Below are 111,705 nucleotides of genomic sequence, written 5' to 3'. Positions count from 1 at the left end.
CCGAGGCCGCCGACCTCGTGCTGCACCAGGGGCTGGCCTGGCGTGCGATGCACAGCCACGGCCGGGCACTGATCGGACTGCTGCCACGGGCCGTGGACGACGTGGAGTCCTACGATGTGCGGGAGGGCGAGATGGTGGCGGGAGCGGTCCTCGGCTGGAACTTCGGCGACGGCCATCTGCACGACGAGCAGCTGATGGCCGCCGTACAGCAGCGGTGCGGCTTCGCGCCGGGCGACCTGCGCGTCGTCCTGCTCGAGTCCCAGCCGACGCACCGCGGGCGCCAGCACTACCGCATCGTGGACGCGGCGACCGGCCTGATCGAGGAGGGCTACGTGAACGTACGGGAGATGGTGATCCGGCAGCCCTGGCTCGACGACGAGACGCCGACGATTCCCGTCGAGCCCGCCCGGGCACCGCGACCGGCGACCGAGGTGGCGGCCGCGCATGAGTGACGCGATCGTGGTGGGGGCCGGCCCGAACGGGCTGGCCGCCGCCGTCGCCCTGGCCCAGCGAGGCCTGAAGGTGACCGTCCTGGAGGCCGCCGACGAGATCGGCGGAGGCACCCGCACCAGCGAGCTGACTCTGCCCGGACTGCTGCACGACCACTGCTCCGCAGTCCACCCGCTGGGCGTCGGCTCGCCGTTCCTGCGGACCCTCGGCCTGGAACGGTACGGCGTCGAGTGGGCGTGGCCCGAGATCGATCTGGCACACCCGCTGGACGGCGGGCGGGCCGGGGTGCTGGTCCGCTCCATGGAGGCGACCGTGCGCGGACTCGGCGCGGACGGCCCGGCCTGGCAGCGGCTGTTCGCCCCGCTGGCCGCCGACTTCGACGCCCTGATCGAGGATGTGCTGCGCCCGATTGCTCATCTGCCCGCCCACCCGGTGGCACTGGCCCGCTTCGGACTGAGGGCGCTGCAGCCGGCCACGGCGGTGGCCCGGCGCTGGCGTACCGAGGAGGCCAGGGCACTGTTCGCGGGAGCGGCGGCGCATCTGATGTATCCACTGACCGGGCCGGCCAGTTCCGCGGTCGGGCTGATGCTCATCGGCGCCGCCCACCACTTCGGCTGGCCGGTCGCCCGCGGCGGATCGCGGACCATCACCGACGCGCTGGCCGCACTCCTCACCAAGCTCGGCGGCACCATCGAAACGGGCGTACAGGTGGACTCCCTGGCCCAACTCGCCCCCGCCCGGCTCGTCATGCTCGACACTGCGCCCGGCGCGGCGGCCCGCATCTGCGGCGACCGGCTGCCCGGCCGAGTGCGCCGGGCCTACCAGGGCTGGCGGCACGGCCCGGCGGCGTTCAAGGTGGACCTCGCCGTCCAGGACGGCATCCCCTGGACCCATGAGGCATGCCGCCGCGCCGGCACCGTGCACCTGGGCGGCACCCTGGAGGAGGTCGTCCGCACGGAGGCGCAGACCGCCGGTGGGCGGATGCCCGAGCGCCCGTTCGTCCTGGTCGGCCAGCAGTACCTGGCCGACCCCGGCCGCTCCCGCGGCGACGTCCACCCGGTCTGGGCATACGCGCACGTCCCGCACGGTCACCCCGGCGACGCGACCGAGGCGGTGCTGCGCCAGATCGAGCGGTTCGCCCCGGGCTTCAGGGAGCGGATCGTGGGCCTTGCGGTGCGCTCGACCACCGAACTGGCCCGCTACAACGCGAACTTCATCGGAGGTGACATCGTCGCCGGCGCCAACACCGCACGGCAGGTCACGCTGCGCCCCCGCCTGGCCGCCGACCCCTACAGCACCGGCATCCCGGGCGTCTACCTGTGCTCGGCGGCCACCCCGCCCGGCGCCGGCGTGCACGGCATGTGCGGTGCGAATGCCGCCCGTTCCGCGCTGCGGTACCTGGCCCGGTGAACGGCCCCACGCAACAGTCGGCAGGCGAGGCACCCGATCCGGTCGTCCTCGCGGCCCAGGTCGTGCAGACCAACCGGGACGAGTTCATCGCCAAACTGGTCGCCACCACCGAGGCGGAGATATCCCAGCTGGAACACGACGAGCCGCTGCACGGACTCCTGGAAGCCAGCATCACCGAGAACATCGTCACCGCCCTGCACGTGATCATCAACCGTATCGACCCGCTGACCGTGGACGCACCCGCCTCGGCCATCTCCTACGCCCGCCGGCTCGCCCAACGCGACGTGCCGCTCTCGGCCTTGCTGCGCGCCTACCGCCTGGGCCATGCGCAGAGCCTGGACCTCGTCCTCGGGGAGGCGGTCCGACTCGGTCTGCCGGACCCGGCCGGCACCGTCATCGCCCTCGTCCAGGTCACCTCCGCCTACCTGGACCGGGTCTGCGACCAGATCGGCCGCGCCTACGAGGAGGAACGCGAACGGTGGGTGGGCACCCGAGGTGTGCTGCGCCAGTACTGGGTGGGCCAGCTCCTCGACAACCCACGGGTCGACCTACGGCAGGCCGAGACCGCCCTCGACTACCCGTTGTCCGGCAGCCACCTGGCCGTCGAGTGCTGGCGCCACGGCAGCGAGGCGGCCACCGCCACCGATACCGTCGCCGTCTTCGACCGGCTGGCCTCACTGCTGCACACCGTGCTGCGCGCCCAGGGCCGCCCCCTGCTCGTGCACACCGACGAGGCCCACGCCCGGATCTGGCTTGCCGTCAGGCCCGACTGCCACGTGGACCCCGACACGATCGCCGCCGAACTGGGCGACGCCGCGCTGCCGGTGCGGGCCGCCCTCGGCATCGTCCGCCCGGGACTCGACGGCTTCCGCCGCAGCACGCGCGCCGCCGCCCGTACCAAGGCCCTCGCCCTGTCCGCGGGGCCCGGCGCCCCTCGCGTGGTCGCCTTCGCCCGTGTCGCCCCTGTCGCCCTCCTGGTCGACGAACCCCGCGAACTGGCCGACTTCGTCTCCGACAGCCTCGGCGACCTCGCCGTGGACGACCCCCGCTGTGAACTCCTGCGTGAGACGCTCCGCCTCTTCCTCGCCACCAACCGTAGCTACGCCGCCACCGCGGAGGAGCTGATGGTCCACCGCAACACCGTCCACTACCGCGTCCAGCGGGCCGTCGACCACTACCACCTCAACCTGGACGCCGACGCCTTCGACCTCCACTTCGCCCTCACCGTCTGCCACTGGCACGGGGCGAAGGTCCTCCGCCGCAAGCCACGGTGACGAGGCGCGATTGCCGGAGGCGACGCGGGCGACGGGGTCCAGCGTGATGTCGGTGATCATGTCTTCTGGCCGCCGACCATGCCCGGCGTCCGACCCCGACCAGGATGGAGCGGGTGTCGAGGCCGCACCGGACGACGGCGGTCTCGGCGTGGCGCAGGAAGCTGGAGTACACCCCGGGGTATCCGAGGCTGGGGGTCTCGCGGTCCACCCGGACCTCACGGTCCTGCAGCGGTCGCCGAGATCGTCGGCGGCGTCCATCAGCGGGAAGTGGTCGCAGGCGTGCGAGGTATGTCCTTATCGTTGCTTCTCTGGCGCTTCTCCGGTGGCATACAGCACGTACAACCCGACTCGTCTGTCGGCTCGCATATCGGCAGGTCAGGGGTGTGTCCACTTGCGGTGAACGTTTCGGTGGGGTCGGATCCGGGTTGATTCCGCGTTCAAAATCCGGCTCCCGACGGGCCCACGTGCTGTAGAGCTCCCTGGCGATAGCGCTCTGACCAGGAGCTTCCTTGAGCAGAGACGGAAACGACAACACGCCGCCAGGGGGCGTCAGGCTCAGAGTGCGGTCCGTCGGCGGGAAGCCCTCGGCGGGGCTGAGGAGAACGCACCGGGGTGTCTCCGCGATGGGTCGTGCTGGTGATGCGGTGCGTCAGCTGACCTGCTCGGCGGTGCCGAGCAGTGCCAGGGCGTTGTCGATGCCCTGCGCGAGGAGTACGTCGGCGAGTCGCCGGTCGGCCAGAGCTCGGGAGAGCTGCAGTGTCCCGGCCATCATGGCGAGGAGGCTGAGTGCCTGCACGCGCACCGAGAGCGGGTCGTGGGGCGCCATGCGGGCGGCGATACCGTCGATGAGCGTCAGCACGCCGCCGGTGTAAGCCTGCCTGGTCGTGTCCGTGCAGCGCGCGATCTCATCCAGCAGGGCGGCGTTGGGGCAGCCGTCCTCCGGGCTGTCGCGGTGCCGGACGGACAGGTACCAGCCCACGATCTGATCGAGTCCGGCGCGACCGGGCGCCGCTTGCGCGACGACGTTCGCGTTCTGCGCGCGCAGTTGGTCGGCGACCGCGGTGGCGACAAGGTCCTCCTTGGACGCGAAGTGGGTGTAGAAGGCGCCGTTGGTGAGCCCGGCGTCCGCCATGAGCGTTGCGACTCCGGAGCCGTCGATACCGTCTCGCTTGAACCGGCGGCCGGCCGTCTCGACGATTCGCTGCCTTGTCGCCTGCTTGTGCTCTTTCCCGTATCGCACCCCAGCACTCCTGTCCTCACTGGAAGGGCGGCCTTTCCCCCACGGTCCCTCGGTTGTCCGAGTCCGCCTCTACCGCCAGAACGTTTGGCGCGAGCCACTTGTCCAGAGGGCTTCTCGGCCCTGGGCAACGTCCTCGGGTCACGCGCCGGCTGCGTTTCGCGCCTGCTACCGGTCGAGGAACTCGTTGGCTGTCTTCACGAACTGGTCGTGGAACTGGAAGATGCCGCCGTGACCCGCGTCGGGGTAGACCACCAGCTCGGCGTTGGGCAGGCGCCGGGCCATGTCGTGCGAGTTCTTCGTCGGCACCATCCTGTCGCTCTCGCCGTTCGCGACGAGCACGGGCTGGTGGATTACGGAGAGGTCGTGGGGCTGCTCCAGGCCCCAGCGGTGGATGGCCTTGAGCTGGTTGCTGTACGCGATGGGGGAGATCGACTTGTCCCGGTCCGCGGTGCGCTCCTTGAGGCGGGCCAGGAACTCCTTGCCGGCTCGGCGCCCGTTGGCGGTGCGGGTGAAGAAGAGGAACTGCTTGGGGTCCTGGAGGGTGAACAGTGCCCGGACGGTGTCGAGGTGGGACAGCATCGTCACGTTCTTGATGCCCTCGCCCCCGGCGGGACCGGTGCCCGAAAGGATCAGCTTGCGGACGAGTTGCGGGTCGGTCTGCACGATCACCTGGGCGATCATGCCGCCCATCGAGAAGCCGTGGATGTCGACGTGTTCGAGCCCGAGGGCCCGGATGAAGGTGACGGCGTCCTTCGCCATCTCCTGGATGGTGCGGGGCGTGGAACCGCTGGAGGCGCCGACGCCCCTGTTGTCGAACGTGATGACGTGGCGCTTGGCGGCAATGCCGTCGACGACCCGGGGATCCCAGTTGTCGAGCACCGCGGCGAGGTGGGTGATGAAGACCACCGGAGTGCCGGACCGGGGGCCGAGCTCGCGGTAGGCGAAGGTCACTCCACCGGCGGTGAGGGTGCGGGTCGGTGCGTCCTTGTAGAACGTCACCACGTCGTTGCGTGCTTCCTGCTTGTCATTCATGTCCGTGTCCTTCTTTGTGAGGGTTTGTGGCGGCGCTGTGCGCCAGTTTCCTCTTCTGGGAGAGGGGTGCGCTGCGACGTCGAGCCTGGTGCGCTTGCGCATCGATGATTGAAGTATGACCGTAATTCTATGAGGCCGCAAGGTGTGCGGGGAACGAGCAAAAGCCGAAGCCGAATTGGCGCTGATATGCCGTGGCCGGGGCGGGTGCCGCCCCACATGGCCGTGGGATGGCACCCGCCCCGGTGTGTCAGGCGGCGAGGAAGCTGGTCACCTGGGTGGTGAACTCCTTGGCGCGCTGGAAGAGGAAGGCGTGGCCGGCGCCGGTGTAGAGGACGAGGGTGGCGTCGGCGAGGTGCTGCACCGCCACGTAGGAGGCGTGGGCGGGGATCATCACGTCCTGCGTGCCGTTGGCGTACAGGACGGGGTGCTGGATGGCCTCCAGTTCCGCCCGTACCTCATCGAAGGGGGCTGCCAGAAGCTGGGCCGCCGCGGTGAGCATGCCCTGCGCCGCCGTCTCGGAGACCGCGGGGCCGCCGGCGGCGAGCCGGGTCGAGACGTGGGCGAAGTGCTCGTGCCCTGATGCACGGGCCGTGTCCGTCTCGGGGTAGAAGAGGTAGAGCATGTCCTCCAGGTCGGCGTCGGGCTTGGCCATGATGCCCAGGACCTTCTCGCTGAAGGGCGGCGCATCGGGTACCCAGCCGGCCGGGCCGCTGCCTGCCACGATGAGCTTGCGCACCAGCTCGGGGCGTCGCACGGCCACGCGCTGGGCCACGATGCCGCCCAGTGACCAGCCGAGCAGGTCGGCCTGAGCGAGGCCGAGCGCCTCGATGAACTCGATGGCGCCCTCGGCGAATCCGTCGAGGGAGTCGCGCGGCTCGCCGTCGGTGTGGCCGACGCCGACGTTGTCGAAGACGATCACGTCGTGCTCGGCGGCCAGGTAGTCCAGGAACTCCGGGTCCCACCAGTCGATGGTGCCGCGGAAGCGGTTCAGCAGGACGAGCGGAACTCCGCCCTGCGGGCCCATCCGCCGGTAGGTGAACGTCGCGGAGGCCCCCTTCACGGAAAGGTCCTCGGCTTGGTCTGCCAGGTACGTGCTCATGATGTTCTTCTCTCGTGGGCTGTGTGATGCAGGGCGGTCGGGGCGCTGAGGGGCCCCGGGCTGCTCTCGTGGCGTTTTCTCAGCCGGTGTGGGTGGGGTAGTCGGTGTAGCCGGCCGCACCGCCGCCGTAGAAGGTGTCCGGGTCGGGAGCGTTGAGGGGCGCGCCGGAGCGGACGCGCTCGACGAGGTCGGGGTTGGCGAGGGCGAGTGAGCCGACGGTGATGACGTCGGCCAGTCCGTCTTCGACGTCCTTGGCCCGGGTGGGGATGTCGGTTCCGGCGCGGTTGAGCAGGAGCGTGGTCGGCCACAGCTTGCGCAGGGTGTGCAGGAGGTCGTCGTCGCCGGCGTGGCCGATGTGCAGGTAGGCGAGGTCGAGCGGGGCGAGGGCCTGTACGAGGGCCGGGTACAGCTCGTCGGTGTCGCTCTCCACCAGGTCGTTGATCTTGAAGGGGTTGCCGGGAGAGATCCGGATGCCGGTGCGGCCGGCGCCGATCTCGTCGGCCACGGCGGTGGCGACCTCCACGGCGAAGCGGATGCGGTTGTCGATGGAGCCGCCGTAGCGGTCGGTGCGCTGGTTGGTGTGGGTGGAGAGGAACTGGTGCACCAGGTAGCCGTTGGCACCGTGGATCTCCACACCGTCGGCGCCGGCGGCGATGGCGGCCGCGGCGGCGCGGCGGAAGTCGTCGACGGTCGCGGTGACTTCCTCGGTGGACAGTGCGCGAGGCTCCGGCATCTCCTGCAGGCCGGATGCGGTGAAGGTGACGCCGGCCGGCTTGATCGCGGAGGGGGCTACGGGCTGTCGGCCGTGGGGGGTGTTGTCGGGGTGGGAGATGCGTCCGACGTGCATGAGCTGGATGACGATGCGTCCGTCGGCGGCGTGTACGGCGTCGGTGACCTTGCGCCAGCCGGCGATGTGCTCCTCGGTGTAGATGCCGGGGGTGACCGGGTATCCCTGTCCGTCGGCCGAGGGCTGGGTGCCCTCGGTAATGAGGAGGGCGTGGGAGGCGCGCTGGGCGTAGTACTCGGCGTTCAGCTCGGTCGGTACCCCTTCCGGGGTGGATCGGCTCCGTGTCAAAGGCGCCATTGCCAGCCGGTGCGGCAGCGGGATGTCTCCGGCGAATGTCGGGTTCCACAGGGCGTTGAGCATGAATTGTCCTCAAGTTTCATGGGGGCTTGGCCATGAGGGGTGATGGCCGGCCACGAACAGCGCGTCGGCAGGGCCGGAGGGGAGTGGGGAGGCCGAAGGCTTCCTGCCTTCGAAGTCCGCTGATGTCCCGTCACGAGAGCCGCCGACCGGGTCGGCCCGCCCTTCGAGCGCATTGGATTACGTTCATAATACTATGCAGGAGGTATCCGCGGAGCGCAAGTGGGTGGGTCTCTGCGGCGGTGGAGTGGGCTGTGGTGCGCAGGGGCGAGAGCGCAGGACAGGCGAACAGGCGGGCAGTACGAGACGACCTGTTACGAAACGGGCAGTCGCGAGAAGGCGGGCCGTCTCTTCAGAGGGGAGGCATCACGGCCCGAACGAGAGGCAACCCTGTGCCGGTCCGGACTCAACTCCCGCGGAAGACGATCCTTCCGGCCTCACCCGGTGCGGCGGCCAGACGACTGATGCTCAGGGCGTACGGCGGAGTACCGGGCGCAGGTCCTCGATGACGTTCGGGTCGTCGACCGTGGAGGGGATGGGTTCGTCGAGGCCGTCGGCGATGCCGCGCATGGTCTTGCGCAGGATCTTTCCGGAGCGGGTCTTGGGCAGGGCCGGTACGACGGCGACGTCCTTGAGGGAGGCGACGGCGCCGATGTGTTCGCGGACGAGCTGGACGAGTTCGGCCTCGACCTCGGCCGGTTCGCGGGCGGTGCCCGCCTTCAGGACGACGAGGCCGCGCGGGATCTGTCCCTTGAGGGCGTCGGCGACGCCGATCACGGCGCACTCGGCGACGTCGGGGTGGGTGGCCAGGACCTCTTCCATGCTGCCGGTGGACAGCCGGTGGCCGGCGACGTTGATGACGTCGTCGGTGCGGCCCATGACGAAGACGTAGCCGTCGGCGTCGATGTGCCCGCTGTCGCCGGTGAGGTAGTAGCCGTCGAAGGCCGCGAGGTAGGAGCCGATGAAGCGCTCGTCGTCGTTCCAGAGGGTGGGCAACGCTCCGGGCGGCAGGGGGGAGCTCGACGACGATCGCGCCGTCGACGCCGGGCGGCGCGGGCCGACCGGAGGGGTCGACGACGCGGACGTCCCAGGGGCCACTTGCTCGTCGCCGAAGGCGGCTTGCCCGGCAGCGGACGGGTGGGCGAACCGGGTTTGACCGGGGCGGCCTCGATGCCGATCGGGTTGACGACGATGGGCCAGCCGGTCTCCGTCTGCCACCAGTGGTCGATCACCGGGATGTCCAGCAGGGCGCCACTGTGGGGGTTCCGCCGGCCTGCTGCTCCGGCTTCCGGCGATGGAGATCTGGCGTGCCTACGCGGACGACGTCACCGGCGCCGAGATCCCCGAATGCGGCCACTTCATCCCGGAGGAGCGCCCAGAAGTCCTGCCGGCGCATCTACGTGACTTCCTGATGGGCGGAACGGACCGGTGGCACCGCCCCGATGGCCGGACTCTCCTCTTGCAGGGACTGGCCTCGCGCGGCCATGCGGCGGTCGCCGGCCGGGCGCGGGAGGCGCGGGCAGCGGCGTGGCCGAGCGACCTGCCGACAGGGAGGTACTTTCGGGGCCGGGAGACGGCCGGGCATCGGGTCGAACGTGCGTATCTGCTTGGCGAAGGCCCGGACGCGGACGACACGGCGCAGGGTGCTGACGCGCGAGAGGCCGTCGGGCCGGCGGTTGGGGCGGCTTCGGCCTCGGACCAGTGGCCGCCGTGACGATCGCCTTGCCGACCACGTCGAGGTCGAGGAATGTCACCCCGGCAGGCGGGGCATGGCCGCCGTGATCCGGCCCGTTCCGATCACCTCGAAAGCCGCTTTCACCAGGGCGCGCGGTGCGGAAGAGGTGGTGGCCGCAACGCCGCGGAGGCCGAACAGAGCTCTGCCGAAGCGGCAGGTGCTCGGCAGGGCTCAGAGGAAGTCGCGTGGTGGGGAGGAGTTCCGCGAGAGGGGTGCGGTGCGGTACTGCGGCGTGTCAGCGGGACTCCTTGATGCCCAGCAGGGTCAGGGCGTTGTGGATGCCTTCTTCGAGGAGTTCGTCGGAGAGTTGCCGGTCCGTCAGGGCGCGGGAGAGCTGCAAGGTGCCGACCATCATGGCGTAGACGCTGAGAATCTTCGTGCGGGCCGAGCGCGGATCGGTGGGCGCGAGGCGCTCGGCCATACCGTCGATGACCGCCAGCACGCCGTCGGTGTACGTCTGCTTGGTCGCGTCCGCGCAACGCCCGATCTCGTCGAGGAGTGCGGCGGAAGGGCAGCCGTCGTCGGGGCTGTCGCGGTGCTGGGGCGACAGGTACGCCCGCACGATCTCCTCGAGTCCGGCGATGCCCGGGGGCGCCTGCTCGACGGTGTCGACGTTCTGGCGCAGTTGGTCGGCGACCGCGGTGGCGACGAGGTCGTCCTTGGACTCGAAGTGGGCGTAGAAGGCGCCGTTGGTCAGCCCGGCGTCCGCCATGAGGGTCGAGATACCCGAGCCGTCGATGCCGTCCCGCTTGAACCGACGGCCGGCGGTGTCGATGATCCGCTGCCTTGTCACCTGCTTGTGCTCTTTGCTGTACCGCACCACGCGTTCCTCCATGCGCCGGAAGGGTCGCTTGCCCTCCGCCGACCCTCCCATTGTATGGTATTGCGAACGTACTCCAATGGTGGCCCGTGGCGGCGGAGGATGTCGGCGGCCGCACGCTCGGCCGTGCCGCTCATGTTCCCTCGGGTTGGGTCAACCGTCGAACGAGATCGACCCAGGTGGCCCGCAGGTGTGTGGTGGGCACCCGGCGCTGCTCGTGCAGATAGTCCGCCGCCCCGAAGCTCGTGAAGGCGAGCGGGGCATGGGCGAGTATCTCGTGGTCCCCGTCAAGTCCCATGTCACGTAGGAGAGTTGAGACATGCTGGTGGAAGGCCAGTCCGCTGCCCGGGCCGGCGCGGCGTGCGTAGGGCACCTGGCGTCCCAGGGCGGCGCCCAGGTCGGCGTCGGTCGTGATGCGCCCGAGCAGGGCGCAGCCGAACGCCGCCAGTCGGTCCACCGCAGGTGCTCCTGGTCCCAGCGGGGCAGGGCCTGAGGCATACGCCTCCTGGAACTCCGCTTCGGCTTCGCCGAGGAGGGCGAGCAGGAGGCCGTCGCGGTCGCCGAACCGGCGAAAGAACGTGCCCTTGCCCACGCCGGCCTCTTCGGCGACCTCCCGCATCGTCACATGCTCGGCTCCCTGTTCGGCGACCAGTCGTGCCGCCGCCAGCAACCGGACGCGGTTGCGGGCGGCATCGGATCTCTCCGCGGTGACACCGGTCGATGGGTTGTCCCGAGTCTTCGTCACCGTTCGCTCCGTGGAGTTACGTGTGCACACACGTTCTTTCGGTCCCTGCTCTGCACGAGGTGCGCATGGATGGGATGGGGAGTGAGTGTTGGACGGTAGTACGAGGTGCTGAGCATCGACGGAGAGGACTCTCCATTTCCAGGGTGATCTGAGGTGTGCGGTGGATCAGGGGGCGGCATACGTTAGCGTGGCAAGCGTTGACGGCGAGCCCCGTGCTGGTTCGTGCTGGTTTTTGAGGTGCAGTGGGGGCAAACGTGCAGGTCAGAGCGATTTCATGAAATTGCTGCACACTTCCGACTGGCATCTGGGCCGGGCGTTCCACCGGGTGAACATGCTCGGGGCGCAGGCCGAGTTCATCGGTCACCTGGTCACGACCGTGCGTGAGCGCGGTGTGGACGCGGTGGTCGTGTCGGGGGACGTGTACGACCGGGCGGTGCCGCCGCTGGCCGCCGTCGAGTTGTACGACGACGCGCTGCACCGCCTCGCAGACCTGGGCGTGCCCACGGTGATGATCTCCGGGAACCACGACTCGGCCCGCCGGCTGGGCGTCGGCGCCGGTCTCATCGGGCGGGCCGGCATCCATCTGCGGACCGAGCCGTCGGCGTGCGGGTCACCGGTCGTGCTGTCCGACGCCCACGGCGACGTGGCCTTCTACGGGCTGCCGTATCTCGAACCGGCCCTGGTCAAAGACGAGTTCGGCGTGGAGAAGGCGGGACACGAGGCGGTGCTCGCCGCCGCCATGGACCGGGTCCGCGCCGACCTCACCACGCGCGCGCGGGGCACCCGTTCCGTCGTTCTCGCACACGCCTTCGTCACCGGTGGCGAGCCCAGCGACAGCGAGCGGGACATCACCGTCGGCGGGGTGGCCGCCGTGCCCGCCGGGGTTTTCGACGGTGTGGACTACGCGGCACTCGGCCATCTGCACGGCTGCCAGACGATCACCGAGCGCGTGCGCTACTCCGGCTCCCCGCTGCCGTACTCGTTCTCGGAGGCCGACCACCGCAAGACCATGTGGCTCGTCGACCTCGACGCCGACGGCTCCGTCACCGCCGAGCGCGTCGACTGCCCCCTGCCGCGCGCACTGGCCAGAATCCGGGGCACTCTGGAGGAATTGCTCGCCGATCCCGGGCTCGCCGGGCACGAGGAGGCGTGGGTCGAGGCCACCCTCACCGACCCGGTCCGCCCGGCCGACCCCATGGCGCGGCTCACCGAGCGCTTCCCGCACACCCTCAGCCTCGTCTTCGACCCCGAGCGGGCACCGGACGACCCGGACGTGTCCTACGCCAGTCGGCTCGCGGGCCGCAGCGACCAGGAGATCGCCGAGGACTTCGTCGGCCATGTGCGTGGCGCCGGACCCGACGAGCGTGAACAGGCCGTGCTGCGGGACGCGTTCGACGCGGTGCGTGCCGACGAGGCCGTGCGCGAGGTGGCGCGATGAGGCTGCACCGGCTGGACATCACGGCGTTCGGGCCGTTCGGCGGCTCCCAGACCGTCGACTTCGGCGAGTTGTCGGCCGCCGGGCTCTTCCTGCTGCACGGACCGACGGGCGCGGGCAAGACGTCCGTCCTCGACGCGGTGTGCTACGCGCTGTACGGCTCCGTTCCCGGCGCCCGCCAGAGCAGCCAGGGCCTGGCCCTGCGCAGCGATCACGCGGCACCCGGTACGCGCACCGGGGTGACCCTCGAACTGACCGTCGCCGGACGCCGGTTGGAGGTCACCCGGCAGCCGCCCTGGGAGCGTCCCAAGAAGCGCGGCTCTGGCACGACCCTGGAGAAGGCCCAGAGCTGGCTGCGCGAGTACGACGCGACGGCCGGCGCCTGGAAGGACCTCAGCCGCTCGCACCAGGAGATCGGCGAGGAGATCACCCAGCTGCTCGGCATGAGCCGCGAACAGTTCTGCCAGGTCGTGCTGCTGCCCCAGGGCGACTTCGCGCGCTTCCTGCGCGCCGACGCCGAGGCGCGCGGCAAGCTGCTGGGCCGCCTCTTCGACACCCACCGCTTCGCCGAGGTCGAAAAACGCCTGGTCGAGCGCCGCCGCGCGGCCGAGGCGCAGGTGCGCGAGGGGGACGCCGCACTGCTGGCCGACGCACACCGCATGCAGCAGGCGGCGGGCGGCGCGATGGAACTGCCTCAACTGGCGCCGGGGGAGCCGGGGTTGGCGGAGACCGTCGTCAGTGCCGCGGCCGTCGCCCGCAGCACCGCGCGGGAACAGCTGACCATCGCCCACTGCCGCCTCACGGCCGCGGAATCGGCGCAGGCGGCCGCCGAGCGCGCGCTGAGCGACGTACGCGAGGTGGCCCGGCTGCAGCAGCGGTTCGCCGAGGCGCGCGAGCGCGCCGCACGGCTGGAGGAGCGCGCCGACGCGCACCGGGAGGCACAGGCGCGCATGGAGCGGGCCCGCAAGGCCGAGGCGGTGGCGCCCGCGCTGGAGCTGCGGGAGGCCGCCGAGGCGGAACACCGGCGCGCTGCACAGGCGGCGGCACGCGCGCGTGCACTGCTGCGGGACGCCCTCCCTGAGGGGCATGCGGGTTCCCGGGCGGAGGGCTCCGAGGTGGGTGCGGCCGGGTTCACCGGGCCGCGGGACGCGGTCGCCGAACCCGGCACGCGCGAGGAGCTGCCGGGCGCGCGTGGCGACACCGGCACGCGCGTGGAGCCGCGTGGTGCTCTTGACGACGCCGGTGCCGCAGGACTGGCCGCTGCCGCCCGGCGGGCCGCCGAGGAACTCGGTGGCCTGGAGTCCGCCCGGCGCGCCGAACAGCGGCTGGCCGAACTCGTCGCGGAGCGTGCCGGTCTGGACCGGCAGGAGCGCGCCGACGAGGACGTGCTGCAGGAGGCCGAGGCCTGGCTCGCGGACTGGGAGACGACCCGCGCCGGACTGCAGGCCCGTATCGAATCCGCGCAGGATGCCGCGACCAGGGCCGAGCAACTCGGCGTGCAGCGCGAGCAGCTGCGGCGCAGGCTCGGCGCGGCCCGCCAGCGCGACCAGCTCGCCCGCGACACCGACGAGACCCACGCGCGCGTGCTCGCCGCCCGCGAACGTGCCGGCGAGGCCCGCGCCCACTGGCTCGACCTCAAGGAACAGCGGCTGAACGGCATCGCGGCCGAGCTGGCCGCGAGCCTCACCGACGGCGAGCCGTGCGCCGTCTGCGGAGCCACCGAACACCCCGCCCCCGCGCGCAAGGTCGCCGGGCACGTCGACCGCGAGGCCGAGGAGCGCGCCCTCGCCGCCTACCAGCGCGCCGACGAACAGCGCGCCGAGGACGAGCGGCGCCTCGGCGTCGTACGAGAGGCACTGGCCGCCGCCACCGCCGAGGCGGGCGACACGCCCACGGCCCGACTCGCCGAAGAGGTGGAGGAGTTGGAGCGGCTGTACGCGCAGGTGCGCGCTGCCGCTTCCGACCTGCACCCGGCGAGCGAGCAGCTGCGGCGGGCGGAACAGGAGCACGGGCGGCGCACCGCGGTGCGGCAGGATGCCGCGGTCAGGGCCGCCTCGCGGGTGGGCCATCGGGAGCGGCTCGACCGCGAACGAAGCGGCTTGGAAAGGGAGTTGGCGCAGGCGCGCGGCACGGCGGAGAGCGTGGCCGCGCGGGCCGCGCAGTTGGAGCGGCAGGTCGCGCTGCTCACCGAGGGCGCCGACACCGCGCGGTTGGCCGAGGATACCGCCCAGCGGCTCAAGGACGCCGACTCCCGGCTCGCCGACGCCGCCTTCAGGGCCGGCTTCGACACCCCGCACGCCGCGGCCGCCGCACTCCTGGACGACGCCGCCCACCGCGAACTCCAACGCCGCCTGGATGCCTGGCAGTCCGAGGAGGCCGCCGTGCGCGTCGTCCTCGCCGAGGCCGACACCGCGGCCGCCGCCCAGCAGTCGCCCGCCGACCTCGCCTCGGCGGAACGGGCTGCCGCCGTCGCGGGCCAGCGGCTGCGCGACGCCGCCTCCGCACGCGACGCGGCCGCCCGCCGCTGCACCGAACTGGACCGGCTCTCCGCCCGGTCCGCCGCGGGCGTACGGCGGCTGGCCCCGCTGCGCGAGGAGTACGACCGGGTGGCCCGGCTGGCCTCCCTCGCCGCGGGCACCTCTGCGGACAACGAACGGAAGATGCGCCTGGAGTCGTATGTGCTGGCGGCCCGCCTGGAACAGGTGGCGGCCGCCGCGACCGTACGTCTGCAGCGCATGTCGTCCGGCCGCTACACCCTCGTCCACTCCGACGACCGGACCGGACGCGGCCGCAGCGGTCTCGGACTGCACGTCGTCGACGCGTGGACCGGACGCGAGCGGGACACGGCGACGCTGTCGGGCGGCGAGACGTTCTTCGCCTCCCTGGCGCTCGCCCTCGGTCTCGCGGACGTCGTCACCGACGAGGCCGGCGGAGTCCGCCTGGACACGCTCTTCATCGACGAGGGCTTCGGCAGCCTCGACGACCAGACCCTCGACGAGGTCCTCGACGTGCTCGACTCCCTGCGCGAGCGCGACCGCAGCGTGGGCATCGTCAGCCATGTCGCCGACCTGAGACGCCGCATCCATGCACAACTGGAGGTCGTGAAGGGGAGATCGGGGTCGGTGGTCCGGCAGCGAGGTCAGTGACCGAGGGGCCGTCGGGGCAGCGGGGACGAGTAGACGACGCTCGTGGTCACCGAGCCGAGTGCGCCGATCTTGCCCGACACCTCCTCCAGGTGGCGCATCGAGCGGGCGGCGACCTTGATGACGAAACAGTCGTCGCCCGTCACATGGTGGGCCTCGAGGATCTCGGGCGTCACGGCGACCAGGTCGTGGAAGGGCTTGTAGTTGCCGTTCGGGTACCGCAGCCGGACGAACGCGAGGATCGGCAGCCCCAGCCGCTCGGGGTCCACGACGGCCGCGTACCCCTGGATGACGCCCGCCTCCTCCAGACGCCGCACCCGTTCGGTGACCGCGCTCGGCGACATGGAGACGGCCCGTGCCAGCTCCGCGAAACTGGCCCGACCCTCGCGCTGGAGGACATCGAGGATGCGCCAGTCGGTGGCATCCGGGGAAAACACGGTCATGGCGCAGAGATAGCAGGGGAATCCCCGGCCGGGCAAGGCATAGGCAGAGGAATGCCCCTTCTGGGAGATCATCGGCGGCCGTAGATTTTCTGGCTGTAGCGACAACCTCGGCAACCTCGGAGAAAGCAGGCCGGATCATGAGCAGCACCGCGACCGCCGTCAACCCTGTCCTGCGCGTGGCCCGGGCGGCCCCGGCCGAGGCCGCCGCCCACTTCCGCGCGAGCCTCGCCTTCCACGCCGACGTGTCGGACGTCGCCGCAGCACTCGCCTCCGACGGCGACCCGGGGTTCGTCGTCCTGGACTCCCGCTCCACCGAGTCCTGGGACCAGGGACACATCCCCGGCGCGGTCCACCTGCCGACCGCGCTCATCCCCGAGCAGGCCGAACAGCTCCTCGACAAGGCGGTGCCGGTGGTCACGTACTGCTGGGGCCCCGGCTGCAACGGCGCCACCCGCGCCGCGCTCGCCCTCGCCGAACTCGGCTACCAGGTCAAGGAAATGCTCGGCGGCTTCGAGTACTGGGCGCGCGAGGGCTTCGAGTACGAGACCTGGGAGGGCCGCGAGCGCCGCCCCGCCGACCCGCTGACGGCACCGGTCGACGCGGAGGACTGCGGCTGCTGAACCGGACGGCTGCGGGGAGGGACGGGGGACGGCGGATTCCTGGGTTCCGCGGCCGTGTACGGTTCTGCGCCATGGTGCGATACGCGGAACCCGGTGCGCTGGAATGGGTCGAGTCGGGCGGCGGGCCGCTCATTGCGGTGCCGGAGACGGTTCTGCCGTTCTGGTCGGGCGCCGACGGTGAGGAGACCGCCTCCGACTACGACCGGGCCTGCGAGGTCGACGGATTCGTCGGGCTGCTCCCAGTCGGCGACTCGGCTGCCCTGGTCCTGGGCGACGAACCCGCCTCCACCGCCTTCCTGCCCGAGCACGCCGCCTTCATACGGTGGTGGGCGGCGAACTCCGAGGCCGAACTCCTGGCCCGCGTCCCTGCAGCCCTCGCCACGGCGGACTGGGGACCCGAGGTGCGCTGGGAAGTGCCCGGCACAGTCGTGCTGTTCGACTCGGCCTGGCCCGGATCCGAAACCGAGCGGACCGACTGCCTGCGGGTCGTGCTGGAACCGGGGCGGTACGCCGTGCGCGCGGCCAACGTCCAGCCGGGACCGGAGACTTGGCTGGGCCTGGTCCAGCTGCGACGCATCGAGCACGGATAGTCCGGCACCGATAGTCCAGCACCGATAGTCCAGCACAGACGGTCGAGCACGCATGGTCGAGCACGGATAATCGCCTGCGCCGCGTCCAAGCGTTGCCCATCATGGTCAACCATGCCCCGACTGCCGCATCCCGCCCCCGAAGAACTGCGCCGTGCCCCGCTGCCCCTGCGCGGCCGTACAGCCCTGGTGACCGGGGCCAGCAGACGCGCCGGCATCGGACATGCCGTGGCCCGGCGCCTCGCCGCGTACGGGGCGAGCGTCTATCTGCACCACCATGTGCCGCACGACACCGCCATGCCCTGGGGCGCCGACCGCACCGAGGACGTGGCCGCCTCCGTGCGCGCGGCACTCGGTGATCCCACGGCCCGGATCGTCGCAGGACCCGGCGACCTCGCAGACCCGGCCGCGCCCGCCGAACTCATCGCCACGGCCGCCTCGGCGCTGGGCGGACGGCTCGACATCCTCGTCGCCAACCACGCCCTCAGCGGCAGCGACGGCACCCTCGACACGATCGACGCCGCGAGGCTCGACGCACACTGGGCCGTCGGCACCCGCTCGGTGCTGCTCCTCGTCCAGGCCTACGCCCGGCACCGCGCCGCACTGCCGCCGGGCTCGCCGGGTGGACGCGTCGTGATGATGACCTCCGGCCAGGACCACGCGGGCGGCATGCCCGGCGAGATCGCCTACGCCCTCCAGAAGGGCGCCCTCGCCTCGATCACGCGCTCCCTGTCGACCGCGCTCGCCGAGCAGGCGATCACGGTGAACACCGTCAACCCCGGTCCGGTGGACACGGATTACGCGACCGGGGAGAAGTACGAGGCGGTCGCCTCCCGCTTCCCGTCCGGGCGTTGGGGCATGCCCGACGACCCCGCCCGCCTCATCGCGTGGCTCGCCACGGACGAGGCGGACTGGATCACCGGCCAGGTGATCGACTCGGAGGGAGGCTTCCGCCACTGACCTGCCGGGCCGTCAGAGCTGGGCCAGCTCGTCCACCAGGTCGTCCAGGCCGAGCGAGCCCTGCGAGAGCGCCGCCATGTGCCAGGCCTTGAGGTCGAAGGCCTCGCCGCGCCGCTCGCGCGCCTTCGCGCGGCCCTGCAGCCAGGCCCGCTCGCCGAGCTTGTAGCCGATCGCCTGGCCGGGGATGGTCAGGTAGCGGGTCAGCTCGCTCTCCACGAAGTCCGCCGGCCGGCTGCTGTGCGCGCCGAAGAACTCCTGGGCCAGCTCGGGAGTCCAGCGCTCGCCGGGGTGGAAGGGGGAGTCCGCGGGGATCTCCAGCTCCAGGTGCATGCCGATGTCGACGATGACCCGGGCCGCCCGCATCATCTGCGCGTCGAGGTAGCCGAGCCGCTGCTCCGCGTCGGTGAGGTAGCCCAGTTCGTCCATCAGCCGCTCCGCGTACAGCGCCCAGCCCTCGGCGTTGGCGCTGACCCCGCCGATGGTGGCCTGGTAGCGGGAGAGGTCCGCGGCCACGTGCGCCCACTGCGCGAGCTGGAGGTGATGGCCGGGGACGCCCTCGTGGTACCAGGTCGAGACGAGGTCGTAGACCGGGAAACGGGTCTGCCCCATCGTCGGCAGCCAGGTGCGTCCCGGACGGGAGAAGTCCTCCGACGGAGGCGTGTAGTACGGGGCTGCCGCGCCTCCGGGCGGGGCGATGCAGGACTCCACCTTCCGTACCCGCTCGGCGAGTTCGAAGTGTGTGCCGTCCAGTTCGTCGATCGCCTGGTCCATCAGGCCCTGCAGCCAGTCGCGGACCTCGTCGACGCCGTCGATGTGCTTGCCGTGCTCGTCGAGGTGCGCGAGCGCCACCCACGGCGTCTCGGCGCCGGGCAGGATCTTCTCGGCCTCCTGCTTCATCTCGCCGAGCAGCCGGTGGAACTCGGCCCAGCCGTACGCGTACGCCTCGTCCAGGTCGAGGTCCGTGCCGTTGAAGTAGCGCGCCCAGCGCCCGTACCGCTCACGGCCGACCGTGTTCGGCGCGCCCTCGATCGCCCGCGCGTACACGTCGCGCATCCAGTCGCGCAGCTCCACGACGGCCGCGGTCGCCGCACTCGCCGCCTCGTCGAGCTCCGCGCGCAGCGCCTCGGGGCCCGCCGAGGCGAAGTCCTCGAACCAGCCGCGGCCCTTGCCGTCCGTGTCCGACCACTCGGTGAGCTGCTCGACGAACGTGGCCGTCGGGCGCGGAGCCGCGTACAGCTTGCGCTCCAGACCGAGGGAGAGGGACTCGCGGTAACCGGCGAACGCGGCCGGCACGGCACGCAGCCGCTCGGCGATCGCCGCCCAGTCCTCCTCGGACTGGTTCGGCGTCACGGTGAACACCTCGCGCACCGAGTGCGCGGGTGTGGCCATGTTCCCGACGCGGCGCAGACCCTCCTCGGTCTCGTGCACGGCCAGTTCGGCGGTCAGCCGCTCACGCAGCAGCCGGCCGCAACGGCGCTCGATGTCACTGTCCGCGCCGGGTTGCCGCTCGGCCTCGTCGAGCCGCGCCAGGGTCCGCCGTGCCAGTTCCGCGAGCGCCTCCTGGCCCGCGGGCGAGAGGTCGGGCAGCCTGCTCGAACTCTCCTTCACACCGAGGTACGTTCCGGTCACCGGGTCGAGGGCGATGAGTTCGTCGACGTATGTGTCGGCGACCTCGCGGGGCAGCGGGTTCGTCGTCTGTGACATGCGGTCCATCCTCATACGAGTGGCCGCCGCACGTCACCCGGATTGAGCCGAGGGCGTACGCGGCGGAGCGGGCGTACAACGCGCTCCGGGGCCCGGCCCCCGGACGCCGGACGGCCCGGCGTTCCCGCCGGGCCGTCCGCAGGTGCGCTGTGCCGGGCGCCAAGCGCTCCGCCGGAGGCCGGACGGGGCCGTCGGACGTCTGCGAGCCCGTCATGGCCGCTCGCGCCCGCGCGGCGGAGCCGCAGATGTCGTCACAGCCCCGCGCCCCGTCAGGGAGCGGTCCAGCCGCAGCGGACTTCGCCAGCCACTCAGTCCCGTGCGACAGGCTCGCCGACCTGCTCCTCCGCCACCCCGTGCGGCAGCCGGGAGCCGGCCTGGCCCGTCTGCAGGCGGGCCGTGATGACCAGGGTGCCCTCCTCGATCTGGTAGTCGAGGGGGAGCCCCAGGCCGCGCATCGCCGCGACCATGCCGGTGTTGGAGGCCTGTGTCACGGCGTACACGCTCTCGCAGCCCGCCTCGACCGCCATCACCACCAGCCGCTCCAGCAGTTCACCTCCGATGCCGCGGCGCTGCCACTTGTCCTCGATGAGCAGCGCGACCTCCGTCTCGTCCCCGTCCCACAGCAGGTGGCCGAGGCCGACGAGGCGCCCCGAGGCGGTCTGCACCGCGAGGGTGCGGCCGAAGCGCGGGCTGAGCAGATGGCTCAGGTAGCGGTCCGCGTCGCCGACCGGCCCGTGGTAGCGCATGCCGAGCGTCCGCGCGGAGCACCGCTCGTGCATCGCCTTGGCGGCCTCCAGGTCACGTGCGTCGGCCCGGCGTACGGTGATCTCGTTGCCCTCGGGCAGTGTCAGCACGTCCTGGCTGTGCGGCACGCGCGGCCCGAGCCGGGCGTCCAGCTCCACCAGCGCCCGCGCGCGGGCGAACTCGGTCGGGGTGAACGGCAGATACGGCCGCTCCACGGTGATGACTCCGCCTTCCGGCGCCCGCAGCCGCATCACGGTGTCCTCGAGCGCTCCCTCCACGGGCACGTCCCCCGGGCCCCGGCCGCCGCCGACCGGCGCGGCGGGCAACTGGCGGATGGTGCACCGGCCCAGCAACTGCCGCAGTGCGAGCGGGAGTTCGGCCGCGTCCAACGCGGTGCGGGTGGCCAGGCCCAGGACGCGGGTCGGCGCGTCCACCAGATCGTGGGCGTCGGCCCGCTCGATCCAGGTGTCGGCACCCCCGGCCAGCGAGACCACCTTGGTGAGCTCGGCCGCCATGAGCCCGCCGGGAGCCCGCAGCAGGAACTCGTCCACCGTGCCCTCGGCCAGCGGATGCGTCTGCAGGCTCAGGATGTCGACCTGCCGCCCGGCCAGCGCCGTGCACAGCGCGGCCAGCGACCCCGGTTCGTCCTTCACCGTCGTCCGCATCCGCCACAGCGCGCTCTGACCGGGCACGGTCTCCTGTGTCGCCGACGACTCGTCGGACTGCCCGGCCTGCTGCTCCTGCGGCAGCGGCCGGGCGTCGGTATCACCGGCCGGAGGTGCATGACCGTGGCGGCGTGTCCACCATGTGTGGAACCCCGCCGTGGCGGCCAGGGCGACCGCCGAGATCACCAGCAGCGCCGGACCCTCGGGCCCGTGCCCGATCAGGTTCGCCACGCCGTCGGCCACGGCGACGGAGGTGAACAGGGCGGCGAGTTCGACGACGTCGCGCCGCCAGTGGTGCACGGGACGGCCGTGCTTTGCACGGGTCACATCAGACATTTCTCGACTCATGCAACCACTGTGAAGGAAACGTGTTGCGTGATCACGAACGCTTTGTGACTGATCGGTAAAGTGTGGTTATGCCCCTTTGTAGCTGCGAAAACGCGTATGGGCGTGCGAGCTCGCGGCTGCGGAACGGCACCGCGCACCGGGGGATGACGCCGGTGCGCGGCCCACGGAAAAGGGTACGGGAGTTACTGGCCGACCCGACCCGGCTGCAGCACCTGCGTGAACAGCACGGTGCCGTCGTACTCGCGCAGCCGCACCGTCAACTCGCCGCTGCCCCCGTCGATGTCGACCTCGCCGAAGAACTGGTAGCCCTGGGCCGGCGAGACGTTCGCGGTCGTGGGTGCCTTCACGAACACCCGGTCGGGGCCGAAGGTGTTGTCGAGTGCGTTGGCCGGGAAGGCGCCGGCGTTGAGCGGGCCGGACACGAACTCCCAGAAGGGCTCGAAGTCCTTGAACGCGGCCCGCGACGGGTCGTAGTGCTGGGCGGAGGTGTGGTGCACGTCGGCTGTCAGCCACACGGTGCCGGTGATCCGCCGGTGTTTGATGAACCGCAGCAGTTCGGCGATCTGCAGCTCGCGGCCCAGCGGGGCGCCCGGGTCGCCCTGCGCGACGGCCTCGAAGTTCGGCTTGCCCTCGACCGGGTCGGGCACGACCAGTCCGAGCGGCATGTCGTTGGCGATCACCTTCCACACCGCGCGGGACCTGGAGAGTTCCCGCTTGAGCCACTCCAGCTGCTCCCGGCCGAGGATGCCCACCGGGTCCGTGGTCTGGTTGTCCGGCGAGTTGGCGTTGCGGTAGGTGCGCATGTCGAGCACGAACACGTCCAGCAGCGGGCCGTGGCTGACCTTGCGGTAGATCCGCCCGTCGGGGCGCCCGCTGACGGTGGAGATCGGGAAGTATTCGGAGAAGGCCTGCCGGGAGCGCAGCGCCAGGTCGTCGAGCCTGGTGCCGGCCGGGTAGGGCGTACCGGTGCCGATGACCTCGCCCGGGTACCAGTTGTTGCGGACCTCGTGGTCGTCCCACTGGATGATGTTCGGGACCTGGGCGTTGAACCGGCGCAGCGCCTGGTCGAGCAGGTTGTAGCGGAAGTTGCCCCGGTAGTCGTCCAGAGTGGTCGCGACGTGCGACTTCTCCTCGGTGGTGACGTTCCGGTAGATGCTGCCGTCCGGCAGTGTGGCGGTGGCGGAGATCGGGCCGTCGGCGTAGATGTTGTCGCCGCTGCACAGGAAGAAGTCCGGGTTCACCTTCGCCATCGCGTCGAAGATGCGGTAGCCGCCGATCGACTCGTTGATGCCCCAGCCCTGTCCCGCGAGGTCGCCGGACCACACGAACTTCACGCCCTGGCGGCGCTTCGTCGGGGCCGTACGGAACGTGCCGGTCACCGGCTCGCCGGTGCGGCGCGGGTCGTCCGGGTCGGCCAGCAGCACGCGGTAGTGGATCTGCTCGCCGGACGGCAGCCCGTGCAGCCGGGTGGTGCCGGTGAAGTCCGAGTCCGCGCCGAGCAGCGGGCCGTGCCATCTGTGCGGGTTGCGGAAGGACTCGGTCGCGGACGTCTCGACGATCATCCGGGCCGGACGGTCGGAGCGCACCCACACCAGCCCCGAGTCGCAGGTCACGTCTCCCGCCTGTACGCCCCAGCCGGCCTGGGGACGCCCCGAGAGGGCGAACGCCGGTGCCGCGCCGAGGGTGGTGGGCAGGGTCAGGGCTGCCGAGGCGGCGAGGGAGCCGCGCAGGACGCTGCGGCGCCCGGGGAACGGACGGTGTGTCATGGATGCGCCTCCAGGGACGGGATCCGGCCAGTGTGCGATGCCACAACTACTGGTGCGCCGCAGCGCACACGGAAACCACAAGTGAACAACTGACCGCAGGGACAAGGGAACCGGTGTGCGACGGGGCGACAACGGGGGCGAAAGGGATGAGTCATCCGTCTCTTTCCGCACCGGCCACCCCACGGTCATGCACCGGCTGCCTGCGCCATCAGTCGTACACCTGCGCGGATCCGGGCGGGCGACAGATGTGCGTACCCGAGGACCAGCCGTATGCCGCCGCTGCCCTCGTGCTCTGCACGCGCGTGCGTGTAGTCCGTCAGCGGGCGTACGGCGACACCGGCCGCGGTCACGCGCGCGAGGAAGTCCGCCTGGGGGCCGTACCGGTGCGGGAGCGCGGCGATGACGTGCAGTCCCGCCGCGATCCCGGCGACCTCCGCGCCCGGGAAGTGCTCCTGCAGCGCGGCCACGAGCGCATCGCGTCGTTCGCGGTACGCGCGCTGGCAGCGGCGCAGTTGGCGGTCGTAGTCGCCGCGCTCCACGAAGCGGGCGAACAGCGCCTGGTCGAGGGTGGGATGGCCGAGGTCCATGGTGCGCTTGCGCTCGACGACCTCGTCGGCCAGCGCCTCGGGCACGAGCAGCCAACCCAGCCGCAGTCCGGGGGCGAGTGACTTGCTGACCGAGCCCGTGTAGGCCACGTGTTCCGGGTCCAGTCCTTGCAGCGCGCCGACGGGGGCACGGTCGTAGCGGAAGTCGCCGTCGTAGTCGTCCTCCAGGACGAGCCCGTCAACGGACCGCGCCCAGTCGAGCAGTTCGGTGCGGCGGCGCGCGGAGTAGGCGATCCCGGTCGGGAACTGGTGGGAGGGCGTCGTCACGAGGGACCGTACGCCCGAGTCCCGGAGCGCTCCGACGACGATTCCCTCGCCGTCCAGGGGCAGGGGCACGGTGCTGACACCGGCCGAGGCATACAGCGCGTCATGCTGGGGGCTGCCGGGATCCTCCACGCCGACCGTGCACAACCCGCGCGCGTGGAGCGCGAATCCGAGCAGCGTCGTCGCCTGCGCCACTCCGGAGACGACCACGATCCGCTCCGGATCGGCGACCACACCCCGGCGGCGCGCCAGTAGCTCCGCCAGGGCGGTACGCAGCTGGGGCAGCCCGCGCGGGTCGGGATAGCCGAGGTCCTGGTGGGGCAGTTCGGCCAGGACCGCGCGCTGCGCCGCGGCCCAGGCGGCGCGCGGGAACAGCGACAGGTCCGGTGTGCCCGGCACGAAGTCGGCGCGCGCACCGGGGGAGCGGGGAGCGAGATCACGCGCGCGTGGCGGCGCGGCCCGCACCGCGCCTCCCACCCAGGTGCCCGCGCCCCGCCCGCTGCGCAGATAGCCCTCCGCCGTCAGCTGCTCGTACGCCTCGGTGATCAGCCCCCGCGACACCCCGAGATCGGCGGCGAGATCCCGGCTCGACGGCAGCCGGGTGCCCGGCGCCAGCCTCCCCGTGCGCACCGCCTCACGCAGCGCGGCCTGCAGCGAACGTCCACGCGTGCGTGCCGGTGCGGCGGCGGCCGGCAGGAGCAGCTCCCAGGCGGCCGAGCCCGGGTCCGGACTCCCGGCCGGATCGGCACTCCCGCTCCGGTCGCCGTCCGGATCGTCGGCCCGATTGGTCTCCGATGACGTCATGGAAATGGACCTTAAACGGGACCGCAGCGCTGCCTAGCGTCGCTGCCATGAACGCCACCACCCGCGGTGCCCTTCTCGCCGCACTCGCCTGTGTCCTGGTCGGCGGGTCCTTCACCGCGAACAGCGTCCTTGGCCACTACCCGTACGCGGGCGGCCAGTTCCTCCGCTACGGCCTCGCCTGTCTGCTGCTCGTCCCGTTGGCCGGCGCGGGAGCGACGGCGCGGCTGCGGCTGCTCGGGCCCCGCCACTGGGCCCGCCTCGCCCTGCTCGCCGCCGTCGGCATGGTCGGCTTCAACCTGGTCGTCATCGCGGCCGAGCGCTCCGCGGAACCGGCGGTGCCGGGCGTCTTCGTGGGATGCGCGCCCGTAGTGGTGGCCGTCGTCGTCCCGCTCCTCGAGGGCCGCCGTCCCCAACGGCGGGTTTTGTACGGGGCTTTGCTGGTCGCCTGTGGCGCCTTCACGGTCCAGGGCTGGGGGCGTACGGACGGCACGGGGATCGTCTTCTCGGCCTGCGCGCTGGCCGGCGAGGTCGGTTTCGCCGTACTCGCCGTGCCCGTTCTGCGTCCCCTGGGGCCCCGGCTGCTGTCCGCCACGGTGTGCGGCCTGGCGGCGGTCGAGTCCGCGGCGGCCGGACTGCTCGCGGACGGTACGGCGTGGCTGCGGCGCCCCGACACCACCGAGACCGCCGCGCTGCTGTGGCAGGCGGCGGTCGTCACCGTCGTCGGCTTCGTCTGCTGGTACATGGGCATGCAGCGGCTCGGCGCCGAGCGCGCCACGCTGTTCTCCGGCCTCATTCCGGTCGCCGCCGCCTGCACGGCCCCGCTCGTCGGAACGGGCTCCTACGGGGCCGCCCAGGCCGTCGGGAGTGCTCTGGTCGGCGCCGGAGTCGCCCTCGGATCCGGCGCGTTGACCCTGAGGCGTGCCCGGTCAGCGGCTGCCGTCGAGGATCACGCGGGCGACCAGCGCCGGGTCGTCGTTCATCGGGCAGTGCCCGCAGCCGGGCAGCCGCACCAGCCGGGCCCGGGGGACGATCTGCTTGGCGCGCACCCCCTGACGGCGTACCAGCAGCATGTCCCTGGAGCCCCAGGCCACGGTGACCGGGACGGTGGGGATGTCTTCGGTGAACCGGACGGTGCTGCCGGCCCGGAGGGTCGCGTCGAAGCCCGTCGCCTGCGCCAGGGCCAGCGTCTCGGCGACCACGGCCTCGGGTGAACGGCGGCCCGGGCGGGCGTAGATGGTGCTCGTCAGCATGGTGCGGCCGGCCGTCGAGCGGGACAGCCGCTCCACCAGGGGCAGCGGCAGCCGCCGCGAGATGTGCCGCATGGCGAGCAGCACGCCGAAGGCGTAGCGCCGCTCCGCCTCGGACCAGAACCCGGCCGGGGACAGAGCGGTCACGGACCGCGCGAGCTGCTCGCGGCCGAGCTCCAGGGCGAGCAGACCGCCGAGAGAGTTGCCCGCCACATGCGGACGCTCGAGCTCCAGCGCCTCGCAGAACGCCCCGAAGACGGCCGTCGTCGTGGGCAGGTCGTAGGCGAGTCCCTCCGGCAGGGCCGGGGAGACGCCGAAGCCGGGCAGATCCACGGCGATCACGTCCCGCTCGGTCGCGAGGATGTCCACCACCGGGTCCCAGGCCTGCCGGTGGTGACCGATGCCGTGCAGCAGGAGCAGCGGTTCGCCGCTGCCCACGCGCGCGTAGGAGACGGTCACGGGCTGCGGGCCGCGTGGAGAGGGGACCTTGAAGGAGACGGTGGCGGACATGGGGGTGCTCCTCGTCTGGGGCTCACTGGCGGACGCCGTGTAGACAGCTTGTCAGCAATTGCTACCGACGGGTAGCCCCTGATGGTGGCCGACCACCCGGCCGTACGGCTTTCAATGGCCCCTGCGCACCTCCAGGTTGAACTCCGCATGCCCGAGATGCCGGAAGAGATCGAGCCACAGCGGCAGCAGCATCTCCACACTGCGTGCCGACCGGATGCCACCCAGGTCGAGCACCCGGTGCGGCGGCCACCCGAACTCCCCGAGCAGACCGGTGACCTGTTCCTTGGCGCCGGCGTCCTCGCCGCACACGAAGACGTGGTGCTCGCCCGGCACCAGCGCGGGATCCACCATCACCCTGGAGTTGACCGTGTTGAGCGTCTTCACCACGCGCGCGTGCGGGAAGGCGCGCTGGATCTGCTCGCCCACACTGTCCGACTCGACGGGGGACAGCCGCACCTCGCCGTCCTCGAACGCCATCGGGTTGGAGACGTCGACGACGACCTTCCCGTCGAGATTCGCCGCCCCGGCCGCCTCCAGTGCGGCGAGCGCCACCCGCCCGCCGACGGCGACGACCACCACCTCGGCGGACGAGGCCGCTTCCGCGAACGTGCCGGCCCGCGCCTGCGCGCCCGCGCTCCGCGCCCACTCCAGGGCCGCGGGATTGTCCTTCGTGCGCGAGCCCAGCGTCACCTCGTGGCCCAGCTGTGCCAGCCTGCCGCCGAGCGTGCGGCCGACGTCGCCCGTGCCCAGAACCGCGTACCGCATGGCCACCTCCGAAATCCGGCCGCCGACCGCCGACGGCCCGCGGGCCATTCTGCTCCGGGACACGTGGATTTCTCCTGGACATGTCCGGACGCGTCGCATGGGATGGTGCCGTGACCACCGACACCGAGACCGACGTCTTCGAAGAGCACCGCCCCGTCCTGCTGGGGGTCGCCTACCGCATGCTCGGGCGGGTGGCCGACGCGGAGGACGTGGTCCAGGAGGCCTGGCTGCGCTGGTCCGGCGCCGACCGCAGCGAGGTGCGCGAACCGCGCGGCTACCTGGTGCGCATCACCACCCGCCTCGCCATCGACCGGCTGCGCCAGATCAAGGCGCGCAACGAGGCGTACGTCGGCCCGTGGCTGCCCGAGCCCTATGCGACCGACTTCGGGGGCACCGTCCCGGACACCGCCGAGCGGGCCGTGCTCGCCGACTCCGTCTCGCTGGCCGTCCTCGTCGTCCTGGAGTCGCTGTCGCCGCTGGAGCGGGCGGTGTTCGTGCTCCGCGAGGCCTTCGGCTACCCGTACGCGGACATCGCCGTGATGCTCGACCGCGGCGAGGCGGCGGTGCGCCAGCTCGCCGGGCGGGCCCGCAAGCACGTCGAGGAGCGGCGGCCGCGCTACCAGGTCGATCCCGGCCGGCGCCGTGAGCTGACCGAGCGGTTCCTCGCCGCCGCGGCGGAGGGGGATCTGGAGGGGCTCATGGCGCTGCTGGCGCCCGACGTGCGGCTGGTGGGCGACAGCGGCGGCAAGTCCAGGGCACCGCTGCGGGTCCTGGAGAGCGCCGACAAGGTGGGCCGCTTCCTCGTCGGGGCCGCGCGGAAGGGTGTGCCGGACCAGTCCTTCCGCTTCATGGAGCTCAACGGCGGCCTCGCGGTCGTCGTCCTGTCCGCAGGCAAGCCGGACAGCGTCTTCCAGGTGGACGTCTTCGAGGGGCGCATCCAGTCGCTCTACATCATCCGCAACCCGGACAAGCTGCTCTCGCTGGCCTCCGCGTAGGCGACGAGGACGGTTCCGTACGAACACCTTGTGAACCCTGCGCAGCGAGCGCCCTGTGTCGCGCCCATGGGATCCAGGATTGGTCTTGACCAAGGGTTTGGGCCGCCCTATGGTCGCAGATAAGTGCAACAACCTTTAATAAACAAGGGCGCTAAAACGCCGCCGGACCACGGCGATTGCGGAGGACAGGGTGGGGACCACGCAGTTGGAATCGGTGCCGGAACCGAAGTACTGGCATCTCAAGACCGTGCTCAGTGAGGCATTGGACTCCGAGTTCTCCGTGGGCGAGATCCTGCCCAACGAACGCGACCTGGCCGCCCGCTTCGGCGTCGCGCGCGCCACGCTCCGGCAGGCCCTGGAGCAGCTCGAACTGGAAGGCAGGCTGCAGCGCCGCCGCGGTGTCGGGACGACCGTCGCCCCGCCGCGCGTGGGCGTCGCGGTCGGCGCCGAGCAGCACGCCTGGCCGGGGGCCTCCGGGGACGTCTGGCAGGCCGTCGACTGCACGCCCGCAGCCCCGCCTGCGGCCGTCGCCGCCGCACTGGAGACGGGCCCGGAGGACACCGTGTACACGGTGCGCCGCTCGCGCGTCTCCCACGGCCAGCCCGTCGCGGCGGAACTGCTCTACGTCCCGGAGTCGTCGGTGCCGGACCTCTCCGCCATAGACGCACCGTCGGGACCGGCACGCGCGCGTGCGGTGCTGCGTGAGCTGCAGCGCCTGGAGCTGGAGGGCCGGGAGAGCGCCGTCGAGCTCGGCTCCGCCCGCGCGGACGACGCCAGGGAACTGGACCGGCTCCCGGGGGCGCCCGTCCTCGTGGTCACCACCCGCTTCCTCGCCGACGGCCGCACCGCGGCACTCTCCGTCGCTACCTACCGTGCGGACACCTGCCGCCTGACCTTCGGCGACTCCGGCGGCGTGGAGATCCACCAGGGGCCCGAGCGCCAGGCCTCCTGAGCATCTGCTTCGCCCGACCTGCTGTGCCCCGGAACTCCACCGGGGCACAGCGCGTTGCGGCGCCGGTGGCTCAGCGCCGCGCCGTCACCGTGCCCTCCACCGCGAACAGCTGCTCCTCCACGTGGTCCAGGGCGAGCCGGAGCGCTCCCGTCGCCACCGCCGCCTCGCCCAGCAGCGACAGCGCCACCTTCGGCGGGCGCAGGCAGTAGCGCGCCAACTCGCGGCGCAGCGGCTCCAGTACGCCGTCCAGGCCGGCCGCCCAGCCGCCGACGACGACGAGTTCCGGGTCGAGCGCCAGGACCAGGGCGGCCACGTCGTGGACGAGCCGCTGGATGAAGCGGTCGACGGCCGCGCGGGCCCGCTGGTCGCCCTCGCGGGCCTGTGCGAAGACCTCGGCGACGGCCTGTTCGTCGAGCGGGTGCAGTGGCTCGTCCGTGGTGGACAGCAGCGTCTCCGGGGTCACCTCGCGGCCCAGCAGGTGCAGCGCGCCGATCTCGCCGGCCGCGCCGCCGTACCCCCGGTGCAGCTGCCCGCCGATCAGCGAACCGGCTCCCGGGCTCAGCCCTGCCAGCACGAACACCACGTCGTCGGACTCGGTGGCCGCGCCCTTCCAGTGCTCGGCGACGGCCGCGGCGTTGGCGTCGTTCTCGACCAGCACCGGGCACTTGAAGGACCGGCTCAGCCGCTCGCCGAGGCGCAGCCCGGTCCACTCGGGCAGCGCCGCGCACAGCCGCACCGTGCCGTCGGCCTCGACGATGCCGGGTGAGGCGACCCCCACGGCCCGCAGCGAGCCGCGGGCGACCCCGGCGCGGCGCAGCAGTTCGGCCACCGCGGTGCGCAGCCGCTCCAGGCGCTCGTCGGCCGGAGCGGTCTCGTCGACGTCCTTGGCGACCGAGCCGAGAATCCGGCCGTCCAGGTCGGCGAGGAGTGCGGCGACCCGGTGGGAGCCGATGTCCAGGCCCAGCAGATGCCCGGCCTCGGCCCGGAAACGGAAGCGCCGCGCGGGCCGCCCCTGCCGTCGCACCTCGCTCTCGTCGGCCGCCTTCTCGACGACGTAGCCCGCCTCGATGAGCCCCTCGACGACGCCCTCGACGGTCGGCCGGGACAGTCCGGTCACCCGGGTGATCTCCGTCAGTGTCGCCGCGTCCGTGGCACGCAGGGCGTGCAGCACCACCGCGGAGTTGATCCTTCGCAGCAGCGAGGGATCCCCGCCGGTCAGCCGCCCCAACGTCCCGTCCTTCCAGCTCGTGCGCGTGTTGGCCGGATCGTACAGGTCGCTCCGCTGGGTAGCGCCGCGTTGGGTCGTATTTCGTCTGCGGCGCCGTCGTGGCTGGTCGCGCCCACGCGACGGAGCCGCATATCGATACAGCCCCGCGCCCCTTCGGGGCGCTGCCCCTTGGGGGCTGCCCTCTTCCTGGTCAGCCTGGCGCCACGAAGCCCGACTCGTATGCCGCGATCACGGCCTGGGTGCGGTCCCGCGCTCCCAGCTTTGCCAGGACAGCGCTGACGTGCGACTTCACTGTCTCCGTGCCGACGATCAACCGGGCGGCGATCTCCGCGTTCGACAGGCCCCGGGCCATCAGTCGCAGCACCTCGGCCTCCCGCTCCGTCAGGCGGGCTCGTTCCATCGCGGCGCGGGCCGCTCTGTTTCCGTCGCCGTCGGCGTATGCGGCGGCCAGCTGTCGTACGGAGGCCGGGAACAGCAGTGACTCGCCCTCGGCGACCAGGCGCACCGCATGCACGATCTCGGACGGGCGGGCCCGCTTCAGCAGGAACCCGTCGGCGCCGGCTCGAAGCGCCTCGTACACGTACTCGTCGTTCTCGAACGTAGTCACCACGAGGATCTTCGGCGGCTCGTCGACCGTTCGCAGCACCGCGCGCGTGGCCTCGATGCCGTCCATCAGCGGCATCCGTACGTCCATGGCGACCACGTCGGGTCGCAGCCGCCGCACCAGGGGGATCACCGCCGCCCCGTCGGCCGCCTCCCCGACGACCTCGATGTCGGGCTGTGCCTCCAGCACGGCCCGCAGACCGGGCGCGTACGAGGGGTTCGTCGTCGACGAGGAGAACGGTCACCGGCATCCGGCCAGCGTAGATCAACTCAACGGCAGCTCCACATGTACCTGCCAGTCGCCCTCGTCCGGGCCGGTTCGCGCGCGGCCGCCGAGCAGCGCCGCGCGCTCACGTATGCCGCGCAGCCCGCTGCCCCGTCCCGGCCCCGGTATGCCGGCGGTCAGCGGATTGCGCACTTCCAGGACGAGCCTGCTGCCCGTGACCTCCACACGGACGCGCACGGGGACGGACCCCGCGTGCCGCAACACATTGGTCAGGGCCTCCTGGAGGATGCGATAGCCCTCCCGGGAGACCGGGCCGGGTATCGACTCCAGCGGACCCGACACCTCCATGTCGATCTTCGCCCCGGACGTGCGCGCGGACTCCAGGAGACGGTCCGCCTCGGCCAGCGTCGGACGGCTGCTCACCGGCCGGTCCGCCTCGCGCAGCACGCCGAGCACCCGCTCCAGGTCCTCCAGCGCGGCCCGCCCGGTGTCCTCGATGGCAGTCAGGGCCCGGTCGGTGAACTCCGGGTCGCCCGCCGCGCGGGCCGCACCCGCCTGGACGACCGCCACCGTCAGGGCATGGCCGATGGAGTCGTGCAGCTCGCGGGCGATGCGGTTGCGCTCCAGGAGCTGATCCGTGCGCTCCTCCAGGGCCGCGAGACGCTCGGCCGCCGACGGGCCGAGGAGCCGGCGCGCCACGGCGGTGACCAGCTCGCCCAGGCCGACCACGGCCCCGTAGAGCGCGAGGAGCGGCAACGGCACCAACAGGGCGTACACCCAGTGTGGTTGGGCCTCGTTCAACAGGGGGACGGCGTCGCCCGGTGCGTGGCCGAGTGCGATGCGGACCAGTTCGTAGACCAGGGCCGGCAGCCAGACGCAGCTCGCCGTCGCCACCGCGCCCAGGCCCATCCGCACCTCGAGCCACAACACGGTGCGCAGCCGGTCCCGCCATGTAGCGGACGGGTTCACGGAGATCCCCGAATCCTGCTCGCCCGGCGTCAGCAGCAGCCGCGCCTGCACACCCTCGCCCATCCGCACGGCAGGAATGAGCCCGACCGGGACGAGGACAGCCGCGGGTATCCAGGGCGTCGACATGTCGATGAACAGCCACACGCTGACGACGAGCATCGGCACCCACAGGTGCAGCAGGCGTGTGTACGTCGTCCCCCGGAGCAACGGGCGCAGAAGGCGGGCCATCTCGTCATCGTGCCAGCCGCCCCTGACAACGGACCTCCCCCGCGCGGGGGAGTCGCTCTCCACCGGCGGGGGAGGAGATCACCCCGCCGAGCGGCGACGCTGCTGCCATGACCAGCATCGACGTCCAGAACCTCACCAAGGAGTACGGCAGCAGGCGCGCCGTGGACGATCTGACCTTCAGCGTCCGCCCCGGCCGTGTCACCGGCTTCCTCGGCCCCAACGGCGCCGGAAAGTCCACCACCATGCGGCTCGTCCTCGGCCTCGACCGTCCCACCTCCGGCTCCGCCACGATCGGCGCCCGCCCCTACGCCGCACTGCACGAACCCCTGCGGCACGTCGGCGCCCTGCTCGACGCGCAGGCCGCGCACGGCTCCCGTACCGGCCGCGACCACCTGCGCACGCTGGCGGCGAGCAACCGCATCCCGCAGCGCCGGGTCGACGAGGTGCTCGCGGAGACCGGGCTCGCATCGGTGGCGCGGCGCCGCGTGAAGACGTACTCCCTCGGCATGCGCCAGCGCCTGGGCATCGCCGCCGCGCTGCTGGGCGAACCCGAGGTGGTCATGCTCGACGAACCCTCCAACGGCCTCGACCCCGAAGGCATCATCTGGATCCGCGCGTTGCTGCGTCGGCTCGCGGGTGAGGGCCGTACGGTCCTGGTCTCCAGCCACCTCATGAACGAGACCGCGTCCTTCGCCGACCACCTCGTCGTCCTGGGGCGCGGACGCCTGCTGGCCGACACCCCGATGCGGGAGTTCATCGACGCGCGCGTGCAACCGCGCGTGCGGATCCGGACGACGGACCCCACGTCGCTCAAGAGCACGCTCGCCCGGCACGGCCACGACGCCGTCGAGCACGAGGACGGGCACTGGATCGTCGACCACGCACGTGTGGACGACATCGGACGCCTCGCTTCCGCCGCCGGTGTGCCTCTCCTTGAACTGGCGGCGGAGGAGGGCACCTTGGAGCAGGCCTATCTGGATCTGACCGGCGCAGAGACCGAGTTCACCGCACAGCACCAGGAGGCCTGACCATGGAATTCACGCCCGTGCTCCACTCGGAGTGGCTCAAGATCCGTACGCTGCGCTCACTCGTCGGCGGTCTGGCAGCCGTCCTGCTCGCCACCACCGCGTTCTCGGCACTCGCCGGAACCGACAGCGAAGGAGCGACCTTCGACCCGCTGTTCTCGGTGTTCTTCGGCGTCGGTTTCGGGCAGATCGCGGCGATCGCGTTCGGCACGACCGCCGTGTCGTCCGAGTTCCGGGGCGGCGCCCTGCGCGTCACGCTGGCCGCGGTGCCGCGGCGCGGCCGGTGGTTCGTCGCCAAAGCGGTGGCGATCGCCGTCCCCGTGCTGGGGGTCGGTCTTATGACGGGAGGTGTGAGCCTCGCTGTCGGCAAGGCGGTTCTCGGGACGAAGGCGGACGGGCTGACCTGGGGCGAGGAACTGCGCGGAGTCGTCGGCTGCGCCGTCTATCTGACGCTGATGGCGTTGCTCGCGGCGGGACTGACGGCCGTGCTGCGCAGCGGCGTCGCCACGCTGAGCATCCTGATCCCGTTCCTGCTCATCGTCTCCTTCGTCATCGGGGACATGTCCGGCTCCGTGGCGGACGTGCTGCCGGACCGCGCCGGGCAGGTGGTGTTCCACGAGACGTGGGACGGCGCGCTCGGGCCGTGGACCGGGCTTGGGGTGACGGGGCTGTGGGCGGCGGCCGCACTGCTGGCGGGGGCGTGGAGCATCAGGCGTCGGGACGCCTGACACCTCACCAATTGTCAGTGCCAGACGCTTTACTGGATCACATGGACATCGCGAAGGACCTGGCTCTGACCGACCTGCTGTGCACCGAGGACTTTCCGGCGGAGCACAGCAGGCTGCGGTTCGCCACGGGGGGACCCGGCTACTTCATAGCCCCGTTAGGGACTGGTTCCTGGCCGAGTGCCGACGATTTGTACGCCTACGAGGCCGCCCTGGTGCAGCGATACAAGGAGAGATGGGGAGAGGGGTCACGTTGGGGCGGCGTGACGCTCCAGGAGCGGCGCAGTCGGGGAGAGGACATACCCGAACCCTGGGACGTGCTCAGCACTCGCGCCGACGACCTGCGTACCTGGGAAGCGACCGGCACAGGACGCTGGGTCAACCTGGCTGTCGCCGACCGCAACACCGAGGAGGAGCCGGAACTCCTCCTCATGGTCACTGAGATAGACCCGCCCTGACCCGCAACCGCCCGAACTCCTCGGCCATCGTCTCCACCGTCCAGTGCGCATTCAGCCCGCTCGGATTCGGCAGCACCCACACCCGCGTCTCATCGAACGTCCGCTCCTGCGGCCCCACCTGGGCCCTGCGGTCGTCGAACGCCGCCCGGTACGCGGTGACTCCCACCACCGCCAGCCAGCGCGGCCGCAGCCGTGCCACCTTCAGCGCCAGCAGCCGTCCGCCCTCGCGGTATTCCTCCGCACCGAGCTCGTCGGCCCGCGCCGTCGCCCTGGCCACGACGTTCGTGATGCCCAGCCCGTACGACAGCAACTCGCTCTGCTCCGACGGCTTCATGAGCCGCGGGGTGAAGCCCGACCGGTGCAGCACCGGCCAGAAGCGGTTGCCGGGGCGGGCGAAGTGATGTCCTGTAGCCGCCGTCATCAGGCCGGGATTGATGCCGCAAAAGAGCACAGAAAGGCCGTCCGCGACCACGTCCGGGACGAGGCGGTCGCGGGCGGCCTCCAGTTCCGCCGCCGTGAAGCGGGTCAGAGGATCGCCCCCGGCGTGTAGCCCGCGGCCTCCGGGTGCTGCTTGACGATCTCCTCGACGCGGGCGACGACCGCGGCGACCTGGTCGGCGGCGGCACCGGTGAAGGACAGCTTGTCGGCCATCAGCGCGTCGAGCCCGGCGCGGTCGAGCGGGATGCGCTCGTCGGCGGCGAGCTTGTCGAGGAGCTCGTTGCGCTCGGCGCCCTGCTCGCGCATCGCCAGGGCGGACGCGACAGCGTTCTCCTTGATGGCCTCGTGCGCCAGCTCACGGCCGACACCCGCGCGCACCGCGCCCATCAGCACCTTGGTCGTGGCCAGGAAGGGCAGGTAGCGGTCCAGCTCACGGGCCACGACCGCCGGGAACGCCCCGAACTCGTCCAGCACCGTCAGAAACGTCTCCAGCAGACCGTCCAGCGCGAAGAACGCGTCCGGCAGCGCGACCCGGCGGACCACCGAGCAGGACACGTCGCCCTCGTTCCACTGGTCGCCGGCCAGCTCGCCGGTCATCGACGCGTAGCCGCGCAGGATGACCATCAGGCCGTTGACGCGCTCGCAGGAGCGGGTGTTCATCTTGTGCGGCATCGCCGAGGAGCCGACCTGACCCGGCTTGAAGCCTTCGGTCACCAGCTCGTGCCCGGCCATCAGCCGGATCGTCTTGGCCAGCGAGGACGGCGCCGCCGCCAGCTGCACCAGAGCGGTCACGACCTCGTAGTCGAGGGAGCGCGGGTAGACCTGGCCGACGGAGGTGAAGGCCTGCGAGAAGCCCAGGTGTCCGGCGATCCGGTTCTCCAGATCGGCCAGCTTGCCCGCGTCGCCGCCCAACAGGTCCAGCATGTCCTGCGCCGTGCCGACCGGGCCCTTGATACCGCGCAGCGGGTAGCGGCCGAGGAGCTCCTCGACCCGGCCGTAGGCGACGAGCAGCTCGTCGGCGGCGGTCGCGAAGCGCTTGCCGAGCGTGGTGGCCTGCGCCGCCACGTTGTGGGAGCGGCCGGCCATGACCAGCTCGCCGTACTCGCCCGCCAGCTTGCCCAGGCGCGCCAGGACCGCCACCGTGCGGTCGCGCATCAGCTCCAGGGAGAGCCGGATCTGCAGCTGCTCGACGTTCTCGGTGAGGTCGCGGGAGGTCATGCCCTTGTGTACGTGCTCGTGCCCGGCGAGGTCGTTGAACTCCTCGATCCGTGCCTTCACGTCGTGCCGCGTGACCTTCTCGCGCTCGGCGATCGAGGCCAGGTCGACGGTGTCGAGGACACGCTCGTAGTCGGCGATCGCCGCGTCCGGCACCTCGATGCCGAGGTCCTTCTGGGCCCGCAGCACGGCGAGCCAGAGCTGCCGCTCCAGCTTCACCTTCTGCTCGGGCGACCAGAGCGTGGCGAGCTCGGCGGAGGCGTAGCGTCCGGCGAGGACGTTCGGGATGCGGGGCTTGGCGGGCGCAGAAGTCACGTAGACGGATTCTACTGGCGATTCGTGCAGGCCAGCGCCACGGGTGCGTTCGGCGGAACCTACGAGACCTGCATCACGCCAGGGCTCCGCCCGGAATGTTCTCGCCCGCGCCGCCCCTTCCCGTCCCGACCCGGGGGCCGGCCCCCGGACCCCCGCTCCTCAAACGCAGGAGGGGCTCAATTTGTTCTTTTCAGCCCGTCCGGCGTTTGAGGACGAAGCCGTTCAGGCCGAAAGCGGGGGTCTGGGAGCGGCAGCCCCCAGGGTCGGGACGGGAAGGGGCGGCGCGGGCGACACTCTTACGCCGCCGGTCCCACCTGGGGCGGAGGGCGCGTACGCATGGCCCTCAACCAAGATCGAGAACAAGTTCAAAGACTCACCTACGGTGCCAGAGCGGTGTCGTAGCTGCGCGGGGTGACGATGCTGGGATCGAGGGAGTCCTTGAAGCTCGCCAGTTTCTCCGGCGCGCACCAAGGCCGGGTCTTCACCACGTTCGTGATCACGCCGGTGGCGGAGGTCTGTGCATCGGGGCCGGACCAGGGTTCCAGCGGGCTGAGGATCCCCCACTTGGGATGTTCGGACGTCACGTCGCCGGAGCCGGTCGTGTTGCCCCAGGCCCCGTACACCCGGGCTGGGTCCAGACGCTCCGGATGGGCAGGATCGCGCTGCCACATCGCGAACAGCCGGTCCACATTGGAGTGCAGCAGGAACACGAACGGGTCGCGGAAGGACTGGTGCGGGTCGGTCAGCGTGCCGCCTGGACCACCGATGTACGAGTGCATGGCGGCGTGCAGGATATTGATGAGGCGATTGAATTCCGGGAAGTCGGGAGCGCCGAGCGCAGCCCGGTCTTCGCGGGGCAGGACGAGAGGAGCGCTGACGCCGACCTGGCGGATGATCTCCTTGGGGGGATCGGCCGGGTTGAGGGTGGTGTCGCGATCCTCGGCCGTGTCGGGGTTGTAGAAGCCGCTGTCGCGCCAGAACTGCCCGGCGAGCCCGTTCGCACTGCCCATGAACTCGGGGGTGAACAGCGGTGCCGGGTCCTTGGTCCAATCCCAGTAGTGCAGCGAGAGCTGGGAGTTCACGTCGCGGATCAGGTCCTCGAAGCGGTTGACGATCTCTCGGTGCCAGGGCAGGAACGCCGGGCAGTTGTGGACGTGGGTGCTCTGATGGATCTCGTCCTGCTTGAACCAGAAACTCACCCCACCGGGGACCGGCAGGTCGGTCTTGCTGCCGGGGTAGAAGTGACTGTTCAGCGCGGCGATCGCGTCCCGAAGCAGCTGTCGCTCCGAATCCGGGACGTCCAGGAGGTTTCTTCGGATGCCGTCGCCGAGTGCCATGGGAACCAGCCTTTCCGAACAGCTTTGAGGCGAGCAGCAAGAAGGTATGCCGTCGAACTGCATTTCAGGTGCAGGGCCGTCCAGACACGCGCGGGAGCCAACAGATAGATCTTCCCTCGGGGGCAGCAAAGAAGTGGCATCAAACGCCCTTCAGAACACGATCAAGTGCCGCCCGGCCTGCAGGTCCCCAGTGCGGCTTGCCGCCGGGAAGACCCCGATCTCCGTTCTGCCCCATGAGCATCAGGAAGAGGCTCTTCATGGCGGCCAGCCCGCGGGCGCGCCGGATCGCCGCCTCGTCTGCATGCGCGTACATGTCGAAGAACCGTGAGGCCGTGCCCGCGGGTAGCAGCACCCATGCGGCGGCGAGATCCCACGCCGGATCGCCGGCGAACATGTCGCCGAAGTCGACGATGCCCGAGAGCGTTCCGTCCGAGACGACGACATTCGCGGGATGGAGGTCGCCGTGCACCCACACCGGCGGCCCCTCCCACGCGTGGGCCGCAACGGCGTCGTCCCAGACGGCCCGGACGTCGGCAGCGATGTCGTCGGGGGCAACGGCCTGGAAGAAGTTCTCGAAGCCCTCCGTGTAGCTTCCGGGATGGCCACCGCGGTACCTACCGGTGGGCGCCTCGGCGGGCGCCTCCACGTGGAGTGCCCGGAGGAAGCCTGCCAGTGTGTCGGCCGCGTGGTCGCCGCGGCTGATCGAGCCGTGGTCCAGCGGCTCGCCGGGAACCCACGTCATCACGGTCCAGTGCTTGGGGAAGCGCTCGGACGGTTCGCCGAACCGCACCGGGGTCGGCACCGGGAGCGGCAGGCGTGGGGCCAGCACGGGGAGCCACCGCCGCTCCTTGCGCTGGGGCTCTGGGGTGGGGTCCATGCGCTGCATGCGCACGGCCAACTCGTTCCCGAGCCGCCACATTTGGTTGCCCCAGCCGCCCGGCACCTCGCGGATGGCCAGCCCGGCAAGATCTGGATGTTGCTCCTGCAGCAGGTCGCGTACCAGGTCTGCGGTGATCTCGATCTCGGTGTCGGTCATGCGAAGTCACAGTACTGAGGCGGCAGGCGGAGTCTTGATGACCGGGTCGACCCTTTGGAGCGCTGGTTCCTTCTTCCCATCCCCACTCGTGGCGGCAGTCGAGGAAGGTGAGGTGCGTGGGCACCGACTCCGTCGTGCTGTGTGCGATGCGGAAAGCGTTCGCCGGCGCGATCGAGCATGGACTGCAGTTGCCGGGTGCGTTCAGCGAGGAGGTCGTCACCCGCCTGCAGGCCCTGCTGACCGGTGCTCGACAGAGCGACGGCCAGGCGCACCAACCGACCTTGGCCGGGAGACGTCCCGCCGCCGTCGATAAGCGGTGCTCATGCGGTTCAGGGTGGCCCTGTAACGGACTTCCAGCTCGTCGGACGACTTGGCCATCCCGCTTCCCTTCGGCACGCTCGGGCGGCGTGGAGCGGGAGGCTGCGATGCCAGCCCCGGATCGCTGAACAGATGCCAGCCGCGACTCGCCGAACAACAGCGGGCGATGGCAGGAAGGGAGGCGGCGCCCCGCGCTTGATCGGTGCAAGGCAGCCGGTCGGGCTCCGGGTCAGGGCTCCATCCGTCGCCAGTCCGTCACAGGGCCGGGGTTTGTGTGGTTCGGAGGGGTGACCCAGAAGGCTTTGCCCAGCTCAGCGCTGAAGTGGACGCCTGTCCGGCCGTCACCGGAGGAGCGGCCCGTCAGCCGGCGGCCGATCCACGGCAGCAGGTGCTGCCGGGCGAAGCGGACGTCCGCCACCCGTCGGCTGGCCCACCCCGGAGGCGGCGTCACCGCGGGCGGTGTGTGCCACTCGGTGTCCTCGGGGTCGTAGCCGAGCGTCTGCCAGACGGCCTCGGCGACCCGGCGGTGCCCCTCGGCCGTCAGGTGCAGCCGGTCCACGTCCCACAGGCGCGGGTCGGCGAGCGAGGGGGCCCCGTACAGGTCGACGACCACCGCGCCGTGCTGCTGGGCCAGCTCGTCGACGGTGGCGAAGAGCTCCTCCATGCGCGGGCGGAAGCGCTCCAGGACCGGTCCCTGGCGGCCCGGGCTGCGCATCAGCACCAGCTGCTTGCAGGCCGGGGCCAGCCGCTCCACGGCCTCGGTGAGCAGGTCCCGTACCCGTCCCATGTCGCACTTGGGCCGCAGGGTGTCGTTGAGGCCGCCCACCAGCGTGATCACGTCGGGTTGCATGGCGGCGGCCACGTCGACCTGCTCGTCGACGATCTGCCCGATCAGCTTGCCGCGCACCGCGAGGTTGGCGTACCGGAACCCGGGGTTGACGGCGGCCATCCGTGCGGCGAGGAGATCGGCCCAGCCCCGGTAGGAGCCGTCCGGCAACAGGTCCGACATGCCCTCGGTGAAGGAGTCGCCGACCGCGACCAGACTGGTGTGTATGGGGTTCTTCTGCATGGCGGAAGAGATGGTATCCCGGTGCCATACCCGCCGGTCGGTCGGCCCTGCTCCTTCGTCGGGCGGCTCAGGTCCGCTGCCCGAACAGCTCCTGCAGCACGTCCTCCATGGTCACAAGACCGGCCAGCCGGCCGTCACCGCCGAGCACGGCCGCCAGGTGTGTACGGCTGCCGCGCATGGCCGTGAGCACGTCGTCCAGCGGTGTGCCCTCCCGCACGCGTGCGATGGGACGCATGTCCTGCACCCGGAACGGCACGTCCCGGCCGGGGGCGTCCAGCGCGTCCTTGACGTGCAGATAGCCGACGATGCGGCGGCCCTCGTCCACCACCGGGAAGCGGGAGAAGCCCGACTGGGCCGACAGCCGCTCCAGCTCCTCCGGGGTGACGCCCACGCGCGCGTAGACGACGCCTTCCAGTGGGAGTACGACGTCGCGCACGGGACGGCGGCCCAGTTCCAGCGCGTCGTGCAGCCGCTCCAGCGCGCGGTCGTCGATCAGTCCCGCCTCGCCCGAGTCCCGTACGATCCGGGCCAGCTCGGCGTCCGAGAAGGTGGCCGCGACCTCGTCCTTGGTTTCCACCCGCAGCAGCTTCAGGAGGGTGTTGGCGAAGGCGTTGATCGCGAAGATCACCGGGCGCAGTGCCCGCGCCAGGGCGACCAGCGGCGGCCCGAGCAGCAGTGCGCTGCGCACCGGCTCCGCGAGCGCGATGTTCTTCGGCACCATCTCGCCGAGCAGCATGTGCAGATACGTCGCCAGGGTCAGCGCGATCACGAAGGACACCGCGTGCCCCGCGGACTTCGGCACGCCCACGGCGTGGAACACCGGCTCCAGCAGATGCGCGATGGCCGGTTCCGCGACCACACCCAGGACCAGCGTGCACAGTGTGATGCCGAGCTGCGCGGCCGCCATCAGCGCGGACACGTGCTCAAGGCCCCACAGAACGCTCTTGGCCCGCCGGTCGCCCTCCGCGTTTCCTTCCCTTCCTTCCAGGGCCTGCTCGATCTGCGCACGCCGTACGGAGATCAGCGCGAACTCGGCGCCGACGAAGAAGGCGTTGACGACGAGGGTCGCAAGGCCGATCAGCAGCTGTACGGCGGTCACTTCGTGCCCTCCCGGTTCGTCGTCCCGTCCACCGTGTCGTCGAGTGGTGCGTGCATCAGCACCCGTGCGGCCCTGCGCCCGGAGGCGTCCACCACGTCGAGCCGCCAGCCGGTGACCTCGACGAAGTCGCCCACGGCCGGGATGTGGCCGAGCTCCGTCGCGACGAGGCCGGCCAGCGTCTCGTACGGCCCCTCCGGCGCCCTGAGGCCGACGCGCACGAGCTGGTCCACCCGCGCCGAGCCGTCGGCCGAGAACAGCGCGCGGCCCGCGTCGTCGCTGCCCGCGGGGGCCAGGTCGGGTGTCTCGTGCGGGTCGTGCTCGTCCCGTACCTCGCCGACGACCTCCTCGACGATGTCCTCCAGCGTGGCCACGCCCGCGGTGCCGCCGTACTCGTCGATGACGACGGCCATGGTGCGCTTGCCGGACAGCCGGTCGAGCAGCCGGTCGACGGTCAGGGTCTCGGGGACGAGGAGCGGCTCACGCATCAGTTCGGAGACACGGGTGTGGGTACGGCGGTGGGCAGGTATCGCCAGGACGTCCTTGATGTGCGCGGTGCCCACGACCGAGTCGAGGCTGCCGCGGTAGACCGGGAAGCGGGACAGCCCGGTCGCCCGGGTCGCGTTCGCCACGTCCTCGCAGGTGGCCTGGACTTCGAGGGCGATGACCTGGACACGGGGCGTCATCACGTTCTCCGCGGTCAGGTCGGCGAGGTTCAGGGTCCGTACGAACAGCTCCGCGGTGTCCGCCTCCAGGGCGCCCGCCTTGGCGGAGTGCCGGGCCAGCGCGGCCAGCTCCTTGGGGCCGCGCGCCGAGGCCAGCTCCTCGGTGGGCTCCAGGCCGAAGCGGCGCACGACGTGGTTCGCCGTGTTGTTGAGGTGGCTGATGAAGGGGCGGAAGGCGGCACTGAACAGGCGCTGGGCGTTGCCCACGCGCTTGGCGATGGCCAGCGGCGAGGAGATCGCCCAGTTCTTGGGCACCAGCTCGCCGACGACCATCAGGAAGACGGTCGACAGGGCCGTACCGAGCACCAGGGCGAGTGAGCTCGCCGCCGAACTGGAGATGCCCAGGGCCTCCAGCGGGCCCGCGATCAGCTTGGCGATCGACGGTTCGGCGAGCATGCCGACGACGAGGTTGGTGACGGTGATACCGAGTTGCGCACCGGAGAGCTGGAACGTCAGGCTGCGGACGGCCTTGAGGGCGCCCGCCGCACCCCGCTCGCCTCGCTCCACGGCCCGCTCGAGCTCGGCCCGCTCGACCGTGGTCAGCGAGAACTCGGCCGCGACGAAGGCGCCGCAGGCGAGCGACAGCAGGATCGCCACCAGCAGGAGGAGCACTTCGGTCATCGGGTCACCTCCGTCCCATCGTCGGACAGGGGCGGGAGGAACGCGCGATGTCGTGTACTGCGCGTACTACTGGGAGGCTCGCCCATGGGCGGACGCTCACACCTTTCATTGGAGGGCCGGAACGGATCCGGATACGGTCCTTCAATTGTAAAGGATCGGCAAAGGCTGTCAGGGTGTGAGGTGCTTCACCCAGCGCCGCCAGTGGTCCTCGGGCGTGTACCCGGCCGCCCGCCAGGCATGCTGCCCGGTCTCGTTGCGCACCAGCACCATCGCGTCCCCGCGCCGTCCCCCGAGCTCTACGAACCGTTCCTCCGCCGCGGCCAGCAGCGCCGAGCCGATGCCCTGGCGGCGGCGGTCCGGGTGCACCGCCAGCCGGTACAGATGGCAGCGCCAGCCGTCGAAGCCGGCGATCACCGTGCCGACGAGTTCGCCGTCCCGTTCGGCCAGGATCAGTGCCTCGGGATCGCGGACGACCAGCCGCTCCACGCCGTCCCGGTCGTCGCTGATGCTCGTGCCCTCGGCGGCCACCTTCCAGAAGGCGAGGACGGTGTCGAGGTCGGCGGCCGTCGCGGCCCGTATCTGCAGTTCGGTCATACGGTGATCCCAGCACGCATCCCCGTCCCGGACCCGGAATTCCAGCATCCGGACGGACGGGACGGTCAGTGCCCGCCCAGCTCCGCGACGACCGGCGCGAACGCCTCCATGTACGGCTCCAGGACCGTCAGATACGAGAATCCGTACCGCTCGCGCTGGGCCAGCACCTGGGCGACGATCTCGTCCACGGTGCCGACCAGCAGGATCGGCAGCCCCAGTGCCCCCTCCACGGTCGCTCCGGGCACCCGCTCCACCAGCGGCCGGACCGCGGCGGCGCGATCCTCGGTCACGACCACCCGTTGGATGAGCAGGTTCAGTTCGGCCGGCTCCTTGCGGCCTTCGGCCAGCAGCAGGTAGCGCGCCACGCTCTCTTCGAGTTCCCCTGCCCCGACCGGCAGGAGCTGCCCCGTGGTGCTGCCCGGCGCCAGGCGCGCGCCCGTGAACGCGGCGATGTCCGCGTGCCCGGCGGTGAGCCTCAGCGTTCGCTCGCCGTTGCCGCCGATCATCAGCGGCACCCGTTGCGAGTGGGGGAGTTCCCCGGAGCCGAGCAGCCGTTCCAACTCCTCGATCGTGCGCTGCAGATGGTCCACGCGCTCGCGCGGAGAGCCGAACGGCAGCCCGGCCGTGTCGTGTTCGGCCCGTACGTAGCCGGTGCCAAGGCCGAGTTCGAGGCGGCCGCCGGTCAGGGCGTCCGTGGTGGCCACCTCGCGGGCGAGCAGCGTGGGGTTCCAGAAGCCCGCGTTGAGCACGGCCGTGCCCAGCCGCGGCCGTTCGGTGACCGCGGCCGCGGCGACCAGCGCCGGGAACGGCGCGACCATACCGAGGTGGTCGGGGACCTGGATCACGTCGTAGCCGAGTTCCTCGGCCCGGCGGCACTTGGCCTGCCACTCCTCGGCGGGCGCGGGGTCGAGCAGGTTGACACCGAAACGGAACGGACGCGGCATGAACTCTCCTCACCGATACGGGACTTGAGCCTGTGCCGCGATTCCATCACTCGTGCGCGATGGCCGCCAGCACATTCATGCGGGATGCACGCAACGCGGGCAGCAGTGCAGCCACGATGCCCACCACCGCGGAGCCGATCACCACCGCGACGATCGTGGTCCACGGGATCGCGAGCGCCTTCATCCCCTGCAGCGCCAGCACCTGCTGGGTGCACACGCCCCACACCAGACCGAGCGCGAGCCCCAGGACCGCGCCGAACACCGCGATCACCACCGACTCCAGCCGGATCATCCGGCGCAGCTGGCGCCGCGCGAGCCCGATGGCCCGCAGCAGCCCGATCTCCCGGGTCCGCTCCACCACCGACAGGGCGAGGGTGTTGACGACGCCGAGCACCGCGATGATGATCGCCAGCCCCAGCAGCGCGTACACGAGGTAGAGCAGCACGGCGATCTGGTCGTGCACCAGCTTCTTGTAGTCGGCCTGGTCGCGGGCCTGGACCTGCGGATACGGCTTGAGCGTGTGCTCCAGGTTCTTGCGCAGCTGGTCGGCGCTCGTGCCGGAGGCCTTGTTGACGTACAGCGCGGAGTCCTGCCCGCCGGGCACGTACTTCTCGACCGTCGTGATCCCGAAGAACAGCCCGCCCTGCATGCCGAAGCCCTCGGCCTGGTCCTGGTCGGTGAGGGCGCCGACCTTCAGCTCGGTCCTCCGGCCGGCCGGGAACTCGACGGGGATCGTGCTGCCGATCCTGACGTCGTGCTTCTTCGCGAACTTGACGTCCATGGCGATGCTGCCGCCCGCCAGCGCCGCCGCCGTGTTCCCGGCCGCGTAGGTCACATGGGCGACGTCGTCCACTCCGTCGTCGTAGCCCGCGGCCGTCGTCTCGATGCGCTTGCCGTCCGGGAGGCGTACCGCGACCGGCGCGAACCGCTGCCGTACGACGAGGCCGACGCCCGGCGTGGAGCGCACCTTGTCGGTGACCTCCTTGTTGAAGGGCACGAAGTTGGTGTTCTGGACGATGAAGTCGGCGCCCAGCGTCTTGTCGATCTGCTGGTCGAAGGACTTCGACATGGAGGCGCTGGCCACGGACATGCCGCCGACCAGGGCGAGGCCCACCATGAGGGCGGCCGCGGTGGCGCCGGTGCGGCGGGGGTTGCGCAGTGCGTTGCGCTGGCTCATGCGGCCGATCGAGCCGAAGAGGGCCGGGAAGGCGCCGCCGAGGACCCGGATCACGGGCCGGACCAGGAGCGGGCCGGCGATGACGGTCGCGATCAGCGTCAGGACCACGCCGAGGCCCAGCAGCGATGCCGACGATGCCGTCTTCGTCGCCGTGGCGCAGCCGACGAGGGCCGCCGCGCCGAGCGCTCCCACGACCGAGCCGACGATCGCACGCACCCTGAGCGGCTTGCCGATGCCGGCGATCTCGGCGTCCGCGAGCGCGGCCATCGGCGAGACGCCCGCCGCGCGCCGGGCCGGCAGATAGGCCGCCACGAAGGTGACGCCGACCCCGACGACGTACGCCGCCACGGGAGTTCCCCACCCCACGACCATCTCCGTGGTCTTGAGGTTCATCCCGAACACGCTCATCAGCTTGATCAGCCCGGCCGCGAGCCCGATGCCCGCCGCCAGGCCCAGCGTCGAGCCGACCAGGCCTAGCAGGATCGCCTCGGTGAGCACGGACCGCCGCACCTGCCGCCGGTCGGCGCCCAGGGCCCTGAGCAGGCCCAGCTCGCGGGTGCGCTGGGCGATCAGCATGGCGAAGGTGTTGACGATGAGGAAGATGCCGACCAGGACGGCGATCCCGGCGAAGCCGAGCATCACGTACTTGATGACGTCGAGGAAGCCGCCGAGGTCCGAGGCGGCCGACTTGGCCTGCTCGTCGGCGGTCTTCACGTCGTAGGTGCCGGTGTCGACCACTGCGGCGACACGGCTCTTCAGCTGGGCGTCGCTCACGCCCGTCGCCGCGTTCGCCTGGATGCTGGTGGCCTTGTCCGCCGAGCCGAGCAGCTGGGCCGCCGCCGTCTTCGGGTCGAGGAAGACCAGGGCAGCGCCCGGGTTGGTCGTGGTGAAGGTCGCGATACCGACGACCCTGACCTTGAAGGTGCCCGGCTGGGCGAGCACGGTCAGGGTGTCGCCGATCTTCACGTGCTTCTTGTCGGCGGTGTCGGCGTCCAGGAGCGCCTCGCCGCCGCCCTGCGGGGCGTGGCCCGAGGTCAGTTTCACGGGGCTGCGGTCGGTGAGGTACCAGTCGGAGGCGATGGTGGGCGCCCCGGTGGTGGGGCCGACCGACTTGTTCCTGCTGTCGACGACCGTGATGTTCTGGACACTGACATCGGCATGGGTCGAGGCGACCCCGTCGACCTTCGCCACCCGCGCCGCGAGCGAGGCGGGCACGGTCTCGGCCGCCCCCGTCGGCACCTGGGACCTGAGGTCCTGTTTCGGCTCCACGGTCACATCGGCCGAGGTGGAGTGGAAGAGCCGGTCGAAGGTGCGGGTGACCGTGTCGGAGAAGATCAGGCTGCCCGCGACGAACGCCACGGACAGGATGATCGCCAGCGCGGAGAGCAGCAGCCGCCCCTTGTGGGCGAGGAAGCTGCGGAGCGTCGCCTTGAGCACGGTGTCAGTCCTCCTCGGCGGGAGCAGTGCTCTCGTCGAACTGGCTGCGGATCACGTCGAATCGCTTCATTCGTTCCAGCACGGCTTCCGCCGTCGGCCGTTCCATCTCGTCGACGATCCGTCCGTCGCCGAGGAAGAGCACCAGGTCGGAGTGGGCGGCGGCGCCCGGGTCGTGGGTGACCATGACGACGGTCTGGCCGAGGCTGTCGACGGCCTCGCGCAGGAAGGCGAGCACCTCCAGCCCGGCCCGTGAGTCGAGGTTGCCGGTCGGCTCGTCCGCGAAGATCAGCTCGGGCCGGGAGGCCAGCGCCCGTGCGCACGCCACCCGCTGCTGCTGGCCGCCGGACAGCTGGGAGGGCCGGTGCTTGAGGCGGTCACGTAGCCCGAGGGTGTCGATGACCTGGTCCAGCCACTTCTCGTCGGGCTTCTTGCCCGCGATGTCCATGGGCAGGGTGATGTTCTCGGCGGCGTTCAGTGTCGGGATGAGGTTGAAGGACTGGAACATGAACCCGATCCGGTCCCGGCGCAGCCGGGTCAGCTCGCGCTCCTTCAGCCCCGTGATCTCGGTGTCGCCGAGCCACACCTGGCCGGCCGACACCGAGTCGAGCCCCGCCAGGCAGTGCATCAGCGTGGACTTCCCGGACCCCGACGGCCCCATCACCGCCGTGAAGCGGCCGCGCGCGATGTCCACGTCCACCGAGTCCAGGGCCAGCACGGTCGTCTCGCCCGAGCCGTACGCCTTGGTCAGACCGCGGGCGCGGGCCGCGATCCCGTCGGCCGACGCATGGCCGGGGGCGTGCTCCGCAGCTGCTGTGGACAACGCTGCCTCCTCGCTCGCTCGGAGTGTCGACTCCTCCGTCCCGGCCGAGCGTAGTGTGATCCCGCCCACATCGGATATCCACCAAAGGTCCCGGGTGGTCTCCACCGCAGGTCGGGTCCCTGGTTCCGATGTAAGGGGCACGCTCCACCCGTGGGAGGAGCTCTTGTCGTGCTAGCGCTTCAGCGCTAGCTTCGAGGTATGGCGAAGACCCAGCTGAACGTGAGAGTGGACGAGGGCACGGCCCGTGCCGCTCGCGAGCGCGCTCTGGCCCGCGGCATGAGCGTCAACCGCTACATCGAGGAACTCGTGAGACAGGACACCGGGGAGGTCGGCCAGACCTTCGTCGAGGCCGCCGCCGACTTCATGAAGCAGTACGAGGCGGTCTTCGCCGAGGAGTTCGCCGGCGAGGACGAGGGCCTGCGCGAAGGTCGCCGCTGATCCCTTGAGCAACCTCAGCATCGATCTCGCCTGGCTTCTCATGCTCGCCGAACAGAAGACGCCCGGAGACCCCCAGGTCACCGACTGGGGTGCCCTCGTCGCGGCCGTAGCGCGCCACGAGGCCGAGATATTCGACGTCCCCGTCTACGACGACCCGCACGCACGCGCCGCGGCTCTGCTCCAACTCCTCATCCACATCCCTGCGCTGGAGCGCTCGAACGCCCTCTTCGCCTCGGCGGTCGCATACGCCTACCTTGTCGCCAGCGGCCTCAGGGTCACCACTTCGCCGGTGCAGGTGCGCGACCTGGCCCGCCTGGTCAAGAAGGGCAGTGCCACGGTGTACGACATCGCGGCGGAGCTGCGCAGCTGGACCATGTGAGCAGGGCGTTCAGGTGGCGGTCCCGCCGGGCTCCGGCCGCCACGCCGTGCCCAGCACGCAGTACGAGGTGGGCAGCCTCGGCCCCGTCGCGGGCATCAGCAGCCGCCGGTAGGGCCCGAGCTCGAACCCGGCCTCGCGCAGCGCGGCGACCGGGTCGCGGGCCAGATGGCAGCCGCCGTTGAGGGGCGGCCACAGCGTGCGGTCCAGGGCGCGCTGGGTGAAGGTCATCGCCGGGCCGCCGCCGCGGCCGTGCTCGAAGAACCGCACGACGCCGCCGGGCCGCAGCACCCGCCGTATCTCCGCGAGCGCGCGCGGCACGTCCCGCACACTGCACAGCACCAGCGAGATCACCGCAGCGTCGAAGGCCTCGCTCTTGACGGGCAGTGCCTCCGCGGCGCCCGGCGCGACATCCACGGGCAGTTCGCAGCGGCGGGCGGCGTCGAGGGCCAACTGCCGCAGCCGGCGCTCCGGTTCGATCGCCACGACCTCCGAGACGGTGCGTGGATAGTGCGCGAAGTTCAGTCCGTTGCCCGCGCCGATCTCGATCACCCGCCCGGACAGTCCGGACAGGAGCCGGTCGCGGACGCCGCCCATTCCCAGCCGGGTCTCGGCGGTCACGCTGATCCGGGCGTAGTAGCGGGCGAACAGCGGATGGTGCACGGGATCCCGCGCCACCTTCGTGGCGCCCGGGGACCGTAGCGGCATGAGGACCTCCTCGACAGGACGGGCCTACCGCGATTCTCCCCCGTACGGGCCCCGCGCACCCCCGCGGGTTCAGACGCGGCTCACGAGACGAAGCCACGCACCTGTTCGTACACGCCGTGGTCGTTGTTCATGTCGGTGTGCGAGATGCAGCCGGCGTCGACGTTGGCCGCGCCGTTCAGGAGCGCCGAGCTGTTCGGGACGACCGCGTCGTCGCAGTCCGACCAGTAGCTCGCATAGGACACGGCGCCCGGTGTCTCGTCCCCCGAGTTCAGGGCGGTCAGATACGAACTGCCGATCTGCATCTCCTTGCAGGACGTGTACAGCCACGCGCACCACGAGGCGACGGACGTGCCGTGGTTCACCCCGGCGACCGAGACGAAGTCGTCGACGTACGAGGTTCCGCCGAGGTTCTTGAGGTAGTAGCGGGAGCTGAGCACACCCATCGAGTGGGCGACGATGTCGACCTTGGACGCGCCGGTCTTCGCCAGCACGTTCTTGATCTCGGTGGCCAGCTGCTGCGCGGTGGTGGAGTTGGACTGCCCCCAGTCGTACGACCACGCGTACAGCTCGGAGGACGAGTAGCCGTCCGCCTCGAAGTCCGCGATCCAGTCGTTCCAGCTGCTCGAGTCGCTGCTCAGGCCGTGCACGAACACGATCGGGTTGTGGGTCGCCGCCTGAGCGGGGGTGGCGGAGAGGGAGAGGGACAGCAGGAGCGATGCGACCACGGCCGAGAATGCCGTGGCGATACGACGCTTGTGGCGCTGCATGGTGCCTCCTGACACGGGTGGGGTCGCCAGGAGTGTCGGCTCGGGTCTACGCGCGACGCATCGGCGAAATCGCCGGTCTTTACGGTTCAATTAACTCGCCAGTAACGTCAGTTGAGTGGTGACTCCGGTGAACCCCCCTCCTCTCGACCGCACTTCGCCACCGCAGCGCACGACGTCCGGGCTTCCCGAGGGCGTCCGCGTACGGGTCCTGCACGCCGTCTACGGTGATCCGCGCGCCGCCGCCGAACTCGTACCGCTGCTGACCGACCGCCAGTCGGCGGGCCTCGATCCGCTGCCCACGGAACCCTCCGCACTCGCCCCCGGTCTGCTGCGTGCGCACCGTGCGGAGATCCGGGCCCTCCCGGACGACACCCGCCTGCTCCTGCTGCTCGCCGCGGCGGACCAGTACCCGGTCGCCACCCACGCCTTCCTGCGCGCCGTCGCGGCCGTCCGTCTGGACACCCGCCCGCTGGAAGCGGCCGAGGCGGCCGGGATCGCGCAGTCGGGAGCGGGCGGCGTCGTCTTCCGGGACGCCTGGACGAGGATCGCGGCGTACGAGACGGGCTCCCCGGCGGACCGCCGCGACGTCCACCGCCTGCTGGCGCGCGTTCTGCACGGCGCCGGTGAAACACCCCGCCGCTCCTGGCAGCGGGGCGCGGGCGCCCTCGGCCCGAGCGCCCGCCTGTCGGCGGAACTGCGCACCGCAGCGGAACAGGCCCGCGCCGCGGGCCAACTCACCCTGACCCGAGCCCTGTTGGAACGCGCCGCCACCCTCAGCCCCACCCCGTCCGAGCAGTCCCGCCTCCGGGCCCGCGCCGCCACGGCCGCCTGGCACGCGGGCGACGCGGACCGCGCCCGCCGACTGGCGGCCACTGCCACCCCCGACGACGGACTGACGGGCCTGTTCGCACTCCGCGCGGGGAACGCGACGGAAGCTTTCGATGCGTTGCTGACGGCGGTTGTTCAGGGGGGTGACGGGGAGGACGGCCAGGGGAGTTCCCCGGCGGGAGGGAACACGTACCCACGCGTTCGGCGGGAGCTGCGGGGTGCCGGTGAGGGGAACGGCGTGCGGGGCCGGGAGGGCGGGGGAGCGCCGGGCACTGCACAAGCGCCGCGCGGCGCGGGAGCAGGTCGCGGTCGGCCGGCCTCCGGCGCCGCTGCACGGGCCACCACGGCCCCGGTGGCCTCCGCGCCCGCTCCCCACCTCCTCGCCCGCGCCACCGAAGCCGCCATCTACACCGGTGACCTGCGTCGCTGCCGGGAGGCCGCCGCGCTGGCCGGGCGGCTGGGGATCGGGGTGCCCGGCACGTTGGGCGGGCTCGTCGCCGCCTTTGAGGGGCGGTACGAGGATGCGAGAGGACTGCTGGAGGCGGCGGCCGGGCGGTGCGGGCCGGGAGGCGACCCCACCCTGCTGGTGCACGCCGGTATCGCCGCGCTGATGCTCGGTGACCACACCCGGGCCGCCACCGCCACCGTCCGGGCGGCCGCCTCGGCCCGGGCGCGGGGCGCGACCGCCACCGTGGCACAGGCGCTGGAGTTCCGCGCCTACGCCGACTTCTGGACCGGGCGCCCACAGACCGGCGCGGCCACCGCCACGGACGCCCTGCGGCAGGCGTACGCCACCGGGCAGGACAACGGAGCCTGCCATCTGCAGGCCGCCCTCGCCATGTTCGCGGCGGTCACCGGCGACGCAGCCACCTGCCGCGAACGTGCCGCAACCGCACGGTCCTACGCCCTCGCCCGTGGCCTCGGCCTGCCCGCCGCGCTCGCCCAGTGGGCGCTCGCCTTCCTCGACCTCGCCGACGGCCGCTTCGCGGGAGCTGCGGCCCGGCTGCGCGCCCTCGCCGGCTTCGGCCCGGGCCACGGCCACCGCGCCATCCGCCACCTGGCCACCCCGCACTACGTCGAGGCCGCCGTACGTACCGGCGACACTCGCGTCGCCCGGGCCGCACACGCCGACTACCACCGCTGGGCGAGTGCCGTGTGCAGCGTCGACGACCTGGCCCTCAGCGCGCGCTGCCGCGCCCTGCTCGCGCCCGGCGCCGAGGCCGTCGAGCACTACCGCACGGCACTCGACCTGCACGCGCGGGGCGACCGCGACTTCGAACGCGCCCGCACGGAGCTGCTGTTCGGCAGCGCGCTGCGCCGGCTGCGCCGCCGCACGGAGGCCCGCGACCGGCTGTACAGCGCCCTGGAGGCGTTCGAGTACTTCGGTGCTCCGCACTGCGCGACGCAGGCCCGCGCCGAACTCCGCGCGCTGGGCGCTCCCGCCCTGCCCGCCCCCGCCCGCGGCCGCAACGACGACCCCATCACGCGCCTGACGGCCCAGCAGCTGCTGATCGCCCGCATGGCCGCCGACGGCGCCACCAACCGCGAGATCGCCGCCCGCTTCGCCCTGAGCCCTCGTACGATCGACCACCATCTGCGCGGCGTGTTCAGCCGGTTGGGCATCCGCTCACGGATCGACCTGGTACGGCTGCTCGGCGACGGCGGGCACGCGCAATGACATGGTGCCGGGCGCTCTACCGGCGACGTAGCGGATGTCCGGATGGCGCCGTGAAGCGCCCGTCAGGACATGCGAGGTGCGCTCCCTCCACGGCCGGGCACGCAGCGTCATGGAAGGCACCCTCGCCCAGCCTGCTCATCGTCAAGTCCCTTGAGGTGCAGGTCACTTGCCCCGTCTGGCTGCATGGCGGGCCGCTCCCGCGCCGGCCCGCCCGTCCCGCAGTCGTGCCCTCCGCCGCACCCGAGGGCCGAGGGGCGAAGGCTCATCCAAATGGCAGACATCATGCCAATTGTCATGATTTCAATACAGGCTGTAGGTACCTCCGCGAAATACGCTGCCCTTCGCGAGCGTGTGGACACGCCGCGTCACGACGGTTCACTCGAGGAACGACGAAGGGCGCCGACATGACAGACCCAGGCCGCGCAGTGCGGCGTCCATCCCGGATCGTTCTGGGCTCGCTCGCCGCTGCCGCCGCCCTGCTGGCGGCCGGTCTGCCGCAGTCGGCGCCCGCCGCCGCGGCGCCGTCCACCTCCGCGGTCACGGCTGCCGCCGCGGACGGAGGTGCTCCGACGGACGACGTCAGCACGCTCTCCACGGGATGGCAGACGCCCTGGGAGATCAAGTTCATGCCGGACGGACGCTCGGCGCTGGTGACCGAGCGGCTCACCTACCAGGTCTACCGCCTCGACCGAGACGGGAGTAGGACACTGGTCGGCGAGGTGCCGAACACGGTCCCCGAACCCTATGACGACGGACCCGGGGGCCTGTTGGGGGTTGCTCCGTCACCGACCTGGAACGGCACGACCGACAAGCAGGTGTTCTTCGTGCACACCACGAGGACCCGGACCCAGGTCGTCAGAATGGACTACGACGGCAGGTCGCTCTCGAACTACAAGCTGGTGCTCGGCGGAATCAAGCGGGTCGGCAACCACAACGGCGGCCAGATCGCCTTCGGCCCCGACGGCTATCTCTACGTCTCCACCGGCGACGCCTACCAGCCGAAGCTCGCGCAGGACAAGAAGTCACTCAACGGAAAGATCCTCCGCATCACCAGGACCGGCGCCGCGGCCCCCGGCAACCCCTTCGGCACCCGCGTCTACAGCTACGGCCACCGCAACCCGGAGGGCCTGGCCTGGGACCGCAACGGCCGGCTGTGGGAGACGGAGGTCGGCGATCAGACCTGGGACGAGGTCAACCTGATCAAGCCGGGCGCCAATTACGGCTTTCCCGCCTGTGAGGGCGGCTGCGACGTCAAGGGCATGACCACCCCGAGGGTCGTGTTCCACCCGGAGTGGGGCGTGCCCGCCCAACTCGCCATCGTGGACAACGTCATCTACGTGACGTCGCTGCGCGGCAAGCGGCTGTGGCGCATCCCGATCGACGGGGACAGCGAGTTCACCGGCACGCCGGTCGACTTCTACCCCGGCCGCTTCGGTCGCCTGCGCGCCATTGCCAAGGTGCCCGGCGCGGACGAACTGTGGGTGGGCACCAGCGATCTCGGATACGGCAAGGACAAGATCCTCCGCGTCTCCCTCAAGTGACCCTCCCTGCACACACCGAAATCCCACCGGAGAGGACGTACCACCCATGAACGAAGCCACGGAGCAGCTCAAGCCGGTCGAGCAGAGCGCCTCGCAGGAGACGGACAGGGCCACCTGGCAGACGCCCGGCTACGAGGTCGTCGACACCGCGCTCGAGGTCACCGCCTACTCTCTCAGCTCCCGCTAGCCGACGCCATGCTGCTGCTGGTACTCGGCACTGCCGCCGGCGGCGGCATCCCCCAGTGGAACTGCGCGTGCTCCGGATGCGCCGGGGCGCGCGCCCACCCGGGCCGACGCCGCCGTCACGCCTCCCTCGCCGTACGGACCGACGACGGCCGCTGGTACATCGTCAACGCGACCCCCGACATCGGCGACCAGATCGAAGCCCGGGCCGAACTCCACCCCGGGCCCGGCTCCCGGCAGACGCCGCTCGCCGGACTGGTCCTCACCGACGCCGAACTCGACCACACCCTCGGCATCGCACGGCTGCGCGAGGCCGACGGCCTCCAGGTGATCGCCACGGCCCCGGTCCGGCGCGCGCTCCTGGACCGCCTGCACCTCGGCGACGTACTGGCGCCGTACACCTCCCTCACCTGGCGGGAGCTGCCGTCGCGCGGCGCCGGACCTCTGGACCGCGGCGCGTCGGGCCTGCAGATCAGCGGTATCCCGGTGTCGGGCAAGCGCCCGCGGTACGCCGCCGACGCCCCGGACGACGACGCATGGGTCGTGGCGCTGCGCCTGTACGACCCGGCCTCCGGCGCCACCGCCCTCTACGCACCCGCCCTCGCCGCCTGGCCGGACCGCTTCCAGCAGGCCGCCGCCGAGGCCGACTGCGTCATCGTGGACGGCACCTTCTGGGACGACGAGGAGCCCCGCAGCACGGGCATCTCCGAACGCACCGCCACCGGCATGGGCCACCTGCCGATCGAGGGACCGGACGGAACCGCCGAACGCCTTGCCCGCCTCTCCGCCCGGTGCCTCTACACCCACCTCAACAACACCAACCCCCTCGTCGACCCGGCCGCGCCCCAGCACAAGCGGCTCGCACGGCTGGGCCTCGAGGTGGCGTACGACGGGATGGTGATCGACCTATGAGCACGACAGCACTGAATACGACGGCACTGAACACGACAGCACTGAACACGGCACCCGACCCGCTCGCGGAACCCTGGCGACCCGCGGAGTTCGAGGCACGGCTGCGCGCGGTGGGGGAGGAGCGCTACCACGACAGCCACCCCTTCAACCTCCGTATGCACAGCGGCGATCTCAGCCAGGACGAGCTGCGCCGCTGGATCGTCAACCGCTTCCACTACCAGCGCCACATCCCCGTCAAGGACGCCCTGATCACGGCCAAGCTGGACACGCCTGTGCTGCGCCGGATGTGGCTGCGCCGCATCCAGGACCACGACGGGCAGGCGGACCGCGAGGGCGGCCTCGACCGGTGGCTGCGGCTCGGTGAGGCGGCCGGCCTGCCCCGGGAGACGCTGCTCGCCGGCGACGGCGTGCTGCCGGGCGTGCGGCTGGCGGTCGACGGATACGTCAACTTCTGCCGGCTGCGCACGTCCCTCGAAGCCGTCGCCGCGTCGCTGACCGAACTGTCCGCCCCGGATCTGATGCGCACCCGCATCGAGGCCTTCCAGCGTCACTACCGGTGGATCGAACCCCAAGGTCTCGCCTACTTCCGCACCCGGGTCTCCCAGGGCCGGCGCGACAGCCGCGAGGCACTCGACCTGGTGCTCGGCTGGGCCCGCACCCGGGACGAGCAGGAACGGGCCCTGGCAGCGCTGCGCTTCAAGTGCGATGTCCTGTGGTCGCTGCTGGACGCCGTGGACCAGGCGGGCCGCCGGGAGCAGGGGTGAGCGCGACGTCGGTGACCGACTGGCGGCCCGTGCCGGCACCCGCCGTCCTCCTGCGGCACGACCACACTCGGGACACGGACCTGCTGCTCCTTCCCGAACGTGTCGTCGTGCTGCAGGGCGGGGCCGGTACGGTCTTCGCCCTGTGCGACGGCGCCCGCAGCGTGCGCGACATCGTCGACGAACTGTCCGAACGCTTCCCGGGCGCCCCTGTGGCCACCGACGTCCCTTCCTTCCTCGAACGGCTGCGTCAGGAGGGCTGGTTGCTATGACCCTCACCGATCCGACCGCCCCCGCCCCTGAGGCGCCCGCGCCCGCCCGGCCCTGGGCGCTGCTGGCCGAACTCACCCACGCCTGCCCGCTGCACTGCGGGTACTGCTCCAACCCGCTGGAGCTGACGCGCCGTTCACGCGAACTGACCACCGGGCAGTGGACGGACGTGATGCGTCAGGCGGGCGAGTTCGGCGTGGTCCACACCCATCTCTCCGGCGGTGAGCCGCTGCTGCGCCGGGACCTGGAGCAGATCGTCGCCGCGGCCGAGGCCGCCGGGATCTACACCCAGCTGGTCACCAGCGGTGTGGGCCTGGACCGGGAGCGGCTCTCCGCGCTCACCGTCGCCGGGCTGCGCAGCGTCCAGCTGTCCGTCCAGCATGCCGACCCGCGTGTCTCGGACCGGATCGCCGGACGCCGTTCGTTCGGCGAGAAGGAACGGGCCGCCGCACTCGTACGGGCCGCAGGCCTGCCCCTGGGCCTCAACGTCGTCCTGCACCACGAGAACCTCGACGCGGTCGACGCCGTCGTCGAACTGGGCCTGTCCTGGGGCGTGGACCGCATCGAACTGGCCAACGCGCAGTTCTACGGCTGGGGTCTGCTCAACCGCACCGCCCTGCTCGCCACGCGCGACCAGCTCGCCCGGGCACGGGACGCCGTCGAGCGGTGGCGGGAGCGGCTCGCGCCGGACGGCCCCGAGCTGGTCTGGGTCGTCCCCGACTACTTCGACGGTGTGGCCAAGCCGTGCATGGGCGGCTGGGGAGCGATCTCGCTCACCGTCGCCCCGGACGGCACCGTCCTGCCCTGCCCGGCCGCGGCCTCGCTGCCGGACCTGGATCCGCCGAACATCCGCGACCATCCGCTGGCCTGGATCTGGGATCGCTCCCCGGCTTTCAGCCGCTACCGGGGCACCGACTGGATGGCCGACCCCTGCCGCAGCTGTTCCCGCCGTGAGGAGGACTTCGGTGGCTGCCGCTGCCAGGCGTACGCCCTCACGGGCAATGCAGCCCGCACGGACCCCGCCTGCCGGCTCTCCCCCGACCACGCACTCATCCGGACACTGGCCGACAACAGCACGGACGGGCGACCGGCGATCAGGCGGCGGGTACCGGGCCGCCGGCCCGGGGAGGTGCGGCAGCTGCCCTGATCGCGGCGTGAGACCTCGCCGACTACGTTGGCTCCATGTACTCGGCGCAGGTCTCACGGCACGTGCAAGCCCCGCCTTCGGCGGTCTACCGGGCTCTGCTGGACGCGGACACGATCGCCCGATGGCGCGTGCCGGACGGCATGAGCAGCCACGTTCATGAATTCGACGCGCGCGAAGGCGGGCGGTTCCGCGTCTCGCTCACCTACGACGCACCGGTGGGCACCGGCAAGTCGGCCGCGCACACCGACACCTACCACGGCCACTTCGCGAAGCTCGTACCGGACGAGCAGGTCGTCGAGGTGCTCGAATTCGAGACCGCGGATCCCGCGCTGCGGGGCACGATGACGATGACCACCACGCTCACCGCGGCGAACGGCGGCACCGACGTCCTCGTCGTGCACGAGGGGATCCCCGACGCCGTGCCGGCCGCCGACAACGAGACCGGCACGCGCATGGCCCTGGCGAACCTCGCCCGGCTCGTCGAGGCGAACGGGCAGTCCGGCTGAACCACCCGGACTGCGCGCCTACGGCGCCTCCCGCGCCCGGAACGCCTCCGCGTCCCACGTCCCCTCCAGCCGCGGCGCCAGCCAACTCGGCGCCGTCGTACGGAAGTCGGCGGGCGCCAGCGAGGCCGCTCCGGCTGGCAGCGCGCCCAGCAGCGGTGCGCCGGCCACCTCCGGCAGGTCCGCCACGTTGCAACGGGAGGCGAGGTCGGGGGAACCGGGCCAGCTGCCGATCACGATCCCGGCCAGGTCGAGCGGCCGGGACCGGAGTTCACGCGCCGTCAGCTCCGTCGTGTTCAGCGTGCCCAGGCCCGCCGACGCCACCACCAGCACCGGCGCCTTCAACAGCTCCGCCGCGTCCGCCAGCGTTCCGCCCGCCGGGTCGAAGCGGACGAGCAGCCCACCCGCTCCCTCCACCAGCACCAGGTCGTGCTCGGCGGCCAGCTTGGCGGCGGCCTCGGCGACGTCCCGCGGCCGCACCGGGGTCATCCCGGCCCGCCGCGCGGCCGTTTCCGGCGCCAACGGCTCGGGAAAGCGGGCGAGTTCGGCCGTCGTCACGGTACCCGCGAGCCGGGCGACCTCGGCGGCGTCCCCGGGCTCGTCCGGCCCCACGCCCGTCTGCGCGGCCTTCAGCACGGCCACCGACCGGCCCGCCGCGAGGGCACAGGCGGCGACCGCGGCGGTCGTGACCGTCTTGCCGACCTCCGTGCCGGTACCCGTGATCACCAGGATCGTCATGCTCAGCTTCCTCCCGCCGCCGCGCACACCGCGCGCGCGATCCTTGCCACGTCGGCGTCCCCGGTGACGTACGGCGGCATCGTGTAGATCAGGTCGCGGAACGGCCGCAGCCACACGCCCTCGCGCACGGCCGCATCCGTCGCCGCCTTCATGTCGACGGCGTGGTCCAGCTGCACGACTCCGATGGCGCCGAGGACCCGCACGTCCTGCACGCCCGGGAGCTCGAGGGCCGGCGCCAGCCCCTCCCGCAGCCCCGTCTCGATCCTCTTGACCTCGCCGAGCCAGTCCTGGCCGAGCAGCAGCTCGATCGAGGCGCAGGCGACGGACGCGGCCAGGGGATTGCCCATGAAGGTCGGGCCGTGGGCCAGGACCGGCACCTCGCCCTGCGAGATGCCGTCGGCGACGCGGGACGTGCACAGCGTCGCCGCCATCGTCATATAGCCACCGGTCAGCGCCTTGCCCACACACATCACGTCCGGCGTCACGGCCGCGTGATCGGCCGCGAACAGGGCGCCCGTGCGGCCGAAGCCGGTCGCGATCTCGTCGAACACCAGCAGCACGTCATGCGCGTCGCACGCCTCGCGCAGCACCCGCAGATACGCGGGGGAGTGGAAGCGCATCCCGCCCGCGCCCTGCACCACCGGCTCGACGATCACCGCGGCCAGTTCGTCGGCGTGCCGCTCGATCGCCGAGCGCAGCTGCTCCGCGTACGACTCCTCGTACTCGGCCGGGGGCGCGTCCACGAACACCTGGCGCGGCAGTACCCCGCTCCACAGTTCGTGCATCCCGCCCTCGGGGTCGCACACCGACATGGGCTGCCAGGTGTCGCCGTGATAGCCGCCGCGCCACGTCAGCAGCCGCTGCTTGCCGCCCCGGCCGAGGGAACGCCAGTACTGCAGGCACATCTTGGCCGCGACCTCGACCGACACCGAACCGGAGTCGGCGAGGAAGACATGTTCCAGACCGTCGGGCGACATGTCGACAAGGTGCTTTGCGAGCCGGACGGCGGGCTCGTGGGTGAGCCCGCCGAACATCACATGGCTCATCCGGCCGAGCTGCTCGCGCGCGGCCTCGTTGAGCACCGGGTGGTTGTAGCCGTGGATGGCCGACCACCAGGACGACATGCCGTCGACCAGCTCGCCCGAGCCGTCCGCCAGCCGCAGCCGCACCCCGCTCGCCGACTCGACGACGAGCGGGTCGACGCGGCCGGGCATGGGCCCGTACGGATGCCAGACGTGCCGCCGGTCGAGCTCCAGCAGCTCGGACACGGGCAGGTCAGGCATTGGGCGCGAGATCCGTTCCGACACCGCGGTGGCGCATGGCGACCAGGTCGGTGCGGGGCTCGGCCGAGGCCGCCGGGGCAGCCGTACCGCAGACACCGCCGTCCTCGTGCGACCCGCACCCGCCGTCCTGGTGGGCCCCGCAGCCGGCCCCGGCGTGCGAACCACAGCCCCCGCCCGACGCGGCCCGGTGCTCCGGCAGCGTCACCTCGCCGGCGCCCTCCACCTCGAAGCCGGCGTCCGCGATCATCTCCAGGTCGGCCTTGCCGGCCTGGCCCTCGCTGGTGAGGTAGTCGCCGAGGAAGATCGAGTTGGCCAGGTTCAGGGCCAGCGGCTGCATGGTGCGCAGGTGGACCTCGCGGCCGCCGGCGATGCGCACCTCGACGTCCGGGCACACGAACCGCACCATCGCCAGGATCCGCAGGCAGCGCTGCGGGGTGAGGTGCCACTCCTTGGCGAGCGGGGTGCCCTCCATCGGGATCAGGAAGTTCACCGGCACCGAGTCCGGGTCCAGCTCGCGCAGCGAGAAGACCACGTCCACCAGGTCCTCGTCGCTCTCGCCCATGCCCGCGATCAGACCGGAGCAGGCGGACAGACCGGCCGCGTGCGCCTTGGTCACGGTGTCCACCCGGTCGGCGTACGTGTGCGTGGTCGTGATGTCCCCGTACGTCGCCTCGGACGTGTTCAGGTTGTGGTTGTAGGCGTCCGCACCCGCCTCACGCAGCCGCTCCGCCTGGCCGTCGGAGAGCAGACCGAGACAGGCGCACACCTCGACGCCCTCGTTCTGCTCCTTGATCGCCTTGATGGTGCCGGCGACCCGGTCCACGTCCCGGTCGGTCGGCCCGCGCCCGGACGCCACCAGGCACACCCGTTTGGCGCCACCCGCCAGACCGGCCGCCGCGGCCTGCGAGGCCTCGTCCGGCTTGATCCAGGTGTACTTCAGGATGTCGGCCTTGGAGCCGAGCCGCTGGGAGCAGTACGAGCAGTCCTCCGGACACAGTCCGGACTTCAAGTTGACGAGGTAGTTGAGTTTCACCCGTCGGCCGAACCAGTGCCGGCGCACCTTTCCGGCCGCGGCCACCACGTCCAGCACGTCGTCGTCGGAAGTGGCCAGGACGGCCAGAGCTTCCTCGCGGGTCGGCAGCTCGCGCCGAAGCCCCTTGTCCACCAGCGTGTTCAGCAGGTCCATGAGAGCCGATCCTGTCCTACGGAGGCGCTCGCGGCCAAGGAGAGAATGAACAACAGGGGCACTTCGTCGTGTGTGTATTGCCACACCATGGGGTGCGGCCCCTCCGGCTAGTGTCTGTCCACTGCCTACAAAAGCCCCGGAGGAGCCATGGCGTTCGGCTGGATCGACGAACAGGCGGAGCTGCGCCGCCGCGCCGGACTCGTACGGACCCTGCGCCCGCGCCCGGCCGACTCCCCGCTGCTGGACCTCGCGAGCAACGACTACCTGGGGCTGGCCCACCATCCGGCCGTCGCCGAGGGCGCGGCGGTGGCCGCGCGGACCTGGGGCGGCGGCTCGACCGGTTCGCGGCTCGTCACCGGTACGACGGAACTCCACACCGAGCTGGAGCGCGAGCTGGCCGGGTTCTGCGGGTTCGAGGCGGCACTCGTCTTCTCCTCCGGCTACGCGGCCAACCTCGCGGCGGTCACCGCGCTGGCCCCGCACGGCTCGCTGATCGTCTCCGACGCGGGCAACCACGCCTCGCTCATCGACGGCTGCCGGCTGGCCCGCGGCACCACGCAGGTCGTGCCGCACTCCGACCCGGAGGCGGTGCGCAAGGCGCTGCAGACACACGAGGACGGCGCGGCCACCGCGGTCGTCGTCTCCGACACGGTCTTCTCGGTCGACGGCGACGCCGCCCCGCTGGCCGAACTGGCCGCCGCCTGCCGGGAGCACGGCGCGGGCCTGCTGGTCGACGACGCCCACGGGCTCGGCGTCCTCGGTGACGGCGGCCGCGGCGCCCCGTACGCGGCGGGCCTCGCGGGCGCCGACGACGTGGTCGTGACCGCCACGCTGTCCAAGTCGTTCGGCAGCCAGGGCGGCGTCGTCCTCGGCCCCGCCCGGGTCATCGACCACCTCGTCAACGCGGCCCGCACCTTCATCTTCGACACGGGCCTCGCCCCCGCCGCGGCGGGCGCGGCCCTGGCGGCGCTACGACTGCTGCGCCGCGAGCCGGACCGTGCGGCACGCGCGCGTGCGGTCGCCGCCGAACTGCACGCACGCCTGACCGCCGCGGGTCACGAGGCGGTACGCCCGGACGCCGCGGTCGTCTCCGTGCGCGCGCCGTCCCCGGAGGGGGCCGTGCAATGGGCGGCCGACTGCCGTACGGCAGGCCTCGCCGTGGGCTGCTTCCGTCCTCCTTCCGTGCCCGACGGCATCTCAAGGCTCCGGCTGACCGCCCGCGCGGACCTCTCCGAGGCGCAGATCGAACGCGCTGTACGTGTGATCGGCGAGACGCGACCATGAGTCGGCGTGACACGGCCGTGTGCCGCACGATGCGGAACTGATCGGAACTGACCAGGGTCGAGCGGGACTGATCAGGACTTGTATGCGGCCGTGAAGTCCGTCCAGCTCTCGGGGGAGAGGAGCAGGGCGGGCCCGGCCGGGTCCTTGGAGTCGCGCACGGCGAGCAGCCCGGCCCAGGGGCCGGAGCGCGGCCGTGCCGTCTCGACGCAGTTGTTCGCGCCCGTGCTGTAGCTGCTGCGCAACCACTGCACGTCGGGCAGCTCGGTACTGGAAGGTACGTTCCGAGGCAGTACGGACATGGTGCCTCCTTACGCGCCGTCACCTATCCCGGCGATGTAGTCCAACGATTCCTCGGGCGAAAGGGCGTGGAACTGAAGGGCGTTGAAGGCCTCGGTGTAGGCCCGGAGGTCTTCTTTCCGTTCGAGGTAGAGGCTACTCGTCAAGTGGTCGAGAACAACCACGTCCAGATCAGAAGTGCTCGAAAATGAGAAGATTACGAAAGGTCCGGTGACGCCGACATGCGCCCCGGCAGCGAACGGCAGTACCTGAAGCCGCACTTGAGGCAGCCGTGCCGCCTCCAGGAGCCGCTCGAGCTGCTGCTCCATGACGTCGGGGCCGCCGATCTCCCGGCGCAGCACCGCCTCGTCCAGTACCGCGCTCAGCTCCAGCGGCGGATCCGAACGCAGCACGTCCTGCCTGGCCAGCCGTACCTCGACCAGGGCGTCGAGCTTTTCGTCGTCCAGCCCGCCGACCGCTGCCCGGGTCACCGCGCGTGCGTATGCGGGCGTCTGCAGAAGGCCGGGTACGACCGACGTCTCCAGCGTGCTCATCGCGCTCGCCTGGGACTCCAGACTGATGAAATCGCGGTAGGTCGGCGGCAGTACCCCGCGATAGGCGTGCCACCAGTGATGCCGGCCGCCTCCCTCGTCGGAGCCCGCCAACACCAGCAGCAACTCACGGAGTTGGGCGTCCGCCACGGCGTAGGCGTCCAGGAGTAACCGCACATCGGCCGGTTTCACCCCGCTGGCACCGGTCTCGATCCGGCTCACCTTCGACTGGTGCCAGCCCACGAGCCGGGCGGCCTCACCACTGGTGAGCCCCGCGCTCGTGCGTAACGCACGCAGTTCGGCGCCCAGCTTCCGGCGGCGCACCGCGGGACCGTGTTGCATGCGCTTCTCCTTACTCCTTCCGTGCCACCCAAATACGGTCTCCCGTCGCAGAGTTCACCGCTTTGAGCGACAGATATATGCATATCTTGGTGGATCGCCACCCGTGACGGGCGCGGTAATGGCAGTCTGGCGACGAAGCACCAGTCCGGGACCGTACTCGAACCATCCGCTCCGTGTCGGACTCCGGTCCCGTGGGAAAGGGACGACCGCGCCATGGCAGACCATTTGGAAGCATCCGTCACTCTGCCGAGCGATCCCGCCTCGGTCTCCGCGGCCCGCGGCTTCGTGGTCAGCACGCTGGCGGAGTGGGGGCTGCCGGCGGACACGGAAGCCGCCGAGACCGTCCGCCTCATCGTCTCCGAACTCGCCACCAACGCCGTACAGCACACCTTCGGTCAGTCACCCACCTTCACGGTGGACATCGAACTCCACCGTGACGAGCAACTCCGCATCGGTGTCACCGACAGCCATCCGCGCTTCCCGAAGCGTCTGCCCGCAGCCGTGCAGCAGGACAACGGCCGCGGCATGGTGATCATCCGCTGGCTCGCTGCCGAATGCGGTGGCCGAATGCATGTCCGCCCGACCCGCGAGGGCGGCAAGACGGTCACCATCGAACTTCCCTGGACGGTACCGGTCCAGCCGGTGACGGCGGCGGGGCAGCAGGAGCCGTAGTCGCTCAACTGTGCCGCGTCCGGCCCAACGGGCCGCGCAACAGCGCCCGCGCTGGGGGACAATGTGCCGTCGATCTCTGCGGCACCATCGTGGCTGGTCGCGCCCGCGTGGCGGAGCCGCTGATGTAACAGCCCAGCGCCCCTGTGGGGCGCTCTGATGCCGTGTAAGGCCCCGCGGGGGCGACGGCGTGTCAGGTTGCCGTCGCCCCCGCGGGAGAGTCAGCTGACCCGGCCGTACCAGACGCTCCTGGTCCAGATCTTCTGCAGCTTCACGACGTCCCCGGTCTTCGGGGCGTGCCAGATCTTCCCCTTCCCTGCGTAGATGCCCACGTGGTAGACGTTGGATCCCGAGTGGAAGAACACAAGGTCTCCGGCCTTCCGGCTCTTCGCGGAGATGTGCCGGGTCTTGTTGTACTGCTGGGCCGCCGTACGGGGCAGCGTCTTGCCCGCCTTCTTGAACGAGTACAGCGTGAGCCCTGAGCAGTCGAACCGACGCGGTCCGGCGGCGCCCCACTTGTACGGGGAACCCTTTTTGGAAGCCGCGATTTGGAGCGCCTTCGTCGCCGAGGTGGCTGCCGCGGCGTCGGAGGCGACACCCGGGACCACGATGGAGCCGCCCACTGCGGCGATGGTGAGAGCCGAGGCCGTACCGGCCCGGACCATCAGCGACGGGACACGATTGAGCGCAGTCATGCGCAACCCTTCGTCAGCCGCCTGTGAAGGATGACCTGTCGGATTCGGGCTGGCGAAGTTGCCCGGCCGCTGCTGCGGCTTCACCCCAAGGGCTGCTCGACCCGGTCATGGCGTGACCGTTCCGGCGACCCGTCTTGCTTGGGTCCTCCACTCCTGCCGATCCACTCCTGTCGACCGGTCATCCGGGCGGCGGCAGGACTCGGCGTCCACCCGGATCGCCCCGCCGCTGCGGCGGGGGCTTGTCGTCAGACAGGGATCTTCACCCATACAAGTCCGAAAATCCCAATGGAACCGGGGGTTTGTGTCGTTACTCACCACTCACCCGTTCGGGTGGACACCCCTGTGTTCGAGGGAGTGTTGAGGCCCCCGAGGAGGCTCGGACCAGCACCGGAGCACCACATTCCGCCCTCGGGGCAGGCGCGTTGCGCAACCCTGACGGTCGCGAAAAAGGAGCCGCGACTACGCCGAAAGGGGGTACCTCATTTGGTCCGTTTGAGCTCCGGTCCGGACACTCCGCCGACAGGGCGCAAGGCCCGGACCGGTCGTACATGCGTCAACTGCGGGATTGCGGGGGCACCGTGACCCGGGCGGTGCGCCGCTCCCCGTCCAGCACCCGCAGGGCACGCTCCAGCGTCGGGGCGTGCAGTTCGGTCTCGCCCCGCTGGTGCATCAGCGCCAGGGCGTCGCGCAGCTGGGCCGCCTTGCTCACCAGTGCCTGCGCGGCCCGCAGCCCGCGATACGTGTCGCCGTGGTGTGCCGGGTTGATGCGGCCGAGCAGGTCGACCACGTCGAGGTAACGGTCGATCAACTCGCCCTCGGCGCGGGTGAGGGCGGGCAGCGGCGGAAGTTCGGGTGGGAGCACCGGTCGCTCACCGCCCGGTGGGCGGGGCGAGGGTGGCCTTGCGGCTGGGGATGATCCGGTCCACCAGGCCGTACTCCACGGCCTCTTGGGCGTTGAGGATCTTGTCCCGTTCGATGTCCGCGCTGACCTGCTCCGGGCTGCGTCCCGTGTGCCGTACGAGCATCTCCTCCAGCCGGGTCCGCAACCGGCCCAACTCCTCGGCCTGGATGGCCAGATCGCTGGTCTGTCCCTCGATGGGCTCGGCCAGGAGTGGCTGATGGACCACCATGCGCGCGCCCGGCAGCGCGAACCGCTTGCCCGGAGTGCCCGCTCCGAGCAGCACCGCGGCGGACGAGCCGGCCTGCCCCAGGCAGATCGTCTCCACGTCGCATCCGACGTACTGCATCGTGTCGTAGATCGCCGACATGGCGGTGAACGAGCCGCCGGGGGAGTTGATGTAGAGCGAGATGTCCTGGTCCGGTGCCTGGTACTCGAGGTGCATGAACTGGGCCATCACATCGTTCGCCGAGGTGTCGTCGATCGGCGTCCCGAGAAAGACGATCCGCTCCTCCAGCAGCTTGGAGTAAGGATCCATCGTCTTGGTACCGGAGCTGGTGCGCTCGGTGAACTCGGGCAGGACGTAACGGGCGGACGGTCGGGTCATCGGTACCCCTCCTTCGGCGTCTGTAAAAAATGTACAGGACGTACATGACGTTATGATGGGGGTATGGCCTACGAGATTCCGGTGACGCAAGCCAGGGCTGAGCTCGCCGACCTGATCAACCGGGTGGTGTACGGCGGTGAGCGCGTCGTCGTGACACGGCACGGAAAGCCCCTCGTCGCCCTGGTCTCCGCCGCTGACCTGGAACGGCTGGAGGAGCTCCAGGAGCTCCCGGAGCCCGCCGAGGAGCAGGTGATCAGCTCGGTCTCCACCGTCCGCGAGGTGGCGTCCGCTCCCCGCGAACAACAGCGCTTCGGCATCGCGGCGCACCATCGGGGGACCGGCGCCTCGTAGAAACGCAGAGACCGTGCACCCCCGTCCGCTACAGCGGGGGTGCACGGTCGGCTCGGTGCGACGGATGGTCAGCCGACAGGGGCGAGGTTCCGCTCGGCGGCGGGCTCGGTGGCCTTCGCCCGCGCCCTGAGTGCATGGCCGAGCAGTACGGCGCCCAGGCCCAGCGAGGCCCACCAGGCGAGCGTCAGGGCGGGGCCGGTCGCCGCCGCGCCGTCGAAGAACGACACCGAGCGGAGCAGGGTCGTCCCCGCGCCCGGCGGCAGCCACTGGCCGATCCTGCCGACCGGCTCGGGCAGCATCTGCGGGGCCGAGGGTGCACCCGAGAAGGGATTGCCGAGCAGCATCACGGCGCCCGCGGCGATCCCGATGCCGGCCTGGCCGAACAGGGCACCGAGTCCGGCGACCGCGGCGCTCACGGCCAGGGTCGCAAGGCCCAGCACTCCGGCCTCCGCCCACCAGTTGCCGGTGAGCACCCCGAGCCAGCTGTGCGCGATGCCGGCCCCGGCCGCGCCGACCAGTGCGGCGGCCCCGATCAGCGCGGCCACGGCGCGCAGGCCGCGCAGTCCGGCCATGGTCACCACCGAGCCCGCAGCGATCCCGGCCAGGGCCAGTGGCAGCACGCCGGCGTTCAGGGCTGCGCCGCGAGGGTCGTTCTCCGGCGTCGCCACGACGTCGACCGTACGGATCTGCCTGCCCTCGGCGGAGGCCTGCCGGGCCACCGCCTGCTGCAGCAGCTGTGCGACCGTCGGGCCTGCGGCCGACGCGGTCAGCAGCTCAGGGCCTTGGGGTGTCACGACGACCGCGCCGTATACGGTCCGGTCCTCGATGGCCTCCCGCGCCGCGGCCTCGTCGGCGTAGCGGTGGATCTCGAACGCGCCCTGCTTCTGCTCCAGCTTCCTCTCCACCTGGGCCGTCGCGGCCGTGGGACCGGCCACGCCGAGCGGCAGGTCGCGGGGCGCGGTGCGGGCGGCGGGCCAGGCGAAGGCCCACAGTGCCAGGGCGGCGAGCAGCGGGACGAGGACGACGACCGCGACCAGACGGCGGCGGTGTGCCCTCGTGGGGGTAGCGGATGCGGCGGACATGACGTTCCTCTCGGGATTGACGGAAGCGGCGGGGTGCGACAGGGAGTCGCACAAAAAGAAGGATCGTTCGTTTTGGGTGTGCCCTCACGGTCCCGCCGTCGCCGTGGCTTGTCAAGAAGGAACGTTCGTTTTACTTTGGGGTCATGGCCCGTGTATCCCAGGAACACCTCGACGCCCGACGCCGGCAGATCCTCGACGGCGCCGCCCTGTGCTTCGCACGCAACGGTTTCCACGCCACGTCCATGCAGGACGTGCTGAAGGAGGTCGACCTCTCCGCGGGTGCCGTCTACCGCTACTTCAGCGGCAAGGAGGAGCTGATCGCCGCGATCGTCGCGGAAGTGCTCGGCCAGGTCCACGAGGGCTTCGAGGAGGAGGCCTCCAGCAGCCCGCCCCCGCCTCCGGACCTCCTGGTGTCGTCGGTGCTCGGCCGCGTCCTCGCGACCAGGGAGTCGTTGACCGTGGACGGGCGGCCCGCCTTTGCGGGGCTGGTCATCCAGGTGTGGGCGGAGACCCTGCGCAACGACGAGCTCGCTGTCCTCCTCCGCGAGGGCTACGGCGCGGTGCGGGAGACCTGGGGGCGGATCGTCGAGGCGTACCAGGAAGCCGGGATGATGCGGTCGGACGTGTCGCCCGACGACGTGGCCCGCACGATGATGGCCGCCGCAATGGGCTTCCTCGCGCAGCAGGCCCTGTTCGGGCCCGCCTCGAGCGACATCCTGCGGGATGGTCTACGGGCGTTGATGAGCGTGCAGGATCACAGCTCGGTTAACTTGCTTGAAACTCGGTCCAACTAGCCTGCCGATCCACGCCACCAGGGACTTTGCCCCGTGGCTGCGGCAACCGGACCCCGCACGGTCCGGGTGAGGACTGTGAGGTGGGACGTGCAACTGACCCCGCACGAGCAAGAGAGGCTGCTCATTCACGTGGCGGCCGACGTCGCCGAGAAGCGCCGGGCCCGCGGGCTCAAGCTCAACCACCCCGAGGCGGTCGCCCTCATCACGTCGCACATCCTCGAAGGCGCCCGTGACGGCCGTACGGTCGCCGAGCTCATGGCCTCCGGGCGCAAGCTCCTCACCCGGGACGACGTCATGGAGGGCATCCCCGAGATGATCCACGACGTCCAGGTCGAGGCGACCTTCCCGGACGGCACCAAGCTCGTCACCGTCCACGACCCGATCGTCTGAGGGGGCCTCGATGATTCCCGGCGAGATCCTGTTCGCGGACGAGCCCGTTGCCTACAACGAGGGCCGCGAGGTCACCCGGCTGACCGTCCTCAACGCCGCCGACCGGCCCGTCCAGGTCGGCTCCCACTACCACTTCGCCGAGGCCAACCCCGGCCTGGACTTCGACCGCGGCGCCGCCCGCGGCAAGCGGCTCAACATCGCCGCGGGTACGGCCGTGCGCTTCGAGCCCGGGATCCCCGTCTACGTCGAACTCGTCCCGCTCGCCGGTGCCCGTGTGGTGCCCGGGCTGCGCGGGGAGACCGGAGGTGCCCTCGATGCCTGAGATCTCGCGTGCCGCGTACGCCGACCTGTTCGGCCCCACCACCGGTGACCGCATCCGGCTCGCCGACACCGATCTGATCGTCGAGATCGAGGAGGATCGTTCCGGCGGACCCGGACTCGCCGGTGACGAGGCCGTGTTCGGTGGCGGCAAGGTCATCCGCGAGTCCATGGGCCAGTCGCGTGCCACGCGCGCAGAGGGCACCCCGGACACCGTCATCACGGGTGCCGTGATCATCGATCACTGGGGGATCGTCAAGGCCGACGTCGGCATCCGCGACGGCCGGATCACCGGGATCGGGAAGGCCGGCAACCCGGACACCATGGACGGGGTCCATCCCGACCTGGTCATCGGCCCCGAGACCGAGGTCATCGCGGGCAACGGGCGGATCCTGACCGCCGGCGCCATCGACGCGCACGTGCACTTCATCTGTCCGCAGATCGCCGACGAGGCGCTGTCCGCCGGCGTCACCACGCTGGTGGGCGGTGGCACCGGTCCGGCCGAGGGCTCCAAGGCGACCACGGTCACGCCCGGTCCCTGGCATCTCGCGCGGATGCTGGAGGCGATGGAGCAGTACCCGCTCAACATCGGGTTCCTCGGCAAGGGCAACACCGTCTCGCACGGGGCGATGCTGTCGCAGATCCGCGGCGGGGCGCTGGGGCTCAAGCTGCACGAGGACTGGGGCTCGACGCCCGCCGTCATCGACGCCTCGCTGACCGTGGCCGACCAGACGGGTATCCAGGTCGCCATTCACACGGACACGCTGAACGAGGCCGGGTTCGTGGGCGACACGCTCGCCGCGATCGGCGGGCGCGGCATCCACGCGTACCACACGGAGGGCGCGGGCGGCGGGCACGCGCCGGACATCATGACCGTCGTCTCCGAGCCGCACGTACTGCCGAGTTCGACGAACCCGACGCGGCCGTACACCGTGAACACCGCCGAGGAACACCTCGACATGCTGATGGTGTGCCACCACCTCAACCCGGCGGTGCCGGAGGACCTGGCCTTCGCCGAGTCGCGGATCCGGCCGTCCACCATCGGCGCGGAGGACATCCTGCACGACCTGGGCGCCATCTCGATCATCTCGTCGGACGCCCAGGCCATGGGGCGCGTCGGCGAGGTCATCATGCGGACCTGGCAGACGGCGCATGTGATGAAGCGGCGGCGGGGTGCGCTGCCGGGTGACGGGCGCGCGGACAACCGGCGGGTGCGGCGGTACGTGGCCAAGTACACGATCAACCCGGCGCTCGCGCAGGGGCTTGCCCGTGAGGTCGGTTCGGTGGAGACGGGCAAGCTCGCCGACCTCGTGCTGTGGGAGCCCGCTTTCTTCGGGGTCAAGCCGCACCTGGTCGTCAAGGGCGGGCAGATCGCCTACGCGCAGATGGGCGACGCCAACGCGTCCATCCCGACGCCGCAGCCGATCCTGCCGCGGCCGATGTACGGGGCGATCGGGCGGGCGCCCGCCTCGAACTCCTTCAACTTCGTGGCGCCGCTCGCCATCGAGGACGGGCTACCGGAGCGGCTCTCGCTCGGGAAGCGGTTCGTCGCGATCGACTCGACGCGTGGGGTCACCAAGGCCGACATGCGGGAGAACGACGCGCGGCCCCGGGTGCAGGTCGATCCCGACAGTTTCGCCGTGCACATCGACGGGGAGCTCGTCGAGGCGACGCCCGCTGCCGAACTGCCCATGGCCCAGCGGTACTTCCTGTTCTGATGACTCTCCCTGTTCTGATGACTCTTCTGATGGCGCGGTCGTGATGTCGCGGGCAGCTCTTCTCGTTCTGGCCGACGGGCGCTTTCCCGCCGGAGGGCATGCGCACTCCGGCGGGGCCGAGGCGGCGGTGAAGGCCGGGCGGATCAGTGGGGCCGCGAGCCTGGAGTCCTTCTGCCGGGGGCGGTTGCACACGGCGGGGCTGGTCTCGGCCGCGCTGGCGGCCGCGGCAGTGCTCGGCGTGGATCCTGTGGCGTTGGATGCGGCCGCGGATGCGCGGACGCCGTCGCCTGCGTTGCGGGTCGCCGGGCGGAAGCTGGGGCGGCAGTTGATGCGGGCCGCTCGCGCCACCTGGCCTTCGGGTGAACTCGATGCTCTGGCACAGGAGTTCCCCAAGGGAGCGCATCAGCCGGTGGTGCTGGGGCTTGCCGCTCGGGCTGCGGGGCTGGAGGCCCTGGATGCGGCGTATTGCGCGGCGTACGAGAGTGTCAGTGGGCCGGCTGGTGCGACGGTGCGGTTGTTGAGTCTTGATCCGTTCGATGCAACGGGGGTGCTGGCTCGGCTGGCGCCGGAGCTGGATCGCGTTGCGGATCGGGCGGTGGAGTCGGCGCGGCTCGTTGTCGACGGCGGGGTCGATGCGTTGCCTGCGGCGTCGGCTCCGTTGCTGGAGATCTCTGCGGAGGTGCATGCCGCCTGGGCTGTGCGGCTGTTCGCGTCCTAGGAGTGTCGCCCCCGCCGCCCCTTCCCATTCCCGAACCTGGGGGCTTTGCCCCCAGACCCCCGTATCGGCCTGAACGGCCTCGTCCTCAAACGCCGGACGGGCTGAAATGGCCGGGCCGGCTTGAATATTGGAGCCATAGCCATGCATCTGGAACACCACCACGACGGCCCCGGCGCCGTCAGCGCCGATGCCCGTCGGCCCGACGGCTCGCGGCGTGCCCTGCGGATCGGGCTCGGTGGGCCCGTCGGGTCGGGCAAGACCGCCACCGTTGCGGCGTTGTGCCGGGCCCTGCGCGACGAGCTTTCCCTCGCTGTCGTGACCAATGACATCTACACCCGCGAGGACGCCGAATTCCTGCTCCGGGAAGCCGTGTTGCCGCCCGAGCGGATCACTGCCGTGGAGACGGGGGCCTGTCCGCACACCGCGATCCGGGACGACATCTCCGCCAACCTGGAGGCGGTGGAGGATCTTGAGGACGAGGTCGGGCCGCTGGATCTGATCCTGGTCGAGTCCGGTGGGGACAATCTCACCGCGACCTTCTCCAAGGGGCTTGTCGACGCCCAGATCTTCGTCATTGATGTTGCGGGCGGCGATGACATTCCGCGGAAGGGCGGGCCGGGGGTGACCACGGCCGATCTGCTCGTCGTCAACAAGACCGACCTCGCGCCGTATGTCGGCTCCGATCTCGGGCGCATGGCCGCCGACGCCAAGGCGCAGCGGGCCGAACTGCCCGTCGTCTTCCAGTCGCTCAGGAGCGAGGCCGGGGTGACGGACGTTGCCGGCTGGGTGCGGGCGCAGCTCGCCGCGTGGACGGCCTGACCGTGAACGGGGTGCGGGCCACCGCTCGGATCGTCGCCCGGGACGACGGGAGAGGCGGTACGGCGCTGCCCGTGCTGGAGGGGGAGGGGCCGCTGGCGCTGCGGCGGACGCGGGGCAGTGGCGCCGAGGCGCGGGTCATGCTCGTCGGGGCGATGAGCGGGCCGCTCGGCGGGGACGAGTTCGCCGTCGAGGCCGAGGTGGGAAGCGGGGCACGGCTGCGGGTCGGGTCGGCCGCCGCCACCATCGCGCTTCCGGGGCAGGCGAAGGGTGAGGCCCGCTACGACGTGCGGCTCGACGTCGCCGACGGGGGTGAACTGGAGTGGCTGCCCGAACAGTTGATCTCCGCGCACGGGAGTGATCTGTATGTCAGGACGCGGGTCGAGCTCGGCGGTGCCGCCCGGCTCGTGCTGCGCGAGGAGCAGGTACTCGGGCGGGTCGGGGAGCAACCCGGGCGGCTGACCAGTCGTCTTACGGTGTGTGTCGAGGGGCGGGTGCTCCTCGACCAGGAGCTGGCCTGCGGGCCCGGAGCACCGGGCGGGTGGGACGGTCCGGCCGTGCTGGGCGGACATCGGGCCGTGGGGCAACTGGTCGTCGTACGGCCCGAGTTCGGGGTCGAACCGATGGCGGCCCGGGTGGTGGGGGAGGGTGCCGTGGTGATGCCGCTCGCCGGGCCTGCCCTACTCGTCACTGCCGTGGCGGCCGATGCCCTGCGGTTGCGGCGGGTGCTGGACGAGGCTCTGGCCGCCGTCGCGTGAGTTTCCGCTGAGCGGGACAAGGGTCACCGTTTATCGGATTGGTAAAGAAGGTCAACAACCCCTGTTCTCGGCATGTACACAGCCGAAAGGATCCTCCTGACATTCGCAATGACGTTGGGGGAGGTCCCACTTGAGGGATATGAGACGAAATAAGCGGGCCACCGCGCTCGGCTCGGCCGGAGTGCTCGCCGCGGCGACGCTCATAGCCGGAGCCGTCGCGGCGCCGAGTGCCAGCGCGACCGCGGGCTCGCGGCACGGGCAGGACCGCGAGGCCCGCGGTGCCGCCATCGCGGCCGAGCGGGCGGCGAAGGCCGGGATCGACTGGCAGGACTGCCCCGCCGACTGGGGGCTGGAGAAGCCCATCCAGTGCGGGTACGTCAGCGTCCCGGTCGACTACGCGCATCCGTACGGCAAGCAGATCAAGCTGGCCGTCGACCGCATCGGCAACACCGGGACGAAGGAAGAGCGCCAGGGTGCGCTCGTCTACAACCCGGGCGGCCCCGGCGGTTCCGGCATGCGTTTCCCGCGCCGGGTCACGACCAAGAACCCGGTGTGGGCCAACGTGGCCAAGGCGTACGACTTCGTGGGCTTCGACCCGCGCGGTGTCGGCCACTCCGCGCCGATCTCCTGCATCGACCCGCAGGAGTTCGTGAAGGCGCCCAAGGCCGACCCGGTGCCGGACTCCGAGGCCGACAAGCTGGCCCAGCGCAAGCTGGCCGCCGAGTACGCCAAGGGCTGCGCCGAGCGCACCGGCAAGGCGATGCTCTCGCAGATGACCACGCCCAACACCGTGCGCGACCTGGACGTCATCCGTGCCGCGCTCGGTGAGAAGAAGCTCAACTACCTGGGCGTCTCCTACGGCACCTACATCGGCGCCGTCTACGGCACCATGTTCCCCGGCCATCTGCGCCGCATGATCGTGGACAGCGTCGTCAACCCGTCGCGGGAGAAGATCTGGTACCAGGCCAACCTGGACCAGGACGTCGCCTTCGAGGGCCGCTGGAAGGACTGGGAGGACTGGGTCGCCGCCAACGACGCCACCTTCCACCTCGGCACCACGCGCGACGCGGTTCAGGCGAAGTGGCTCGAGCTGCGCGCCACCGCCAAGAAGAGCCCCCTCGGCGGGGTCGTCGGCCCGGCCGAGCTGATCTCCTTCTTCCAGAGCGCCCCGTACTACGACTCCTCGTGGGTACCGGTCGCGACGGCCTTCAGCAAGTACTTCGCCGGTGACACCAAGGCACTGGTCGACGCGGCCGCCCCCGACATGTCCGACACCGCGGGCAACATCACCGCGGAGAACGGCAACGCCGTCTACACGGCCGTCGAGTGCACCGACGCCAAGTGGCCCACCAGCTGGAAGAAGTGGGACAAGGACAACACCGAGCTCAACAAGAACTACCCGTTCATGACCTGGGCCAACGCCTGGATGAACCTGCCGTGCGCCACCTGGCCGGTCAAGCAGCAGAGCCCGGTGAACGTCAAGACCCACAAGGGCCTGCCGCAGGTCATGATCGTGCAGTCCACGCATGACGCAGCCACCCCGTACGACGGCGCCGTCGAACTGCACAACCGCTTCAAGGGCTCCCGCCTGATCACCGAGAAGGACGCGGGCTCGCACGGTGTGACCGGCCTGGTCAACCCGTGCATCAACCAGAAGGTGGACGACTACCTCCTGAGCGGCAAGCTGGACGCCGCGGACGTGACCTGCACCCCGCACGCCACGCCCAAGCCGTAACCGGCAGCGGTACGAAGTGAGGGGCGGCCGGAACACTCCGGCCGCCCCTTCCTCGTGCTCGGCTCGTCCTAACCCAGCGGCAACCGCGGGAAGCGGCGCTCCTTCTCCGCGGCGCCGGCCGCCTCGGTCTGCGCCTTGACGACGGCCGCGTACTCGTCGACGTACTCCTGCTCGGACAGCGACAGGATGGCGTACATGATCTCGTCGGTGATGGCGCGCAGGATGGCCTTCTCGTTCTCCATGCCGGCATAGCGGGAGAAGTCGAGGGGCTTGCCGAAGCGGATGACGACCGGATGGATGTTCGGGATGACCTTGCCGGGCGGTTGCGCCTCGAAGGTGCCGATCATCGCGCAGGGGATGACGGGCACCTGGGCCCTGAGCGCCATCACCGCCACCCCGACCTTGCCCTTGTACAGGCGGCCGTCGTGCGAGCGGGTGCCCTCGGGGTAGATGCCGAGCAGTTCGTTCTTGCTCAGCACGCCGAGGCCCTCGCGGATGGCGGCCTGGCCCGCTTCCTTGCCGGTGCGGTCGACCGGGATCTGCCCGGCGCTGCGGAAGAAGGTCGCGGTGAGGCGGCCTTTGATGCCGGGCCCCGTGAAGTACTCCTTCTTCGCGAGGAAGGTGATGCGGCGCTTGAGGATCGCCGGCATCAGGAAGTGGTCCGAGAAGGACAGATGGTTGCCGGCCACGATCGCCGGACCTTCGGCCGGTACGTGTTCGAGGCCTTCGATGCGAGGCCGGAAGACCAGTCTCAGCAGAGGTCCCAGCAACACGTATTTGAGCACGTAGTAGAACAAAAGGTCGCTCCTCACTCCGGCGGATCGCCTGTGCCGCCGCGTACCAGCAGGTCAACCGGCGTGTCGTGGGATCGCCAGTCTATGTGCAGGCGCAGTTCGCCGGAACACGGCTGACGCCGCGTCGCGCGCGTGGGGACAACTGCCGCACCAGCCTCCAGTTACCGACTGGTAGACAGCAACCTGATGACACATCATGGCGCGATCGCGCTCAACTGCTGGCGGACGCCCGGCCCTTGCGGCGCGCCGCCGCGTCTGCTCGCTCACAGCCGCACGATGACCAGGGCGGTGTCGTCGGTCGCACCCCCCGGCGGCAGCAGCTCCAGCAGGACCGCGTCCGCCAGCCGTTCGGGGTCCTCCGTGCGGTGGCGGGCGAGGGAGTCGGCGAGGCGGGCCAGGCCGGTGTCGATGTCCTCGCGTCTGCGTTCGATCAGGCCGTCGGTGTAGAGGACGAGGGTGGCGCCCTCGGCGTACCGCGCGCAGGCCTCGGGTCTTGGCATCGGGTCGGGGCGGGCGTCCAGCGGCGGGTCGGTGGCCTGGTCGAGGAACTCGATACGGCCGTCGGCGTGGACGAGGACCGGCGGGGGGTGCCCCGCGCTGCTGTAGGTGATGGTGTGCTCGTCGAAGTCGATGAACGTGGTGACGGCGGTGGCGGATTCGGCGCCGTCGACCACGTTCGCGTACCGGCCCAGGACGTTCAGCGCCTCTGCGGGGCCCTCGGCGACGCGGGAGGCGGCGCTCAGCGCGCTGCGCAGCTGGCCCATTACCCCGGCGGCCGCCAGACCGTGCCCGACTACGTCACCCACCGCCACGCCGATACGGTGGCCGCCCACCAGGTCGACCAGGTCGTACCAGTCCCCGCACACGTTGAGCGAGCCGACGGCGGGCCGGTAGCGTACGGCGGCGTGCTGGTGGCCGGCCTGCCGGCGAGCGGGCAGCATCGCCTCCTGCAGCGCGATGGCCACCTCACGCTCGCGGGCGTGGGCCTGCCGCAGCCGCTCGTTGAGGTCCTGCAGTTCGCGGGCGCGGGTGTACAGCTCGGCCTCGAGTACCCGGGCCCTGCTGCCGCGCGGGCTGCCCCTGGCCTTGATCAGCTCGGTGACCTCCTCGACGCGGTGCACCAGTAGCACCACCTTGCCGTCCGGGCCGAGCACCGGCGCGTTGACCGGGCTCCAGTAGCGCTCCTCCCACTCGCCGGGCCGGTCGGGGTTCTCGACGTCGTAGCGCTGCAGGGCCATGGCGTCGCGCTCGCCGGTCTCCAGCACCCGCTGCAGTGAGGCCGCCAGATTGCGCATGCCGGAGGCGGTGGAGTCGTTCGGGTTGTCGGGAAAGACGTCGAACAGATAGCGGCCGACCACCCGCTCGCGGGTGCGCCCGGCATTCCGCAGGAACTCCTCGTTGGCATCCGCGAACACCAGCCCGGGCGTCAGCAGCGCCACCATTCCCGGCAGGCACTGGAACACTGCCGCGTAGTCGATCGCCCCATCGTTCATGGCTGCCGCCTCACCGCCGGGTTCACGCCATTTTCCCACGTGATGCGACGTTTGTACGGTACCGGCGTGTCAGACCGGAGGATCGGTCAGGGACTGCTCGGCCCAGATGACCTTCCCCTCGGGGACGAAGCGGGTGCCCCACCGCTGGGTGAACTGGGAGACCAGCAGCAGCCCGCGGCCGCCCTCGTCGGTGGTGCGCGGATGGCGCAGGTGGGGTGCGGTGGCGCCGCCGTCGGAGACCTCGCAGATCAGGGCGCGTTCCCTGATCAGGCGGAGCCGGATCGGGCCTTCGGCGTGCCGGATGGCGTTGGTGACCAGCTCGCTGACCACGAGTTCCGTGGTGAAGGCCAGCTCCTCCAAGCCCCACTCGGCCAGCTGCCGGGCGGCTTCCTTGCGGGCGTCGGCGACGACGGCGGGGTCGGCGGGCAGGTCCCAGTCGGCGACCTGGTCGGCGCCGAGGAGCTTGGTGTGGGCCATCAGCAGGGCCACGTCGTCGTCCGGGCGGTCCGGGATCAGCGCGTCGACCACGGCCCGGCAGCGCAGGTCGAGCGAGGGCGCGAGCCGCTCCAGGGCCCGGCGCAGCCGGTCGCGGTTCGCGTCGACGGGCCGGCCGGCGTCCTCGCCGGCCAGCAGTCCGTCGGTGTGCAGGGCGAGCGTGCTGCCCTCGGCGAGGGCCAGCTCCACGGCCTCGAAGGGCCGCCCGCCGACGCCGAGCGGCGGCCCCTGCGGCAGGTCCACGAAGCTGACGCTGCCGTCGGGCAGGACGACGGCGGGCGCGGGGTGGCCCGCGGCGGCCATCGTGCACTGCCCGTCGACGGGGTCGTAGATGACGTACACGCAGCCGGCCCCGGCGACCTGTACGTCGACGTCGTCCGGAGCGTCCGGTTGGCCGCCCTCCTCACGGCCCGTCTGCGCGACCAGGTCGTCGAGGTGCGCGAGCACCTCCTCGGGCGGCAGGTCCAGGGCCGCCAGGGTGCGTACGGCGGTCCGCAGGCGTCCCATGGCCGCGGCGGCGTCGATGCCGTGGCCCGGTACCTCCCCCACGACGAGGGCGACGCGGGCGCCGGACAGCGGGATGAGGTCGTACCAGTCGCCGCCCAGGCCAGTGAGCTCGTCGGCCGGCCGGTAGCAGGCGGCCACCTGCACGGCGTCCTGATCGGGCAGCCGACGGGGGAGCAGGCTGCGCTGCAGCACCAGAGCCGCAGTGCGTTCGCGGGCGTAGCGGCGGGCGTTGTCCACGCAGACCGCCGCCCGTGAGACCAGGTCCTCGGCCAGACTCAGGTCGTCCTCGTCGAAGGGCTCCTGACGCCGGCGCCGGAAGAACGTGGTGACGCCCAGCGTGACGCCCCGTGCGCGGATCGGCACGATCATCACGGTGTGCAGCCCCAGCTCCAGGAACGTGGCCGTCCGGTCGTCGGGCAGGTCGGTGGCCCACTCCCTGGCCAGCGGGTCGAGTCGCTCCTCGCGCCAGGACAGGCCGGTGGCCAGGCACCGGATAGGGGGCGATCCGGGCAGGTAGGTGGCCACCGCGCCGATCTCGACGACGGCTTCGGGGACGCCGGGGTTCACCGACTGGTGCCCGGCCCGCCGCAGTGGCACCGCCTCCGTGGGGCTGAGCGGTCCGGCCGGGGGCTCCGCGCCGCGCAGCACCCACTCCAGCAGGTCGACGCAGACGAAGTCGGCGCAGCCCGGCACGGCCACGTCGGCCAGCTCCTGAGCGGTCCGCACGATGTCCAGGCTGCGACCGATCTGCTCGCCGGCCCGGTCGAGCAGGGCCAGCCGCTGCCGGGCGCGGTGCCGCTCGGTGATGTCGACGACCGTGTAGTAGACGCCCATCGGGTGGCCGTTGTCGTCCTCGAGGCGGGTGAACGACATCATGTGCGCCGTCTCCCGGAGCGGTGCGGAGCGTACATGGCCGACGTGCTCGTACCCGACGACGGGCTGCCCGGTCTCCAGCACGCGCCGCATCTGTGTCTCGATGCCCTCGGAGTCGATGCCCGGCTGGATCTCCGCCAGCCGCCGCCCCAGCCGCTCCCCGGGGGAGCCGCCGCCGAACCGCTCCAGAGCGGCGTTCGACCAGACGCACCGCAGATCCGCGTCCACGACCGCTATGCCGACGGGGGAGCCGGTCACCATCTGCTCCAGCACCGCACGGCTCATGTCCCAGCCGCGCGCCCCGCCCATGTCGGAGAGCAGCACCAGCCAGTGCGCCCCGCCGCCGGGCCCCACCGCCGGAGTGATCCGGACCATCAGCCGGACCTGGTGTCCGTCCTTGTGCCGGGCGGTCAGCAGTCCCGCCCAGCCGCCGTCCCGGCGGCACCGCTCGGCCACCTCGGGCAACCGTGCGGCGTCCTCCGGGGCCAGCAGTCCGGTCACCGGGGTGCCGACCACCTCGGAGGCCGTGTAGTCCAGCAGCCGCCGGGCGTCCCGGGTCCAGCTGGTCACCACGCCCTGGGCGTCGAGCAGCAGAGGCGCGGCATCGGCCACGTCGAACCGCTGCTGGGCAGCGGCCTGCTCCTCGTCAGTGCCCACGGCCGACCTCTCTGTCGCTGAGAGTGGTCTACCACCTCTTGTCCCCATCTTCACCCTCCGGGCAACCGGTGGGGACGCAGAGAAAAGTGGGGGGCGGACTCTCACCGCCCCCCACTCCGGTCACGAACCCAGGACCTTCTCCAGTGCCCCGAGCGCGGACTCCAGCTCCTCGCCGGTGATCGTCAGCGGCGGCGCCAGCCGGATGGTGGAGCCGTGGGTGTCCTTGACCAGGACCCCCTCGCGCTGGAGGCGTTCGCTGATCTCGCGGCCGGTGCCGATTGCCGGGTCGACGTCGACACCCGCCCACAGGCCGCGGGCGCGGAAGCCGGCGACGCCCTTGCCGACCAGGGCGGCCAGGCCACCGCGCAGGACCACGCCCAGCTCGGCGGCCCGGCGCTGGTACTCGCCCGTCTCCAGCAGCTCCACGACGGCCGTGCCGACCGCGGCGGCCAGCGGGTTGCCGCCGAACGTCGAGCCGTGCTCACCCGGCCGCAGCACGCCGAGCACGTCCCGGCGGGCGACCACCGCGGAGACCGGGACGATGCCGCCGCCCAGCGCCTTGCCCAGCAGCAGCACGTCCGGGACGACGCCCTCGTGCTCGACGGCGAGGGTGCGGCCGGTGCGGCCGAGGCCCGACTGGATCTCGTCCGCGATGAACAGACAGCCCTTGCGGCGGGTCAGCTCCCGTACCCCCGTCAGATAGCCCTCGTCGGGGATGACGACACCCGCCTCGCCCTGGATGGGCTCGATGAGTACGGCCGCGGTCGTCTCGTCGACCGCCGCCTCCAGCGCCGCCAGGTCGTTGTACGGCACGATCCGGAAGCCCGGCGTGAACGGGCCGAAGCCGGCCCGTGCCGTCTCGTCCGTGGAGAAGCTGACGATCGTCGTCGTACGGCCGTGGAAGTTCTCCGCCGCGACCACGATCGTCGCCCGGTCGGCGGGGACGCCCTTGACCTCGTACGCCCACTTGCGGGCCACCTTGATGCCCGACTCGACCGCCTCGGCTCCCGTGTTCATCGGCAGCACCATGTCCAGGCCGGTCAGCTCGGCCAGCCGCTCGGCGAACTCGGCCAGCCTGTCGTTGTGGAAGGCGCGGGAGGTGAGTGTGAGGCGGTCCAGTTGGTCGTGGGCCGCCTGGACGAGCGCCGGGTGGCGGTGACCGAAGTTGAGGGCGGAGTATCCGGCCAGCATGTCGAGGTAGCGGCGGCCCTCGACATCCTCCACCCAGGTGCCCTCGGCGCGCGCGACGACCACGGGCAGCGGGTGGTAGTTGTGCGCCAGGACCGGTTCCTCGGCGCGGATCAGGTCGGCGGACGAACGCGTGGTCACGGGAGCGGTCATGAACGGATCTCCTGAGTGCAGCACTTGATGCCGCCCCCTGCCTTGCGGAACTCGGACAGGTCGACGGGCACGGGGACATAGCCGCGGTCGGCGAGAGCGGTGGCGAGGGACTCGGCCTGGGGTGCGATGAAGACGTTGCGGCCGTCGGAGACGGAGTTGAGGCCGAAGGCCAGCGCGTCGTCGAGGGTGGCGAGCACCGCGTCCGGATACAGCCGCGCCAGCACTTCGCGGCTGCCCGGCGAGAACGCCTCCGGGTAGTAGGAGATGTTGTCGTCGTCGAGGACGAACAGCGCGGTGTCCAGGTGGTAGAAACGCGGGTCGACCAGCGTCAGGCTGATCACCGGGTGGCCGAAGAACTCCTGCACCTCGCGGTGCGCCTCGCGGGTCGTGCGGAATCCGGTGCCGGCCAGGACGTAGCGCCCCGTCCAGACCAGGTCGCCCTCGCCCTCGCAGACGGCCTCGGGGCGGTGGACGTCGAAGCCGGCCGTCTTGAACCACGTGTCGTAGTGCGTGGACTCCGGGCGCCGCTCGGGCGCGTGGAAGAGGGCGCCGAAGACGCGGCCGTCCACGACGACCGCCGAGTTCGCGGCGAAGACCATGTCCGGGAGACCGGGTGCCGGCTCCAGGGTGTCGACGGTGTGGCCGTGGGCCCGATAGGCGCCGATCAGCGCCTGCCACTGCTCCTGGGCCAGGTCCACGTCGACGCGGACGTCGGGTTGCATCCAGGGGTTGATCGCGTACTGCACGGCGAAATGTCTGGGTTCGCAGACGAGGAAGCGCCGCCGGCGCGGCACACGGGAATCGGACACAGAGGGGTTCCTCCGCTTCCTGCGGTGTCGAGGGTGGGTTGACACCAAGGTAGGAAGTGACGGAGTCGGGCGACAAGGAACAAGAATTGCGTGTCCGCGCAGGAATGCTGCGTCTTTGGTCGGTTCAGCGCAGCCCTGCTGCGCGTTAGGACGTTTATTCGGGAGCAGGCTGGGTGGCGCCGGCCTCCGGGCTCTCCGGAAGCAGATGGGACAGCACCATCACGCTGATCGTCTTGCGGATGAAGGGTTCGATGCGGATCCGCTCCAGGACCTCCTCGAAGTGGTCCACATCCCGCGCCCGTACGTGCAGCAGCGCGTCCGCGCCGCCGGTCACCGTCATCGCCGCCGTGATTTCCGGATGGTTGCGGACCACCTCCGCGAGCCGCCGCGGCGGGGCCGCGCCCTCGCAGTACACCTCGACGTACGCCTCCGTGCGCCAGCCCAGCGCCGCAGGCTGCACCGTGGCCGTGAACCCGGTGATCACGCCCGTGTCGCGCAGCCGGTCCACCCGGCGCTTGACCGCCGTGGACGACAGCCCGACGGCCGCACCGATCTCGGCGAAGCTCGTCCTGGCGTTCGCCATCAACGCGGTGATGATCTTGCGGTCGAGCTCGTCGAAAGGGGCCGGCCTGCTGTTCATGTCGGCACTGTATCCAGCAGGAACGTCCACACCACGGCGCATGTCCACCCGCGCGGATTCCACCTACACTCCGGGTTCATGCTGCGCGCCCTCGCCGTCGACGACGAACGCCCCTCGCTGGAGGAACTGCTGTATCTGCTGAACGCGGACCCCCGCATCGGCAGCGCGGACGGCGCGGGCGACGCGACCGAGGCGCTGCGGCGCATCAACCGGGCGCTTCAGTCCGGTCCGGGCGGTCCCGAGGCGATCGACGTCGTCTTCCTCGACATCCACATGCCCGGCCTCGACGGCCTCGACCTGGCCCGGCTGCTGACCGGCTTCGCCCAGCCGCCGCTGGTCGTGTTCGTCACCGCCCACGAGGACTTCGCCGTGCAGGCCTTCGACCTCAAGGCCGTCGACTACGTCCTCAAGCCCGTCCGCAAGGAACGCCTCGCGGAGGCCATCCGCCGGGCCGCCGAACTCACCGGTGCCGCCGCCCCACGCATCCCCGTGCACGAGCCCGACCCCGACCACATACCGGTCGAACTCGGCGGTGTGACCCGCTTCGTCGCCGTCGACGACATCACCCACGTCGAGGCCCAGGGCGACTACGCCCGCCTGCACACCGACAAAGGCAGCCACCTCGTACGGATCCCGCTGTCCACCCTGGAGGAACGCTGGCGCTCCCGCGGCTTCGTCCGCATCCACCGCCGCCACCTGGTCGCCCTGCGCCACGTCGGCGAACTGCGCCTGGACGCGGGCACGGTGAGCGTCCTGGTCGGCGCCGAGGAGCTGCAGGTCAGCCGCCGCCACGCACGCGAACTGCGGGACCTGCTGATGAGGAGGCCGTGACCGTGCCCCACCAGGACCCCGCCGAGCGCCGCGTCGTCGTCACAGGCCCGCCCCGCCGCACCCGCCGCGCCTCCGGCTACTACCGCCCGCGCACCGAGATCGACGAACAGACCACCCTCGGCCACACCTACGTCCGCTCCCTCATGCGCACCCAACTCCGCGCCGCGCTCGCGGTGTTCGCGTTCCTGGGCCTGCTGATCGGCCCGCTGCCCCTGGTCTTCGCCGCCACGCCGGACGCCCGCCGCCTGGAGTGGGTGGTCCTCGGCTTCTGCCTCTACGCCCCGATGGTCCTGCTCGCCCTGTGGTACGTCCGGCGCGCCGAGCGGAACGAACGAGACTTCGTACGCCTCGTGGAAGATCGGTAGCGGTGCGGCGATGAACTCCAGTTATGCCGTCCCCGCCGTCGCCCTCGTCGTCGTGGCAACCGTCCTGGTCGGCGCCTTCGGGCTGCGCATCTCCCGCACCACCTCCGACTTCTACGTCGCCTCCCGCACCGTCGGCCCCCGCCTCAACGCGGCCGCCATCAGCGGCGAGTACCTCTCCGCCGCCTCCTTCCTGGGCATCGCGGGCCTGGTCCTGGTGCAGGGCCCCGACATGCTGTGGTACCCGGTCGGTTACACCGCCGGCTATCTGGTCCTGCTGCTCTTCGTCGCCGCCCCGCTGCGCCGCTCCGGGGCCTATACGCTGCCCGACTTCGCCGAGGCCCGGCTGGCCTCGTATGCGGTACGGCGGCTGGCCGGGGCGTTCGTCGTCGGGGTCGGCTGGCTGTATCTGCTGCCCCAACTGCAGGGTGCCGGGCTGACGTTGACGGTGCTGACCGGTGCGCCCGACTCGCTCGGCGGGCTGATCGTGGCCGTCGTCGTGGTCGCCACCGTTGCCGCCGGCGGGATGCGCAGCATCACCTTCGTGCAGGCCTTCCAGTACTGGCTCAAGCTCACCGCCCTGCTGGTGCCCGCCCTGTTCCTGGTCCTGGCCTGGCAGGGTGACGGCGCGCCTCGCCATGCCTTCGAGGAGCCGGCGACCTTCCGTGAGCAGCGCGTCGTACGCGTCGAGGACAGCCTCGACCTGAAACTGGACCGGCCGCTGACCGTCACCGTGACCGGCACGGTCGACGGCCGCACCCACGACGGCCGGCGGATCCAACTCCCCGCCGGCACCCACCACATCGAGCGGGGCGCCCGGCTGACCTTCGCCAAGGGCACCACCGTCCCGACCGCCGACCGCGGCACCAACGGCGGCATGTCGACCTCGCTGGCCGCGAGCCGCGAGGAACGCCCGCTGTACGCCACGTACGGGCTGATCCTCGCCACCTTCCTCGGCACCATGGGCCTGCCGCACGTGGTCGTCCGCTTCTACACCAGCCCGCACGGCGTCGCCGCCCGCCGCACCACCGTGGCCGTGCTCGGCCTGATCGGCGCCTTCTACCTGCTGCCGCCCCTGTACGGAGCTCTCGGCCGGCTCTACACCCCCGAACTCACCCTCACCGGCGACGCGGACGCCACCGTCCTGCTGCTGCCCGACCGCATGATCGGCGGCGTGGGCGGCGACCTGCTGGGCGCGCTGGTGGCGGGCGGCGCCTTCGCCGCGTTCCTGTCCACGGCGTCCGGACTGACCATGGCCGTGGCCGGGGTGCTCACCCAGGACGTCCTGCCGACGCGCGGTGTACGGCACTTCCGGCTCGGCACGGTGCTCTCCATGGCCGTACCGCTCGCTGCCAGCGTCATCGTCGGCGGGCTTCCGGTCGCCGACGCCGTCGGGCTGGCCTTCGCCGTGTCCGCGTCGTCCTTCTGCCCGCTGCTCGTCCTCGGCATCTGGTGGCGCAGGCTGACCCCGCCCGGCGCGGCCGCAGGCATGCTGATCGGGGGCGGTTCGGCGTTCGTGGCGGTGGCCGCCACGATGGCGGGCTTCCCGGGCACGGGCCCGCTGCACGCTTTACTGGCCTGGCCCGCCCTCTGGTCGGTGCCGCTGGGCTTCCTCACCATGGTGCTGGTGTCCCTGGCCACCCCGGGCCGGGTGCCGACGGGGACCGAGGCGATCCTGGCGAGGTTCCATCTGCCGGAGGCGCTGAGCGCTCCCGTGAGAGCGCAATGATGTCTCTGCGGCCGGTGGGGGCTGGTCGCGCCCGCGCGGCGGAGCCGCACATCGGCAGTGACATCAGCCGCTGCCGCGGCGGGGCCCCGCGCCCCTGCGGGGCGCGGTACAGCACCGGACAAGCTCTGCGCGCGGAGGTGAAGGCATGAGCGGATTCCTCGCCGGACTGTGCGTGGCCGTCCTGCCGCTGCTGGCCGCCGGGTTCTGGCTCGGCCGGCGCACGGCCCGCCCCGAGAGCCTCGGCGATCTCGGCACCCCCGTCGAGCACGCCACCTTCCAGACCCTGCACACCGCCTCCCTGGCCGCGCCCCCGCTGCGGGCCGGGCTGACGGAGGAGACCGCCCGCAAGTCCGCCCGCCGGCTGCGCACCCTCCTCGGCACGGACGCCCTGTGCCTGACGGACCAGAAGGAGGTCCTGGTCTGGGACGGCGTGGGCGACCACCACCGCGGCGAGATCATGGAACGCCTCGCCGGACCGCTGGAGACAGGCCGCGGCGAGGCCTTCCGCCTCAAGTGCCCCGACCCGGACTGCCAGGTGCGCTGGGCGGTCGTCGCCCCCCTCACTGTCGACGACCGCGTGCACGGCGCCCTGGTGGCCTGCGCACCCCGCGAGTCCGCCGTCCTCGTCCGGGCCGCAGGCGAGGTCGCCCGCTGGGTGAGCGTCCAGCTGGAGCTGGCGGATCTCGACCAGTCCCGCACCCGTCTGATCGAGGCCGAGATCAAGGCGCTGAGGGCCCAGATCTCCCCGCACTTCATCTTCAACTCGCTCGCGGTGATAGCGAGCTTCGTCCGCACCGACCCCGAGCGCGCCCGCGAACTCCTCCTGGAATTCGCCGACTTCACCCGCTACTCGTTCCGCAGGCACGGCGACTTCACCACCCTCGCCGACGAACTCCACGCCATCGACCACTACTTGGCGCTGGTGCGGGCACGCTTCGGCGACCGCCTCTCCGTCACCCTGCAGATCGCCCCCGAGGTCCTGCCGGTCACCCTGCCCTTCCTGTGCCTGCAGCCGCTCGTCGAGAACGCCGTCAAGCACGGTCTGGAGGGCAAGGCGGCGCCCGTCGGCAAGAGCCACATCAGCATCACCGCGCAGGACGCCGGTGCCGAGGCCCTGGTCGTCATCGAGGACGACGGCGCCGGAATGGACCCCGGCCTGCTGCGCCGCATCCTCGCCGGCGAGATCAGTCCCTCGGGCGGCATCGGACTGTCCAACGTCGACGACCGGCTGCGCCAGGTCTACGGCGACGACTACGGGCTCGTCATCGAGACCGCCGTGGGAGCGGGCATGAAGATCACCGCCCGGCTGCCGAAATACCAGCCGGGGGTGCACTCGGCCGGGCGGCTGAGCGAGGAATGAGCGGCACCTGGTGCGGATGCGTCATGTGCTGCGGGAGGCGACCATCCCGAGGGTGAGCAGACCCAGCACGACCCAGCCGAACCACAGCCAGCCGTTGGAGCCGAGAGCCACCGTGTAGGCGGTCACCACGACGAGGCCGCCCACCGTGATCGCACCCATTGCCTTCGTAGAACCGTCCGTAGAACCGGGCATCGCAACACCCTCCTCAGGATTCGTCCCCCTCCATGGTGCCCCCGTTCTGCTTCCGGACGGTGCAGACGACGAAATGCGTGCCCGACTTCCAGGCGCCCTGGCTGCTCCAGGAGCCCGAGGTGTAGAGCGACGGGTCGAAGCCGTAGTCCCGCGGCGGCACGTCCTTCGCACAGGCCGCATCCGACTGCGTACGGGCCTCGGTGAGCGTGACGTCCCTGGCCAGCCGGGTGAAACCGAGCACCTGCTCGTCGTGCGGCCCGCTGCAGGACACCAGCCGGGCGGCCCGGTCGGAGCGGGTCTGCAGACAGTCACGGCGCTGCATGTTCGCCGTGTCGATGAAGTCCGAGCCGACCTTGCGCCGATCGCCGAGCGGCCCGTACACCGGCCCGTGCGCGCCCAGTACCACACAGGCGGTGCGCCGTCCCGCGGCCTCGAACCCCGCCCCGGTCGGTACGACGGCGACGCTGCGGACGTCCGCCAGCCGCTCCCGGATCTCCTGCGTCCGCTCCTCGCACCGGGCCGGCCCCAGACTGCGCGCCTCGTCCGCGGACGCGGCCGCCACGAACGCCATCACCTGCCCGTCGGGAGCCTTGTCCCGGCAGGACGGATCCGGCGTCAGCCGCGGCACCCCCTGGAAACGGTCGCCCGGCCAGTCGGCGAGCACGCACTCCCCGTCCTTGAGGGGCACGGAAAGCCCCACGGCCGAACCGTACGGCGAGGCCGCGTCGCCGCCGCTCTTCTGGTGCGCCATGGCGTACCAGACCCCTCCCAGGGCCAGCACCAGACCGAGCGAGGCGGCGAGGACCGCCCGCAGCGCCCGCGGGAGCTCGCGGCGACGGTGGGCGGGACCGGACACGGACGCGACGACCGGCCCGAAGCCGTCCGTCCCGGGCCCGGGCGGATAAGGGGCGGGCGCGGCTGCCGCCCCGGCCCAGGGCGGCTGCGAACCCAGGTCGGTCTGCGTACGGGCGTATGCCTCGGCCTGCGGCGTGACGATCCGCGACAGCGCCGCCTCGGCCTCCGTCGCGGACGGCCGCCGTCCCGGATCCTTCACCAGCAACGCCTGCAGTACGGGCCCCAGCGCACCGGCGCGCACGGCCGGACGCGGCTCCTCCATGACCACCGCGGTGACCTCGGCGAGGTGCGACTCGCGCTCGAAGGGGCCGTGGCCCTCGACACCGTGGTAGAGCGTGCAGCCCAGCGAGAACAGGTCGGCGGCCGGGGTCGGCGGCCCGCCCGTGGCGCGCTCCGGCGCCAGATAGCCCGACGTGCCCACCAGCACGGACGCCAGCGTGTACCGGGTCTCGCCGGCGTCCGGCTGCACCGAGATGCCGTAGTCGGTGAGCAGGATGCGCCCGTACGGCGCACCGGAGCGGTCCGGCGCGAGCAGGATGTTCGCCGGTTTCACGTCCCGGTGCATGACGCCCCGTTCGTGTCCGGCGGTCAGCGCGTCCAGCACGGCCAGCCCGATGCGGGCGCACTCCGCGGGCGCGAGGGAGCCGCGCGTCTCGACCAGCTTCTTGAGGTCGACGGCGCCCGTCACGTACTCCATGACGATCCAGGGCAGCCCCTCGTGCTCCAGCACGTCGTGCACCGTCACCACATGCGGATGGCCGCGCAGTCCCGCCGCGTGCCGGGCCTCGGCGCGCGCCCGCGCGACCCGGGCCTCCCGCTCGTCGCCGGTCGGGTCCGGGTCCCGGAACACGATCTCCTTGAGCGCGACCTCGCAGGCGAGTCTCTGGTCGTGGGCGAGCCACACATGGCCCATGCCACCGCTGCCGAGCCGGTTCAGCAGCAGATAACGGCCGGCGATGATCCGGCCCACTCCCGACGCAGGTGATCCTGAATGCATCCGGTGACTCCCGGGTTCTGCGGAGGCGCTACGTGATCGCGATCGAGGCGGGCCCGGCGCTTGCGGGCTCACTCGTGGCCGGTGCGCTGCTCGCCGGCCCGCTGGTGGCCGGAGCGCTCGTGGTGACCGGGTTGCTGGGTGGGGGAGCGCTGGTCGTCACCGGTTTGCTCGGTGGGGGAGCGCTGGTCGTCACCGGTTTGCTCGGTGGGGGAGCGCTGCTGGTGACCGGGGCGCCGGTCGCGGGCGCACTGGTCGTCGTCGACGGCGAACTCGGCGGTGCGCTCGACGGGGGCGCCTTGGAACTGGGCGGCGCGCTCGACGGGGGCGCCTTGGAACTGGGCGGCGCGCTCGACGGGGGCGCCTTGGAACTGGGCGGTGCGCTCGACGTCGGCGCCGAGGACGACGGCCCGGGGCCGCTGCTCGACGGCGCCGACGGCGACGACGGAGGCGCTGATGAGGACCGGGACGACGGCGGCTGCGACGCCGACGCTGTGGACGGCCCGGACGTCGAGGGCGGCGGGGGAGTGGTCGGCCCGTGGGACGTCTCCTCGGCGACGCTCAGCGTCACGTACGCCCCGAACCCCAACCGGCTCCCGGCCGGCGGGTCCGAGGCCGTCACCCGCGCGTCGTCGGGCGGTCGCGCCTTCCCGTCGTACCCGCCCGCGAGCCCAGCCTCGGCCAGCCGTCGGTTCGCGTCCCCGAACGTCGTCCCGGCGAGCCGGGGCACCGCGCGTTCCTTGCGCGTGTCGAAGGTCTTGTCGTGCGTCCCCGTCGTGCCGACCGGCCGGTCGATGCCCAGGGCGGGATCGCCGACGTCGACCAGAGCGAGTCGCTGCATTTTCCGGGGCGCCGGCTGCACGGCGACCACGGCGGAACGCTCAAATCCCCGCCACTTCTTGTTCCCGCCCTCGAACTTGACCGAAATCCTGTTCGTGTCACCCGTGAAGGGGCGCAGCGGATTTCCGCACGAGCACTTCACAGCCGGAAGTCCCTGTTCATCGACGAGAACGGCGATTCCTGCCTCAAGCAGGGAGTTGAAGGGAACAGCCTTTCCCTTCTTGTAGTCGTGATTCTGCACGAGCGTGTCGTGACGCAGGAGAACTGGAGTGAGCCGGTCCAGGTATCCCGGAATCTCATCCGTGGTGATGTTCAGCGCAGTCGCCCACGCCTGCGACTTCTGATGGTTCCTGGGGTCCGTGAGGAATGCCTTGAGCTGCTTGACGTCGCAGATGGTCGGTTTCCTCGTGCCCCCGTACAGCCCGGGCGTGTCCCCCTGCTGCAGACTCCCCTGCACCGCCTGCGGCCTGACCGCGGCGTCATGACCCAGCCCGATGCCCTCGTCGAAGAAAGGCGCGAGAGAGGGAACTCCCGCGGCCACCGCCTTCACGACGAGCAACGGCGAACTTCGATCACAACCGCTGAGTGCCAGTACGAAAACGAGCAGGACGGCGATCCTGTGAATCGCCGATTTCCCGGCTCCTTGCATAAATGCGCGAAGTGTCATCACCGCTCCCCCCGGCGGTTCCCCCAATGCACTTCATGCTACTGAATGCTGCCGAATGGCGAAGCCTTCAACGCCCGCGTGCGTTCAATGAGGCCAAATAGGCGTTGTATGCCTCGAGTTCCTTGTCGCCGTCGCGGTCGGCGGCCCGGTCCTTGCGCCGGGCCTGCCGCTGCTCGGAGCCGTACCACTGGAACAGCAGGGCGATCAGCACCAGCACGGAGGGAATCTCGCTGAACGCCCACGCGATGCCGCCTGCCGCGGTCTGGTCGGAGAGCGCCTCGATGCCGAGTGAGGCGGGCGGGTTCTTGAACGTCTCCACCATCGGCGTCGACGCCATCATCAGGGCGATGCCGAAGAACGCGTGGAACGGCATGCCCGCGAACAGCTCCAGCATCCGCATCAGATAACCCGGCCGCTGCGGCCCGGGATCCACCCCGATGATCGGCCAGAAGAACACGACACCCACGGCGAGGAAGTGCACCATCATCGCGATGTGCCCCGTCTTGGAGCCCATCAGGAAGTCGAAGATCGGTGTGAAGTACAGCGCGTACAGGCTCGCGATGAACAGCGGAATGGTGAACGCGGGATGCGTGATGATCCGCATGTACCGGCTGTGCAGCAGCATCAGCAGCAGCTCGCGGGGCCCCTTGCGGCCCTTGCCGGCGGTCGGCAGTGCGCGCAGGGCGAGCGTGACGGGGGCGCCGAGCAGGATCAGGATCGGCGACAGCATGCTGATGATCATGTGCTGCACCATGTGCACGCTGAACATGACCATGCCGTAGTCGTTGAGCTTCGTGCACATCACGAGCCCGATGGTCAGCACACCGAGGACGAACGACACGGTCCGCGCCGCCGACCACTTGTCACCGCGTCGCCGCAGCCGCACCACGCCGTACGCGTACAGCCCGAGCCCCACCAGGCAGGCCACGAGGAAGAACGGGTCCGCCGACCACTGAAGACCCCGCCCCAGCGTGAACGGCGGCAGATCCATGGTCATGCCGTGCCCGCTGTGATCCATCCAACGGCTCCTGATTCGTGGGGGTTGTGCGCTGTCTGTCCGGACCCAGAGTAGAACCGCCCCCGGCCGCTGCTGCGGCCGGGGGCGGACTCTTCAATTCCGTACGAGATCACATGCGCACTACAGGACGCACTCCGCCTCGTCGTACCGCTCCTCGGGAACCGTCTTGAGGGTCTCGACAGCGTCCGCCAGCGACACCATCACGATGTCGGTCCCCCGAAGGGCCGTCATCTTGCCGAACTCCCCCCGGTGCACCGCCTCCACGGCGTGCCAGCCGAAGCGGGTGGCGAGCACACGGTCGTACGCGGTCGGCGTGCCGCCCCGCTGGACGTGCCCCAGGATGACCGGCCGCGCCTCCTTGCCGAGGCGTTCCTCCAGCTCGATGGAGAGCTGGCGGGCGATCCCGGCGAAGCGCTCGTGGCCGTAGATGTCCTTGCCGCCCTCGTCGAACTCCATGGACCCGGCCTTGGGCTTGGCACCCTCCGCCGCCACGACGATCGCGAAGCGCTTGCCCGCCTCGAACCGCTCTCCGACCCGCCTGGCCAACTCCTCGATGTCGAAGGGCCGTTCGGGGACGACGATGGCGTGCGCGCCGGCCGCCATGCCGGAGTGCAGCGCGATCCAGCCGGTGTGCCGGCCCATGACCTCCACGACCAGGACCCGCTGGTGGGACTCGGCGGTGGTCTTCAGCCGGTCCAGCGCCTCGGTCGCCACACCCACGGCCGTGTCGAAGCCGAAGGTGACGTCCGTGACCGCGATGTCGTTGTCGATGGTCTTCGGGACGCCGACGATCGGCAGCCCGCTGTCGTACATCAGCCGGGCAGCCTTCAGCGTGCCCTCACCGCCGATGGGGATGATCGCGTCGAGGCCGAGCTCCTCGACATGGCCCTTGGCCCGCTCCACCCCGTCGCGCAGGTGCGAGGGCTGGACCCGGGAGGAGCCGAGGATGGTGCCGCCGCGGGCCAGGATGCCGCCCACCGCGTCGAGGTCGAGCTTGAGGTAGTCGCACTCCAGGAGGCCTTTCCAGCCGTCCCGGAAGCCGATGACCTCGTCGCCGTGGTCGACGACGGCGCGGTGCACGACGGACCGGATGACGGCGTTCAGGCCGGGGCAGTCGCCGCCGGACGTGAGGACACCAATGCGCATAGCCCGAAAGAACCTTCTCAACGTGGGCCGGGACCGGACCACGTCGTCCGGCACGAACCCCGCCACCCTAGCGGCAGGAGGGGGCGGGGCAGCAGCATGCGTCCGCCTGCTGGACGACTCCGCTCACCTGTGCGGACGGGGCGTCAGACGGGCTGGTTGAGCCGACCTTGCATCCAGGTGTCAGGCAGGCTGCTGGGCTGCTGCGATGCGCTCGTTGCGCAGCGCCTCGTACCAGCGGTCGTCGGTCGGGGGCAGCGCGTTCACGTCGAGCGCCAGCTTCAGCAGCAGGTCGGCGATCAGCGGGTTCCGGGCCAGCACGGGGCCGTGCATGTACGTACCGAAGACCGTGTCGTTGTACGCGCCCTCCGTGCCGTCACCCGTGCCGTTGCCGTTGCCCAGCTTGACCTGGGCGAACGGGCGGGCCGTCGGGCCGAGGTGGGTGACGCCCTGGTGGTTCTCGAAGCCGGTCAGCGGGGGCAGGCCGAGACGCGGGTCGATGTCGCCGAGCACGTCACCGACGCAGCGGTCGCCCTCACCGCGTACCGAGACCACGTCCAGCAGCCCGAGGCCGGGCTCGCGCTGGCCGAGGTCGTTGATGAACTCGTGGCCGAGGATCTGGTAGCCGGCGCAGACCGAGAAGACGATCGCGCCGTTCTCCACGGCTCGGTGCAGTCCGCCGTCCCGGCGCAGCCGCTCGGCCGCGAGCCGCTGCGGACGGTCCTCGCCGCCGCCGATCAGGTAGATGTCACCGGAGGTCGGGATCGCCTGGTCGCTGCGCACGTCGAGGCGCGCCACGTCGAGGCCGCGCTGCCGGGCCCGGCGCTCCACGACGAGAACGTTGCCCTGGTCGCCGTACGTGCTGAGCAGGTCGGGGTAGATCCAGACGACCCGCAGTTGGTTGTCGCTCACAAAAATCCCCTGTGTCAGTTGCCGACGCGGCGGCGCAGGTCCTGGAAGGCGGTGTAGTTGGCGATGACCTCGATCCGGCCCGGCGGGCTCATCTGCACCGCCTGGTCGAGGTCGTCGCAGACCTGGAAGTGCTGGTTCGCGACCTCCAGACGCACCGCGAGGTCCAGCTTGCGGTCGCCGATCACACAGATCGGGTGGCCGGTCAGACGCGTGTAGTCGACGTCCCACAGCCAGGAGGTGTCGGTGCCGTCGGCGCCGCGCGCGTTCACGGAGAGGATCACCGGGGTGGGCGGAGGATCGATCAGGCTGAACGTTTCGAGCCAGCCCGCCGGGTTCTTCGCCAGCAGCAGCCTCAGGTCGCGCTGCTGGAACTGCACCACGTCGTAGCGTCCGGCGACGGCCTGCACCTGGTACATGCGTTCCAGGGCGACCTGCGGCGGCACACCGAAGACGGCGGCCACGGCGGCGGAGCTGGCGGCGTTCGCCTTGTTGGCGCGGCCGGGCAGCTGGAGGTGGATGGGCCACGCAGACCCGTGCGGGTCGAGCACGTGATCCCCGGAGAGCGCCCAGCTCGGCGTCGGTCGGCGGAAGCCACACTCACCGCAGAACCAGTCGTCGCCCGGGCGCTGCATCACACCACCGCAGGAAGGGCAGGACCAGGCGTCGTCCTTCCACATCTGCCCGGCGGCGACCCAGATCACATTGGGGGAGGAGGACGCGGCCCACACCACCAGCGGGTCGTCGGCGTTGGCGACGATGACCGCCTTCGACCCGGCCAGCCCCTCACGCCAGTTCTCCGCGAGCATGCGGGTCTCCGCGGCGCGGTCGAGCTGGTCGCGGGAGAGGTTCAGCAGGGCGATGCACTTCGGGTCGGTGTCCCGGGCGACCCCGGCGAGGTACTTCTCGTCGACCTCGATGACGCCGAACCGGGCGTCCGAGCTGCCCGCGAGGGCCGAGGTGATGCCGGCCGGCATGTTGGCGCCGAGCGCGTTGGAGACGACCGGGCCCGCGGCGCGCAGCGCCTCGGCGATCAGCCGGGTGGTCGTGGTCTTGCCGTTGGTCGCCGAGACCAGGGTGACGTCCAGGTTCTGGGCGAGCCGCGCGAGGAGGTCGGGGTCGAGCTTGAGCGCCACCCGGCCACCGATCACCGAACCGCTCCCGCGCCCCGCGGCGCGCGATGCCGCCGCGACCGCCTTGCCCGCGGTCACGGCCAGCTTGGCCCGCGGCGTGAGCGGGTCCGAGTTGCCTGCCATGAGTTCTCGATCCTCCTTGCGTACGCGCCGCGCCTCTGCCTGACGGCAACGTGGTGTGGACCTCAGCCTATCGAGATCCATTCACAGTCCCGAACCGCCGTACCCTGACGGCCATGCGAAACAGCTCCATTCCGGGCGCCCGAGGGCGCGTCCGGCCCCTCACCCTGCTCGGGGACCCGCTCCTGCACACCTCGTGCGAGGAGGTCACCGACTTCGGCCCCGGACTCGCAGCTCTCGTGGAGAACCTGTTCGCGACGATGTATGCGGCGCAGGGCGTCGGTCTGGCAGCGAACCAGATCGGTGAGTCCTTGCGCGTGTTCGTGTACGACTGCCCCGACGACGAGGACGTCCGTCACGTCGGCCACGTGGTGAACCCCCGACTCGTCGAGAAGGACGGCGTGGTGATCCGGGGCCCGGAGGGCTGCCTGTCCCTACCGGGCCTGGAGGCGGGGACAGAGCGCTACGACCATGCGGTGGTGGAGGGCTTCACGCTCACCGGCGAGCCGATCACCGTCCATGGGACGGGCTTCTTCGCCCGATGTCTGCAACACGAGTGCGACCACTTGGAGGGCAGGGTCTACGCGGACCACTTGACGGGTTGGCGCCATCGTCGGCTGATGCGACAAGTGGGGCGCTCTTCCTGGCGCCGGTGAGGTTCTTCAGGGGCGCGGGGCTGTATCGATTTGCGGCTCCGCCGCGTGGGCGCGACCAGCCCCCACCGGCCCGCAGCCGAAGAACAACCGTCAAAACCCAGGACCGCCTATCTTGTCGCCGGCGGCAGCCAACCGCCCCCACAGCAGGTCGGCAAGACTCCGCACCAACTCCGCCCGAGAACAAGGCCGTTCCCCCAGCCACCAGTCCCCGGCGGCATGCATCATCCCGACTATCCCGTGCCCCCACACCCGAGCCAGCTGCTGACCCCCCGGCCCGAGATCCAGCCGGTCCTCGATGACCTGCGCCAACTCCTCGCCCATACGCCGAAGCAGCGGAATCGAATGCTTGCCGACGTCGAAACCCTGCTCCCCGCCCGGGCTGCCCTCCGCCGGATGCATCAGGAACCGGTACACCTGCGGACGTGCCTCGATCGCCGCGAGGTAGGTGTCGAGGGTGGCCTCGACCCGCTCACGGCGGTCCGCCGGGGCGTCCAGCGCCGCCCGGAGCGAGTTCAGCAGCGCGTCGGTGTGCCGCTTCGCCAACGCGGCGTACAGTCCGCTCTTGTCGCCGAAGTGCCGGTACAGGATCGGCTTGGTGATGCCGGCCTCCGCGGCGATGGCGTTCATCGAGGCCTGCGGTCCGTCGCGCAGCACCACTCTGTCGGCGGCCTCCAGCAGCTCGCGCCGACGTCGGTCGGCGGACCGCTGCTGCTCGGTCCGCTGTGTGGTGTCCATGAGCTCTCCCCACCCGTGCTGAATCGGTGACGCCTGCGCAAACTAACACTCAACATGGCCCTTGCATCGAACAGGCTGCCGAGCGTCATCAGGAGTTGACATTCCTACCCGCGGGTAACAAACTAGGGTTACCGCTAGTAACATGAAAGTACGCCTTCGCTGGAGGGGACATGGCCGAGTTCACCATGGAGCTCAACGACGAACAGAAGGAGGTCCGGGACTGGCTGCACGGCTTCGCCGCCGACGTCATCCGCCCTGCGGCCGCCGAATGGGACGAGCGTGAGGAGACTCCCTGGCCGGTCATCCAGGAGGCCGCGAAGGTAGGCATCTACTCCCTCGACTTCTACGCCCAGCAGTACTTCGACCCCACCGGCCTGGGCATTCCGATGGCCATGGAGGAGCTGTTCTGGGGCGACGCGGGCATCGCCCTGTCGATCGTAGGCACCGGTCTGGCCGCCGTGGGCGTTCTCGCCAACGGAACCGAGGAACAGATCGGCACCTGGATCCCGCAGATGTACGGCGACGCGAACGATGTCAAGGTCGCAGCGTTCTGCTCCTCCGAGCCCGACGCCGGGTCCGACGTGGCCTCCATGCGCACGCGAGCCGTGTACGACGAGGCCAAGGACGAGTGGGTCCTCAACGGCACCAAGACCTGGGCGACCAACGGCGGCATCGCCAACGTCCACGTCGTGGTCGCGGTCGTCGACCCGGAGCTCGGCTCCAAGGGCCACGCCTCCTTCATCATCCCGCCGAACACGCCGGGCCTGTCCCAGGGGCAGAAGTTCAAGAAGCACGGCATCCGCGCCTCGCACACCGCCGAGGTCGTCCTGGAGAACGTCCGCGTCCCCGGCACCTGCCTCCTCGGCGGCAAGGAGAAGCTCGACGAGCGCCTCGCCCGGGCCCGGGAGCGGGCGAAGGCGGGCGGTGAGCGTGTGAAGAACGCGGCGATGGCCACGTTCGAGGCGTCCCGCCCGGCCGTCGGCGCGATGGCGGTCGGCACCGCCCGGGCGGCGTACGAGGTCGCTCTCGACTACGCGAAGACGCGTGAGCAGTTCGGCCGCCCGATCATCGACAACCAGGGTGTCGCCTTCCAGCTCGCGGACATGCGCACGTCCATCGACGCCGCCCGGCTGCTGGTGTGGCGTGCCTCGTGGATGGCGGTCAACGGCAAGCAGTTCACGGCCGCCGAGGGTTCCATGTCGAAGCTGTTCGCGAGCGAGACCGCGAAGAAGGTCACCGCGCAGGCGGTGCAGATCCTGGGCGGCAACGGCTACACCCGGGAGTACCCGGTGGAGCGGATGCACCGTGACGCCGCGATCTACACGATCTTCGAGGGTACGAGCGAGATCCAGCGCCTGGTGATCGCGCGCACGCTGTCCGGGATGCCGATCCGGTAGCGCTGCCGGTGCTGTCCACGAGCTCTCGGCCGACACCGGCCGGGGGCTCGCGGCCTGTGCGGCTACGGCACCCACCGGTGCAGACAGGTAAGGCAGATCACCCCGCCGCGATCACCGCCAGCACGGCGAAGTACCTTGCCTCCCCACTACGCCCGGCGGTGCGAGCTCGTCCTTCGCCTCCGCATCCCCCGACAGCGACCTCCAGCGGTGCGACACCCCGCCCGTGCACGACGGGCGGGGTGGGCGGGGTGGGCGAGGGACCGGAGCCCGGAGCGCTCAGCGGTGTCGCAGGGGCGTCAGCTGCTCGATGTCGTAGCGTCTGCGCAGTTCTTCGATGGCCTGGTGATCCGGCGGTCCCCCCGACCCCAGGATCTCCAGCAGCTCCTCGAAGTAGCGCTCGTGGTCCGGGGGCGGGGACGCCTGGAAGAACAGCTTCGCCGGGGTGTCCGTCGGGTTGGCGAACGCGTGCGGGCAGCCCGGTGGTACGACGATGACCGTGCCGGGGGTTGCCCGGACCACGCGGCTGCCCGAACTCGACTCCCAGCGCTGCCAGTTGTCGGGGGTCCGTACCCTCGGCTCGAAGGCGAGGACGTCCAGTTCGCCTTCGAGCACGTAGAACAACTCCTCGCTGCGCGTGTGCACATGGGCGCCCACGTCGAAGCCGGGCGGTACCTCCACCTCGAAGGTGGACGCCGTGCGCGAGTGCGTGCCGGTCACCTTGAACGTCACGCGCTGGGCCGGCGTCTCCACGACCCGGCCGTGGCCCGGCGGTACCAGCAGGCCCTCCGTCGCCGTCACCGGCCGCTCACCACGTGACCGGCAGCGCTTCGGGACCGCGGATCAACGCCCCCTTCTTGAACGGCACTTGGCCGGGCGGTACGGCGAGCTTCAGGCCCGGGATCCGGTCCAGCAGCGCGTCCACCAGCAGCTCGGACTCCAGCCTCGCGAGCATGTTGCCGGGGCAGAAGTGCGGGCCGAAACCGAACGACACATGGGGGTTCGGTGCGCGGGTGAAGTCGATCGTCTCCGGGTCCGGGAAGACGTCCGGGTCGCGGTTCGCGGCCAGGTAGGAGACGTAGACCGGGTCGCCCGCGCGGATCCGTACACCTCTGATCTCCACGTCCTGCATCGCGATGCGCGAGAGACCGACCGCGTTGCGGTGCGGGATGTAACGCAGCAACTCGTCGATGGCCTGGGGGCGGATCTCCGGCTCTGAACGCAGCCGCTCGGCCAGGTCCGGGCGGGTCAGCAGGAGATAGAACATCTGGCCGCTGTTGTTGGTGACCGCCTCGCCGCCGATCTGCAGGAGCACGGCAAGGCCCACCGCCTCCTCCAGAGTGATCTCGTCACGGCCTACGGCGGCACCGAGCAGGGACGTCACGTCCTCGCCGGAGCTGCCCTCCCGGAGCCCGATGAGGTCGGCGAAGTAGGCACCCATCTCGTTCTTGGCCTTCTCGCTGACCTTCGCGCCGTGCGAGGAGGACAGGATCAGCTGGGTCCAGGTGTGCATGCCGTGCCGGTCGGCGGCCGGGACGCCCATCAGCTCGCAGATCACCGCGATGGGGAAGGGGATGAGCACGGTCTCGGTGAGGTCCGCCGGCGGGCCGTCCTGCAACAGCTCGTCGACCAGTTCGTCCAGCAGCCGCCGGGACCGGTCCCGCACCCGCTCCACGCCCTTCGCCGTGAACGCGGCGGCCACCGAGCGGCGCAGCCGGGTGTGGTCCGGCGGATCGAGGAAACCGACCGCGCCGCGCTGCGGGATGAAGTGCGGAGCGAGCCGGGTGACCGGCTGGTCCATGACCGCCTCACGGCTGAAGCGGGGGTCGTTGGTCACCATGCGGACGTCGTCGTAGCGCGTGACCAGCCAGGCCCAGCCCTCGCCGTTGGGCAGCTGGATGCGGGTGACGGGGCCCTCACGCATCAGCTCGGCCAGCACCGGGTCGAAGTCGACGCCGGTCAGGTCGAGGGCCGGCCAGTGCCGGACCGGGGGGAGGGTCTCGGTGAGGGTTTCTTCACTCATGCCGTACTCACGCCGTCCTGTCGTCGGGGCTGTGCCAGCGGCCCAGCGCCATCTCCGCGGTGATGCCGGGGCCGAACCCGGCGAGCAGCCCGCGCGCCCGGTGCTTCGCTCCGCCCTCGTCGAACATCCGGCGCAGCGCGTCGAGGACGACGGCGCTGGCGATGTTGCCGTACTCGGTGAGCGTGGCCCGGCTGAAGCGGAACGCGTGCGGGTCGACCTGCAGAAACTTGCTGAGGTCGTCGAGAATGCGCGGGCCGCCGGCGTGGATGATGTAGAAGTCCAGGTCGGAGGCGTCCCAGTCGTGCAGACCTGCCAGCTCCTGCAGCGCCGGCGCGAGCGGCTCCATGGTGCCCGGCACCCGCTTGTCCAGCAGGAAGTGGAACCCGGTGGCCCGGACGTCGTACATGATCCACTCTTCGGTCTTGGGGATCAGGTACGAGCCGTTGCGCACCAGCTCGACGCCCTCGCCGCCCTGTCCGCGCACCACCGCGGCGGCGATCCCGTCGCCGAACAGACCGTTGGAGAGCAGGGACCCGACGCCCAGGTCGGTGGGCTGGTAGCACAGCGAGCAGAACTCGCAGGCCACGATCAGCGCATTGGCGTCGGGGTAGGCGGAGCAGAAGTCGTGCGCCCGGTTGATCGCGGCTCCGCCCGCGGCACAACCGAGCTGGGCTATGGGTATCTGGCGGGTGGTGCTGTCGAAGCCCATCTCGTTGATCAGCCAGGCCGTGAGCGAGGGCATCATGAAGCCCGTGCACGACACGTAGATGATCACGTCGATGTCCTTGGTGAGGAGCTCCGCGTCGTCGAGCGCGCGCTGTATGACGGCGGGGACCCGGGCCTTCGCCTCGGCCTGGTAGACCTTGTTGCGCTCCTCGAAACCGGGATGCTTCAGCGTCTCTTCGATCGGCTGCACGATGTGCCGGGTGCGAACGCCGGTGTTCTCGATCAGCCGGAGGACCAGCGGCAGCTGCGGATGGTCGGCGTGGCGGGAGCGCGCAAGCTCCAGCGTCTCCTCCATCGTGATCACGTGCTCTGGGACGGACACCGAGGGTCTGCACAAAGTCGCCATGAACCGTCCTGCTTTCGCCGTCCGGAAGGCTTTCGGCCCCCGGGTCGAAAAGGGTTCACCTCTGGGGGTGGTTCACCCACGATCACCCGACGAGGCGACGATCTCGCGCCGGACTACTCCGTATCGGGGACCCCGTGCCAAGGTCGAAGCAGGAGCCCCGCATCCGATCCCATGGAGGACGCAATGACGCGTACGGCCACGGAACTGCTGGAGACGACCACCGCGAAGCTCGCCCCGGATCCGCAGGCCAACCCTCTCGTCCCCCTCATCGCCCGGGGCGAGGCCTCCCGCGACACCCTCGCCACGCTGGCTCTGGAACAGCGCTGGGTGATCCCGGCGGACCGCCTTGCGTTCCTCCATCTGGCCCAACGCGCCACGGAGGAACCGGAGGCCGCCGACTTCTTCGAAATGCTTGCCGACGGCGAGGCGCTGGCAGGCGAACGGCTGCAGCCGTTCGCGGCAGCGTGCGGCATCGACGAGGCGAAGACGAGCGCCTACGAGTCGCTACCGGGCTGCCAGGCCTATCCGTCGTACGTCGCCTGGCTCGCCCTCAACGCCACCCCGACCGACGCGGTCCTGGCCATCACCGCCAACTTCTCGGCGTGGGGCGGCTATTGCGCAACCATCGCCGAGTCCCTGCGCGTCCACTACGACTTCACGGACGAGGCCTGCGCGTTCTTCGACTTCTTCGCCCAACCGGCCCCCGCACTGGACCGGAGGGCGACGGCGGCAGTCCAGGCGGGCCTGGACACGGGATTCTTGAACGAGGACCTCGCGCAGGCGTACGGCCGCCTGCTCCAGAGCTACGAGTCATTGTTCTGGTCAACTTTGCTGCAACTGGCCTAGAAGGGGCGCGGGGCTGTGTCTATCTGCGGCTCCGCCGCGTGGGCGCGACAAGCCACAACGAACCCGCACCCGGCCCCGAACCGCAAACCCCTACGGCGCACTCCCGCTGCTATGGGCAATACACGCCACATCAATCCGATCGGCCAACTTGGCCAGCTCAATGGTCAACGCAGCCACCGTGTCCTCGTCGAGCCCCGCCTCCCCGGCCTCGACAAGGTGCAGCCACCGTCCACCCACCGTCCGCAACAACTTGCTCACATCGGCCGCAGCCACCTGCAAGGTCCCGCGGTCATCGACGATCAGAGGCAGAGTCACTTCGCGGTTCACAACCGGGATGTTAGCCGCGCAGCCCTCACGCACCGTGCCAAACCGTCGTGATGTTGCAGAACTCCCGGATTCCGTGCCCGGACAGCTCACGCCCGTAACCGGACCGCTTGACCCCGCCGAACGGGAACGCCGGATGGGAGGCCGTCATCCCGTTGACGTACACGGCGCCCGCCTCAAGATCCCGTACGAAGCGGTCCACCTCCGCCTCGTCCCGCGTCCACACGTTCGAACTCAGCCCGAACGGCGAATCGTTGGCGATGAGCACGGCCTCGTCGAGACCGGACGCGCGATACAGCGTGGCGACGGGTCCGAAGGCCTCCTCGCGGTGGATGCGCATCTCGCGGGTGATGCCGGTGAGCACGGTCGGCGGGTAGTACCAGCCGGGCAGCTCGGGCCGGCGCAGCCGATGGCCGCCGCACAGCACCTCCGCCCCGCTCCGCCGCGCGTCGTCGACCAGTTCCTCCAGGTCGTCCCGCCCCTGCTCGCTCGACAGCGGCCCGACGTCCGTGTCCTCCTCCATCGGGTCGCCGACCTTGAGCGCCTTCATGCCCTCGACGAAGCGTTCCGCGAAGGCGTCGTAGACGTCCGTGTGCACGATGAACCGCTTGGCGGCGATGCACGACTGCCCGTTGTTCTGCACGCGCGCGGTGACCGCGATCTGTGCGGCCCGGTCGAGGTCGGCGGACGGCATGACGACGTACGGGTCGCTGCCGCCCAGCTCAAGGACCGTCTTCTTGACCATGTCCCCGGCGGTGGACGCCACCGCCCGTCCGGCGGGCTCGCTGCCGGTGAGGGTGGCCGCCTTGACGCGTTCGTCGCGCAGGATGTCGTCGACGGCGCCGGAGCCGATGAGCAGGGTCTGGAAGCAGCCCTCCGGGTAGCCCGCCTGGTGGAACAGGTCCTCCAGGAAGAGCGCGGTCTGCGGGACGTTCGAGGCGTGCTTGAGCAGGCCCACGTTGCCCGCCATCAGCGCGGGCGCCGCGAACCGGATCACCTGCCACAGCGGGAAGTTCCACGGCATCACTGCAAGGACAGGGCCGAGCGGCCGGTAGCGGACCAGGACGCGGGAGGCGCCCGAGTCCTTCACGTCGGACTCCGACGGCTCCTCGTCCGCAAGGAGCTCCTCCGCGTGGTCGGCGTACCAGCGCATCGCCTTGGCACACTTGGCGGCCTCCGCACGCGCCTGCTTGATCGGCTTGCCCATCTCGGTGGTCATGACGCGGCCGATGTCCTGCTGGATCTCGTCGAGGAGAGCGGCGGCCCTGTTCATGAGGCGGGCGCGTTCGGCGAAGGGCGTCGCCCGGTACGTGCGGAACGTCGCCTCCGCGAGCTGGAGCCGGCGCTCGAGCTCCTCCTCGCCCATGGCCTCGTACGTCTTGAGCGTCTCGCCGTTCGCCGGGTTCACCGTCGCGATGGGCATGGCTGACCTCCTGGGGGCGGGCTTGGTTCGACCTTCCCGCGCGCTGCCGGTGACCGCAACGCGTGGGCGGCTGTGTGGTTATTCCTCTGTGCGGTATTCAGGTTCGCCGCGCGATGTCCGCGCCGGCCACCCTGTCGACCTGCTTTTCTGCTGGGGTCCGGGGGTTCTCCCCCGGAATCATGCAGTCTCCGAGTGCTCCGCCAGCCGGTCGAGAAACGCGGCCTGCGCCTTGACGATCACATCCCGGGCGCGGTCGAGCCCGAACCACTCCACCCGGTCCAGCTCGGGGAACTCCCGGGTCTGCCCGGACCTCGGCGGCCACTCCATCCGGAACGTGCCGGGGACGATCGTCGCCGGGTCGAGGTCGGCCTCGACCGCCCACGCGGTGACGGTCTTGCCGCCCGTCTGCCGGACCTCGCCCAGCGCCACCGCCTCGCCGTCGGGCGGCTCAAGGCCGAGCTCCTCCTGGAACTCGCGGCGGGCGGCGTCCCAGGCCGTCTCCTCCTCGGGCTCGTACTCGCCCTTCGGGACGGTCCACGCGCCGGCGTCCCGCTTGGCGAAGAACGGGCCGCCCATGTGGCCGAGCAGGACCTCCAGGCCGCCACCGGTGTGCCGGAACAACAGCAGGCCGGCGCTGCGCCTGCCGCTCATGGCTTCACCTCCGGGTGCGCGGCGAGCAGCGTCTCGACCGTGTCCGCCTCCTCCGGGCGCTTGTCCTCGCGGTAGCGGACCACGCGGGCGAAGCGGAGGGTGACGCCGGCCGGGTAGCGGGTGGACTTCTGCAGGCCGTCGTAGGCGATCTCGACGACGAGTTCGGGGCGTACGGTCACCACGTAGCCGTTGGTGTCCGTGGCCAGCTCCTGCAGGCGTTCGGTCTGCCAGGTGAGCATCGCGTCGGTCATGCCCTTGAAGGTCTTGCCGAGCATCGCGAACGAGCCGTCGGGGTTGCGGGCTCCGAGGTGGAGGTTGGAGAGCTTGCCGGTGCGCCGGCCGTGGCCCCACTCGGCAGCCAGCACCACCAGGTCGAGCGTGTGCACGGGCTTGACCTTCAGCCAGGACGCGCCGCGCCGGCCCGCGCTGTACGCGGCGTCGAGACCCTTCACGACGACGCCCTCGTGGCCGCGCTCCAAAGTGGCGGTGAGGAAGCGCTCCGCCTCGGAGACGTCCTGCGGGCCGGACACCAAGGCACGCCGGACCCGCATCGGCTCGGGGACCAGCCGGGCCAGCTCGGCGTGCCGCTCGGCGAAGGGCAGATCGAGCAGGTCGCGGTCGTCGACGGACAGCGCGTCGAAGAAGACGGGGGAGACGGGGACCGTCTCGGCGGCCGTCGCCACGTCCACGCGCGAGCCGACGCGCCCGGCCGTCTCCTGGAAGGACCGGGGCCGCCCGTCCTTGCCGAAGGAGATCACCTCGCCGTCCAGGATGAACCGGCGGCCCTTCAACTCCATTGCGGCGGCGGTGAGTTCGGGCAGTCGGTCGGTGATGTCGTCGAGGGTGCGGGTGTAGATCCGCACGCTGTCGCCGTCCCGGTGGACCTGCACCCGGATGCCGTCCAGCTTCTCCTCGACCGCGCACGCACCGAGCTTGTCGACCGCCTCGGCCACCGAGGAGGCGCTGTGCGCCAGCATCGGCAGGACCGGGCGGCCTACGGTGAGCCGGAAGCGGTCCAGGGCCGCCGGCCCGTCGGCGAGCAGCGCCTGCGCCACCGTCTGCAGGGAGCCCGCGAGCATCACCGCCCGGCGTACGTCCGCGGGCGGCGCCCCGGTGGCCTGCGCCAGGCCCTCGACGGCGACGGCGTCCAGGGCACCCTGCCGCACCTCACCGGTGAGCAGCCCTAGCAGGAACCGCTGCTCGTCCTCGGTGGCCGCACCCATCAACTCCCCGACCAGGCGCGCCCGTTCGGCCTGCGAGCCGGCACCCGAGACCTTGCCGAGCTCGCCGAGGAGGGCGTCCACCTCCCGCACGGTGAGGGTGGGTTCGGCCGCCGGGGCGACCGGGCGGCTGAGCACCTTCCAGCCGACGCCGAGCCGCCCCTGAGGCAGCCGTCCCGCCAGATACGGGATCACGATCGGCACGTCGTCCGCCTCGGCGTCCCGGAACAGCTCGGCGAGCAGAGCGATCTTCCGGGACCGCGCCGAGGTGGCGGCGACCTCCTGGGAGACTTGGGCCAGGCGGGCTAGCAGCATGCTTGCCATGGTGCAGCGCGCTCCGCTGGGTTTCACCTGGACGACAGGGTTTGTGTGTCGGCTGCGGGCCGGTGGGGGTTTGTCGCGCCTGCGCGGCGGAGCCGCATATCGACACGGGCCCGCGCCCCTAGGAGGTTGCGTCCAGGGCGGTCATCAGTAGCTCCCCGTTGATCGTTGCCCCTGCCCGGTAGCCGCCTGCCGCCGCGTTTATGACCTGCTCTGCGAAGCCCATCGCGTTGCCTGCGCACCACAGACCGGGCACGGTCGTCAGACCCGTCTCGTCGACCACGGGGTACGCGCCGAACGGCGTCTCGCGCAGTTCCGCGCCCAGCCGCTCCAGCAGATCCGTCTGCGGGATCGGCCGGGGCGCGGTGAAGACGACCTCGCGGGCGTGCGTCGTGCCGTCCGCGAGGCGTACTCCGGTGAGCCGGTCGTCCTCCACCACCAGCTCCACGACCTCGCCGGGTACCACCTTCACCCCGGCCGCCGCGAGGCGTCGCAGATCGTCGTCCGACAGCTCGGACTCCGCGACCGTGTGCAGGAAGAGCGTCACGTCCTTCGACCACTGGGACACCATCAGGGCCTGGTGGACGCTCAGCGGGGTCGTGGCCAGCACGCCGAAGGCCTGGTCGCGGACCTCCCAGCCGTGGCAGTACGGGCAGTGCAGCACGTCCCGGCCGAAGCGCTCGGCCACGCGCGGCACCGCCGGGAGCTCGTCCCGCAGGCCCGTGGCGATCACGAGCCGCCGTGCGCGCACGGTCCGGCCGCCGGCGAGGACGACCGTGAATTCCTCGCCCTTCGTGACGTCCACGGCCCGGTCGCGGACCAGTTCCACGCCGTAGCGCGCGATCTCCTCCCGGCCGATTGCCAGGAACTCGGCGGGTGGCATGCCGTCCCGCGAGAGAAAGCCGTGCATATGGGCGGCGGGCGCGTTGCGCGGTTCGCCCGCGTCGACGACGAGCGTGCGGCGCCGGGCCCGGCCCAGGACCAGCGCCGCGGAGAGCCCCGCAGCGCCGCCTCCGACGACGATCACTTCGTACTGCTCGGTGTGCTTCTCGGTCATGGGTGACCACCTCCACACCCGACGGTCGCCCTGCCGCTGCCGAGTTGACAAACCTGTTTGCCGAAACTGCAATGTCGTCCATGAATGACGACACGGACGAGGTCCTCGCGGAGGTCGGCCCCCGCCTGCGCCGGATCCGCAAGGAGCGGGGCGCCACGCTCGCCGGGCTGTCGGCGACCACCGGCATCTCGGTCAGCACGCTGTCCCGGCTGGAGTCCGGACTGCGCAAGCCCAGCCTCGAGCTGCTGCTGCCGATCGCGCGGGCGCACCAGGTACCGCTGGACGAACTGGTCGGCGCGCCGGCGGCGGGGGATCCGCGCGTACGCGGCAAGCCCTTGGTGCGCCACGGCCGCACGTTCTGGCCGCTCACCCGGCAGCCCGGAGGCCTCCAGGCCTTCAAGGTGCTGGTACCGCAGGGCACCGAGGAGCCCGAACCGCGCACCCATGAGGGCTATGAGTGGCTGTATGTGCTGTCCGGGCGGCTGCGGGTGGTACTGGGCGAGCACGACGTCGTCATGGCGGCGGGCGAAGCGGCCGAGTTCGACACGCGGGTGCCGCACTGGTTCGGGTCGACGGGCGAGGGGCCGGTGGAGTTCCTGAGTCTGTTCGGGCCGCAGGGGGAGCGGATGCATGTGCGGGCGCGACCGAAGCGGTCCTGACGCAGGGCTGATACGTCAACTCCGGGCGGCCGTCGGGCCGTTGGCCGTTCCGCTTCTCGTCAGCCCCGGCCTATGTGACTGCTGTGACGGGTGTTGCACACTGAGCCCATGACACGCATGAGGAAGATCGCAGCCGCGCTGTTGGCCGCATCGGCCGCGCTGCTCGCGACACCCCCCACCGCCTCCGCCACCCCCACCCCGCACAAGACCCTCTTCAAGGAGAACTTCGACCGTCTTCCCCTCGGGCCGGTCACCGCGGGCCGCGGCTGGAGCGCCGACACCTCCAACGGTTCGCTGACCGTCGAGCCCAGCACCACCGGCCACGGACACGAACTGCGGCTCCACACGGAAGGCAACGGCCGCGCCTTCCTCGCACTGTCCGGTCTTGCACCCGCGGGCAACAGCTTCTGGGCCCGGCTGCGGCTGCGCGTGGACCGCCTCCCCACGGCCCCCGACTGGGCGCACTGGACCATGGCGGAGGTCTCCGGCTCCGATGTCCCCACGCTGGTGAGGCCGTTGGGCGGCCAGTACGTTCCCACCTCGAAAGGCAACTTCTGGGGGGTCGGCTCCGATCTGGGCCCCACCGGGGACTGGACCGCCTGGAAGACCACCGCTCCCGCCACCGCCGGGACCTGGCAGTGCGTCGAATTCCACCTCGACGCGACCGACAACCGCGTCACCGTCTACCTGGACGGCGCGGAGCAGCCCGAGTTGACGGTGTCGACCAAGCAACACGGCGGCACGGCGGACGACTTCGTCTTCCCGCACTTCGACAGGCTCAAGCTGGGCTGGCAGTTGTACCAGGCCGACCCCGCTCCCTCCTCGTACGACATGCACATGGACGACGTGGCGCTGAGCAGTATGCGGGTCGGCGGGTGCGGCTCATGACGAGATGTCTGCCGCGCAATGGAGGTCCGTACGAGCGACCCGCTTACGGCAGCCTGATGAGCGCGATGCCCTCCGCCTGCGGGACGGCCGGCCGCGTGCCGTCGGGGTGGAGGGCGGCGACGGGGGTGGCCACGCGGCGATGGCCGGACCAGGTGGGCATGGCGGGGACGCGGACCTCGGGTCACTCCGCGACGATGCGGCCGGTCGCCGTGTCGAGCAGCCGCGGGTGGCCGTGCAGAGACACGACCTGATCGCCGCGGGGCAGGAGCAACACCCGGGTCGAGGCGGAACAGCAGCCGGCCGTCTGCATCACTTGACGAGCCTCCAGTCCTGCGAGCCGTCCCCGGCCGCGTTCTGCAGGGTCAGCGGGGCCCCGTCGGACGCGCCGGTCAGGTACAGGCCGGTGTTCTTGACCGACTGCAGCTTGTAGAAGCCGTCGGCGGTCTTGACGAGGTTCCAGCTGCCCGTCGGGCTGTTGTCGACCCACTGGCCGATGCGCCGGCCGACCGTCGCGTTGCCGGTCCAGATGGCTGCCGCACGTCCGCCCGACTTGTTCAGCAGGGTCACTCCGCCCTTGGGCTCGGTCACGACATGCCAGTACTGGGTGTCCGGGCTCGCCGCCGATCCGGCGTCCTCCACGACGACGTCGGACGCGACCAGACGGCCGCTCGGCAGCTGCGCCGACTTGGGGTAGACGGCACAGTTGCCCCGGCCCTTCAGGCACGGCTCGTTGCCCAGCTGGTACAGGATCCCGCCGGTGAGGGTGCCCAGTGCTCTGGAGGCTCTTCTTCTCTGCATGGCCTCTCCTAGGGGGTGCTCACGAACGGGTGCGGTCGGTGTCGGCGGAGACGAGGACGCGTACGTCCCAGGGGCCGAGCTCAAGTGCCGTGCCTGCGGGGACGGTTGTGCCGTCGAGGACGTCGGAGAGGTTGGCCGGCGCGGGCACGCTGGCGGGCTCCCAGCTCCAGTTGTGGACGATGTGGACGCGGCGTCCGTCGGGCGAGCTGCCGGTCGTCGCGGTGACCGAGGCCGGCAGGTCCCGCCAGCCGTGGCGGGCCGACGGGGTCAGCCACTCGGCCAGCGCCCGGGCGAGGTCACGACCGGGCACCGTGCCGACACAAGTGACCCGGCCCGCGCCGTGGCGGCGGGTGGTGACCGTGGGCCAGCGGCCGAAGTGCGGGTGGTCGTAGGCGACGAGCACGTCGGCGACGGTCAGGCCGTCCGCCCACTGCGTCGCCGTAGCGCCCTCGGGAAGGTGGAGCGGGCTGTCCGGCGCGGCCCGCACCGGTATGTCCCGTGCCAGGTTGCTGAACTCGTCGTAGCTGACGCCCGCGACGCCGGTGAGACGCCCGGGGGCCGGTTCGGTGCGGGCGCGGGCTTCATGGTCGGCGTAGCCGGTGCGCGGGCCCAGAACCAGGTGGCCGCCCGCGCGGGCGTAGTCCGCGAGCCAGTCGAGCGTGTCGTCGTGGGCGAGGTAGAGCGCCGGGACGACGAGGACGGGGTGACGCTGGACGGCCTCCAGCGGAGTCATGCCCTCCCGTTCTCCGCTCGGGTCGTGCAGCTGGTGGGCGTGGACGATGCGGACCTGGCGGCCGGCGTCGAAGGCGCCGCGGTAGAAGGGGTCGACGATGCGGTGATAGGCGGCCGGGTCCGGTTCGCCGTCGGGCCTGGCCAGCGGCGGGTACTTCTGCATCAGCCACTTGCTCGGCGTCGAGTACACCATCGTGATGTCGGCGTCCGGTTCGAGCCGGGCGACGAGCGCGCCCGCGGTCTCGAACTCACCACCCAGACGGGCGAGTTCGGCGTACGTCCGCCCGGGCCGGCCGGTGTGCGGGAGGATGCCGCCCCAGTAGGTCTCGGCGCCGAAGTGCAGGGTGTGCCAGTGCCAGTACTCGATCATGCGGGCACCGCGCGCGACGAGAGCCCAGGCGGCCTGGCGCCACTGGCCGTCGTAGGCAGGGCGGTTGTCCCGGGGGAAGCCGATGGAGCCGGCGTTGGTCTCGGTGACGAGGAAGGGCTCCTGGCGGGAGGAGAACATCCAGTCGGCGGTCTGGTACAGCGTCCACACGCCGGTGGTCTTCCACATCTGCTCGTGGCCGTCGCACCCTCCACGACCGGGACCACAACGCCGCACTCAACGTCCAACAGGCCGCCGGACTGGCGGTAACAGCCTGCGGAGCGGCGGTAAGACCAGAACCCGTTCTGGCACAGCGCGAAGAAACAGGAAGCCACGGATTCCCTACCGGAAACCATGCCGCGTAGCGGCACGGCAACCGGTAGAGAAGGCCAGAATCCTCGCCTTTCAAGGCGAGGAGCATGTCAAAGGATGCCGATGTTGGTGAGCGGGATGTTCCAGTCGTTGCTCTCGACGTCACCACGCCCGTCGCGGGCTGTGGCCGGTACCGCGAACAGCATCAGTCCGGCGACGGCGATGGCCAGGACGGCGGCGACACGACGCTTCACGGTTCCTCCTCCACGACGGCAGTGCCGCCCACCCTGCTCCGGTCCGGCCGTCCCGCCGGCCCGGACACGCCGCGCGGCCCGAGGAATCAGCCGCTCGGTGGCGGCGCCCCCTCCCGCGATCGAGCGGCCGGGGGCGTCAGTGCCCCGACAGCTCGGCGGCGGTGAAGCGCTCGAATCCCGCGTGGAAGGCCGTGCCCTGCGGGTCGGTCGCGCTGTAGTGGAAGGCGGCCACACCGCAGCCCCGCGCGTCGAAGGCGGCTCCGGTGTACGAGGCGACCCGGGTGCCGTCGACGGCGAGCTGGACCTTGATCCGGCCCGCGCCGGCCGAGGAACAGGTCATCGACATGTCCACCTGCTGCTGACTTGCCACCTTCAGACCCACATCCGCGAGGTCGACCTCGACGACCCGGTCATGCTGAAAGGCCCCCTTGAACCGGAACTCCCGTACGATCAGGGCTTCCTGACCTGTCGTCAGATAGGTCGCCCAGCGGGAGCCCTTCCGGTAGTCCCCCGAGCCGTTGCACCACAGCCCGACCCCGCCCTCGCCCCCGTACCACTCCGCCTGGGTGCTCAGCCGTACCGCGAACGACGACGGCTCGAAGGGCGCCTGCGGCCACACCTCCACCTCGGTCCTGGGGTCCACCAGCATGGTCCCGCCCTTGTGGGTGATCTTCGCCAGGGTCGGGTCCTTGTGCGACCAGTCGCCCGAGTCGGTCAAGTCATCGGTGTACGAGAGGGGTTGGGAGCCTGCGGAGCTCTTCGGTCTCCCGGACGAGGACG

Annotated in this window: 105 protein-coding genes, 8 pseudogenes and 1 riboswitch (2 of these 114 running past the window's edge); of the genes and pseudogenes, 45 read left to right on the top strand and 68 right to left on the bottom strand. The window is 71.2% G+C overall.

The features are described from left to right. The 3 genes in view from EDD92_RS08235 to EDD92_RS08225 are tightly spaced (each overlapping or abutting the next) and all read left to right on the top strand, a layout consistent with a single transcriptional unit that may run on beyond the window. Window positions 1-452, top strand: partial view of a DUF3556 domain-containing protein gene (locus EDD92_RS08235; protein ID WP_123963696.1) — the 3' portion only. It extends 1,291 nt beyond the left edge of the window; only the last 452 of its 1,743 coding nucleotides appear in the window; the start codon falls outside the window, past its left edge; its stop codon occupies window positions 450-452. Then, complete coding sequence (locus EDD92_RS08230) at window positions 445-1,860, top strand: NAD(P)/FAD-dependent oxidoreductase (RefSeq protein WP_123963695.1); 1,416 nt, start codon at window positions 445-447, stop codon at window positions 1,858-1,860. Before EDD92_RS08235 ends, EDD92_RS08230 begins: the two co-directional genes overlap by 8 nt. Beyond that, window positions 1,857-3,134, top strand: a complete 1,278-nt coding sequence (locus tag EDD92_RS08225; RefSeq protein ID WP_185123963.1) for a CdaR family transcriptional regulator — start codon at window positions 1,857-1,859, stop codon at window positions 3,132-3,134. The genes EDD92_RS08230 and EDD92_RS08225 overlap by 4 nt, the downstream gene beginning before the upstream one ends. 24 nt (window positions 3,135-3,158) lie before the next feature. Here the strand turns inward: EDD92_RS08225 and EDD92_RS08220 are convergent. From EDD92_RS08220 to prpE, 6 genes and pseudogenes are all read right to left on the bottom strand, one after another. Continuing rightward, window positions 3,159-3,416, bottom strand: a pseudogene (locus EDD92_RS08220) (4-hydroxy-2-oxovalerate aldolase); the annotation flags it as partial. A gap of 367 nt (window positions 3,417-3,783) precedes the next feature. After that, the gene (locus EDD92_RS08215) at window positions 3,784-4,374 is read right to left on the bottom strand and encodes a TetR/AcrR family transcriptional regulator (protein WP_123963693.1); all 591 of its coding nucleotides are present in this window, start codon (window positions 4,372-4,374) and stop codon (window positions 3,784-3,786) included. A 165-nt stretch (window positions 4,375-4,539) separates the two neighbouring features. Beyond that, window positions 4,540-5,406, bottom strand: coding sequence for an alpha/beta fold hydrolase (locus EDD92_RS08210; RefSeq protein WP_123963692.1), 867 nt, complete (start codon window positions 5,404-5,406; stop codon window positions 4,540-4,542). Between the two features lie 247 nt (window positions 5,407-5,653). Continuing rightward, window positions 5,654-6,505 (bottom strand): alpha/beta fold hydrolase, encoded by an 852-nt coding sequence (locus EDD92_RS08205; protein WP_123963691.1) that lies wholly within the window; start codon window positions 6,503-6,505, stop codon window positions 5,654-5,656. Between the two features lie 79 nt (window positions 6,506-6,584). Then, on the bottom strand, window positions 6,585-7,652 hold the full coding sequence (locus tag EDD92_RS08200) for an alkene reductase (RefSeq protein ID WP_123963690.1): 1,068 nt from the start codon (window positions 7,650-7,652) through the stop codon (window positions 6,585-6,587). Between the two features lie 465 nt (window positions 7,653-8,117). Further along, window positions 8,118-8,905, bottom strand: a pseudogene (gene prpE, locus EDD92_RS08195) (propionyl-CoA synthetase); the annotation flags it as partial. A 38-nt stretch (window positions 8,906-8,943) separates the two neighbouring features. On the opposite strand from prpE, the gene EDD92_RS50995 reads away from it, so the two are divergent. Continuing rightward, window positions 8,944-9,363, top strand: coding sequence for an alpha/beta fold hydrolase (locus EDD92_RS50995; protein WP_260326405.1), 420 nt, complete (start codon window positions 8,944-8,946; stop codon window positions 9,361-9,363). A 256-nt stretch (window positions 9,364-9,619) separates the two neighbouring features. Here the strand turns inward: EDD92_RS50995 and EDD92_RS08185 are convergent, their stop codons facing one another. Both EDD92_RS08185 and EDD92_RS08180 read right to left on the bottom strand, forming a co-directional pair. After that, entirely contained in the window at window positions 9,620-10,207 is a 588-nt protein-coding gene (locus tag EDD92_RS08185) for a TetR/AcrR family transcriptional regulator (RefSeq protein WP_123970317.1), read from the bottom strand. 130 nt (window positions 10,208-10,337) lie between these two features. Further along, on the bottom strand, window positions 10,338-10,949 hold the full coding sequence (locus EDD92_RS08180; RefSeq protein ID WP_123963689.1) for a TetR/AcrR family transcriptional regulator: 612 nt from the start codon (window positions 10,947-10,949) through the stop codon (window positions 10,338-10,340). Window positions 10,950-11,223: 274 nt separating this feature from the next. Here EDD92_RS08180 and EDD92_RS08175 point away from each other — a divergent pair, with 274 nt between their 5' ends. Both EDD92_RS08175 and EDD92_RS08170 read left to right on the top strand, forming a co-directional pair. Beyond that, the gene (locus tag EDD92_RS08175; RefSeq protein WP_123963688.1) at window positions 11,224-12,387 is read left to right on the top strand and encodes an exonuclease SbcCD subunit D; all 1,164 of its coding nucleotides are present in this window, start codon (window positions 11,224-11,226) and stop codon (window positions 12,385-12,387) included. Next, the gene (locus EDD92_RS08170; RefSeq protein WP_123963687.1) at window positions 12,384-15,530 is read left to right on the top strand and encodes an AAA family ATPase; all 3,147 of its coding nucleotides are present in this window, start codon (window positions 12,384-12,386) and stop codon (window positions 15,528-15,530) included. The genes EDD92_RS08175 and EDD92_RS08170 overlap by 4 nt, the downstream gene beginning before the upstream one ends. On the opposite strand, the gene EDD92_RS08165 is transcribed toward EDD92_RS08170, so the two are convergent. After that, window positions 15,524-15,970: an Lrp/AsnC family transcriptional regulator gene (locus EDD92_RS08165; protein ID WP_030927812.1), complete on the bottom strand. Its 447-nt coding sequence runs from the start codon at window positions 15,968-15,970 to the stop codon at window positions 15,524-15,526. The genes EDD92_RS08170 and EDD92_RS08165 overlap by 7 nt on opposite strands. A gap of 137 nt (window positions 15,971-16,107) precedes the next feature. Between EDD92_RS08165 and EDD92_RS08160 the strand changes: the two genes are divergently transcribed. The 3 genes from EDD92_RS08160 (at window position 16,108) to EDD92_RS08150 (ending at window position 18,137) form a co-directional block, all read left to right on the top strand. Beyond that, window positions 16,108-16,590 (top strand): rhodanese-like domain-containing protein, encoded by a 483-nt coding sequence (locus EDD92_RS08160; RefSeq protein ID WP_123963686.1) that lies wholly within the window; start codon window positions 16,108-16,110, stop codon window positions 16,588-16,590. Between the two features lie 71 nt (window positions 16,591-16,661). Beyond that, window positions 16,662-17,180 (top strand): immunity 21 family protein, encoded by a 519-nt coding sequence (locus EDD92_RS08155; protein WP_123963685.1) that lies wholly within the window; start codon window positions 16,662-16,664, stop codon window positions 17,178-17,180. A 111-nt stretch (window positions 17,181-17,291) separates the two neighbouring features. Further along, the gene (locus EDD92_RS08150; protein ID WP_123963684.1) at window positions 17,292-18,137 is read left to right on the top strand and encodes an SDR family oxidoreductase; all 846 of its coding nucleotides are present in this window, start codon (window positions 17,292-17,294) and stop codon (window positions 18,135-18,137) included. Between the two features lie 12 nt (window positions 18,138-18,149). Here the strand turns inward: EDD92_RS08150 and EDD92_RS08145 are convergent, their stop codons facing one another. From EDD92_RS08145 to EDD92_RS08130, 4 genes are all read right to left on the bottom strand, one after another. Next, a complete protein-coding gene (locus EDD92_RS08145; RefSeq protein WP_123963683.1) occupies window positions 18,150-19,841 on the bottom strand; it encodes a DUF885 domain-containing protein in 1,692 nt (563 codons plus the stop codon). A gap of 308 nt (window positions 19,842-20,149) precedes the next feature. Then, window positions 20,150-21,586, bottom strand: a complete 1,437-nt coding sequence (locus EDD92_RS08140; RefSeq protein ID WP_185123962.1) for a GNAT family N-acetyltransferase — start codon at window positions 21,584-21,586, stop codon at window positions 20,150-20,152. Between the two features lie 194 nt (window positions 21,587-21,780). After that, complete coding sequence (locus tag EDD92_RS08135) at window positions 21,781-23,364, bottom strand: alkaline phosphatase (protein WP_123963682.1); 1,584 nt, start codon at window positions 23,362-23,364, stop codon at window positions 21,781-21,783. Window positions 23,365-23,549: 185 nt separating this feature from the next. Next, window positions 23,550-25,037 carry a PLP-dependent aminotransferase family protein gene (locus EDD92_RS08130; protein ID WP_123963681.1) on the bottom strand — a complete coding sequence of 496 codons (1,488 nt, stop codon included), beginning with the start codon at window positions 25,035-25,037 and terminating at the stop codon, window positions 23,550-23,552. Here EDD92_RS08130 and EDD92_RS08125 point away from each other — a divergent pair. Then, window positions 25,028-25,870, top strand: a pseudogene (locus EDD92_RS08125) (DMT family transporter); the annotation flags it as partial. The gene EDD92_RS08130 and the pseudogene EDD92_RS08125 sit on opposite strands and share 10 nt — an antisense overlap. 93 nt (window positions 25,871-25,963) lie before the next feature. Here EDD92_RS08125 and EDD92_RS08120 read toward each other — a convergent pair. Next, window positions 25,964-26,794, bottom strand: a complete 831-nt coding sequence (locus tag EDD92_RS08120; RefSeq protein WP_123963680.1) for an alpha/beta fold hydrolase — start codon at window positions 26,792-26,794, stop codon at window positions 25,964-25,966. Between the two features lie 111 nt (window positions 26,795-26,905). Further along, a complete protein-coding gene (locus EDD92_RS08115; protein WP_123970315.1) occupies window positions 26,906-27,559 on the bottom strand; it encodes an NADPH-dependent F420 reductase in 654 nt (217 codons plus the stop codon). A gap of 110 nt (window positions 27,560-27,669) precedes the next feature. Between EDD92_RS08115 and EDD92_RS08110 the strand changes: the two genes are divergently transcribed. Together EDD92_RS08110 and EDD92_RS08105 are read left to right on the top strand one after the other, a co-directional pair. After that, the gene (locus tag EDD92_RS08110; protein ID WP_123963679.1) at window positions 27,670-28,554 is read left to right on the top strand and encodes an RNA polymerase sigma-70 factor; all 885 of its coding nucleotides are present in this window, start codon (window positions 27,670-27,672) and stop codon (window positions 28,552-28,554) included. 190 nt (window positions 28,555-28,744) lie between these two features. Next, the gene (locus EDD92_RS08105; protein WP_123963678.1) at window positions 28,745-29,506 is read left to right on the top strand and encodes a GntR family transcriptional regulator; all 762 of its coding nucleotides are present in this window, start codon (window positions 28,745-28,747) and stop codon (window positions 29,504-29,506) included. Between the two features lie 70 nt (window positions 29,507-29,576). Here the strand turns inward: EDD92_RS08105 and EDD92_RS08100 are convergent, their stop codons facing one another. The 3 genes and pseudogenes from EDD92_RS08100 to EDD92_RS08090 form a co-directional block, all read right to left on the bottom strand. Continuing rightward, window positions 29,577-30,734 carry an ROK family transcriptional regulator gene (locus tag EDD92_RS08100; RefSeq protein ID WP_123963677.1) on the bottom strand — a complete coding sequence of 386 codons (1,158 nt, stop codon included), beginning with the start codon at window positions 30,732-30,734 and terminating at the stop codon, window positions 29,577-29,579. Between the two features lie 190 nt (window positions 30,735-30,924). After that, window positions 30,925-31,588, bottom strand: a pseudogene (locus tag EDD92_RS08095) (response regulator). Window positions 31,589-31,602: 14 nt separating this feature from the next. Continuing rightward, window positions 31,603-32,760, bottom strand: coding sequence for a sensor histidine kinase (locus EDD92_RS08090; protein WP_123963676.1), 1,158 nt, complete (start codon window positions 32,758-32,760; stop codon window positions 31,603-31,605). A 107-nt stretch (window positions 32,761-32,867) separates the two neighbouring features. Between EDD92_RS08090 and EDD92_RS08085 the strand changes: the two genes are divergently transcribed. Genes EDD92_RS08085 through EDD92_RS08075 form a run of 3 tightly spaced genes read left to right on the top strand, consistent with a single transcriptional unit; the run spans window position 32,868 to window position 34,968 of the window. Beyond that, complete coding sequence (locus tag EDD92_RS08085) at window positions 32,868-33,788, top strand: ABC transporter ATP-binding protein (RefSeq protein WP_123963675.1); 921 nt, start codon at window positions 32,868-32,870, stop codon at window positions 33,786-33,788. Window positions 33,789-33,790: 2 nt separating this feature from the next. Further along, entirely contained in the window at window positions 33,791-34,513 is a 723-nt protein-coding gene (locus EDD92_RS08080; RefSeq protein WP_123963674.1) for an ABC transporter permease subunit, read from the top strand. Between the two features lie 41 nt (window positions 34,514-34,554). Continuing rightward, a complete protein-coding gene (locus EDD92_RS08075) occupies window positions 34,555-34,968 on the top strand; it encodes a hypothetical protein (protein WP_123963673.1) in 414 nt (137 codons plus the stop codon). Here the strand turns inward: EDD92_RS08075 and mug are convergent. The 12 genes and pseudogenes from mug to EDD92_RS08015 form a co-directional block, all read right to left on the bottom strand. Next, on the bottom strand, window positions 34,946-35,497 hold the full coding sequence (gene mug / locus EDD92_RS08070) for a G/U mismatch-specific DNA glycosylase (protein ID WP_123963672.1): 552 nt from the start codon (window positions 35,495-35,497) through the stop codon (window positions 34,946-34,948). The two genes, EDD92_RS08075 and mug, sit on opposite strands and share 23 nt — an antisense overlap. Beyond that, on the bottom strand, window positions 35,494-36,936 hold the full coding sequence (purB, locus tag EDD92_RS08065) for an adenylosuccinate lyase (protein WP_123963671.1): 1,443 nt from the start codon (window positions 36,934-36,936) through the stop codon (window positions 35,494-35,496). Before purB ends, mug begins: the two co-directional genes overlap by 4 nt. A 377-nt stretch (window positions 36,937-37,313) precedes the next feature. Beyond that, entirely contained in the window at window positions 37,314-38,273 is a 960-nt protein-coding gene (locus tag EDD92_RS08060; RefSeq protein ID WP_185123961.1) for a tyrosinase family protein, read from the bottom strand. A 139-nt stretch (window positions 38,274-38,412) separates the two neighbouring features. Further along, window positions 38,413-39,309: an aminoglycoside phosphotransferase family protein gene (locus tag EDD92_RS08055; RefSeq protein WP_123963669.1), complete on the bottom strand. Its 897-nt coding sequence runs from the start codon at window positions 39,307-39,309 to the stop codon at window positions 38,413-38,415. 155 nt (window positions 39,310-39,464) lie between these two features. Further along, window positions 39,465-39,578: pseudogene (locus EDD92_RS50990) on the bottom strand (TetR family transcriptional regulator); the annotation flags it as partial. 278 nt (window positions 39,579-39,856) lie between these two features. Next, window positions 39,857-40,696: an SGNH/GDSL hydrolase family protein gene (locus EDD92_RS08045; protein WP_123963668.1), complete on the bottom strand. Its 840-nt coding sequence runs from the start codon at window positions 40,694-40,696 to the stop codon at window positions 39,857-39,859. Between the two features lie 67 nt (window positions 40,697-40,763). Continuing rightward, on the bottom strand, window positions 40,764-41,795 hold the full coding sequence (locus EDD92_RS08040; protein ID WP_123963667.1) for a hemolysin family protein: 1,032 nt from the start codon (window positions 41,793-41,795) through the stop codon (window positions 40,764-40,766). Next, a complete protein-coding gene (locus tag EDD92_RS08035) occupies window positions 41,792-43,138 on the bottom strand; it encodes a hemolysin family protein (RefSeq protein ID WP_123963666.1) in 1,347 nt (448 codons plus the stop codon). The genes EDD92_RS08040 and EDD92_RS08035 overlap by 4 nt, the downstream gene beginning before the upstream one ends. 168 nt (window positions 43,139-43,306) lie before the next feature. After that, complete coding sequence (locus EDD92_RS08030; RefSeq protein ID WP_123963665.1) at window positions 43,307-43,732, bottom strand: GNAT family N-acetyltransferase; 426 nt, start codon at window positions 43,730-43,732, stop codon at window positions 43,307-43,309. A 65-nt stretch (window positions 43,733-43,797) separates the two neighbouring features. Next, the gene (locus tag EDD92_RS08025; protein ID WP_123963664.1) at window positions 43,798-44,676 is read right to left on the bottom strand and encodes an LLM class F420-dependent oxidoreductase; all 879 of its coding nucleotides are present in this window, start codon (window positions 44,674-44,676) and stop codon (window positions 43,798-43,800) included. Between the two features lie 46 nt (window positions 44,677-44,722). After that, window positions 44,723-47,290, bottom strand: a complete 2,568-nt coding sequence (locus EDD92_RS08020) for an ABC transporter permease (RefSeq protein WP_123963663.1) — start codon at window positions 47,288-47,290, stop codon at window positions 44,723-44,725. A 4-nt stretch (window positions 47,291-47,294) separates the two neighbouring features. Next, window positions 47,295-48,110 (bottom strand): ABC transporter ATP-binding protein, encoded by an 816-nt coding sequence (locus EDD92_RS08015; RefSeq protein WP_123963662.1) that lies wholly within the window; start codon window positions 48,108-48,110, stop codon window positions 47,295-47,297. A gap of 198 nt (window positions 48,111-48,308) precedes the next feature. Here EDD92_RS08015 and EDD92_RS08010 point away from each other — a divergent pair, with 198 nt between their 5' ends. Both EDD92_RS08010 and EDD92_RS08005 read left to right on the top strand, forming a co-directional pair. Further along, on the top strand, window positions 48,309-48,548 hold the full coding sequence (locus EDD92_RS08010) for a toxin-antitoxin system HicB family antitoxin (protein WP_123963661.1): 240 nt from the start codon (window positions 48,309-48,311) through the stop codon (window positions 48,546-48,548). Window positions 48,549-48,552: 4 nt separating this feature from the next. After that, window positions 48,553-48,927: a fic family toxin-antitoxin system, toxin component gene (locus EDD92_RS08005; RefSeq protein WP_123963660.1), complete on the top strand. Its 375-nt coding sequence runs from the start codon at window positions 48,553-48,555 to the stop codon at window positions 48,925-48,927. A gap of 9 nt (window positions 48,928-48,936) precedes the next feature. Here the strand turns inward: EDD92_RS08005 and EDD92_RS08000 are convergent, their stop codons facing one another. After that, complete coding sequence (locus tag EDD92_RS08000; RefSeq protein ID WP_123963659.1) at window positions 48,937-49,632, bottom strand: class I SAM-dependent methyltransferase; 696 nt, start codon at window positions 49,630-49,632, stop codon at window positions 48,937-48,939. A gap of 80 nt (window positions 49,633-49,712) precedes the next feature. After that, entirely contained in the window at window positions 49,713-50,399 is a 687-nt protein-coding gene (locus tag EDD92_RS07995) for a triacylglycerol lipase (protein ID WP_123963658.1), read from the bottom strand. Between the two features lie 118 nt (window positions 50,400-50,517). Here EDD92_RS07995 and EDD92_RS07990 point away from each other — a divergent pair, with 118 nt between their 5' ends. From EDD92_RS07990 to EDD92_RS07955, 8 genes are all read left to right on the top strand, one after another. Continuing rightward, window positions 50,518-52,905 carry a LuxR family transcriptional regulator gene (locus EDD92_RS07990; protein WP_260327290.1) on the top strand — a complete coding sequence of 796 codons (2,388 nt, stop codon included), beginning with the start codon at window positions 50,518-50,520 and terminating at the stop codon, window positions 52,903-52,905. A 404-nt stretch (window positions 52,906-53,309) separates the two neighbouring features. Beyond that, complete coding sequence (locus tag EDD92_RS07985; RefSeq protein WP_123963656.1) at window positions 53,310-54,446, top strand: sorbosone dehydrogenase family protein; 1,137 nt, start codon at window positions 53,310-53,312, stop codon at window positions 54,444-54,446. 46 nt (window positions 54,447-54,492) lie between these two features. Then, the gene (gene pqqA, locus EDD92_RS07980; protein WP_123963655.1) at window positions 54,493-54,633 is read left to right on the top strand and encodes a pyrroloquinoline quinone precursor peptide PqqA; all 141 of its coding nucleotides are present in this window, start codon (window positions 54,493-54,495) and stop codon (window positions 54,631-54,633) included. 8 nt (window positions 54,634-54,641) lie between these two features. Beyond that, entirely contained in the window at window positions 54,642-55,541 is a 900-nt protein-coding gene (gene pqqB / locus EDD92_RS07975; protein WP_123963654.1) for a pyrroloquinoline quinone biosynthesis protein PqqB, read from the top strand. After that, window positions 55,538-56,305 (top strand): pyrroloquinoline-quinone synthase PqqC, encoded by a 768-nt coding sequence (gene pqqC, locus EDD92_RS07970; RefSeq protein ID WP_123963653.1) that lies wholly within the window; start codon window positions 55,538-55,540, stop codon window positions 56,303-56,305. The genes pqqB and pqqC overlap by 4 nt, the downstream gene beginning before the upstream one ends. Then, the gene (pqqD, locus tag EDD92_RS07965; protein WP_123963652.1) at window positions 56,302-56,574 is read left to right on the top strand and encodes a pyrroloquinoline quinone biosynthesis peptide chaperone PqqD; all 273 of its coding nucleotides are present in this window, start codon (window positions 56,302-56,304) and stop codon (window positions 56,572-56,574) included. The genes pqqC and pqqD overlap by 4 nt, the downstream gene beginning before the upstream one ends. Further along, window positions 56,571-57,719 carry a pyrroloquinoline quinone biosynthesis protein PqqE gene (pqqE, locus tag EDD92_RS07960; RefSeq protein WP_123963651.1) on the top strand — a complete coding sequence of 383 codons (1,149 nt, stop codon included), beginning with the start codon at window positions 56,571-56,573 and terminating at the stop codon, window positions 57,717-57,719. The genes pqqD and pqqE overlap by 4 nt, the downstream gene beginning before the upstream one ends. A gap of 35 nt (window positions 57,720-57,754) precedes the next feature. Next, window positions 57,755-58,225 (top strand): SRPBCC domain-containing protein, encoded by a 471-nt coding sequence (locus EDD92_RS07955; protein ID WP_123963650.1) that lies wholly within the window; start codon window positions 57,755-57,757, stop codon window positions 58,223-58,225. A gap of 18 nt (window positions 58,226-58,243) precedes the next feature. Here the strand turns inward: EDD92_RS07955 and bioD are convergent, their stop codons facing one another. Genes bioD through bioB form a run of 3 tightly spaced genes read right to left on the bottom strand, consistent with a single transcriptional unit; the run spans window position 58,244 to window position 61,429 of the window. Beyond that, the gene (gene bioD, locus EDD92_RS07950; RefSeq protein WP_123963649.1) at window positions 58,244-58,960 is read right to left on the bottom strand and encodes a dethiobiotin synthase; all 717 of its coding nucleotides are present in this window, start codon (window positions 58,958-58,960) and stop codon (window positions 58,244-58,246) included. Between the two features lie 2 nt (window positions 58,961-58,962). Continuing rightward, window positions 58,963-60,243: an adenosylmethionine--8-amino-7-oxononanoate transaminase gene (locus EDD92_RS07945; RefSeq protein ID WP_123963648.1), complete on the bottom strand. Its 1,281-nt coding sequence runs from the start codon at window positions 60,241-60,243 to the stop codon at window positions 58,963-58,965. Further along, entirely contained in the window at window positions 60,236-61,429 is a 1,194-nt protein-coding gene (gene bioB / locus EDD92_RS07940) for a biotin synthase BioB (RefSeq protein ID WP_123963647.1), read from the bottom strand. The genes EDD92_RS07945 and bioB overlap by 8 nt, the downstream gene beginning before the upstream one ends. A 147-nt stretch (window positions 61,430-61,576) precedes the next feature. On the opposite strand from bioB, the gene EDD92_RS07935 reads away from it, so the two are divergent. Beyond that, window positions 61,577-62,713: an 8-amino-7-oxononanoate synthase gene (locus EDD92_RS07935; RefSeq protein WP_123963646.1), complete on the top strand. Its 1,137-nt coding sequence runs from the start codon at window positions 61,577-61,579 to the stop codon at window positions 62,711-62,713. Window positions 62,714-62,784: 71 nt separating this feature from the next. Here EDD92_RS07935 and EDD92_RS07930 read toward each other — a convergent pair whose 3' ends face one another. Then, entirely contained in the window at window positions 62,785-63,012 is a 228-nt protein-coding gene (locus EDD92_RS07930; RefSeq protein ID WP_123963645.1) for a DUF397 domain-containing protein, read from the bottom strand. A gap of 9 nt (window positions 63,013-63,021) precedes the next feature. After that, window positions 63,022-63,882: a helix-turn-helix transcriptional regulator gene (locus EDD92_RS07925; RefSeq protein WP_123963644.1), complete on the bottom strand. Its 861-nt coding sequence runs from the start codon at window positions 63,880-63,882 to the stop codon at window positions 63,022-63,024. A 213-nt stretch (window positions 63,883-64,095) separates the two neighbouring features. Between EDD92_RS07925 and EDD92_RS07920 the strand changes: the two genes are divergently transcribed. Further along, the gene (locus EDD92_RS07920; protein ID WP_123963643.1) at window positions 64,096-64,554 is read left to right on the top strand and encodes an ATP-binding protein; all 459 of its coding nucleotides are present in this window, start codon (window positions 64,096-64,098) and stop codon (window positions 64,552-64,554) included. 218 nt (window positions 64,555-64,772) lie between these two features. Here EDD92_RS07920 and EDD92_RS07915 read toward each other — a convergent pair whose 3' ends face one another. The 3 genes from EDD92_RS07915 to EDD92_RS07905 all read right to left on the bottom strand — a co-directional run bounded on the left by EDD92_RS07915 (window position 64,773) and on the right by EDD92_RS07905 (window position 66,751). Beyond that, window positions 64,773-65,246, bottom strand: a complete 474-nt coding sequence (locus EDD92_RS07915; protein ID WP_030927945.1) for a C40 family peptidase — start codon at window positions 65,244-65,246, stop codon at window positions 64,773-64,775. 3 nt (window positions 65,247-65,249) lie between these two features. Then, window positions 65,250-65,461: riboswitch (cyclic di-AMP (ydaO/yuaA leader) on the bottom strand. A gap of 338 nt (window positions 65,462-65,799) precedes the next feature. After that, a complete protein-coding gene (locus tag EDD92_RS07910; RefSeq protein WP_123963642.1) occupies window positions 65,800-66,108 on the bottom strand; it encodes a hypothetical protein in 309 nt (102 codons plus the stop codon). 7 nt (window positions 66,109-66,115) lie between these two features. Next, window positions 66,116-66,751: an ATP-dependent Clp protease proteolytic subunit gene (locus tag EDD92_RS07905; RefSeq protein ID WP_123963641.1), complete on the bottom strand. Its 636-nt coding sequence runs from the start codon at window positions 66,749-66,751 to the stop codon at window positions 66,116-66,118. 63 nt (window positions 66,752-66,814) lie between these two features. On the opposite strand from EDD92_RS07905, the gene EDD92_RS07900 reads away from it, so the two are divergent. Then, window positions 66,815-67,102, top strand: coding sequence for a type II toxin-antitoxin system Phd/YefM family antitoxin (locus tag EDD92_RS07900; RefSeq protein ID WP_123963640.1), 288 nt, complete (start codon window positions 66,815-66,817; stop codon window positions 67,100-67,102). 68 nt (window positions 67,103-67,170) lie between these two features. Here EDD92_RS07900 and EDD92_RS07895 read toward each other — a convergent pair whose 3' ends face one another. Next, on the bottom strand, window positions 67,171-68,184 hold the full coding sequence (locus tag EDD92_RS07895; protein WP_123963639.1) for an ABC transporter permease: 1,014 nt from the start codon (window positions 68,182-68,184) through the stop codon (window positions 67,171-67,173). A 143-nt stretch (window positions 68,185-68,327) separates the two neighbouring features. Here EDD92_RS07895 and EDD92_RS07890 point away from each other — a divergent pair, with 143 nt between their 5' ends. From EDD92_RS07890 to EDD92_RS07855, 8 genes are all read left to right on the top strand, one after another. Continuing rightward, a complete protein-coding gene (locus tag EDD92_RS07890; protein WP_123963638.1) occupies window positions 68,328-68,978 on the top strand; it encodes a TetR/AcrR family transcriptional regulator in 651 nt (216 codons plus the stop codon). Window positions 68,979-69,065: 87 nt separating this feature from the next. After that, on the top strand, window positions 69,066-69,368 hold the full coding sequence (locus EDD92_RS07885) for an urease subunit gamma (protein WP_010355509.1): 303 nt from the start codon (window positions 69,066-69,068) through the stop codon (window positions 69,366-69,368). A gap of 10 nt (window positions 69,369-69,378) precedes the next feature. Beyond that, window positions 69,379-69,690 (top strand): urease subunit beta, encoded by a 312-nt coding sequence (locus EDD92_RS07880; RefSeq protein ID WP_123963637.1) that lies wholly within the window; start codon window positions 69,379-69,381, stop codon window positions 69,688-69,690. Further along, a complete protein-coding gene (locus tag EDD92_RS07875; RefSeq protein WP_123963636.1) occupies window positions 69,683-71,404 on the top strand; it encodes an urease subunit alpha in 1,722 nt (573 codons plus the stop codon). The genes EDD92_RS07880 and EDD92_RS07875 overlap by 8 nt, the downstream gene beginning before the upstream one ends. A gap of 43 nt (window positions 71,405-71,447) precedes the next feature. Continuing rightward, window positions 71,448-72,122, top strand: coding sequence for an urease accessory protein UreF (locus EDD92_RS07870; RefSeq protein ID WP_123963635.1), 675 nt, complete (start codon window positions 71,448-71,450; stop codon window positions 72,120-72,122). Window positions 72,123-72,263: 141 nt separating this feature from the next. Next, window positions 72,264-72,941, top strand: a complete 678-nt coding sequence (gene ureG / locus EDD92_RS07865; protein WP_123963634.1) for an urease accessory protein UreG — start codon at window positions 72,264-72,266, stop codon at window positions 72,939-72,941. Then, window positions 72,929-73,696: an urease accessory protein UreD gene (locus EDD92_RS07860; RefSeq protein ID WP_123963633.1), complete on the top strand. Its 768-nt coding sequence runs from the start codon at window positions 72,929-72,931 to the stop codon at window positions 73,694-73,696. The genes ureG and EDD92_RS07860 overlap by 13 nt, the downstream gene beginning before the upstream one ends. A 139-nt stretch (window positions 73,697-73,835) precedes the next feature. Continuing rightward, window positions 73,836-75,431, top strand: coding sequence for an alpha/beta hydrolase (locus EDD92_RS07855; RefSeq protein WP_123963632.1), 1,596 nt, complete (start codon window positions 73,836-73,838; stop codon window positions 75,429-75,431). A 68-nt stretch (window positions 75,432-75,499) separates the two neighbouring features. On the opposite strand, the gene EDD92_RS07850 is transcribed toward EDD92_RS07855, so the two are convergent. The 6 genes from EDD92_RS07850 to EDD92_RS07825 all read right to left on the bottom strand — a co-directional run bounded on the left by EDD92_RS07850 (window position 75,500) and on the right by EDD92_RS07825 (window position 83,040). Beyond that, a complete protein-coding gene (locus EDD92_RS07850; protein WP_123963631.1) occupies window positions 75,500-76,228 on the bottom strand; it encodes a 1-acyl-sn-glycerol-3-phosphate acyltransferase in 729 nt (242 codons plus the stop codon). A gap of 260 nt (window positions 76,229-76,488) precedes the next feature. Beyond that, window positions 76,489-77,718, bottom strand: a complete 1,230-nt coding sequence (locus EDD92_RS07845) for a PP2C family protein-serine/threonine phosphatase (protein ID WP_123963630.1) — start codon at window positions 77,716-77,718, stop codon at window positions 76,489-76,491. A gap of 69 nt (window positions 77,719-77,787) precedes the next feature. Then, on the bottom strand, window positions 77,788-80,250 hold the full coding sequence (locus tag EDD92_RS07840; protein ID WP_123963629.1) for a SpoIIE family protein phosphatase: 2,463 nt from the start codon (window positions 80,248-80,250) through the stop codon (window positions 77,788-77,790). Between the two features lie 120 nt (window positions 80,251-80,370). Next, the gene (rocD, locus tag EDD92_RS07835; protein ID WP_123963628.1) at window positions 80,371-81,591 is read right to left on the bottom strand and encodes an ornithine--oxo-acid transaminase; all 1,221 of its coding nucleotides are present in this window, start codon (window positions 81,589-81,591) and stop codon (window positions 80,371-80,373) included. Beyond that, the gene (gene ddaH, locus EDD92_RS07830; RefSeq protein ID WP_123963627.1) at window positions 81,588-82,400 is read right to left on the bottom strand and encodes a dimethylargininase; all 813 of its coding nucleotides are present in this window, start codon (window positions 82,398-82,400) and stop codon (window positions 81,588-81,590) included. Before ddaH ends, rocD begins: the two co-directional genes overlap by 4 nt. 154 nt (window positions 82,401-82,554) lie before the next feature. Further along, entirely contained in the window at window positions 82,555-83,040 is a 486-nt protein-coding gene (locus EDD92_RS07825; RefSeq protein WP_030928241.1) for an Lrp/AsnC family transcriptional regulator, read from the bottom strand. Between the two features lie 78 nt (window positions 83,041-83,118). Between EDD92_RS07825 and EDD92_RS07820 the strand changes: the two genes are divergently transcribed. The 4 genes from EDD92_RS07820 (at window position 83,119) to EDD92_RS07805 (ending at window position 87,322) form a co-directional block, all read left to right on the top strand. Then, entirely contained in the window at window positions 83,119-83,871 is a 753-nt protein-coding gene (locus EDD92_RS07820; protein WP_030928244.1) for a LytTR family DNA-binding domain-containing protein, read from the top strand. Then, window positions 83,868-84,236 (top strand): hypothetical protein, encoded by a 369-nt coding sequence (locus EDD92_RS07815; protein WP_399182204.1) that lies wholly within the window; start codon window positions 83,868-83,870, stop codon window positions 84,234-84,236. The genes EDD92_RS07820 and EDD92_RS07815 overlap by 4 nt, the downstream gene beginning before the upstream one ends. 10 nt (window positions 84,237-84,246) lie before the next feature. Next, on the top strand, window positions 84,247-85,962 hold the full coding sequence (locus EDD92_RS07810; protein WP_123963626.1) for a cation acetate symporter: 1,716 nt from the start codon (window positions 84,247-84,249) through the stop codon (window positions 85,960-85,962). A 145-nt stretch (window positions 85,963-86,107) separates the two neighbouring features. Then, window positions 86,108-87,322, top strand: coding sequence for a sensor histidine kinase (locus EDD92_RS07805; protein ID WP_123963625.1), 1,215 nt, complete (start codon window positions 86,108-86,110; stop codon window positions 87,320-87,322). A gap of 21 nt (window positions 87,323-87,343) precedes the next feature. Here the strand turns inward: EDD92_RS07805 and EDD92_RS07800 are convergent, their stop codons facing one another. The 7 genes from EDD92_RS07800 to EDD92_RS07770 form a co-directional block, all read right to left on the bottom strand. Beyond that, entirely contained in the window at window positions 87,344-87,514 is a 171-nt protein-coding gene (locus tag EDD92_RS07800; RefSeq protein WP_030928253.1) for a hypothetical protein, read from the bottom strand. 13 nt (window positions 87,515-87,527) lie between these two features. Then, entirely contained in the window at window positions 87,528-89,366 is a 1,839-nt protein-coding gene (locus EDD92_RS07795) for a serine/threonine-protein kinase (RefSeq protein WP_123963624.1), read from the bottom strand. 28 nt (window positions 89,367-89,394) lie between these two features. Further along, window positions 89,395-90,852 carry a DUF6777 domain-containing protein gene (locus tag EDD92_RS07790; RefSeq protein WP_311736812.1) on the bottom strand — a complete coding sequence of 486 codons (1,458 nt, stop codon included), beginning with the start codon at window positions 90,850-90,852 and terminating at the stop codon, window positions 89,395-89,397. A gap of 85 nt (window positions 90,853-90,937) precedes the next feature. Further along, complete coding sequence (locus EDD92_RS07785; RefSeq protein ID WP_123963622.1) at window positions 90,938-91,888, bottom strand: cytochrome c oxidase assembly protein; 951 nt, start codon at window positions 91,886-91,888, stop codon at window positions 90,938-90,940. Between the two features lie 120 nt (window positions 91,889-92,008). Continuing rightward, complete coding sequence (locus tag EDD92_RS07780; protein ID WP_030928260.1) at window positions 92,009-93,034, bottom strand: 6-phosphofructokinase; 1,026 nt, start codon at window positions 93,032-93,034, stop codon at window positions 92,009-92,011. Window positions 93,035-93,214: 180 nt separating this feature from the next. Beyond that, a complete protein-coding gene (locus tag EDD92_RS07775; RefSeq protein ID WP_123963621.1) occupies window positions 93,215-93,943 on the bottom strand; it encodes a type 1 glutamine amidotransferase in 729 nt (242 codons plus the stop codon). 14 nt (window positions 93,944-93,957) lie between these two features. Next, window positions 93,958-95,196, bottom strand: a complete 1,239-nt coding sequence (locus EDD92_RS07770; protein ID WP_030928265.1) for a MurT ligase domain-containing protein — start codon at window positions 95,194-95,196, stop codon at window positions 93,958-93,960. 113 nt (window positions 95,197-95,309) lie between these two features. Here EDD92_RS07770 and def point away from each other — a divergent pair, with 113 nt between their 5' ends. Next, window positions 95,310-95,849 (top strand): peptide deformylase, encoded by a 540-nt coding sequence (def, locus tag EDD92_RS07765; RefSeq protein ID WP_185123959.1) that lies wholly within the window; start codon window positions 95,310-95,312, stop codon window positions 95,847-95,849. Window positions 95,850-95,939: 90 nt separating this feature from the next. On the opposite strand, the gene EDD92_RS07760 is transcribed toward def, so the two are convergent. Then, window positions 95,940-96,584, bottom strand: coding sequence for a TetR family transcriptional regulator (locus tag EDD92_RS07760; protein ID WP_099927154.1), 645 nt, complete (start codon window positions 96,582-96,584; stop codon window positions 95,940-95,942). 170 nt (window positions 96,585-96,754) lie between these two features. Here EDD92_RS07760 and EDD92_RS07755 point away from each other — a divergent pair, with 170 nt between their 5' ends. Next, on the top strand, window positions 96,755-97,981 hold the full coding sequence (locus EDD92_RS07755) for an acyl-CoA dehydrogenase family protein (protein WP_123963620.1): 1,227 nt from the start codon (window positions 96,755-96,757) through the stop codon (window positions 97,979-97,981). Window positions 97,982-98,257: 276 nt separating this feature from the next. Here EDD92_RS07755 and EDD92_RS07750 read toward each other — a convergent pair whose 3' ends face one another. The 3 genes and pseudogenes from EDD92_RS07750 to EDD92_RS07740 form a co-directional block, all read right to left on the bottom strand. After that, window positions 98,258-98,779 carry a cupin domain-containing protein gene (locus EDD92_RS07750; protein ID WP_123963619.1) on the bottom strand — a complete coding sequence of 174 codons (522 nt, stop codon included), beginning with the start codon at window positions 98,777-98,779 and terminating at the stop codon, window positions 98,258-98,260. Between the two features lie 7 nt (window positions 98,780-98,786). Then, complete coding sequence (locus tag EDD92_RS07745) at window positions 98,787-100,001, bottom strand: cytochrome P450 (protein WP_123963618.1); 1,215 nt, start codon at window positions 99,999-100,001, stop codon at window positions 98,787-98,789. Window positions 100,002-100,008: 7 nt separating this feature from the next. Beyond that, window positions 100,009-101,085 (bottom strand): annotated as a pseudogene (locus EDD92_RS07740) (type III polyketide synthase); the annotation flags it as partial. 171 nt (window positions 101,086-101,256) lie between these two features. Here EDD92_RS07740 and EDD92_RS07735 point away from each other — a divergent pair. Further along, window positions 101,257-101,919 (top strand): transcriptional regulator, encoded by a 663-nt coding sequence (locus EDD92_RS07735; RefSeq protein ID WP_123963616.1) that lies wholly within the window; start codon window positions 101,257-101,259, stop codon window positions 101,917-101,919. A gap of 90 nt (window positions 101,920-102,009) precedes the next feature. Here EDD92_RS07735 and EDD92_RS07730 read toward each other — a convergent pair whose 3' ends face one another. The 5 genes from EDD92_RS07730 to EDD92_RS07710 form a co-directional block, all read right to left on the bottom strand. Further along, the gene (locus EDD92_RS07730) at window positions 102,010-102,246 is read right to left on the bottom strand and encodes a DUF6213 family protein (RefSeq protein WP_123963615.1); all 237 of its coding nucleotides are present in this window, start codon (window positions 102,244-102,246) and stop codon (window positions 102,010-102,012) included. Between the two features lie 25 nt (window positions 102,247-102,271). Then, window positions 102,272-103,666: an NADP-dependent succinic semialdehyde dehydrogenase gene (locus EDD92_RS07725; protein ID WP_123963614.1), complete on the bottom strand. Its 1,395-nt coding sequence runs from the start codon at window positions 103,664-103,666 to the stop codon at window positions 102,272-102,274. 177 nt (window positions 103,667-103,843) lie between these two features. Beyond that, entirely contained in the window at window positions 103,844-104,317 is a 474-nt protein-coding gene (locus EDD92_RS07720) for an NUDIX domain-containing protein (RefSeq protein ID WP_123963613.1), read from the bottom strand. Then, window positions 104,314-105,852: an ATP-dependent DNA ligase gene (locus EDD92_RS07715; RefSeq protein ID WP_123963612.1), complete on the bottom strand. Its 1,539-nt coding sequence runs from the start codon at window positions 105,850-105,852 to the stop codon at window positions 104,314-104,316. The genes EDD92_RS07720 and EDD92_RS07715 overlap by 4 nt, the downstream gene beginning before the upstream one ends. A 127-nt stretch (window positions 105,853-105,979) precedes the next feature. Next, complete coding sequence (locus tag EDD92_RS07710; RefSeq protein ID WP_123963611.1) at window positions 105,980-106,915, bottom strand: NAD(P)/FAD-dependent oxidoreductase; 936 nt, start codon at window positions 106,913-106,915, stop codon at window positions 105,980-105,982. A gap of 80 nt (window positions 106,916-106,995) precedes the next feature. Between EDD92_RS07710 and EDD92_RS07705 the strand changes: the two genes are divergently transcribed. Together EDD92_RS07705 and EDD92_RS07700 are read left to right on the top strand one after the other, a co-directional pair. Then, window positions 106,996-107,574 (top strand): helix-turn-helix domain-containing protein, encoded by a 579-nt coding sequence (locus tag EDD92_RS07705; protein WP_123963610.1) that lies wholly within the window; start codon window positions 106,996-106,998, stop codon window positions 107,572-107,574. 108 nt (window positions 107,575-107,682) lie between these two features. Continuing rightward, entirely contained in the window at window positions 107,683-108,462 is a 780-nt protein-coding gene (locus tag EDD92_RS07700) for a hypothetical protein (RefSeq protein WP_123963609.1), read from the top strand. 181 nt (window positions 108,463-108,643) lie between these two features. Here the strand turns inward: EDD92_RS07700 and EDD92_RS50985 are convergent, their stop codons facing one another. The 5 genes and pseudogenes from EDD92_RS50985 to EDD92_RS07680 all read right to left on the bottom strand — a co-directional run. After that, window positions 108,644-108,775: a hypothetical protein gene (locus tag EDD92_RS50985; protein ID WP_260326394.1), complete on the bottom strand. Its 132-nt coding sequence runs from the start codon at window positions 108,773-108,775 to the stop codon at window positions 108,644-108,646. Then, a pseudogene (locus EDD92_RS07695) lies at window positions 108,772-109,113 on the bottom strand (RICIN domain-containing protein); the annotation flags it as partial. The pseudogene EDD92_RS07695 and the gene EDD92_RS50985, both read right to left, overlap by 4 nt. A gap of 166 nt (window positions 109,114-109,279) precedes the next feature. Continuing rightward, a pseudogene (locus EDD92_RS07690) lies at window positions 109,280-110,563 on the bottom strand (beta-galactosidase trimerization domain-containing protein); the annotation flags it as partial. Between the two features lie 218 nt (window positions 110,564-110,781). After that, window positions 110,782-110,925, bottom strand: coding sequence for a hypothetical protein (locus EDD92_RS49795; RefSeq protein WP_185123958.1), 144 nt, complete (start codon window positions 110,923-110,925; stop codon window positions 110,782-110,784). A gap of 136 nt (window positions 110,926-111,061) precedes the next feature. After that, window positions 111,062-111,705: the end of a serine/threonine-protein kinase gene (locus tag EDD92_RS07680; protein ID WP_185123957.1), read on the bottom strand. It continues 1,003 nt past the right edge of the window; the window shows 644 of its 1,647 coding nt (coding positions 1,004-1,647); its start codon lies off the right edge, out of view — the gene reads right to left on this strand; its stop codon occupies window positions 111,062-111,064.

This window comes from Streptomyces sp. TLI_185 (genome assembly GCF_003814765.1).
GTDB lineage: Bacteria > Actinomycetota > Actinomycetes > Streptomycetales > Streptomycetaceae > Streptomyces.
Note: the sequence above shows the minus strand (reverse complement) of the source record. Positions and strands in the feature narration are given on the sequence as shown.

Excerpts from the sequence above, each read along its gene's own strand:
- EDD92_RS08230 (WP_123963695.1), top strand. The coding sequence starts at position 445 with ATGAGTGACGCGATCGTGGTGGGGGCCGGCCCGAACGGGCTGGCCGCC.
- EDD92_RS08210 (WP_123963692.1), bottom strand. The coding sequence starts at position 5,406 with ATGAATGACAAGCAGGAAGCACGCAACGACGTGGTGACGTTCTACAAG.
- EDD92_RS08205 (WP_123963691.1), bottom strand. The coding sequence starts at position 6,505 with ATGAGCACGTACCTGGCAGACCAAGCCGAGGACCTTTCCGTGAAGGGG.
- EDD92_RS08200 (WP_123963690.1), bottom strand. The coding sequence starts at position 7,652 with ATGCTCAACGCCCTGTGGAACCCGACATTCGCCGGAGACATCCCGCTG.
- EDD92_RS50995 (WP_260326405.1), top strand. The coding sequence starts at position 8,944 with ATGGAGATCTGGCGTGCCTACGCGGACGACGTCACCGGCGCCGAGATC.
- EDD92_RS08175 (WP_123963688.1), top strand. The coding sequence starts at position 11,224 with ATGAAATTGCTGCACACTTCCGACTGGCATCTGGGCCGGGCGTTCCAC.
- EDD92_RS08170 (WP_123963687.1), top strand. The coding sequence starts at position 12,384 with ATGAGGCTGCACCGGCTGGACATCACGGCGTTCGGGCCGTTCGGCGGC.
- EDD92_RS08165 (WP_030927812.1), bottom strand. The coding sequence starts at position 15,970 with ATGACCGTGTTTTCCCCGGATGCCACCGACTGGCGCATCCTCGATGTC.
- EDD92_RS08160 (WP_123963686.1), top strand. The coding sequence starts at position 16,108 with ATGAGCAGCACCGCGACCGCCGTCAACCCTGTCCTGCGCGTGGCCCGG.
- EDD92_RS08155 (WP_123963685.1), top strand. The coding sequence starts at position 16,662 with ATGGTGCGATACGCGGAACCCGGTGCGCTGGAATGGGTCGAGTCGGGC.
- EDD92_RS08150 (WP_123963684.1), top strand. The coding sequence starts at position 17,292 with ATGCCCCGACTGCCGCATCCCGCCCCCGAAGAACTGCGCCGTGCCCCG.
- EDD92_RS08145 (WP_123963683.1), bottom strand. The coding sequence starts at position 19,841 with ATGTCACAGACGACGAACCCGCTGCCCCGCGAGGTCGCCGACACATAC.
- EDD92_RS08140 (WP_185123962.1), bottom strand. The coding sequence starts at position 21,586 with ATGTCTGATGTGACCCGTGCAAAGCACGGCCGTCCCGTGCACCACTGG.
- EDD92_RS08135 (WP_123963682.1), bottom strand. The coding sequence starts at position 23,364 with ATGACACACCGTCCGTTCCCCGGGCGCCGCAGCGTCCTGCGCGGCTCC.
- EDD92_RS08130 (WP_123963681.1), bottom strand. The coding sequence starts at position 25,037 with ATGACGTCATCGGAGACCAATCGGGCCGACGATCCGGACGGCGACCGG.
- EDD92_RS08120 (WP_123963680.1), bottom strand. The coding sequence starts at position 26,794 with ATGTCCGCCACCGTCTCCTTCAAGGTCCCCTCTCCACGCGGCCCGCAG.
- EDD92_RS08115 (WP_123970315.1), bottom strand. The coding sequence starts at position 27,559 with ATGCGGTACGCGGTTCTGGGCACGGGCGACGTCGGCCGCACGCTCGGC.
- EDD92_RS08090 (WP_123963676.1), bottom strand. The coding sequence starts at position 32,760 with ATGGCCCGCCTTCTGCGCCCGTTGCTCCGGGGGACGACGTACACACGC.
- EDD92_RS08085 (WP_123963675.1), top strand. The coding sequence starts at position 32,868 with ATGACCAGCATCGACGTCCAGAACCTCACCAAGGAGTACGGCAGCAGG.
- EDD92_RS08080 (WP_123963674.1), top strand. The coding sequence starts at position 33,791 with ATGGAATTCACGCCCGTGCTCCACTCGGAGTGGCTCAAGATCCGTACG.
- EDD92_RS08075 (WP_123963673.1), top strand. The coding sequence starts at position 34,555 with ATGGACATCGCGAAGGACCTGGCTCTGACCGACCTGCTGTGCACCGAG.
- EDD92_RS08060 (WP_185123961.1), bottom strand. The coding sequence starts at position 38,273 with ATGGCACTCGGCGACGGCATCCGAAGAAACCTCCTGGACGTCCCGGAT.
- EDD92_RS08055 (WP_123963669.1), bottom strand. The coding sequence starts at position 39,309 with ATGACCGACACCGAGATCGAGATCACCGCAGACCTGGTACGCGACCTG.
- EDD92_RS08045 (WP_123963668.1), bottom strand. The coding sequence starts at position 40,696 with ATGCAGAAGAACCCCATACACACCAGTCTGGTCGCGGTCGGCGACTCC.
- EDD92_RS08035 (WP_123963666.1), bottom strand. The coding sequence starts at position 43,138 with ATGACCGAAGTGCTCCTCCTGCTGGTGGCGATCCTGCTGTCGCTCGCC.
- EDD92_RS08030 (WP_123963665.1), bottom strand. The coding sequence starts at position 43,732 with ATGACCGAACTGCAGATACGGGCCGCGACGGCCGCCGACCTCGACACC.
- EDD92_RS08025 (WP_123963664.1), bottom strand. The coding sequence starts at position 44,676 with ATGCCGCGTCCGTTCCGTTTCGGTGTCAACCTGCTCGACCCCGCGCCC.
- EDD92_RS08010 (WP_123963661.1), top strand. The coding sequence starts at position 48,309 with ATGGCGAAGACCCAGCTGAACGTGAGAGTGGACGAGGGCACGGCCCGT.
- EDD92_RS08000 (WP_123963659.1), bottom strand. The coding sequence starts at position 49,632 with ATGCCGCTACGGTCCCCGGGCGCCACGAAGGTGGCGCGGGATCCCGTG.
- EDD92_RS07995 (WP_123963658.1), bottom strand. The coding sequence starts at position 50,399 with ATGCAGCGCCACAAGCGTCGTATCGCCACGGCATTCTCGGCCGTGGTC.
- EDD92_RS07985 (WP_123963656.1), top strand. The coding sequence starts at position 53,310 with ATGACAGACCCAGGCCGCGCAGTGCGGCGTCCATCCCGGATCGTTCTG.
- pqqA (WP_123963655.1), top strand. The coding sequence starts at position 54,493 with ATGAACGAAGCCACGGAGCAGCTCAAGCCGGTCGAGCAGAGCGCCTCG.
- pqqB (WP_123963654.1), top strand. The coding sequence starts at position 54,642 with ATGCTGCTGCTGGTACTCGGCACTGCCGCCGGCGGCGGCATCCCCCAG.
- pqqC (WP_123963653.1), top strand. The coding sequence starts at position 55,538 with ATGAGCACGACAGCACTGAATACGACGGCACTGAACACGACAGCACTG.
- pqqE (WP_123963651.1), top strand. The coding sequence starts at position 56,571 with ATGACCCTCACCGATCCGACCGCCCCCGCCCCTGAGGCGCCCGCGCCC.
- EDD92_RS07955 (WP_123963650.1), top strand. The coding sequence starts at position 57,755 with ATGTACTCGGCGCAGGTCTCACGGCACGTGCAAGCCCCGCCTTCGGCG.
- bioD (WP_123963649.1), bottom strand. The coding sequence starts at position 58,960 with ATGACGATCCTGGTGATCACGGGTACCGGCACGGAGGTCGGCAAGACG.
- EDD92_RS07945 (WP_123963648.1), bottom strand. The coding sequence starts at position 60,243 with ATGCCTGACCTGCCCGTGTCCGAGCTGCTGGAGCTCGACCGGCGGCAC.
- bioB (WP_123963647.1), bottom strand. The coding sequence starts at position 61,429 with ATGGACCTGCTGAACACGCTGGTGGACAAGGGGCTTCGGCGCGAGCTG.
- EDD92_RS07935 (WP_123963646.1), top strand. The coding sequence starts at position 61,577 with ATGGCGTTCGGCTGGATCGACGAACAGGCGGAGCTGCGCCGCCGCGCC.
- EDD92_RS07930 (WP_123963645.1), bottom strand. The coding sequence starts at position 63,012 with ATGTCCGTACTGCCTCGGAACGTACCTTCCAGTACCGAGCTGCCCGAC.
- EDD92_RS07925 (WP_123963644.1), bottom strand. The coding sequence starts at position 63,882 with ATGCAACACGGTCCCGCGGTGCGCCGCCGGAAGCTGGGCGCCGAACTG.
- EDD92_RS07920 (WP_123963643.1), top strand. The coding sequence starts at position 64,096 with ATGGCAGACCATTTGGAAGCATCCGTCACTCTGCCGAGCGATCCCGCC.
- EDD92_RS07915 (WP_030927945.1), bottom strand. The coding sequence starts at position 65,246 with ATGACTGCGCTCAATCGTGTCCCGTCGCTGATGGTCCGGGCCGGTACG.
- EDD92_RS07905 (WP_123963641.1), bottom strand. The coding sequence starts at position 66,751 with ATGACCCGACCGTCCGCCCGTTACGTCCTGCCCGAGTTCACCGAGCGC.
- EDD92_RS07900 (WP_123963640.1), top strand. The coding sequence starts at position 66,815 with ATGGCCTACGAGATTCCGGTGACGCAAGCCAGGGCTGAGCTCGCCGAC.
- EDD92_RS07895 (WP_123963639.1), bottom strand. The coding sequence starts at position 68,184 with ATGTCCGCCGCATCCGCTACCCCCACGAGGGCACACCGCCGCCGTCTG.
- EDD92_RS07890 (WP_123963638.1), top strand. The coding sequence starts at position 68,328 with ATGGCCCGTGTATCCCAGGAACACCTCGACGCCCGACGCCGGCAGATC.
- EDD92_RS07880 (WP_123963637.1), top strand. The coding sequence starts at position 69,379 with ATGATTCCCGGCGAGATCCTGTTCGCGGACGAGCCCGTTGCCTACAAC.
- EDD92_RS07875 (WP_123963636.1), top strand. The coding sequence starts at position 69,683 with ATGCCTGAGATCTCGCGTGCCGCGTACGCCGACCTGTTCGGCCCCACC.
- EDD92_RS07870 (WP_123963635.1), top strand. The coding sequence starts at position 71,448 with ATGTCGCGGGCAGCTCTTCTCGTTCTGGCCGACGGGCGCTTTCCCGCC.
- ureG (WP_123963634.1), top strand. The coding sequence starts at position 72,264 with ATGCATCTGGAACACCACCACGACGGCCCCGGCGCCGTCAGCGCCGAT.
- EDD92_RS07855 (WP_123963632.1), top strand. The coding sequence starts at position 73,836 with ATGAGACGAAATAAGCGGGCCACCGCGCTCGGCTCGGCCGGAGTGCTC.
- EDD92_RS07845 (WP_123963630.1), bottom strand. The coding sequence starts at position 77,718 with ATGAACGATGGGGCGATCGACTACGCGGCAGTGTTCCAGTGCCTGCCG.
- rocD (WP_123963628.1), bottom strand. The coding sequence starts at position 81,591 with ATGACCGCTCCCGTGACCACGCGTTCGTCCGCCGACCTGATCCGCGCC.
- EDD92_RS07825 (WP_030928241.1), bottom strand. The coding sequence starts at position 83,040 with ATGAACAGCAGGCCGGCCCCTTTCGACGAGCTCGACCGCAAGATCATC.
- EDD92_RS07820 (WP_030928244.1), top strand. The coding sequence starts at position 83,119 with ATGCTGCGCGCCCTCGCCGTCGACGACGAACGCCCCTCGCTGGAGGAA.
- EDD92_RS07810 (WP_123963626.1), top strand. The coding sequence starts at position 84,247 with ATGAACTCCAGTTATGCCGTCCCCGCCGTCGCCCTCGTCGTCGTGGCA.
- EDD92_RS07805 (WP_123963625.1), top strand. The coding sequence starts at position 86,108 with ATGAGCGGATTCCTCGCCGGACTGTGCGTGGCCGTCCTGCCGCTGCTG.
- EDD92_RS07800 (WP_030928253.1), bottom strand. The coding sequence starts at position 87,514 with ATGCCCGGTTCTACGGACGGTTCTACGAAGGCAATGGGTGCGATCACG.
- EDD92_RS07795 (WP_123963624.1), bottom strand. The coding sequence starts at position 89,366 with ATGCATTCAGGATCACCTGCGTCGGGAGTGGGCCGGATCATCGCCGGC.
- EDD92_RS07790 (WP_311736812.1), bottom strand. The coding sequence starts at position 90,852 with ATGCAAGGAGCCGGGAAATCGGCGATTCACAGGATCGCCGTCCTGCTC.
- EDD92_RS07785 (WP_123963622.1), bottom strand. The coding sequence starts at position 91,888 with ATGGATCACAGCGGGCACGGCATGACCATGGATCTGCCGCCGTTCACG.
- EDD92_RS07780 (WP_030928260.1), bottom strand. The coding sequence starts at position 93,034 with ATGCGCATTGGTGTCCTCACGTCCGGCGGCGACTGCCCCGGCCTGAAC.
- EDD92_RS07770 (WP_030928265.1), bottom strand. The coding sequence starts at position 95,196 with ATGGCAGGCAACTCGGACCCGCTCACGCCGCGGGCCAAGCTGGCCGTG.
- def (WP_185123959.1), top strand. The coding sequence starts at position 95,310 with ATGCGAAACAGCTCCATTCCGGGCGCCCGAGGGCGCGTCCGGCCCCTC.
- EDD92_RS07760 (WP_099927154.1), bottom strand. The coding sequence starts at position 96,584 with ATGGACACCACACAGCGGACCGAGCAGCAGCGGTCCGCCGACCGACGT.
- EDD92_RS07755 (WP_123963620.1), top strand. The coding sequence starts at position 96,755 with ATGGCCGAGTTCACCATGGAGCTCAACGACGAACAGAAGGAGGTCCGG.
- EDD92_RS07745 (WP_123963618.1), bottom strand. The coding sequence starts at position 100,001 with ATGAGTGAAGAAACCCTCACCGAGACCCTCCCCCCGGTCCGGCACTGG.
- EDD92_RS07735 (WP_123963616.1), top strand. The coding sequence starts at position 101,257 with ATGACGCGTACGGCCACGGAACTGCTGGAGACGACCACCGCGAAGCTC.
- EDD92_RS07725 (WP_123963614.1), bottom strand. The coding sequence starts at position 103,666 with ATGCCCATCGCGACGGTGAACCCGGCGAACGGCGAGACGCTCAAGACG.
- EDD92_RS07720 (WP_123963613.1), bottom strand. The coding sequence starts at position 104,317 with ATGAGCGGCAGGCGCAGCGCCGGCCTGCTGTTGTTCCGGCACACCGGT.
- EDD92_RS07715 (WP_123963612.1), bottom strand. The coding sequence starts at position 105,852 with ATGCTGCTAGCCCGCCTGGCCCAAGTCTCCCAGGAGGTCGCCGCCACC.
- EDD92_RS07710 (WP_123963611.1), bottom strand. The coding sequence starts at position 106,915 with ATGACCGAGAAGCACACCGAGCAGTACGAAGTGATCGTCGTCGGAGGC.
- EDD92_RS07705 (WP_123963610.1), top strand. The coding sequence starts at position 106,996 with ATGAATGACGACACGGACGAGGTCCTCGCGGAGGTCGGCCCCCGCCTG.
- EDD92_RS07700 (WP_123963609.1), top strand. The coding sequence starts at position 107,683 with ATGACACGCATGAGGAAGATCGCAGCCGCGCTGTTGGCCGCATCGGCC.